The following is a 103,088-nucleotide window of genomic DNA, read 5'->3' as shown; positions in this document are numbered from 1 at the left end:
CGTTAATTTCGCTTTTCTTGCAAAACCTGCTTTTTAGCCAGCAAACGCGGGATCCGCCGCGTTACGGGAGGTATACGCAGCACCAGAAGCGCAGCACCCATAAAGGCATAGATCGCCCACTCCTCGAGATCAGCACGCACGATCCACAGCATATGCAGCAAACCCAGACCCAGAATCACGTACACCAACCGATGCAACTTCTTCCAGCGCGAGCCCAAACGACGTTGACTGTAGCGATTGGACGTCACCGCCAACACCAACAGACCAAGGAAACCCAACGCCCCCACTATTATGTAGGGCCGCTTACGTAACTCGACCGCCAACTGCGACCAATCGAACCCCAGGATAAACGCCATATAGCTGCACAGGTGCAAAACAACATAGGCAAAACACCAAAGCCCCAATTGCCGGCGTACAGCAATCCACCCCGCCCAGCCGGTGAGCTTCTGCAAAGGCGTCATGCTCAAGGTGATCAGCAGCAGCACCAATGTTCCGAGCCCCAACCGATCCACCAACACCTTGCCAGGATCAGGTCCAAGCGAATCCTCGAGAGCCTGATACAACCACAGCATCGGCCAGATAGCCGCCGCAATGAAAACGCCTATACGCCAGAACGGAAATCGCATTAGTAGTTCTTCCGCAGATCGAGCCCTGTATATAAAGAAGCGACTTCATCCGAGTAGCCGTTGAACATCTGCGTATCGCGTACATTCGGTTTGAACAGACTGTTCGGCAGACGTCGCTCCCGTGCCTGCGTCCAGCGCGGGTGATCAACTGTCGGGTTCACGTTCGCGTAAAAACCGTATTCATCTGCCGCAATGCTTTGCCAAGTGGTTTTCGGCTGCTCGCTGACCAGACTGATACGCACGATGGATTTGACACTCTTGAAGCCATATTTCCACGGCACCACCAAACGCAGTGGCGCGCCATTCTGATTCGGCAACTCTCGGCCATACATACCCACCGCCAGAATCGCCAAAGGATTCATCGCCTCGTCCAGTCGCAAGCCTTCTACATAAGGCCAATCGATCAAGGCGAACCCAGACCGCTGACCTGGCATGCTCTTGGGATCCTGCAAGGTTTCAAAGCGAATGTACTTGGCTTTGGACGTTGGCTCGACCTGCTTGAGCAGCGCCGAGATCGGAAAGCCAATCCACGGAATAACCATCGACCACGCCTCGACACAGCGCAGGCGATAGATTCGTTCTTCAAGTTGATAGGGCTTCATGAAGTCTTCCAGCGCATATCGCCCCGGCTTACCCACCTCCCCGTCTATCACCACACTCCACGGTTCGGTTTTCAGCGAGCCAGCATTCGCCGCCGGATCACCCTTGTCGGTTCCGAACTCATAGAAGTTGTTGTAGTGGGTGGCGTCTTTATAAGGTGTGATTGCCTCATCCTTGACGTTGACTGCTCCCCATTTAGTAGAGGACAGCTTGTCGTTAAACCAGGCAGGTGCTTTACCGGATTCGACATCAGCATACCTGGGAGCATCCTCGGCATTGGCCCAACGTGGCAAGCTACTGACGGCGATACCGGCAGCAGTAGCCCCCAGCAATTGGCGGCGAGAGAGATAAATGGCTTCAGGCGTGACATCCGACTCGTGGCAATCGGACGCTTTGGGGACTTTGATCAACATGGCAACTCCGCAGCTTTGGAGGACTGATGCACCCATAGACTGCGGAGTATGCGGGAAATTACATCACTCGGCTTTTTTGTGCCGACGAAGATGCAACAGGTACTGCACAGGGCCGGAAGCCGCGTAAGCAAGGAACACCAGCAGCAGAATGCGCGGTGGATCGCTAAAGACCACGGCGAACACCAGCACCACAGCAAGGATCGCCACGAACGGCACGCGCCCCTTCAGGTCCAGCTCCTTAAAGCTGTTGTACTTGATGTTGCTGACCATCAGCATGCCGGCCGCCGCAACCATCAGTGCGACCAGGAACGACATCTTCGAACCCTGAATGCCGTAATCGCTGAACGCCCAGACAATCCCCGCGACCACACCGGCAGCCGCCGGACTGGCCAGACCGATGAAATAGCGTTTGTCCGCCGTACCCACCTGAGTATTGAAGCGCGCCAGACGCAACGCCGCGCCCGCTACATAGATGAAGGCGACCATCCAGCCAACCTTGCCCATGTCGCCCAACGCCCAACCGAACGCCAGCAGCGCCGGGGCAACACCGAACGCAACCATGTCCGACAGCGAGTCGTACTCGGCACCGAAGGCACTTTGCGTGTTGGTCATGCGCGCCACGCGACCGTCGAGGCCGTCGAGCACCATAGCGACGAAAATTGCGATCGCGGCGAACGCGAAATACTTGCTCGCATTGGCCGAGTCGCCGGCGCTTAGAGCAGCCTGGGCGCTCATCGAGTTGATGATGGAGTAAAACCCTGCGAACAGGTTCGCAGTGGTGAACAGATTCGGCAGCAGATAGATACCACGATGCCGGACTTTACGACCTTCTGCGTCGTGCCCTTCTTCGATGTGTTCATCGATGGGCAGCAGGCTTTCGGCGTCAGAAGCCTTGTTCGGCTCTTCGGGACGTTCGCTCATGGACATTACCTTGCAACGGTTTGGAGAAATTTCGACAGGTGCTTGAGGACGACAGTTCGGCCACAAACGCTGCAGCTTTATACCAGAACCACCGCCTCAAACGAAAAAACGCGGCCGAGGCCGCGTTTTTCGTACAAGGAACGACGACTTAGTTTTTGGCTTTGTCGACGATCTTGTTGGCACCGATCCACGGCATCATGGAGCGCAGCTGCTCGCCGATGACTTCGATACCGTGAGCGGCGTTGTTACGACGCTTGGCGGTCATCGAAGGGTAGCCGGTTGCGCCTTCGCTGATGAACATTTTGGCGTATTCGCCGTCCTGAATACGTTTCAGGGCGTTGCGCATGGCCTGACGGGACTCGGCGTTGATCACTTCCGGACCGGTCACGTACTCGCCGTACTCAGCGTTGTTGGAGATCGAGTAGTTCATGTTGGCGATACCGCCTTCGTACATGAGGTCAACGATCAGCTTCAGTTCGTGCAGACATTCGAAGTAGGCCATTTCCGGCGCGTAGCCAGCTTCAACCAGGGTTTCGAAACCGGCTTTTACCAGTTCAACGGTACCACCGCACAGAACGGCTTGCTCGCCGAACAGGTCGGTTTCGGTCTCGTCCTTGAAGGTGGTTTCGATGATGCCGGTACGACCGCCACCAACGCCAGCAGCGTAGGACAGTGCAACGTTTTTGGCGTTGCCCGAGGCATCCTGGTAGATCGCGATCAGGTCAGGAATACCGCCGCCTTTCACGAACTCGGAACGTACGGTGTGGCCCGGCGCTTTCGGCGCGATCATGATCACGTCGAGGTCGGCACGCGGAACAACCTGGTTGTAGTGAATCGCGAAGCCGTGGGAGAAGGCCAGGGTGGCGCCTTTCTTGATGTTCGGCTCGATTTCGTTCTTGTACAGGGAAGACTGGAACTCGTCCGGGGTCAGGATCATGACCAGGTCGGCAGCAGCAACAGCGGAAGCAACGTCGGTCACTTTCAGGCCGTGAGCTTCAGCTTTGGCAACGGTGGCCGAACCTTTACGCAGACCAACGGTAACGTCGACACCGGAGTCTTTCAGGTTGCACGCTTGGGCGTGGCCCTGGGAACCGTAACCGATGATGGCAACTTTCTTGCCCTGGATGATCGACAGGTCGCAGTCTTTATCGTAGAAAACTTTCATGAATTTCCCCTTTATATCCAGGCCGTTCAGGCCATTCGCTAATTTGGTTTAGATGCTGAGTACTTTGTCGCCGCGGGCAATGCCGGTCACGCCACTACGGACGGTTTCCAGAATCGATGCGGTGCCGATGGACTGAATGAAGCTGTCGAGCTTGTCGCTGGTACCGGTCAATTGAACGGTATACACGCTGGCACTGACATCGACGATCTGTCCACGGTAAATATCGGTGGTGCGTTTGATCTCGGCGCGCTGGGCGCCAGTGGCCTTGACCTTGACCAGCATCAGTTCGCGCTCGATGTGAGCGCTTTCCGACAGGTCCACCAGCTTGACCACTTCGATCAGCTTGTTCAGGTTTTTGGTGATCTGCTCGATGACTTCATCGTGGCCCACAGTGGTCAGCGTCAGACGCGACAGGGTCGGGTCTTCGGTCGGGGCCACGGTCAGGCTTTCGATGTTGTAGTTGCGCTGCGAGAACAGGCCGACTACGCGAGACAAAGCGCCGGGTTCGTTTTCCAGAAGCAAGGAAATAATGTGCCGCATGATTAAGTACGCTCCGTCTTGCTCAGCCACATATCGCGCATCGAGCCGTCTTTGATCTGCATCGGATAGACGTGCTCGCTGGTGTCGACCGAAATATCGATCACGACCAGGCGATCCTTCATGGCGAACGCTTCTGCCATCTTCGACTTCAAATCTTTCGATTCGGTGATGCGTACGCCAACGTGGCCGTAGGCTTCAGCCAGCTTGACGAAGTCAGGCAGCGATTCCATGTAGGAGTGCGAGTGGCGGCTGCCGTAGCTCATGTCCTGCCACTGACGAACCATCCCCAGAACACCGTTGTTGAGGATGACGATTTTCACTGGCAAGCCATACTGCAGGCAGGTCGACAGTTCCTGGATGTTCATCTGGATACTGCCTTCGCCGGTGACGCAGGCAACGTCGTCATCCGGGAAGCTCAACTTGATGCCCATGGCCGCCGGGAAACCAAAGCCCATGGTGCCCAGACCACCGGAGTTGATCCAGCGATTCGGCTTGTTGAACGTGTAGTACTGCGCAGCGAACATCTGGTGCTGACCCACGTCGGAAGTGATGAAGGCATCGCCTTTGGTCACTTCGCAGAGGGTTTCGATCACGGTCTGCGGCTTGATCAGGCTGCCGTCGCCCTTTTCATAAGGGAACAGGCCGCGATCACCGCGCCATTCATCCACCTGCTTCCACCAACTGGCCACAGACTCCTTGTTCGGGGTCTCGCCGATTTCCTTGAGAATCGCGACCATTTCGGTCAGGACACTCTCAACCGGACCAACAATTGGCACGTCGGCCTTGATGGTCTTGGAAATCGAAGCCGGGTCGATGTCGATGTGGATGATCTTGGCGTTCGGGCAGAACTTCGCCGCGCCGTTGATCACGCGATCGTCGAAACGCGCGCCGACCGCGAGGATCACGTCAGCATGGTGCATCGCCAGGTTGGCGGTGTAGCTGCCATGCATGCCGAGCATGCCGATGAACTGCCGGTCAGTACCCGGGAAACCACCCAGGCCCATCAACGTGTTGGTCACTGGCAGGTTGAGCATTTTCGCCAGTTCGGTCAGCGGTGCGGAACCGTTGCCGAGAATTACGCCGCCACCGGAGTACATGACCGGACGCTTGGCCGCCAGGAGCATTTCTGCTGCCTTGCGGATTTGCCCGGAGTGACCACGAACAGCCGGGCTGTAGGAACGCAGCTTGGCTTTCTTCGGGAAGATGTATTCGAACTTCTCGGCCGGGTTGGTCATGTCTTTCGGGATATCGACTACGACCGGGCCCGGACGACCGGATTGCGCGAGGTAGAAGGCCTTCTTCATGACTTCCGGGATTTCCGAAGCGTGCTTGATCATGAAGCTGTGCTTCACGATCGGCCGGGAGATACCGATCATGTCGGTTTCCTGGAACGCGTCGGTGCCGACCATGGTGCTTGGCACCTGACCGGAAATGATCACCATTGGAATCGAGTCCATATAGGCGGTCGCGATACCGGTAATGGCGTTTGTGGCGCCAGGACCGGACGTCACCAATACCACGCCGGCTTTACCGGTGGCACGGGCATAACCGTCAGCCATATGGGTTGCCGCTTGTTCGTGACGAACCAGGATGTGAGTCACTTCCGGTTCTTTGAACAGGGCATCGTAAACATGCAGGAGAGCACCACCCGGGTACCCGTAGATATATTTGACACCTTCGTCACGCAAAAAGCGGACGAGCATCTCACCGCCAGATAAAAGCTCCACGTTGTTCACCTCTAAAACGCCAGAATACCGTCCACAAAAAAGGGGCGGGTCTTAATAGGTTTACTTCTCGGCAGAGCATGAGCGACGGTGGTCGCCGACTACGTCAGCACTGACTGAGCAAGTATTGGGATCGTCCCAAGTGTTGCGGGCCTTTCCCACCCAGCGCGAGGTAACGCGTTGCGGGTGTAACAGGTCGGCGCGGGTGTGCGCCTCATGATCTACCGAGTGGGTCTGCTTCTGGCAGTCCCTCTACAGCGGACTTTGGATTCTTCTGTTTCGCCCTCTCCAAGTCAAGCCGTCTATGTGGTTAATTGTGGGTAAGCACATGAGAACGCAAGAAAAAACCCGAAAACCGCTACTCTGTTAGTGTCAATTGCGCAACTTTGCCAAGGAATCAGCATGCGAACGCTCCTCCTCACTCTGCTGATCGGCCTCAGCCCGTGGTGCATGGCCGCTCAAATCTATAAATGGGTCGATGCCCAGGGTGTCACGCACTTCGATGCGCAGCCGCCACCGGGCCAGCCGTCCACCACCCTGCAGACGCCCTCCTCGCCTCCGCCGAAACCGGCGGCAATGCCGGGCAGCGGCGTGCTGGGAGATCAGAAGGCTATCGATGACAAGGTCAAGAAACAGGTGGCTAACCAACAGGCACAGCTAAAACAGTTCTGCGAACAGGCTCGGACGAACCTTGCGCAATTGCAAAACAATCCGCGCTTGAGAGAAGAGGTGGAGGGACAGTTGCGCCGGCTGGATGATGCGCAGCGTCAGGAACGCATTGTCGAGGCTCAGAAACAGATAGCCGAGAATTGCCAATAGGCATCTGCAGGACTGTAGGAGCTGTCGAGTGAAACGAGGCTGCGATCTTTTGACTTTAAAGATCAATAGATCGCAGCCTTCGGCAGCTCCTACACAGAATCGGTATTAGCGCGAGGCAGTGATCAGCAGGTCAAACTCTTTGAGCAACACCTGAAGCTGACGATCCTTGCCCTGCACATTGCGCTGGGCGAAGACCATTTCAGCCATTTCCTGAATCCCCGAGGCATTCGGCAACGGCAGATCCTGTTCGAGGATGTATTTCATCTTCGGCAGGAAGATCCATTGCAGCCACTGCTCGAAATCCAGCGTATCGACCGAAAACGGCTCGACACTGCTCAACGCTTCAGCTGACGGCGCAACTTCGTCCCACCAACCCTGCGTGCGCAGTTCACGCTCGATCAGTAGCAACTGATCGGCGATTTTCGGGAAACGTGCATCCATCACAGCGAAACCCTGGCCTTCTGACGGGCCTGAGCGGCACCGGCGGAATCGCCTTGTTTCTCGCGGGACTGAGCGATGATTTCCCACAGGTTGGCTTGCAGGTCCGGACGACCGTTGGCCATGGTCAGCGCACGCCGGGCAAACTGCTCGGCTTGCGGCGCATCACCTTGGGCCATGCGAACCTGCGCCAGACGATAAAGCACTTGCGGTTCACGCGGAGCGACACGCTGGGCACGCTCCAGGCTCGACGAGGCACCGTTGAGGTCACCGCCGGCCTGTTGCTGTTGCGCGGTGGTCAGCAAAGCGAGTACCGGCCCGTCAAGTTGCTCATCGGCCGACAAGCCGCCACCACTGCTGGCAGAAGGAATCCCGCTTGGCGTCGATGGCATGCTGTAGCTGCCGGAATTGATCGGCGCGGACTCAGCCGGCGAAGGGTTGTACGGACCCGACGTGATACCGCCGGATGCCGCGCCAGGCACGATTGGCGAAGCGCTGATCGGTGTCGACACCGCAGCGCCGCCACCCGGCACCATCACCACCACACCAGTATCACCTTGCGGAATCGCCTGAGTCTGGCCCTGTGCTGGACGCTTGACCGTCGTTTGACGGAAACCGCCATTGGCCGAAATGCGCTCGCTGTTGGACACCGCAGTACCGGAATCAACCACCGGAATCGAACCACGCTGTACGGTAGAGCAGCCGCTGAGCAAAGCCACGGCGGTCACCGCTGGAATCAACCACTTGTTCACTTGAAACCCTCTTTGCTTAATTCATCCAGCCCTTGACCCAATCCATCACCGACTCGCCGGAAGCAGGCGTTTCGCTTGCACAGGCGGCGCCGGGTGGCGGTTCGCTGCCGCGAATATACGGCATCTGCACCGCCCCTGGGCAGTTGGCATCGGAGCCCTGCCCGGTACGCGAATCGACCCACGCCTGCACGACGTTGTCCGGCTGCGGCATGTCCAGCGGCAGCGGATCGGCCTTGCGCATGAAACTGGTCCAGACCTGCAGCGCACCGGTCGCCCCGGTAAACGGTGTCTTGCCGTTATCGTCGCGACCCAGCCAGACCACCGCCAGCAGATCCTGACTGAAACCGGCGAACCAGCTGTCACGGGAATCGTTACTGGTACCGGTCTTGCCGGCCAGCGTCAGAGTCTTGGGCAGCACGTTATAAACCGAGCTGCCGGTACCTTCACGCATCACGCGTTGCATGGCGTTCTGGATCAGATAAATGGAGGCAGGGTCGAAACGCTGCTCGATCTGGAACGGATAACGTTTGAGCGGCTCGCCCTCGGCGGTCAGCACGCTGCGAATCCCGCGCATTGGCGTGTTGAAACCACCGTTGGCCAGCGTCTGGTACATGGTCGCGACTTCGATCGGGGTCATGCCGCCAGCACCGAGCAACATCGACGGGAACGCCGGAAACTCACGCGTCACTCCCAGACGACCGAGTGTTTTCAACACATTCGGCACACCGACTTCCAGGCCCAGACGCGAGGTCGACAAGTTGTAGGAATGCGCCAGCCCCTGATAGAGGAACACCGTGCCGTGGGAGCGGCGGTCATAGTTCTGCGGTTTCCACACCTGACCGTTCGCGCCTTTGACCGACAACGGATCATCAGACAGCCAACTGGTCAGTGTGTACTGGCTCGGTTTTTCCAGCGCAGTCAGATAAACCGCAGGCTTGATCAACGAGCCGATCGGTCGCACGGCATCCAGTGCGCGGTTGAAACCGGCATAACTGGCCTGACGACTGCCGATCATTGCCTGGACCTCGCCGGTTTCCGGATTGGTCACGACCATCGCCGCTTCGACATCGTCGGAGCCCTTGCGCCCGGACAGACGTTTAAAGGTGTCGTTGACCGAGGCCTCGGCTTTCATCTGCAGGATCGGGTCGAAGCTGGTGAAGATGCGCAGACCTTCTTCGGTCAAGTCTTCGTCGCGATAGTCTTCACGCAACTGACGTTTGACCAGATCGATAAAGCCCGGGAACGAGCTGTCGGCGAGCTTGCCGCGAGTAGTCACGCCCAGCGGCATGTTCTTCGCTGCGGCCACTTGCTCGGCAGTCGCCACGCCTTGTTGCTCAAGCACATCGAGCACCAGGTTACGACGCTCCAGCGCACGTTCGGGATTACGACGCGGGTTGTAGTAGGAAGGCCCTTTGACCATGCCGACCAGCAACGCCACCTGATGCAGTTTCAGTTCGGACAATGGTTGACCGAAGAAGAACTGGCTGGCCAGACCGAAACCGTGCACCGCACGCTGACCATCCTGCCCGACGAAGACTTCATTGAGATAGGCCTCAAGGATTTCCTTTTTGTCGTAATGCAGTTCCAGCAGCATCGCCATCATCGCTTCGGTGAGCTTGCGGGTCAGGCTGCGTTCATTGGTCAGGTAGAAGTTTTTCACCAACTGCTGGGTCAGCGTACTGCCGCCCTGCGTCATCTTGCCACCAGAGGTGTTGACCCAGACAGCACGGGCAATCGACTTCGGCGACACACCCCAGTGGCTATAGAAGTCGCGATCTTCTACAGCGACCAGGGTTTCGAGCAGATATGGCGGCACCTGATCGAGTTTGATCAGGATGCGGTCTTCGAGGTTTTTCGGATAAATGCCGCCGATCATCAGCGGTTCAAGACGCACCACGGACAATTTCGAACCGTTGGTCGCCGACAGTTCAGCCACATAGTCGCCGGAGAAGCGCACGCGCACCGGCTGCGGTTTTTCCAGGCCTTCATAGAACTGGAAGCCACGGGTATTCAGATCGACCGTATTGCCGCTGACGGCTGCGGCACCGGGGCCGTTACTCACGGCTTCGCGACGATAGCCGAGGGCATCGAGTTCGGTAAGGAAATCGTCCTTGCTGAGCTTTTGTCCGACGAACAGCTCGAGCGGGCGCGCATAGACCTTGGCCGGGATGGTCCAGCGCTTGCCGGAGAACTTCTCCTGCACCACCGCATCGAGGTATACGGCGAAGCCGGCCAGCACGACAAGGCCGACCAGACTGAGTTTAATGGCCCAGCTCAACCACGGGCTAAGGCCCTTGGAGGGTGGTTTTTTCTTGGTACGGGGGGATCGAGTTCGAGTCATGGCGGCGGATTATACGCACTTTATTCATACTCAACAGGAGCGCTCCGAGGTTTGCGTCAGGCTGGCGAGCGGCCATAATGGCGACCTCGAATTTCCCCCAGTCTCTGAAGGATCGCCCGTGAGCCAGTCACTGATCGCTGCCCTGCAAAACCCGGCCCTCTACCCGCACCCTGTCGAAGGGTTTCAGGTCATCGAAACGCATATCTCGTGGGTGATCCTCACCGGTCCGTTCGCTTATAAAGTGAAGAAGCCGGTCAATTTCGGCTTCCTCGACTTCACCGGCCTCGAGTCGCGCGCACATTTCTGCGCCGAAGAACTACGCCTGAACCAGCGTCTGACTGATGATTTGTATCTGGAAGTGTTGCCGGTGACTGGCAGCGTCGAAGCTCCGCAACTGGGCGGCGACGGCCCGGCGATCGAATATGTGCTGAAAATGCGCCAGTTCCCGCAGAGCGGTTTGCTCAGCACCCTGCAAGCCAACGGCGAGCTGACCACACAGCACATCGACGAGATGGCCGAGCAGATTGCTCGCTTCCACCTCACTGCGCCGAAAGTCCCGGCCGAACACGACGCCGGCACCCCGGACAGCGTGATGGCGCCAGTCTCGCAAAACTTCGAGCAGATCCTGCCGTTCCTCAGCGACAAAAACGATCTGCTGCAACTCGACGCGCTGAAAGCCTGGGCCGAGAGCAGCTTCGAGCGTCTCAAGCCACTGTTTGCCCAGCGCAAGGCCGACGGTTTCACCCGCGAGTGCCATGGCGATATCCATCTGGGCAATGCCACGGTCATCGACGGCAAAGTGGTGATCTTCGACTGCATCGAGTTCAACGAACCGTTCCGCTTCACTGACGTCTGGGCCGACACCGGTTTCCTCGCGATGGACCTGGAAGACCGTGGCCTGAAATCCCTGGCCCGCCGTTTCATCAGCCAGTACCTGGAGCTGACCGGCGACTATCAAGGCCTGGAAGTGCTGAACTTCTATAAAGCCTACCGCGCTCTGGTGCGCGCCAAGGTTGCGCTGTTCAGCATGCCGGCAGACGCGACTCCGGTGCAGCGCGCCACCACCCTGCGCCAGTACCGCAACTACGCCAACCTGGCGGAAAGCTACAGCACCATTCCTTCGCGCTTCATGGCAATCACCCACGGCGTTTCCGCTGTCGGCAAAAGCCACGTGGCCATGCGTCTGGTCGAAGCGCTGGGCGCGATTCGCCTGCGCTCCGATGTTGAACGCAAGCGTCTGTTCGGTGAGCAAACTGTTGCCAATGATGTGCAGGCCGGTATCTACAGTGCCGACGCCAGCACCGCGACCTACGCGCGTCTGCATGAAATCGCTGAAGTGATTCTGCACGCTGGTTTCCCGGTGGTGATCGATGCCACTTACCTCAAGCGTGAGCAGCGCGACAACGCGGCGAAGATCGCCGAGGCCACCGGTACGCCATTCCTGATCCTCGACTGCAACGCGCCGCAAGCAGTGATCGAGAGCTGGCTGGCGATTCGTCAGGCGGACAAACAGGATCCGTCCGACGCCACACTGGCCGTGATCGAAGCGCAGCAGGCCAACCGCGAAGCGCTGACACCGGAAGAAATCCTGCGCAGCAAACGCGTGCAGACCAATGAATCCGGAACTCTGGACACCGTGGTTGCGCAGATCCGTCAGCGCCTGCCAGGCCTGTAAGAAACTATTTCGGCCGTGAAGCCCTCGCTTGCTTCACGGCCGTCAAATAGTGGCACTATACTGGCGTCATAAAACCAACGGTGATATGACATGAGCCAGCCGAAACTTCTCGACACCCCGCTATATGCCTTGCTGCACAAAGACGACATCACGGGTTTCAACAAAGAGCGTCCACAGGATGGCCCGATCGATATGGTCGGTGGCGATTTCCGTGGCCTCGATCTGCGTGAACTGAATGCCGATGGCGTGGATTTCCGCGACGCTTACTTCCGATCCGCCGATCTTCGCGGTATCGATTTCCGCAACGCCTCGCTTGAAGGTGCAAGCCTGGCGCACGCACAGATTTCCGGGGCGTACTTCCCGCCGGAGTTGAGCGCTGACGAGATTCTGATGTCGATGAATTTCGGGACGCGTTTGCGTTATCGCACCCGCTGATCGCCTCATCGCTCCCTGACACAACGCCTTCCCTGTAGGAGTGAGCCTGCTCGCGATAGCGATTTAAAATTCAACACATGTGTGCCTGCCAGTCCGCTATCGCGAGCAGGCTCACTCCTACATTGATTTGTGTTCCCCCCTCCTCATCTGCGTTCGCAGGCCGTTCAAGCGCCCTTTCTTAGAAGCATTTGCGTCGAATCCGACCAAACAACCACGCTTTTCCTACTGATGGCTACACTCCTGAGAAGCTCGCCCACGCACCATTCGGCCGTCGCAAGGAGGCTTGATGAATGATGAACTGCAACACCTGAAGAATCTTGGCAAGACGTCGGCGCAATGGCTGCATGCCGTGGGCATCCACAGCGCCTCGGACTTGCGTCGCCTGGGCGCGGTGGACGCCTACCGGGCCGTGCGTACCCGTGGGTTTCGCGCATCGAAGGTGTTGTTATATGCGATCGAGGGCGCGTTGATGGATGTGCATTGGAACGACATCCCCGCCGAACGCAAGGACGCCCTGAACAAGCAGCTTGAAGCCATTTCATCGCGTCACAAGAACTGAACGGGCATAGACCGTCATGTATTTACTGGGGGAACAATCGGCTTGGGCCGATGCCTTGATCAACCGCTTGCAGAGCTTGCCCGCGCTGTGGCTGCGCGATTTGATGCCTTGCGGGTCGACGCTGGAACTGCAGGCGTCGGATGATTTACTGGCGCAGTTACCCGCCGATCAGTTATTCCTGCTCAATGAAGGGGTGATCAACGGCTGTATCGGGTCGCGTCCACTGTTTTATTGGCAGGAGGGTGATTTGATCGGCCTTCAGCAGGGTGAGGACTGGGCTGATTGCCGTTTGTGCAGTGACGGGGCATTGCGTTTGACGCCCTATCGGCGCCGTGAGGTTCTTCAGCATTTGTATGGCGATGCTCGTCGGGCAGACCAGTTCTTGGATTATCTGCTGGGACAAATGGCAATCCTCGCCCATGCCGTCGCGGAATTGAAACCGCGCGATTTTCGCAGTACCAATGGCTTCAAACGGGTTGAGGCCGGTGAAATCCTGATCAACCAGGGTGACGCCGCCGACCACGTGTTCGTGATTATCGATGGGCATGCCGAAGCGTTTGTAGACGGGCAGAAAGTCGGAGACGTGCCCAAGGACGAGATTTTCGGTGCCATGGCCGTGTTCACTGGCGAACCACGCAATGCCACGGTCGTTGCCCGAGAGCCAAGCACCGTAATGCTGATTCCCGGCGATCAATTCTTGAGCATGACCCGCACCAATCCGAAGATCGCCCACAGCCTGATCGAGAGCATGGCGCGGCGGATCGGTCAGCTGAACAAGCAAGTCACCCAATTTTGCGTAACCAAGAGCTGACGCCACGTCCTTTGTTTCCGGGCCATTACGGCCATTTCCAAGACTAAATCAAAGAAATGAGAAAACAGTTGTTGACGCGCTAATGAGAATCGCTATGATTATCACAACTGGTCGCGAGATCAGTCGATATTCTGAAAAGCCCTTGGTTCGGACTCTCAGATTATCTCCTCATCAGGCTAATCACGGTTATTTGACCCGGTTTTTACCGGGTCTTTTTTTGCCTGGGGAAAAGTCATTTGCCGAACTGTTTGCGCATCTGCTCGCAGTAGTCCTGCTTGGGCGTGGCGGGCGTGTACCAAACGTAATCGGCCATCGTTGCGGTCACTTCGGCGCCCTGCTCTGCCAGCATCAGCACTGTCGGAGTCTCTGTGGCGCCCAAATCCACAACATGCAGCGGCACGCCAACATCCTTGCGCGCATGCCACGCACCGGCCAGCAAGATTGAAGGTGCGGGAGCCGCCAACAGACGCTCAGCCATACGCCGATCACGTTGTTGCTGAACGGCCAGCATCGCGGGCATCTGTGATTCAGGCAGCAAGCCACAGTGGGAATCGCTGATCTGCTCCAGCAATACAGTTTTCACCGACTCAACATTGCTGCGCTGCCCCTTCAACACTGGTGCGTTGCGATAGACGGTGCGGATTTCGGCGCTATTCAGATTTGCCGCCAGCAGTGGATACGGCTGAGTGAGGGCGAAGCGTACAATCGGCCCGTAGAGGTTCCAGTCCCAGCCGTCCTGCCAGGCTAATACACCAGGCAGGTCAGCGGGCGGCGTTATCGACTGATGCACTTGATCAACGCGAGACTGCTGATCCGGCGTAAGCATTTCCAGCAACAGGCTACCTTGCGACCGCTGCTCACCGAGCGAGCGCAATACCCACAACTGCACGGCGTGATGATCGGCATTGTCATGCTGCTCGCCAATAATCAATTGCTCGGGCTCAGCAAGTCGCGTCAGCAACTGCTGCGCCGTCAGCTCCTGCCCGCTACGCAGATCGCGAATCTCGCCATTGACTGGCGGCGGCGCAACAACATGCTGACACCCCACAAGCAACACCACCGCCAACAGCCACAAGCCACGCATGTAATCACCTCAATGATCCTGTCAGCGGGCGATGATCAGCGGATGCCCACGCTCCGGGTGCAGCTGCACCAACACTTCGAGACCGAATACGGCTTGGAGCGTGTCCGGTCGCAAAACCTGCTGCGGTGTATCCAGCGCCACCGGGCGACCGCCTTCAAGCAGCAGGATGCGATCACAATAACGCGCCGCCAGATTCAGATCATGCAGGATCACCAACACCGCCGCGCCACGATCGGCAAACTCACGCACCGCCTGCAGCGTAGTGTGCTGATGAAGCGGATCAAGCATCGATGTCGGCTCATCCAACAGCAGCGTCTGCCCGGCCTGCCCCGGCCAGAGCTGCGCCAACACCCGCGCCAGATGCACACGCTGACGCTCGCCACCGGACAGCGCCAGATAACTGCGACCGCTCAAGTGCCCGGCATCCGCCGCCGCCAAAGCCGCCGCGATGATTTCGTCATCGCGCAACCGACCGCTTTGCCAAGGCAAACGGCCCATGCCCACCACTTCTTCGACGCGGAAAGCAAAATCCAGGGTCGACACTTGGGGCAACACCGCCAATCGTTGCGCACGCTGCGGGCCAGTCCAGTGACTCAACGCCTGCCCGTCGAGCGAAACCCCGCCCGCGCTCGCCGCCAGCTCACCGCACAAGGCGCCGAGCAAGGTACTTTTACCGGCACCGTTCGGCCCGAGCACACCGAGTACTTCACCGGGTTCGAGTTGCAGCGTGACATCGCTGAGCACTACCTTGCGCCCACGCTGGATGTGCAAATTTTGCGCACGCAACATCAGGCACGCCCTCGCAGCAGCAGATAAAGGAAGAACGGCGCACCGATAAACGCGGTGACGATGCCGATCGGCAACTCCGCCGGCGCCAGCGCCAGCCGCGCGACCAGATCAGCCAACAGCAACAGGCTCGCCCCCGCCAGCACCGAGGCCGGCAGCAATACTTTGTGATCTGGCCCCGCCAGCAAACGCACCAGATGCGGCACCACCAGCCCGACAAAACCGATCATCCCGGCGGCCGCGACTGCCGCGCCAACCCCCAGCGCCGTGCAAAACACCAGTTCACGCTTGAGCCGCTCGACATCAATGCCCAAATGCCCAGCCTCGGATTCTCCAAGCAGCAAGGCATTCAGCGCTTTCGCCCGACGCGGTAACCACAGCGCGACACCGGCGCTGATGATCAGCAATGGCCAGAGCCGCGCGTAACTGGCGCCATTGAGGCTGCCAAGGTTCCAGAACGTTAGCGTGCGCAAAGTCGCGTCATCCGCCAGGTATGTGAACAGCCCGACCGCGGAGCTGGCCAGCGCGGTCAGGGCAATGCCCGCCAGCAACATCGTCGCCACATTAGTCTGGCCATTACGGCGACCGAGTCGATAAACCAGCGCCGTCACTCCAAGCCCACCGAGAAACGCGCAGACCGACAACAGATACGGTCCAAACCACTCCGGCAGACCGCCAAAAAACGAACCGCCGACAATCGCGATCGCTGCGCCCAATGCCGCGCCGCTGGAAACACCGACCAATCCCGGATCCGCCAGCGGATTGCGAAACAAGCCTTGCATCGCCACGCCGGACAACGCCAAGACACCACCGACCGCCAGCCCGAGCAGAGTTCGCGGCAGACGAATCTGCCCGAGGATCAGTTCAGCCTGCTCCAGTCCATCCGGTGCCAACGGCACGCCGAGCATGCGCAACGCTGCGCGCAACGTATCGAACAGCGGCAGAGTCACCGGCCCCAACGCCAACGACAGCCAGATCGCCAGCAAACACAGGAGCGTCAGGCCAATGAACAAGTCACGGGGTTTTACCAGTGTGGTCATTGGCCGCTCTTGGCCGGGTAGAAACCGTCAGTCAGGCTTTTCAGCGCCGCTGGCAAACGCGGCCCGAGCCCACCGACCAGCAGGGTCGGATCCAGCTCCAGCACACGCCCGGCCTTGGCGGCGCGGCTTGAATTGAGAATCGGGTTTTCCTTAAACAACGCCGCTTTCGCCGCCTCACCGGTCAATGCACGGTCGGCGAACACCAGCACTTCAGTATCGAGGCCGGCGAGGGATTCCACGGAAAACGGCTTGTAACCCGTGTGCGTCGCCAGGTTATGTCCGCCCGCCTGTTGCAGCAGCCAGTCGGCCGCGGTGTCCTTGCCCGCAATCAATGGCTTGCCACCGGCATGTCCAAGCAACAGCAGCACACCAGGCGCTTTTTGTTTGGTCTGCACTTCGGTAACCCGAGCCTTCTGCGCATCGAGTTGCTGTTGATAACTTTCCAGCAGTTGCGCGGCCGGAGCCTGAGCGCCGAGCAATTGGCCCAAATGAGTAACGTTTTTCTCCAGCGTCGGCAGATCCGGTTGAGCCGAGAACAACACCACCTGAACCTTGGCCGCTTTGACTTGTGACAGAACCGGCGGCGGCCCCATTTCTTCAGTGCCGATGAGAATGTCCGGACGCAGACTGAGAATGCCCTCTGCCGAAAGACTGCGCTGATAACCAATGCTCGGCAGCAACTTCAACGACTCTGGATGTTGACTGGTGGTATCCACGCCAACCAGTTTCGACTCACCGCCCAAGGCACTGATCCACTCCGACAGCGCACCGCCAGCGCTGACCCAACGTTGCGGCAAATCAGCCGCTGCAGCCTGGTGGCTGACCAAAAGTCCGACACACAGCACGGCAACGCGAGTACTCAGGCGCATACACAGCTTCCTTGAATAAGGTTTTTCCCGGGCATCAGGATGGCAGGCCAAGTATCCTCGACATCTGCCAGACGCCTGCGGGTGAAGGCCGCCATTTGATAATTGTTTGCATTTAAACGTCAAGCTCGGACATATCCAGACACGAGCCGACACTAGAGGATAGCCATGAAGTTTCTCTGCGCAGGCGCCGATCTGGCCGAAGCGAAAAGCCGTGGTTTCGAGATCGACGGCAACAAGCTGTTAGCCGTGCGCCGTAGCGGCCAGGCCTATATCTACCTCAATCGCTGCCCACATCGGGGCGTCGGACTTGAATGGCAGCCCGACCAGTTTCTCGATCCGAGCAACAGCCTGATCCAGTGCGCCACCCACGGCGCACTGTTTCTGATCGAGGACGGTGAATGCGTCGCCGGGCCTTGCGCTGGGCAATCACTCACCGCCATTCCTTGCCGGGAAGATGAGCAAGGGCTGTGGATTGATGTTTAACCTTTAAGGAGCACGTCGAGACGCCGGTCGATGACCATCTCTTCATGGTTCAGCCGCACGCCGTACGCCAGCACTTCAACACCACAGGCGACAGCTTCAAGAAGCGCATCGGCGTAGGCCGAATCGATTTCCTTCGCCGGCCGCACCGCTTCAATCCCGGTCAGATTGACGCAATACAACTGCACCGCGCGAATGCCGTCCCGCGCCAGATGCGCCAATTCACGCAAATGCTTGGCGCCACGCTGGGTCACCGCATCGGGAAACGCCGCCACAGCTGTACCATCGAAACCCAGGGTGACGCTTTTCACCTCTACATAGGCCGGGCCGCTGGGGTATTCGAGGCGGAAGTCGATACGGCTCTTTTCCTGCCCGTAGGCAACTTCACGTTTCAATGCGGTAAAGCTGCTCAACTCGGTGATAACCCCAGCCTGCAACGCTTCTTCAACCAGACCGTTAGCCCGTGCGGTATTCACGCAAAACAAGCGGCCTTGCGGGGTTTCGCCAATTTCCCAGGTACCCGGCAATTTGCGTTTCGGATCGTTGGAGCGACTGAACCAGACCTGCCCGCCTTCAACTTGGCAATTGAGCATCGAACCCGTGTTCGGACAATGAATGGTCAGCAACTCGCCGCTAGCGGTTTCGATATCGGCGAGAAAACGCTTGTAACGACGGATCAGGCGCGCCTCTTCCAGAGGAGGATAAAAGCGCATCAGCCTTGCCAGCTCTTCAAGCCACGCGCGATTCGCTCCACCGCCTCTTGTAAGCGAGGGAGGTTTTGCGTGTAGGCAAAACGCACATGATGACTGGCCTGATAACGGCCGAAATCCAGACCCGGGGTGAACGCCACATGCTCGGTTTCGAGGAAATGTCGGCAGAACGCGAAGGCATCGCCGCCGAACTGGCTGATATCGGCGTACAAGTAGAACGCGCCTTCAGGCTCCACCGCGATATTGAAACCCAACTCGCGAAAGGCGGGTAGCAGGAAGTCGCGACGGCGACCGAATTCGGCCCGGCGCTCTTCCAGAATGGCGATCGTTTCCGGTTCAAAACAGGCCAGCGCCGCGTACTGCGCCATGCTCGGCGCGCTGATGTAGAGGTTCTGCGCCAGTTTTTCCAAGTCGCTGACGGCCGCATCCGGCGCCACCAGCCAGCCAAGTCGCCAGCCGGTCATACCGAAGTATTTGGAGAAACTGTTCAACACAAACGCGCTGTCATCAACTTCCAGAACGCTGGCGGCATCGGTGCCGTACGTCAGACCGTGATAGATCTCATCCACCACCAAATGCCCGTGCCTGGCCTTGATGGCTGTGGATAAGCCGGCCAGTTCATCGCGGGTCAGAATGGTGCCGGTCGGGTTGGCCGGCGATGCGACCAGTGCGCCGACGCTGTCGTGATCCCAATGACGCTCGACCAGATCCGGGGTCAGTTGATAGCGCACGTCCGGGCCAACAGGCACCAACTGCGCCGCGCCTTCGACCAAACGCAGAAAGTGCCGGTTGCACGGGTAGCCCGGATCCGCCAGCAACCAGTGTTTACCCGGGTCGACCAGCAACGCACTGGCCAGCAACAGCGCACCGGAGCCACCCGGGGTGATCAGAATCCGTCGCGGATCGATGTTCAGGCCATAGCGCGATTGGTAAAACCCGGCAATCGCCTCGCGTAACTCGGGAATGCCGCGCGCTGCGGTGTAACGAGTCTTGCCCGCCGTCAGCGCTGCCTGGCCGGCACGAATGATCGGCTCGGCAGTGGTGAAGTCCGGCTCGCCGATCTCCAGATGGATCACGTCGTGGCCTTCAGCCTGCAATTCATTGGCCCGCGCCAGCAGCGCCATCACATGGAACGGTTCGATCGCACGACTGCGCGCACTGTAGGGCTGAGCCATTGGCTTTCCTTCGACGGGAAAAAAGAGACGATTCTACCCGTCTGCCGGAACGAGCGAGAACCCGCAGCGGTCACAGCCTCAAGAACGCTGGACTGTAACGATATGAGCGTACGCTCCAGGATTGACTAAAATCAGTGATTGAACAGGTCTTCAACACCACCAGACACGGCTTGCCAAACATTTGCAAGCGCCACCCGCCGGGGCCTCGACATCCGGGAGTAGCGCAGGCTGAATTGATCTGGTAAGTTCGCCCGCTTGCAGCCGCAGGGCCGGCAGGTGTCGGTGATGGAGCAATCCTGCGCAATGGATTACAAGAGTAGAGGCGGTCCATTTCATGCCCACCCAAGCAAAGCAACAGCAGAATCAGACGATCAGCGGTTTCGAACCTTATGTTCCGGCGAAAGGTGAGGAGTACATGGGCGCCCCAATGCGCGCGCACTTCACCAAGGTCCTGAACAAGTGGAAACAGGAGTTGATGCAGGAAGTCGACCGCACCGTTGACCACATGAAGGATGAAGCGGCCAATTTCCCGGACCCGGCCGACCGTGCCAGCCAGGAAGAAGAATTCGCCCTCGAGCTGCGCGCCCGCGACCGCGAACGCAAGCTGATCAAGAAAATCGACAAGACACTGCAATTGATCGAAGACGAAGAGTACGGTTGGTGTGATTCGTGCGGCGTCGAGATCGGTGTAAAACGCCTCGAAGCACGCCCTACAGCCGACATGTGCGTCGACTGCAAGACACTGGCGGAAATCAAGGAAAAGCAGGTCGGCAAGTAATCTCGACCTGAATAAAAAACGGAGCGTGCGAACGCTCCGTTTTTGTTTCTGCCTTTTGCCTTTTGCCTTTTGCCTTTTGTAGGAGTGAGCCTGCTCGCGATAGCGGTGGGTCGGTCAATATCGGTGTTGAATGTCACACCGCTATCGCGAGCAGGCTCACTCCTACAGGTTGACCTGCGTATAGCCTGAAAAGTAGTTTCGTCTTCATGACTGCCAAAACATCGCCCGCCTACATCGGCCGCTTCGCCCCAACCCCCAGTGGCCACTTGCATTTCGGCTCTCTGGTTGCCGCCCTCGCCTCTTACCTCGACGCCCGCTCGGTCGGCGGTCGCTGGCTGGTGCGCATGGAAGATCTCGATCCGCCCCGCGAAGAACCCGGCGCGCAAGCCGCGATCCTCAAGGCGCTGGAGAGCTACGGCTTCGAATGGGATGGCGACATGGTGCGCCAGAGCGATCGACATGACGCCTACGCCGACGTTCTCAACAGCCTTTTCAATCATGGCCTGGCCTACGCCTGTACTTGCTCGCGCAAACAACTGGAGCCGTATAACGGGATTTATCCCGGCCTGTGCCGCAATGCCGGTCATGACCAGCAAGATGCGGCGATCCGCCTGCGCGTGCCGGAGCTGGAATACCACTTCATCGACCGCGTACAGGGCGAATACCGCCAGCATCTGGGCCGCGACGTCGGTGATTTCGTGATCCGCCGCCGCGATGGCCTCTATGCCTATCAATTGGCCGTGGTCCTCGACGATGCCTGGCAAGGCATCACCGACATCGTCCGCGGTGCCGATCTGCTCGACTCGACCCCGCGCCAACTCTATCTGCAAGAACTGCTCGGCCTGCGTCAACCACGCTACCTGCACCTGCCGCTGATCATCCAGCCGGACGGCAACAAGCTCGGCAAGTCCTACCGCTCGCCGCCGCTGCAAGCCGATCAAGCCACGCCATTGCTGTTGCGAGCCCTGCGCGCACTGGGACAAAACCCCGGCGCCGAACTGACTCACGCCACGCCGCAAGAGTTGCTGGCGTGGGGCCGCGCGCACTGGGATGCGACAAAGATCCCGCGCACACTGACCCTGCCCGAAGCGCAACTGCTATGACGGTACTTGCAGTCGCGCGCCCATCCGTTACCATCGCCGCACGTTTTCGGGCACGCGCATAAAAAAGAGAGGCCGGGATGTACATCTATCGCTTGGTCCTGCTTTTAGTCGTGGGGATCTACCTGTTTTCCCCCGCCATCATGGATTGGTGGATCGACGCTACGGGCGCCTGGTATCGCCCCTATCTGCTCTGGCTGATCCTGATTGTCGTAACCTTCATCCTGCAGAGCCAAAAAGATGCCGATGAGCTTTAGCCTGACCCAGATGATCCTGGTCAGCGCCGCGTACCTGGCGGTGCTGTTCGGCGTTGCCTGGATCAGCGAACGGGGCATGATCCCGCGCGCGATCATTCGCCACCCGCTGACCTACACGTTGTCACTGGGGGTTTACGCCAGTGCGTGGGCGTTCTACGGCACGGTGGGACTTGCCTACCAGTACGGTTACGGTTTTCTTTCCAGTTACCTTGGCGTGTCCGGCGCGTTTCTGCTGGCGCCGGTGTTGCTTTATCCGATCCTTAAAATCACCCGCACCTATCAGCTGTCGTCGCTGGCGGATCTGTTTGCCTTCCGCTTTCGCAGCACCTGGGCAGGCGCGCTGACCACGATTTTCATGCTGATCGGTGTGCTGCCGTTGCTGGCGCTGCAGATTCAAGCGGTGGCCGACTCCATCGGCATCCTCACCGGCGAGCCCATTCAGAGCCGCGTGGCGTTGGCGTTCTGTGCGCTGATCATCCTGTTTACGATTTTCTTCGGCTCCCGGCATATCGCCACTCGCGAGAAGCACGAAGGGCTGGTGTTCGCGATTGCCTTTGAATCGGTGATCAAACTGATCGCTCTCGGCGGCGTCGGCCTGTATGCGCTGTACGGCGTGTTCGACGGCCCGCAGCAACTTGAGCTGTGGCTGCTGCAGAACCAGACCGCCCTCGCCGCCTTGCACACGCCGTTGCAGGAAGGCCCGTGGCGTACGCTGTTGCTGGTGTTCTTCGCCTCGGCGATCGTGATGCCGCACATGTATCACATGACGTTTACCGAAAACCTCAACCCGCGCTCACTGGTCAGTGCGAGCTGGGGTTTGCCGCTGTTCCTGTTGTTGATGAGCCTGGCGGTGCCGCTGATCCTTTGGGCTGGCCTCAAACTCGGCGCGACGACCAATCCGGAATATTTCACCCTCGGCATCGGCATTGCCGCCAACAGCAAACCGCTGGCGTTGCTCGCCTATGTCGGCGGTCTGTCGGCAGCGAGCGGATTGATCATTGTGACCACGCTTGCGCTGTCGGGCATGGCACTGAACCACTTGGTGTTACCGCTCTATCAGCCGCCGGCTGAAGGCAATATCTACCGTTGGCTGAAGTGGACGCGCCGCGCGCTGATCGTCGCGATCATCATGGCCGGTTTCGGTTTCTACCTGATGCTCGGCGCCGAGCAGGATCTGGCCAACCTCGGCATTGTCGCGTTTGTTGCGACCCTGCAATTCCTCCCCGGTGTGTTGTCCGTGCTCTATTGGCCGACGGCCAACCGTCGCGGCTTTATCGCCGGTCTGCTGGCGGGGATTCTGGTCTGGGTGGTGACCATGCTGTTGCCGCTGGTCGGTAATCTGCAGGGCTTCTACATTCCGCTGCTGAACATGATCTACGTGCTCGACGACACCAGTTGGCACATGGCGGCCATTGCTTCGCTCGCTGCCAACGTGTTGATGTTCACCCTGATCTCGCTGTTCACCAACGCAAGCCCCGAAGAAGCCAGCGCTGCCGAAGCCTGCGCCGTGGATAACGTTCGTCGCCCGCAGCGGCGTGAACTGCACGCGGCCTCGCCACAGGAGTTCGCCACACAACTGGCGAAACCGTTGGGTGCCAAGGCTGCGCAGAAAGAAGTCGAGCAAGCGCTGCGTGATCTTTATCTGCCATTCGACGAACGCCGTCCTTACGCCTTACGCCGTTTACGCGACCGCATCGAAGCCAACCTCTCCGGCCTGATGGGCCCGAGCGTGGCCCAGGACATGGTTGAAACCTTCCTGCCGTACAAGGCCGGCGGCGAAAACTATGTCACTGAAGACATCCACTTCATTGAAAGCCGCCTCGAGGATTACCACTCACGCCTCACAGGTCTGGCCGCCGAACTCGATGCCCTGCGTCGTTACCACCGTCAGACCTTGCAGGAACTGCCGATGGGCGTCTGCTCGCTGGCCAAGGATCAAGAGATCCTGATGTGGAACAAGGCCATGGAAGAACTCACCGGGATTGCCGCGCAACGCGTGGTTGGTTCGCGTTTGAGCACCATTGGCGAGCCGTGGAAAGGCCTGCTGCAAGGCTTCATCGATCTGCCGGACGAGCATTTGCACAAACAGCACCTGGCCCTCGACGGCCAGACTCGTTGGCTGAATCTGCACAAAGCGGCCATCGATGAACCGCTGGCACCGGGCAACAGTGGTCTGGTGTTACTGGTCGAAGATCTGACCGAAACGCAGATGCTCGAAGACAAACTGGTGCACTCCGAGCGCCTGGCCAGCATTGGTCGCCTTGCGGCCGGTGTAGCCCACGAAATCGGCAACCCGATCACCGGCATCGCCTGTCTGGCGCAAAACCTGCGCGAAGAACGTGAAGACGACGGCGAACTGACGGAAATCAGCGGACAGATTCTCGAACAGACCAAACGCGTGTCACGCATCGTCCAGTCGCTGATGAGCTTTGCCCACGCCGGCAGTCATCAGCACAGTGACGAGCCCGTTTGTCTGGCCGAAGTCGCCCAGGATGCGATTGGCCTGCTGGCGTTGAACCGACGCAATTTCGAAGTGCAGTTCTACAACCTGTGCGATCCCGACCACTGGGTCGAAGGCGACCCACAGCGGCTCGCTCAGGTGCTGATCAATCTGCTCTCCAACGCCCGCGACGCCTCGCCGCCGCACAGTGCGGTACGGGTCAAGAGCGAAGCCGGCGAACACACGGTCGATCTGATCGTCGAAGACGAAGGCAGCGGTATTCCGAAGAACATCATGGATAGATTGTTCGAACCCTTCTTCACCACCAAGGATCCTGGCGAAGGCACCGGTCTGGGCCTTGCACTGGTCTATTCCATCGTTGAAGAGCATTATGGACAAATCACCATCGACAGCCCGGCTGATGTACAAAGCCAACGCGGCACCCGTATCCGGGTGACCTTACCGCGTCATGTCGAAGCGACGTCCGCTGTGAACTGAGACCGTCGAGAGTATCGAATCAATGCCGCACATTTTGATCGTCGAAGACGAAACAATTATCCGCTCCGCCTTGCGCCGCCTGCTGGAACGCAACCAGTATCAGGTCAGCGAAGCCGGTTCAGTGCAGGAAGCACAAGAACGCTTCACCATTCCTACGTTCGATCTGATCGTCAGTGATCTGCGTTTGCCGGGCGCGCCGGGTACCGAGCTGATCAAGCTCGGCCAGGGCACACCGGTGCTGATCATGACCAGTTACGCCAGCCTGCGCTCGGCGGTCGACTCGATGAAAATGGGCGCGGTGGACTACATCGCCAAGCCTTTTGACCACGATGAAATGCTTCAGGCTGTCGCGCGGATCCTGCGTGATCGCCAGTCGGCACCGGCTGCCGGCGAAGCGGTTGCCAGCAAACCGGCCAATGGCAGCGGCAAATCTGCCGTCGACAACAGCAACGGCGAGATCGGCATCATTGGTTCGTGCCCGCCGATGCAGGATCTGTACAGCAAGATCCGCAAAGTCGCGCCAACTGATTCCAATGTGTTGATTCAGGGTGAGTCCGGCACCGGTAAAGAACTGGTGGCCCGCGCCCTGCACAATCTGTCGAAACGCGCCAAGGCGCCGATGATTTCGGTGAACTGCGCGGCCATTCCGGAAAGCCTGATCGAGTCCGAACTGTTCGGCCACGAAAAAGGCGCGTTCACTGGCGCCAGCGCCGGGCGTGCCGGTCTGGTTGAAGCGGCGGACGGCGGCACCTTGTTCCTCGACGAAATCGGTGAGCTGCCACTTGAGGCGCAAGCCCGCCTGCTGCGTGTGTTGCAGGAAGGCGAAATTCGCCGTGTTGGTTCGGTGCAGTCGCAGAAGGTCGATGTACGCCTGATCGCGGCCACTCACCGGGATCTGAAGAGCCTGGCGAAAATCGGCCAGTTCCGTGAAGACCTTTATTACCGTCTGCACGTGATCGCGCTGAAACTGCCTGCGCTGCGCGAGCGCGGTGCCGACGTCAACGAAATCGCCACGGCATTCCTCGCTCGCCAGAGCGCACGCATCAACCGTACCGACCTTAAATTTGCCGCGGATGCCGAACAGGCGATCCGGCATTATTCCTGGCCGGGTAACGTGCGTGAGCTGGAGAACGCGGTCGAGCGCGCGGTGATTCTGAGCGAAAGCCCGGAAATCTCCGCCGATCTGCTGGGCATCGACATCGAGCTGAGCGATCTGGAGGACGACGAGTTCATCGGTCTGCCACCGCAAACGGGCGGTAACGCCAGCAACAGCAGCCATGAGCCGACCGAAGACTTGTCACTGGAAGACTACTTCCAGCACTTCGTCCTTGAACATCAGGACCACATGACTGAAACCGAACTGGCGCGCAAACTGGGCGTCAGCCGCAAATGCCTATGGGAACGCCGTCAGCGTCTGGGCATCCCACGGCGCAAGACCGGGGTCGCCAGCGAGAGCTGAACGTTACCTGTCGAGTGTGCGGGTAACGCTTGAAGCGGTGAAAAAACTGTTACCTCAGTCCTTTCACGTAACAGAAGCCGGGGTTATCGGTAACGATACCCCGGCTTTTTTTCGCCCCAACAAAACGGTTATATCGACCTAACCCCTTGTTTTATTGGGTATCGCAAAAGTTGGCACGGCACCTGCTACATGTTCAGTACAAGAACAATAACAAGCAATGCACAAGACAATAAAAATAAGACGAATCGACTCACGCACAATAAAAACAAGACGGCGAGAGGCGCAGCTAACTGATTCTTTTGGAGAGGCGTTGTATTTGGGGCTTGCCCCACGACCAGGCCGAGAACAACAAAAACTGTCCTAAGACAGAGCCTGTACTGGTTGGATCGAGAGATCACTGCAATTCAGCGACCAAAGCAATCCGTTTGCTCTTGGCTCCCGATTGGGAGGGTCACGAAGGAAACACTTCGTGGCGAGGGCACTCAACAAAAACAAGAAGCCCGAATCAATAATAAAAAGAGCACGCAACTACTTCTTGGGGAGCTTCGGCTCCCCTTGTAGTTTCTCCCTTCTGTAAAAAACTCCCTGTTTTGCCCCGCTTCACCCTTGCAGCTTGCGGCTTACAGCTCAAATCTGCGGTGTCCTACACCATCCCCCGACTAAATGCTAGAATCTGCGCCCATCATGCGGTCATTCTTTGGTATGGCCGAACATTCCTTCAAACAGTGCATCCCATGCTGAAGAAGTTGTTCCAGTCATTCCGAACTCCCGTGCGTCGTACGCAACACATCCGCAGCACCCCTGAGGTGCTCAACAGCGGTCAACATTCGCTGCAGAAAACGCAGTTCAGCCGCTATGCGGTGAATATCGTCGAACGCCTGCAAGGTGCCGGTTACCAGGCTTATCTGGTCGGCGGTTGCGTGCGTGACATGCTGCTGGGCATCACGCCCAAGGATTTCGACGTCGCCACCAGCGCCACGCCCGAGCAAGTCCGCGCCGAATTCCGCAATGCGCGGATTATCGGTCGCCGCTTTAAACTCGTGCACATCCATTTCGGTCGCGAAATCATCGAAGTCGCGACCTTCCGCGCCAATCACCCGGTCAACGATGACGACGAAGACAGCAACCAGTCTTCGCGTAACGAGAGCGGGCGGATTCTGCGCGACAACGTTTACGGCACCCTGGAAGAAGACGCGCAACGCCGCGACTTCACCATCAACGCCCTGTATTACGATCCGGTCAGCGAGCGCATCCTCGATTATGCCAATGGCGTACACGACATCCGCAATCACCTGATCCGTCTGATCGGCGATCCGAAGCAGCGCTATCAGGAAGACCCGGTGCGCATGCTGCGGGCCGTGCGTTTTGCCGCCAAGCTCAACTTCGGTATCGAGAAGCACACCGTGCAGCCGATTCGTGAACTGGCGCCGATGCTGCGCGAGATCCCTTCGGCGCGTCTGTTCGAAGAAGTGCTCAAACTGTTCCTCTCGGGGCACGGCGCGATCACTTTCGAAATGCTGGTCGACCTGCAACTGTTCGCCCCGCTGTTCCCGGCCAGTGCCGATGCGCTGGAACACAACCCGGAATACACCCACACGCTGATCAGCGAAGCGCTGACCAACACCGACCTGCGCATCAAGCAGAACAAACCGGTGACCCCGGCGTTCCTGTTTGCCGCGCTGCTGTGGCCTGCCCTGCCGGCTCGCGTGTTGCGCCTGCAAGAACGTGGCATGCCACCAATCCCTGCAATGCAGGAAGGCGCCCACGAGCTGATCGCCGAACAGTGCCAGCGCATCGCGATTCCGAAACGTTTCACCATGCCGATCCGCGAGATCTGGGACATGCAGGAACGTCTGCCACGCCGCAGCGGCAAACGCGCCGACCTGTTGCTGGACAACCCGCGTTTCCGCGCCGGTTACGACTTCCTGCTGCTGCGTGAAAGCGCTGGCGAGGAAACGGATGGTCTGGGCGAATGGTGGACGGACTATCAGGATGCCAACGACAGTGAACGTCGCGACATGATCCGCGACCTCAGCGGCAAGGGCGATGACGCCAGTGGCGCGCCGCGCAAACGTCGTCGCAGCAGCGGCTCCAAGCGCAAACGCACCAGCGCCCCGAGCGCTACAGGCGAATAAAGGCGAATAAAGGCATGGAACGCATCTACATCGGCATGGGCAGCAACCTCGCAGACCCCGCCGAACAATTGCGCAGCGCCGTTGAGGCGCTGGGGCAATTGCCGCAGACCGAATGGGTTGGCGTTTCCGCCTTCTACCAAAGCGATTCCCTGTTGCCTGGCCAACCACGCTACACCAACGCGGTGGCCGCGCTCGACAGCGCGCTCGCCCCGCTGGAATTGCTTGATGCGTTGCAGGCGATCGAAAACAATCAGGGCCGCGAACGCCTTGAGCGCTGGGGCCCACGTACGCTGGATCTGGATATTCTGCTGTTCGGTGATCGACTGATCGACGAACCGCGCCTGAAAGTCCCGCATTACCAGATTCAGGAACGCGCCTTCGTGCTTTACCCGCTCGCCGAACTGGCCCCGCAGGATCTGCGTCTTGCCGACGGCCGCAGCCTGCCCGATCTGCTGGCAGCCTGCCCGTTCGTCGGTCTGGAACGCCTTCCCCACGCCTGACACAAATCCCTTGTAGGAGCTGCGGAACGCTGCGATCTTTTGATCTTCAAAACCAAGATCAGAAGATCGCAGCGTTCCGCAGCTCCTACAGGAATAGCTTTCCATATCCAGATTTATTGTCGGACAAAAACCCCGCGCATCAGCCCCGCGGCGCCGCTGAATCGCATCAGTAACGCCGGTAACACTCCCCTCGTAACAATGCGGTAACACACGCAATTGACTTCCTGTTGGCTCATCACGACTATAGGCGTCCCGCTGCCGCCAACCCGGCACATACGGGCGCAATCCAGGCCTTATAAGCACGACAAAAGAGCGTGCGCCTGAGTAGATGAAGAATCACGCGCGTTACTCGCAGTAGTTTCCAGAGCGCCTGAACGAGGATTTTTTACATGCCAGCCATCACCCTGACCACGCTCCAGAGCCTCAAGCAGAAAGGTGAAAAGATCACCATGCTGACCTGCTATGACGCGACCTTCGCCCACGCCTGCAACGAGGCCGGTGTCGAAGTGCTGCTGGTGGGCGACTCCCTCGGCATGGTCCTGCAAGGTCACGACAGCACTTTGCCGGTGACCACCGCAGAAATGGCCTATCACACCGCTTGCGTCAAACGTGGCAACACCGATGCCCTGATCCTCGCGGACTTGCCGTTCATGGCCAACGCCACCCTCGAACAAACCATGAGCAACAGCGCGATGCTGATGCAGGCCGGCGCGCACATGATCAAAGTCGAAGGTCAGCTGTGGCTGGCCGAGTCGATTCGTCTGCTCGCCGAGCGCGGCGTACCGGTTTGCGCGCACATGGGCCTGACCCCGCAAGCGGTGAACATTCTCGGTGGCTATAAAGTGCAGGGACGTAACGAGAACCAGGCGCGGCAGATGCGTGCTGATGCGATCTCGCTGGAACAGGCCGGCGCGGCCATGCTGCTGCTGGAATGTGTGCCGAGCGAGCTGGCCGCCGAAATCAGTCAGGCTGTGAAGATCCCGGTCATCGGCATCGGTGCCGGTAACGCCACCGACGGTCAGGTTCTGGTACTGCACGACATGCTCGGCCTGTCGATCACTGGCCGCGTGCCGAAATTCGTCAAGAACTTCATGCACGGTCAGGACAGCATCCAGTCCGCGCTGAAGGCTTACGTCAGCGAAGTCAAAGCCACCACGTTCCCCGGCATCGAACACGGATTCTCTGCATGAACACCGTTAAAACCGTACGCGAACTGCGCGCCGCCGTAGCCCGCGCCCGCAGCGAAGGCAAGCGCATCGGCTTCGTGCCGACCATGGGCAACCTGCACAGCGGCCACGTTGCACTGATCACCAAAGCCACCCAACGTGTGGACTTCGTGGTCGCGAGCATTTTCGTCAACCCGCTGCAGTTCGGCGCTGGCGAAGACCTCGATAAATACCCGCGCACGTTGGCGGCGGATCAGGAGAAGCTGCTCGAAGCCGGTTGCTCCCTGCTGTTCGCGCCGACTGTCGAAGAAATGTACCCCGACGGCATGGCCGGACAGACGCGCGTCAGCGTGCCGCAATTGTCCGAAGGGCTCTGCGGTGCCAGCCGTCCGGGGCACTTCGAAGGCGTGGCGACTGTGGTCAGCAAGCTGTTCAACATGGTCCAGCCGGATCTGGCGATTTTCGGCCAGAAGGATTATCAGCAATTGGCGGTGATCCGTGCCTTGGTGCATGACCTGAACATGCCGGTGCAGATCATTGGCGAGCCGACCGTACGTGCAGCCGATGGCCTGGCGCTGTCGTCGCGCAATGGTTTCCTCAGCGAAGAACAACGCGCGGTGGCTCCGGTGGTCTATCGCAGCCTCAGCAATATTGCCGAGTCGATCAAGCAAGGTGAACGGGACTTCCCGGCGCTGATCGGTGGCCAGTTGCAACAGCTGGAAGCGGCAGGCCTGCGTCCGGATTACCTGGAAATCCGCCATGCGCTGACCTTACGCCCGGCGACGGCTGAAGACCGTGATCTGGTGATCCTGGTGGCCGCGTTCCTCGGCACCACACGGTTGATCGACAACCTGCACCTGAACCTCGATACGCCCGCTTAAAAACACCGCAATACCCCCTGTAGGAGTGAGCCTGCTCGCGATAGCGGTGTGTCAGTCAGCATTAGCGTTGAATGACACACCGCTATCGCGAGCAGGCTCACTCCTACAGTGTTTTTCGGTGCTCTTGAAATTGCATTTCAAGCCTTATTGCCGCCCTCAAAGCCTTCGGGCACACTGCCCGCCGTTTGATTCCAACCCGGGAAAACCCTCATGCACGCGATCATGCTCAAGGCCAAACTGCACCGCGCCGAAGTCACTCATGCGGTGCTCGATTACGAAGGTTCGTGCGCCATTGATGGCGAGTGGCTGGACTTGTCCGGTATTCGCGAATACGAGCAGATCCAGATTTATAACGTCGACAACGGCGAGCGTTTCACCACCTACGCGATTCGTGGTGAAGAAGGCTCGCGGATGATCTCCGTCAACGGCGCCGCTGCGCACAAGGCCAAGGTCGGCGACCGCGTAATCATTTGTGCCTACGCCCATTACAGCGAAGCCGATCTGGTCAATTTCAAGCCGCGCATGCTTTACATGGCGCCGGGCAATGAACTGAGCCACACCAGCAACGCCATCCCGGTTCAGCTCGCCTGATCCCGATTTCGCCCCGCCCCCTCCGTTTGTCGGCCAGTTCCCGGTCTCGATGTTAAAAAAGTACAGGGATCTGGTCAGACAAAGTCAAGACAGAACGCAGCGCGAGGTTTACTGTATTCGCCCTGTGTCCGGAAATCGTGTCGACACAGTTGATCCCATGCCCAAACATGGCGTGCCGGGTCTGTTCAGTGTTCAAAAGGCCGTTCAAGTAAAAAGGAAAACCGCAGCGATGGCGTATTACCTCACTCCTCAAGACGTTACCGCTCTGCCCGCCTGGCAAGCGTTGAAAGATCACCGCCAAGCCATGCAGGATTTCAGCATGCGCGAAGCCTTCAACGCCGATCCGCAGCGCTTCAACCAGTTCACCCTCAGCAGCTGCGGACTGTTTCTCGATTATTCGAAGAATTTGATCAACGCCCAGACCCGCAATCTGCTGGTCGGTCTGGCCAATGAAGTCGATCTCAAAGGCGCCATCAAAGCGCTGTTTGAAGGCGAAATCGTCAACACTTCCGAAGGCCGCCCGGCGCTGCACACCGCCTTGCGTCGCCCGGTGGGCGACAAGCTGTCGGTCAATGGCGTCAACGTGATGCCGGAAGTCCACAAGGTTTTGAACCAGATTACCGATCTGGTTGGCCGCATACACGATGGCCTGTGGCGTGGTTACACCGAGAAGCCGATCACCGACGTGGTGAACATCGGCATCGGTGGCTCGTTCCTCGGCCCTGAGCTGGTCTCCGAAGCGCTGCTGTCGTACGCACAGAAAGGCGTGCGTTGCCACTATCTGGCGAACATCGACGGTAGTGAGTTCCACGAACTGACGCAGAAACTGCGCGCCGAGACCACGCTGTTCATCGTTTCGTCGAAGTCGTTCAACACCCTCGAAACCCTGAAGAACGCTCAAGCTGCACGCGCCTGGTACCTGGCGCAGGGCGGTTCGGAAGCCGAGCTGTATCGTCACTTCATCGCTGTATCGAGCAACAACGCAGCGGCCGTGGCGTTCGGTATTCGCGAAGAAAACATCTTCCCGATGTGGGACTGGGTCGGCGGTCGTTATTCGCTGTGGTCGGCCATCGGTTTGCCGATTGCTCTGGCCATCGGCATGTCCAACTTCAAGGAATTGCTGTCCGGGGCTTACACCATGGACCAGCATTTCCAGACCGCGCCGTTCGAACAGAACATGCCGGTGCTACTGGCGCTGCTCGGCGTGTGGTACGGCAACTTCTGGGGCGCGCAAAGCCACGCGATCCTGCCGTACGACCACTACCTGCGCAACATCACCAAGCACTTGCAACAGCTGGACATGGAATCCAACGGCAAGAGCGTGCGTCAGGACGGCACGCCGGTGTCGACCGATACCGGTCCGGTGATCTGGGGCGGCGTCGGCTGCAACGGTCAGCACGCTTACCACCAGTTGCTGCATCAAGGTTCGCAGTTGATCCCGGCCGATTTCATCGTGCCGATCGTCAGCTTCAACCCGGTTTCCGACCACCATCAGTGGCTGTACGCCAACTGCCTGTCGCAGAGCCAGGCACTGATGCTCGGCAAAACCCTGCCGGAAGCCGAGCAAGAGTTGCGCGACAAAGGCATGAGCGAAGAAGAAGTACACAAACTCGCGCCGCACAAGGTGATCCCGGGCAACCGTCCGAGCAACACCATCGTGGTTGAACGCATCAGTCCACGTCGTCTCGGCGCACTGGTGGCGATGTATGAGCACAAAGTGTTCGTACAAAGCGTGGTCTGGGGCATCAACGCCTTCGACCAGTGGGGCGTGGAATTGGGCAAGGAACTGGGCAAAGGCGTTTACAACCGCTTGGTCGGCAGCGATGAAACCACTGCCGATGACCCTTCTACCCAGGGCCTGATCAACTACTTCCGCGGTCGTCACCGCGGGTGATGTAAATGGGTTGCCCACAATTCCAGTGGGCAACCCATCTTCAATGTGGGAGCGAGCCTGCTCGCGAATGCAGTGTGTCATTCAGCCTCTTTGTTGACTGACTCACCGCATTCGCGAGCAGGCTCGCTCCCACAGTTGTTTTGCGCATGACTTGAACCTCTGCATCGCTCGGCGCATCTTTATTCCTGTCGCTCCACAAGAATAAGGAACCGTCATGTTCGATATCAGCACGTTCCCCAAAGCCGATGCCGTCCGCCGGGCTGCGCAATTGAGTCAGGAAGACTATCGGCGCCTGTACCGCGAATCCATTGAACACCCCAGCACCTTCTGGGCCGAACAGGCCACGCAGTTCCTCGACTGGAGCACACCGTGGCAGACCGTTCAGCGCTACGACCTGAAAACCGGTGAAGCCGCCTGGTTTGCCGGGGGCAAACTGAACGTCAGCTACAACTGCATCGACCGCCACTTGGAAAAGCGCGGCGAACAGACCGCACTGCTCTGGGAAGGCGACGATCCGGCCGAATCGGCACAAATCACTTACAAAAAACTCCATCACCATGTCTGCCGCTTGGCCAACGTGCTGAAAAGCCGTGGCGTGAACAAAGGCGACCGGGTGTGCATCTACATGCCGATGATCCCCGAAGCTGCCTACGCTATGCTTGCCTGTGCACGAATCGGCGCGGTCCATTCGGTGGTGTTTGGCGGCTTCTCTCCTGATTCCCTGCGTGACCGTATTCTCGATGCCGATTGCCGCACAGTGATCACCGCCGACGAAGGTGTACGCGGCGGCAAGTTCGTGCCGCTCAAGCAGAACGTCGACAAAGCCCTGCAGAGTTGCCCGGACGTCAGCACCGTCGTGGTGGTAGAGCGCACCCAAGGCAACGTCGACTGGGTCGAAGGCCGCGACCTCTGGTATCACCAGGCTGTACGCGATGTCAGCGACGATTGCCCAGCGGAACCAATGGACGCCGAAGATCCGCTGTTCATCCTCTACACCTCGGGCAGCACCGGTAAACCCAAAGGCGTACTGCACACCACCGGCGGCTATTTGCTGCAAGCGGCGATGACTTTCAAATATGTGCTCGATTACCGCGACGGCGAGGTGTTCTGGTGCACCGCCGATGTTGGTTGGGTCACCGGCCACAGCTACATCGTCTACGGCCCGCTGGCCAACGGCGCGACCACGCTGATGTTCGAAGGCGTGCCGAGCTACCCGAACAGCTCACGATTCTGGCAGGTCATCGATAAACACCAGGTCAACATTTTCTACACCGCACCCACTGCGCTGCGCGCGTTGATGCGTGAAGGTGCCGAACCGTTGAAGGAAACGTCGCGGCAGAGCCTCAGATTACTCGGCAGCGTCGGTGAGCCAATTAACCCGGAAGCGTGGGAGTGGTATTTCAACGTGGTCGGCGAACAGCGCTGCCCTATCGTCGACACTTGGTGGCAGACCGAGACCGGCGGCATCATGCTCAGCCCGCTGGTCAGCGCCCAGCGGATCAAACCGGGCTGCGCCACGCAGCCGATGTTCGGCGTACAACCGGTACTGCTCGATGAACACGGAAAGGAAATCAAAGGCGCCGGCAGCGGCGTGCTGGCGATCAAATCCAGTTGGCCGGCGCAGATCCGCAGCGTCTACGGCGACCCGCAACGCATGGTCGACACCTATTTCAAACCCTACCCCGGCTACTACTTCACCGGCGACGGCGCGCGCCGCGATGAGGATGGCGATTACTGGATCACCGGGCGCATCGACGACGTGATCAACGTCTCCGGCCACCGCATCGGCACCGCCGAAGTCGAAAGCGCGCTGGTGCTGCACGACAGCATCGCCGAAGCCGCCGTGGTCGGTTACCCCCACGACGTCAAAGGTCAGGGCATCTACGCCTTCGTCACACCCATGAACGGCACCGAACCGAATGACGAGTTGAAAAAAGAATTGCTCGCCCACGTCAGCAAGGAAATCGGCAGCTTCGCCAAACCAGACCTGATCCAGTGGGCGCCGGCCTTGCCGAAAACCCGTTCAGGCAAGATCATGCGGCGCATTCTGCGCAAGATCGCCTGCAACGAACTCGACAGCCTCGGCGACACCTCGACCCTGGCTGATCCTAGTGTGGTGCAAGGCCTGATCGACAAGCGCCTCAATCAGTAACACCCCGGGCGCGGTCAAACGGCCGCGCCCGCCCTTTCGCACTGAGTGGTCATGGAATTCATCCGCAGTCGTATTGAAAACCAACTCATGAGCCTGACCGGGCTGTCCCTCGGCCAACTCGATCTGGAAAACCCCAAGGGCGATCCCGGCCTGTTCGGCCCCGACTCGGTCAGTTGGCAAGTGCACGGCGATTTCAGCAGCATGTTGATCGGCGGGATCAGCGCGTTGTTGCTGCAAGCCCTGCATCCACTGGCACTGGCCGGGGTTTGGGATCATTCGAATTTTCGCCAGGACATGCTCGGGCGCTTGCGGCGTACCAGCCAGTTTGTTTCCGGCACCACGTTTGGCTCGCGCCGCGATGCAGATTGGTTGATCGAGAAGGTACGCACCATTCACCTGCAAGTCGTCGGCACCGCGCCGGATGGCCGGCCTTATGCGGCCAGCGATGCGGATTTGCTGACGTGGGTGCACGTGGCTGAAGTCAGTAACTTTCTGGCGGCGCATTTGCGTTATCGCAATCCGCAGTTGTCGGGGGCGGATCAGGATCGTTATTACGCGGAAATCGCCGTGATTGCCGAACGCCTCGGTGCGCGGGATGTGCCGAAATCGCGGCAAGCCGTAGCCGATTATCTGCAACGCATGCGCCCGCAGTTGCTGTGCGATGAGCGCAGCCGTGAGGTTTTGCGCTTGTTGCTCGACGCACCGGCGCCGAGTGTTCTGGCGCGACCGTTTGGCGATCTGATGATGAAGGCCGGTATCGATCTGTTGCCGGATTGGGCCAGCGATATGCTTGATGTGCGACAGAGTTCGCTGCAGCGCCAGTTGATTCGCGCCAGTGTCAAACGCAGCGCACCGATGCTGCGCTGGGCGATGCGCAATGGTTCGGTGCAACGCGCCAAACGCCGGATGGGGCTGAGCTGACGCTCAGAGCCGCAAGCCGCAAGCTGCAAGCTGCAAGATTTAAGCTTGGGGATTGAAGCTTGGAGCTTGCCGCTCAGTAACTGCTAAACTCCCGCGCCCCCATTCTCTCCAGCAAGGCGCCCGCATGTCTTCCTTGAATCAGGCGCTGCGCGCCGCCCTCGATCAACGCCAGGATCTGCTGGCCGAGTTGCACCGCCAGGGCACCGATTGCTATCGGCTGTTCCACGGCAGCCAGGAAGGCGCCGGCGGTCTGACTATCGACCGCTATGGCCCGCAACTGCTGGTGCAAAGCTTCCACCAGACGCTCGAGCGCGATGACCTGCTGCAATTGCACGCGATGGTTAATCAGAGCCTGGGGCTGGAAACGTTGCTGGTCTACAACGACCGCTCCCGTGGCAATTCGCGCATTGATCGTGAAGACAGCGTCTACAAAGCCGAAGACGCCGCGCTGGCCGATCTGGTCGGTCACGAATGGGGTCTGAACTACCGGGTGCGCGGTCGCCATGCCGGACAAGACCCGCTGCTGTTCCTCGACCTGCGCAACACGCGCGGCTGGGTCAAGGATCACGCCAAAGGCAAATCCGTGCTCAACCTGTTCGCCTACACCTGCGGCGTCGGCCTCAGTGCGGCCGCCGGTGGCGCGCGTGAAGTGTGCAACCTGGATTTCGCCGAAGGCAATCTGGCGGTCGGTCGCGAAAACGGTCTGCTCAACCCGCAGTTGCCCGAGATGGAGTTCATCCAGTCGGACTACTTCCCGGCCATTCGCCAACTCGCCGGCCTGCCGATCAGCCAGCGTCGCGGGCAGAAACTGCCGAGCTACCAACGCCTCGATCAGCGCCAATACGACCTGGTCCTGCTCGACCCGCCCGCGTGGGCCAAGAGCGCATTCGGCACTGTCGATTTACTGCGCGACTACCAGAGCCTGCTCAAACCGGCCCTGCTGACCACCGCCGACAACGGCGTGCTGATCTGCTGCAACAACCTGGCGAAAGTCAGCATGGACGACTGGCGCGAGCAGGTGCTGCGCTGCGCCGAGAAGGCTGGGCGACCGGTACGTGAGTGGAGCGTGATGACACCGGGCGCCGACTTCCCGTCCATGGACCAGCAACCGCCGCTGAAAACCCTGATCCTGCAGCTCTGATCCGACCGCGCGGCTGACAACTGTCCAATGAGGGAGCGAGCCTGCTCGCGAACGCGGAGCATCAGCCAACTAATAGAGCGACTGGTATGACGCCTTCGCGAGCAGGCTCGCTCCCACATGGAAAGCGTTCCGACAGAAGAATCTGAACAATCCTGCTCCATGCGAGGTACTTCGGAACCAGAATCGCGTGCCATACTCCAAGGCACTCCGATTCAGACAGATGAAGCCGCACATGCCCAAAGGATTGATTCGCGCGATTGGCGCCCTGTTGACTGCTCTGGCCCTCTACAGCCTGCTGGGGTTTCTGATTTTGCCAGGCATCGCCCTGCGTGTGGCCAATCAACAACTGGCCAATTACGCCACGGTGCCTGCGCATATCCAGCGTGTCGAACTCAACCCGTTCAGCCTTGAAGTCACCCTGTGGGGGCTGGTCATTGGCGAGCCGGGCAAGGAACAGATCGGTTTCGATCGCCTGTACGCCGACCTGCAAATCGACAGCCTGTGGACCAAAGCCCTGCATCTGGCGAACATCGAGCTGGACAAGCCGAAGAGCGAAATCCTGTTCGCCAAAGACGGCAAGCTCAACCTGCTGGGCCTGTTCAATGTGCCGGCCAGTGAGCCAACACCAGCCGACCCCAACGCCAAACCGTTCCCGCTGCGCATCGACAACATCAAACTGGCTGGCGGCGTCGTGCACTTTGAAGACGTGCGCCCGAGCGAACCCATCGAGTTTCTCTACGATGACCTCAGCTTCGAACTGAAAAACCTCAGCACCCTCCCCGAAGACAGCGCCGACATGACCCTGGTCGCCATCGGCCCCGCTGGCGGCCGGATCGACTGGAGTGGCAATTTCAGCCTGATCCCGTTCACCTCCGAAGGCACCCTGAAAGTCACCGACGGCAAGATGAAAGCCTTCTGGCCCTACGTGCGTGATTCAGTGCCCTTGGTGCTTGAAGACGGTGTGATCAGTCTCAGCAGCGAATACAAACTCAATCTGTCGAAAGAAACCGAACTGCAGTTGAACAACGTGGCGGTGAGCATCGCGCCGTTTGCCATCAAAGCCCCGGACGGACGGCCACTGGCGAAACTCGAACGCCTCGACGTCAGCGAAACCTCGGTGGATCTGGCCAAGCAACAAGTCGTGGTCGGCAAGATCCGCAGCAACAAACTGGAAACCTGGGCAGCCCTTGAAGCCGACGGACAACTGGACTGGCAGAAACTGTTCGCCAGCCAACCGTCGAAACCCGCCGCCAAAGCCGCCGCAGAACCGGCAGACACGCCGGCCGCTGCCGACTCGCCAAAAGCTGAACCCACTGCGCCGAGCAAGCCTTGGCAGGTGCTGCTCAAAGACGTGCAATTGCGTAACTACACCGTGCATCTGGCCGACCGTTCGGCAACACCTGCGGTGGCACTGGATATCACCCCGCTGAACGTCGACCTGCAAGACTTCGACAGCCTCAACGGTTCGCCCTTCCAGCTCAAGCTCGATAGCGGCGTGGGCAAGCAAGGCAAGATCACGGCCGACGGCACCGTCAATCTCGCCCCGGTCAACGCCCAGCTCAATGTGAAAACCCAGGACATCGACCTGCGCGTCGCACAGTCCTACATCAACCCGTTCATTCGCCTGGAACTGCGCAGCGGCATGCTCGGCAGTGATCTGAAGGTCAATCTGAAAAGCACCGAACCGCTGGCGCTCAGCGTCACCGGACGGGCGCAGATCGATCAACTGCACACCCTCGACACTCTGAAAACCCGCGACTTCCTCAAGTGGCAGCAGGTGGTCGTCGAAGGCCTGAATTATCAACACGGCGACAGCCTGTCGATCGACAAGGTCAACCTGTTCCAGCCTTATGTGCGGTTCATGATCAACGATGATCGCACCACCAACATTGACGATCTGCTGATTCCGCAGCCCGCCGACAGCGGCACCAAAACCACAGCGGCGAAACCGGCCAGCAACGAAAAACCGCTGGGCATTCACATTGGCGGCATCGCCATCAACGACGGCTCGGCCAACTTCGCCGACTTCAGCCTGACGCCGAACTTCGCCACCGCCGTGCAGCAGCTCAACGGCCAGATCGGCACCATCGACAGCCGTCAGGCGAAACCGGCCAGCGTCGACATCAAAGGCAAGGTCGACCGCTATGCACCGGTGACCATCAAGGGCGCGGTGAATCCGTTCGACCCGATGGCCAGCCTCGACATCGCTACCAGTTTCAAACGCGTCGAGCTGACCACGTTGACGCCCTACTCCGGCAAATTCGCCGGGTACCGCATCCGCAAAGGCCGGCTCAACCTCGACCTGCATTACCTGATCACCAAGGGCCAGCTCAAAGCCGAAAACAAAGTGGTGGTCGAGCAATTGCAGCTCGGCGAAAAAGTCGACAGCCCGGATGCCGTGAGCCTGCCGCTGAAATTGGCGATTGCCTTGCTCAAGGATGTCGACGGCAAGATCTCCATCGAATTGCCGGTGACCGGCGACTTGAACAACCCGCAGTTCAGCGTGATGCCGATTGTCTGGCAGACCCTGCGCAACCTGATCGTCAAAGCCGCCGCCGCGCCATTCAAGATGATTGGCGGCCTGATCAGTGGTGGCAGTTCGCAAGACCTTGGCACCGTGTCGTTTGCTCCGGGTTCCAGCGAGTTGAGCAAGGATGCCGAAGCGGCGCTGATCAAACTGTCTCAGGCGCTGAAGGAGCGTCCGGCACTGCGTCTGGAGATCGAAGGCACGGCCGCCAAAAGCAGTGACGGCCCGTTGCTCGCCGAGCAGCGTCTGGAACGTGAATACCAGTACAACTACTACAAGATGCTCCAGCGTCGTGGCGATAAAGTCCCGGCTCAGGCGTCGCTGCTGCAAGTGCCCGACAGCGAGAAAGGTCCACTGCTCGAGGGCATTTACCGCACCCGCCTGAAAACCCAGCCGCCGGCCGAATGGAAGGATCTGGGCAAGGAAGAACGCACGGCGAAGATGCGCGAAGGGGTGATCCAGTTCTGGAGTGGCAGCGATGTGTTGCTGCGCCAATTGGGTCAGGACCGTGCCAGCAGCATCAAGGATTATCTGGTTGATAAAGGCCAACTGGCAGACGACCGCGTGTACTTCATCGACGCCAATCTGGGTGAAGCCGAGAGCGATGGCCGCGTAGTAACGCAAATGCATCTGGATGCCGAGTGATGAAACCGCAGTGGCTGGCCTTGATCGCAATGACGTTCGCGGCCAGTCACGCCTCGGCGTCCGATACCCTGCGCTGCGGCAGTCAGTTGATCAGCCTTGGCGACCGCTCAAGCGAAGTCCTGCAAAAGTGCGGTGAGCCGGTCAGTCGCGATTTGCTCGGCTACAAGCGCAGCGCCAATCGCCGCGAGGAGTTTCAGGTCGAGGAATGGACCTACGGCCCAAGTAACGGCATGTATCAATTCCTGCGCTTCGAAGGCAATCGCCTGCGCCAGATCAACAGCAAACGCGGTAACTGACCCGACACCGATTCCCCCTGTAGGAGTGAGCCTGCTCGCGATAGCGGTCTGTCAGCTAATCAAATTGCGGACTGACACACCGCTATCGCGAGCAGGCTCACTCCTACATTTGTTTTGTGTTGTCTCTGAAATAGAACAGGCCCCGACACAAGTGGCGGGGCCTGTAATGGTCACATCCGTGTGACCGTTCGCATGAACTCTAAAGTTGCGGCAGACGTATTGCTCGGCCCGTCTGTCGCGCCTTCTCCCGGTCCAGGCGAGAAGTCATGCCTTACTCGGCTTTCAGGCCGTCAGCGGAGACCGCTTGAACGCCTTTGATTTTCTTGGCGATGGCTACAGCGGTAGCTTTTTGCGCATCGGTTACTGCAGTAGTCGACGACAGCGATACTACGCCTTTGTTGGTTTCTACTTTGATGTCAGTGCCTGGAATGCCTTTTTCGGTGACCAGGTCAGCTTTGACTTTGGTAGTGATCCAGGTATCGGAAGTAGCTTCTTTAGCCTGGGTGACTTCACCGGCAGCCAGAGTCATTGGAGCCTGGGTAGCCTGAGTGGATTGTGCGAATGCACCGGAAGCCATGGTCAGGGTCAGCGCGGTAGCAGCAGCGGCAGTGATAGCGAACTTCTTCATACGAGTAACTCCTGTTTTTCTGGAAAGTCTGCTGGTTGTCTTGTCAGCAGGGTTACCAAGGTAGTTGCGAACGCTGTGCCAACTTTTGCAGCTATATAATTTCTTTATAAATCAACAAGTTATACTTATCACGAATTTTCGAAATCATGCAATTTGCATGAGCCGGACAATATTCGCATGCAACTTGCGGTTTTTTGGAAAGTTCCTAAGACGCTGAAATTATTGAAGCTTTTGTGAACGGCTGCGCAATGAAAAATGCCCCGCATTGCGGGGCATTCTGGTCAGCACACAACCCAGTTATGTACCACTGGCGGTGCAGCCTTTAGGCGAGTAATCCGGCGACACGTTTGTAGTACACGCCCACCCAGTGGTGGCGGTACGTGTCAGAGTGATTGTTTTACCCAGCACAGGAGCTGGCGCGTTGGCGATCGTACAAACGATTGTTCCCGCACCATCGGCGGCAGTACCGGAGGCCGTCAGCGCGCAATTGGATGTCGAGGTCGCCGCATCGCCCTTCACGATGGCCAGTGTCGGATTGGTTCCTTGATTGATGGTGTCTTCAAACGGCACCTTCAGCGCACTGATCTCCGCCAGCCCCGCCGTTACCTTCGACCGCGCCTGATACTTGGAATACTGCGGCAAGGCGATGGTCGCCAGAATCCCGATGATCGCCACCACGATCAGCAGTTCGATCAGAGTAAAACCTTGTTGTTTTTTCATAGACACGCTCCATGCATGAGTCGAAATCTCATGATCTGCAAGGGACGCAGCATAGGCCATGCCAACGCCTCCAAGCCCAGCCCGTTGGGCGCGAACCCCCTACAACGCCTTTTCCTACAACCCGCAACCGCACTATCTGACAATTTTTGTCACCTGCACCGGGCGTGTTTGGCGCTGTCACTTGACTAGGCTATAAGTCATGAACTGCAAGCGTGCGGGATCCCCATGAATGACATCGCTCTGAGCGGTCTGACCAAACAATTGGTGCAGGCCGAACTGCTCACGGAAAAAGGCGCCCAGCAAGCCTGGCAACAGGCCCAGCGCAATCGCCTGTCGCTGGTCAGCTATCTGGTGCAGAACAAACTGGTGAAAAGCTCACAGGTCGCCGAGATCGCTTCCGAGCACTTCGGCATGGCGTTCCTCGATCTCAACTGTCTGGACAAGGAAACCCAGCCCAAAGGCCTGGTCAGCGAAAAACTCGTACGCCAGCATCACGCCCTGCCTTTGTGGCGACGCGGCAACAAGCTGTTCGTGGGGATTTCCGACCCGAGCAATCATCAAGCGATCAACGACATTCAGTTCAGTACCGGGCTGAGCACCGAAGCCATTCTGGTCGAGGACGACAAGCTCACCGATGCCATCGAGAAGTTCTTCGACACCCACACCAGTGGCCTGGAAGACATGGCCGATGTCGATCTCGATGGCCTCGATGTCGAATCAATCGACGACAGCAAACAGGAGGCCATCGGTGGCCTCGATGCCGACGATGCGCCGGTGGTGCGTTTCGTTCACAAGATGCTGCTAGACGCGATCAAGAGCGGCTCATCCGACTTGCACTTCGAACCTTACGAGAAGAACTACCGGGTGCGGGTGCGCACCGACGGCATCCTGCGCGAGGTGGCCAAGCCACCGGTTCAACTGGCCGGGCGCATCGCCGCACGCCTGAAAGTCATGGCCAGCCTCGATATCTCGGAACGGCGCAAACCGCAGGACGGGCGGATCAAGATGCGTCTGTCGAAGAGCAAGTCGATCGATTTCCGCGTCAACACCTTGCCGACCCTGTGGGGCGAGAAAGTGGTGATCCGGATCCTCGACCCGTCCAGTGCGCAGATCGGCATCGACGCCCTTGGCTATGAACCAGAGCAGAAAGACCTGTACATGGCCGCGCTCAAGCAGCCACAGGGCATGATTCTGGTCACCGGGCCCACCGGATCGGGTAAAACCGTGTCGCTGTACACCGGCCTGAATATCCTCAACACCGTCGACATCAACATCTCCACCGCTGAAGACCCGGTGGAAATCAACATGGAAGGCATCAACCAGGTCAACGTCAATCCCAAACAAGGACTCGACTTTGCTCAGGCGCTGCGCTCGTTTCTGCGCCAGGACCCGGACGTGATCATGGTCGGCGAGATCCGCGATCTGGAAACCGCCGAGATCGCGATCAAGGCTGCGCAGACCGGTCACCTGGTGCTCTCGACCCTGCATACCAACAGCGCCGCGGAAACTCTGACGCGCCTGCATAACATGGGCATTCCCGGTTTCAACATCGCCACGTCGGTCAGTCTGATCATCGCCCAGCGCCTGGCGCGCAAACTGTGCAGCCACTGCAAGAAGCCCATCGAGATCCCACGCGAAACTTTGATCAAGGAAGGCTTCCCCGAGGAACGCATCGGTCATTTCACGATCTACGAGCCGGTCGGTTGCGATCACTGCAACGGCGGTTACAAGGGACGCGTGGGGATTTATGAAGTGGTGAAAAACACACCGGAGCTGCAACGCTTGATCATGGCCGAAGGCAACTCGCTGGAAATCGACATTCAAATGCGCCGCGACGGCTTCGACGACCTGCGCACCTCCGGGCTGCACAAGGCCATGCAAGGCATCACCAGCCTTGAAGAAATCAACCGGGTCACCAAGGACTGAACATGGCGGTCAAGGCAGCGAAAATCAGCATTTATGCCTGGGAAGGCACGGACAGGAAAGGCAGCAAAGTCACTGGCGAATTAAGTGGACAGAACCCTGCACTGATCAAGGCACAACTGCGTAAACAGGGGATCAATCCCGGCAAAGTACGCAAGAAGACCGCGTCGTTGTTGAGCTTTGGCAAACGCATCAAAGCCCAGGACATTGCTCTGTTCACCCGGCAGATGGCGACCATGATGAAGGCTGGTGTGCCGCTGCTGCAGTCGTTCGACATCATTGGCGAAGGCTTTGAAAACCCGGCCATGCGCAAACTGGTGGACGAGGTGAAGCAGGAGGTCGCGGCCGGTAACAGCTTCGCCACAGCCCTGCGCAAGAAGCCGCAGTATTTCGACGAGTTGTATTGCAATCTGGTCGACGCCGGCGAGCAGTCCGGCGCACTCGACACGTTGCTGGAACGGGTCGCGACCTATAAGGAAAAAAGCGAACGGCTCAAGGCCAAGATCAAAAAAGCCATGACCTACCCCACCGCCGTGGTGCTGGTGGCAGCAGTCGTGACCGGAATACTGCTGGTTAAAGTGGTGCCGCAGTTTCAGTCGGTGTTTTCCGGTTTCGGCGCAGAGCTGCCGGCCTTCACGCTGATGGTGATCAGTCTGTCGGAATTCATGCAGCAATGGTGGTGGGCGATTCTCGGCGCGCTGGTCGTGACGATCTTTGGTACTCGCCATGCACTGAAAACATCTCAGGCATTACGCGATCGCAAAGACACCTGGCTATTGAAACTGCCCTTGGTGGGCACGCTGATGTACAAATCCGCCGTGGCGCGATTCGCTCGAACCCTGTCGACCACATTCGCTGCCGGTGTGCCGCTGGTGGAAGCGCTCGACTCGGTGGCCGGCGCCACCGGCAACGTGGTGTTCAAGCGTGCTGTGCTGCGGATTCGTCAGGACGTCTCGACCGGCATGCAGCTGAATTTTTCGATGCGCAGCACCGGGGTCTTTCCCAACATGGCCGTGCAAATGACCGCGATCGGCGAAGAGTCCGGCGCGCTGGATGAGATGCTCGACAAGGTCGCGGGGTTTTACGAAGAGGAAGTGGATAACATGGTCGACAACCTCACCAGCCTTATGGAGCCATTTATCATGGTGGTGCTGGGGGTAATCGTCGGTGGGCTGGTGGTGGCCATGTATTTGCCGATCTTCCAACTTGGCTCAGCGATCTGACATGCCTATCGAAGAACTGTTCGCCCTGTATCCGCTGGCCTTTGTCTTCACCGCCCTGCTGCTGGGTCTGGTGGTCGGCAGCTTCCTCAACGTGCTGATCTGGCGTCTGCCGAAAATGCTCGAGCGCGACTGGCGCCAGCAGGCCCACGATGTGCTCGGTTTGCCTGGTGAAACGCCGCTGCCCACTTACAACCTGATGCTGCCGCACTCCGAATGTCCGCATTGCGCCCACCGGATTCGCCCGTGGGAAAACATTCCCCTGTTGAGTTACCTGTGGCTGCGCGGGCGCTGCTCTGCGTGTACCGCACCGATCAGCAAACGTTATCCACTAACCGAACTGGCCTGTGGGTTGCTCTCGGCCTTCATCGCCTGGCACTTCGGTTTCGGTTGGCCGGCGTGCCTGTTGATCGTCCTCACCTGGGGTTTGCTGGCGATGAGTCTGATCGACACCGAGCATCAACTGTTGCCCGATGTGCTGGTACTGCCGTTGCTGTGGCTAGGGCTGATCGTCAACAGCTTCGGCTTGTTCGTGCCGTTGCACGATGCACTGTGGGGCGCGGTGGCCGGTTACCTGGCGCTGTGGTCAGTATTCTGGCTGTTCAAACTGCTGACCGGCAAGGACGGCATCGGCCACGGTGATTTCAAGCTGCTGGCGTTGCTTGGAGCGTGGGGCGGCTGGCAGATTTTGCCGCTGACGATCCTGTTGTCATCGCTGGTCGGCGCCATTATCGGGGTGATTTTGCTGCGCTTGCGTAATGAGAAAACCTCGACCCCCATCCCCTTCGGCCCCTATCTGGCAATTGCCGGCTGGATTGCCTTGCTCTGGGGTGGTCAAATAACCGACTTCTATTGGCAGTTTGTCGGTTTGAAATGAATACCCCTGTGGAAAAATCCTGGATTCTCGGCCTCACCGGCGGCATCGGCAGCGGCAAAAGCGCGGCGGCCCAGCACTTCATTGATCTGGGTATCCACGTGGTGGATGCCGATCATGCGGCGCGCTGGGTGGTAGAGCCGGGGCGTCCGGCGCTGGCAAAGATTGCCGAACACTTCGGCCCCGGCGTGCTGCTGGCCGATGGCACGCTGGATCGCGCCGCCCTGCGCAAACTGATCTTTGAAGTGCCGGAAGAACGCCGCTGGCTCGAAGCCCTGCTGCATCCGTTGATCGCCGAGGAAATCGCCCATCACCTGGCGCTGGCAAAATCGCCTTACGCGATTCTGGTTTCGCCGTTGTTGATCGAATCCGGGCAATACGCGATGACTCAGCGCATTCTGGTGATCGACGCCCCGCAACAACTGCAGATCGAACGCACCTTGCAGCGTGACCAGACCAGCGAAGAGCAGGTTCAGGCGATCCTCAAGGCCCAGTCGAGCCGCGAAGATCGCGTGAATCGTGCCGACGACGTGGTGGTCAACGACCGCGACCTCGCCTGGCTGCACAGCGAGGTCGAGCGTCTGCATCACTTATACCTGACATTATCCGGAGGCCATGCATGAGCCAGACCCCAACCGTTGAATGCCCAACCTGCGGCGCCCCCGTGGAATTCACTGCCGAAAACAAGTTTCGGCCGTTCTGCTCCGATCGCTGCAAACTGATCGACCTCGGCGCCTGGGCGTCGGAAGAACACAAGATTCCGGTCGCACCGGACGCCGAAGATGAACTGTTTTCCGGCGATTTCGATCCGCGCCACTGATCCGATCAGGGCCGCATAAAGCCGTAGTCCTGATTGTCGTCGAGGTTTTCCGCGAGAAAACGCAACTCGTCGGCCAGGTCTTCGGCGTTGCGCACGGCCTTGCTCTGCTGCACCACCGCACTGAGCAAGGCGCGCAAACTCAACCCCGGGTCAAAGCCCACCTCCTGCGCCATGTCCAGACTCTGCCGGGTTTCCTGCCTTGCCCACTCGTAAACGCTCATGCCGCTGCTCCTGAAGGGATTTGTGCGAGCATGAAATTTCCCGCGCGCAGCGGGTTTGATGTGGATCAAGACTTCGGATCGTCGTCCTTCCACGGCGCCGAAAGGTAGCGTGTGCGGTTGAAGGTCTCCAGCCATTCCGGGCTGAATACCACCAGGGCACTGACGATCATGCCGTTGATGAACGCCTCGGGAAACAGCAGCAGCCACAGATAACCGATGAAATCTTCCAGCCACTCCGGCATGGCAAAGAGACCGTCGTACCACAGCAGCGTCAGGCTGAGGATCAGGCACAACAGGGCTGACAGCGCGGCGGCAAAGAAGCCGGAACAGAAGATGTACACGAACGGATTGCGTGGCTGTGCGCGCTCGACGACGATCGCCACGCATTCGGTAACCAGCACCGGCAGCAAAATGAACAAAGTGCCATTGCCCCCGACGGCCAGTAGATCCTGACGCCCGAGCAGCACCAGACCCATTTGCGCGACCAGCCCGCCGACAATCGCCAGCGGCCAGTCCAGCAGCAACGTTACCGCCGTCATGCCGATGAAATGATAAGACACGCCCGTGTCGAAATCCCTGCGCACCAGCCACAACAGGAACAACGCGAACACCGTCCCGAACAGCAGATGCTGACGGCGGCTGTCACTGAACAACTCGACCCACGGCGCACGCACAATCGCCCAGAGCAGCACCGGCACATAAATCAGCCAGCCGAGCGTCAGGCTCGCCGTCGAAAGCAGTTCAGCTCCAATCATTCCCTCACCCTCCATCGACATTCAGCTGTAGGAGCTGCCGAAGGCTGCGATCTTTTGATTTAACAGCAAGATCAAAAGATCGCAGCCTTCGGCAGCTCCTACAAGGGCAAGGTGAACGGGCGGTTCAAGCAAAGCTTTCTGCTTGTCGCATTTGAACGCTAAGCTTGGGCTTATGGATGACTCAGATTATTTACGCCTGCTGACCATCGCGGCCGAGCAGGCCAACGCCTTTCTGTCCAATGCCCGCAAATGGGAGCGTGAGCGTTGGGTCTGCCAGCGCCTGCTGCAAGGCCTGAACATTCCCTACCGCGCCGATGAATTCGCGCCGGCCGGCGAGCCGCCGGACGTGCTGTTTCGCGATGCCAATTTCGAGGTGTTCTTCGTGCTCGACGAGGGGCGCCGGCTCAACGATGAATGGCGCGATGAATTACAGCGACGACGCAGCGCCTTTTCTCTCAGCCAACTTGTGCGCCGTGAGGCCAAGCCCAAGCGCATTCCGGCCAATGAATTCCTGCTGCGACTGGCACCGACCTTGCGCAAGAAGGCGCACAACTACAAGGAACGTGGCATGGATCTGGGCGAACTGGATATCATCGCCTTCGCCAGCCTCAAACGTGAAGTACTGGACTTGAACAGCCATTTTCCACCGCCTACCGAATATCTGCGTCAGGGTTGGCGCTCGCTTTCCCTGGTTGGCCCGACCTTCGCCCGTGTGCTGTTCGCCCATCCGGACGCACCGGACTTTCTGCGTAGCAACCTCGGTCGCAGCATTGTTTTTGATGTGGGAATCAGCCTGTGACACCACTTCAGCAATTGATCGCCGATGTGCCGCAGACTGGGCGTGTGCGCTGGATCGGCGTGCGCCCCGAGTCGCGCGGGCCGATGATTGAACTTGATGCGGTGGAAGCGCGGCTGGAAGCAGGACTGACCGGCGATCACGCCCGCCCCGGTGTGCGTAACGCGCGGCAGGTGACGCTGATCCAGTGGGAACATCTGCCGGTGATCAGCGCATTGATGGGGCGCCCCGATGATCAACCTGTCAGGCCTGAAGATCTGCGCCGTAATCTCGTTATCAGCGGTATCAATTTGTTTAGCCTCAAGGGTCGGCGCTTTCGTATCGGTCAGGCAATATTCGAAACCACGGGCTGGTGTCAGCCCTGCGCACGGCTGCAGAACAACCTTGGCCCGGGCACCTTTCAAGCGGTGCGCGGCCATGGCGGAATTACCGCGCGGGTGTTACAAAGCGGGATCATTCGCCTCGAAGACCGGGTCAGCGTCGAACCGGTTCCGGACAGCGGCTATGCTGCGTTCAACCCCGGATAGAAACCGCTGTAGCTTCTGCCCATTCAGCAACGTCTACCTGACGAGGCAAATATGACCAGCCGCCTGAACCCCGAAGACCAGAAACATGTCGAAGAGTACCTGCAACTGTCCCAACACCGAGTCGAGCGCCGGCCTTTCCGGCCGTGGATGCTCCTGGTGCTGGTGCTGGCAGTGACCATTGGTCTGGGCCTGTTGAGCCGATTTATCAGTTACCTGACGCTATGAGCTGCCTCGCGCTCGCTTGGGTAACGACACCGATTTCCTTTAAAAACCTTGCGAGTTATTCCTATGTCCCATCGTATTGTTATTGTCGGCGGCGGCGCCGGCGGTCTGGAGTTGGCTACCCGTCTGGGTAAGACTCTGGGCAAGCGCGGCACGGCCAGTGTGATGCTGGTCGACGCCAATCTGACGCACATCTGGAAGCCGCTGTTGCACGAAGTGGCCGCCGGATCGCTGAACTCTTCCGAAGACGAACTCAACTATGTTGCCCAGGCAAAATGGAACCACTTCGAGTTCCAGCTGGGGCGCATGAGCGGGCTCGATCGCGCGCAGAAGAAAATCCAGTTGGCCGCCACCTACGATGAAAACGGCGTAGAACTGGTGCCGGCGAGGGAAGTGCAGTACGACTCGCTGGTGATCAGCGTCGGCAGCACCACCAATGATTTCGGCACGCAGGGCGCGGCGCAGCACTGCCTGTTCCTCGACACCCGCAAACAGGCCGAGCGCTTCCATCAGCAACTGCTCAATCACTATCTGCGTGCACACGCCGGGCAAACCGATGTGGTCGAGCAAATCAGTGTGGCCATCGTCGGCGCTGGCGCCACGGGTGTTGAACTGGCGGCAGAACTGCACAACGCCGCCCACGAACTGGCGGCTTATGGTCTGGACCGGATCAAACCGGAAAACATGCACATCACCCTGATCGAAGCCGGCCCACGGGTGTTGCCTGCCCTGCCGGAACGCATCAGCGGGCCGGTACACAAGACCCTGGAAAAACTCGGGGTCAATGTGATGACCAACGCTTCGGTCAGCGAAGTGACCGCCGACAGCCTGATCACTGCCGATGGCAATGAGATCAAGGCCAGCCTGAAAGTCTGGGCTGCCGGTATTCGCGCACCGGGTTTCCTCAACCACATCGATGGCCTGGAAACCAACCGCATCAATCAGCTGCAAGTGTTGCCGACCCTGCAAACCACGCGCGATGAAAACATCTTCGCCTTCGGCGATTGCGCCGCGTGCCCGCAACCGGGCACTGATCGCAACGTGCCACCACGGGCGCAAGCCGCACACCAACAGGCATCGCTGCTGGCCAAATCGCTGAAACTGCGCATCGAAGGCAAGACTCTGCCGGAATACAAGTACACCGACTACGGCTCGCTGATCTCGCTGTCGCGTTTTTCCGCTGTGGGTAACTTGATGGGCAACCTGACCGGCAGCGTGATGCTCGAAGGCTGGCTGGCGCGGATGTTTTACGTGTCGCTGTATCGCATGCACCAGATGGCATTGTACGGGCCGTTCCGCACGGCGATGTTGATGCTGGGCAGCAAGATTGGTCGAGGCACCGAGCCGCGTTTGAAACTGCATTGATGTAAAAACCTGTAGGAGTGAGCCTGCTCGCGATAGCGGTGCGTCAGTCGACATCATTGTTGAATGACACACCGCTATCGCGAGCAGGCTCACTCCTACATTTGATTTGTGATTCTGTCTCGTAATGTATCTGCGTCCGTAATATCTAACCTTCGCTTACAAACTCCCCGCCTGGCGACACAGTCGCGATACACCGCCACCGCTTAATGGCCACACCCGAGCAGCACCTGCTCAGGCAATCGTCCTTAACATGTGGTTGCACAGCGCAGCCCAGGAGAATGTAAATGTCCGGTACTTCGACCCTCGGTAAAAAATCCATTGGCCTGATCGGCGCCGCGCTGGCGGGCGGCTTGATGTTGTCCGGTTCGGTGTTTGCCGCTCAACCACTGACGCAGGGCTACATGGTCGCTTCGGCAGAAACTTCGGTGAAAGCGCCGGAGGGCAAATGCGGTGAAGGCAAATGTGGTGATGCTTCGATGGCCAAGACGGACAGCGACGGTGACGGCAAGGTCTCGCGCGCCGAATTCCTGAAAGTCGCGCCGAAGTCCGACTTCGACAAGATCGACACCAACCATGACGGTTTCATCGACGAGCAAGAGGCCTACAACAACGTGAAGGCCAACTTTGAAGCCAATGGCAAGAAGATGCCAAAAGGCCTGTTCGAGCACCTGAAAGATCAAGACGGCGCCTGATCAGCAGAAAAAACCAAGCCGCGCTTCTCTTGGCAGAAACGCGGCTTTTTCACGTCTGCCGTTTATAACTGGAAACGCCGGACCATGCCCTGCAAGGCGTTGGCCAGTTGCGACAACTCGTGGCTGGAGGCACTGGTCTGATCGGCACCGGCGGCCGAACGTACCGACAGATCACGAATGTTCACCAGGTTGCGATCCACTTCCCGCGCGACTTGCGCTTGTTCTTCCGCAGCACTGGCAATGACCAGATTACGCTCATGGATCTCATGCACCGAGGCGGTAATGGTTTGCAGCGCCTCACCAGCGCGCTCAGCCAACGCCAGCGTGGTCGTCGCCCGTGCGGTACTGGCCTGCATCGAATCCAGCGCCAGGCTCGAACCGCTGCGCATGCCCTGGACCATCTGCTCGATCTCCTGCGTCGACTGCTGCGTGCGATAAGCCAGCGCCCGCACTTCATCAGCCACTACGGCAAAGCCTCGTCCGCTCTCGCCGGCGCGCGCCGCTTCAATCGCTGCGTTGAGCGCCAGCAGATTGGTCTGCTCGGCAATCGCCCGAATCACGTCCAGCACTTTGCCGATGTCCTGCGACTGGTTGGCCAGTGATTGCACCAACTCGCCGGTTTGCTGCACATCGTTGGCCAGTGCGTTGATGGCGGTGGCGGTCTCACTGACGCGCACTTGGCCCAGATGCGCCGACTCGCTGGACTGGCGAGTCGCGTCAGATGTCGACACCGCATTGCGTGCGACCTCTTCCACCGCGGCGGTCATCTGGTTGACGGCAGTCGCGGCCTGTTCGATTTCGTTGTTCTGTTGTTGCAGCCCCTGTGTGCTGTCGAGCGTCACCGCATTGAGTTCATCGGCAGCCGTCGCCAGTTGCGTCGCCGAACCGCTGATGCCTTGCAGCGTCTCACGCAGGTTCTGTTGCATGGTTGCCAAGGCTTTGAGCAAGCGACTGACTTCATCGTTGCCATGGGTTTCGATCGGTCGGGTCAGATCACCCTGCGCGACACTTTCTGCTGCACTCACTGCACTGCTCAGCGGACGAACGATACTGCGCGTGAGCATCATCGCTAGTGCCACGGTGGCCAGCGCGGCCAAGGCAATGAACAAGCTGACAATCGTGCGCGAGTTTTCGTAGTGCGCAGCGGACTTCTGGCTTTCGGCGGCGACCTGTTTGGCGAACAGGTCTGCCAGATCGTTGAGTTGCTTGCCGGAGCCATCGACCACTGTCTTCATGTCGACCAGCAACAATTTGGTCAGCTCATCACGCTTGCCTTGCTCAGCAAGGGCGAAGGATTGAGCGATGCCACTGCGATAGGCAGCGAAGGTTTTCTTGAACTGGTCGTATAGCTGCTGGCCTTCCGGGGTGTTGACCAGTTTGTCGTAAGCGGCGATTTTCTCGCTCAGCTCCTTGTCGCGGGTGTCCATCTGGCTGCGGTAGGTGGCGATATTGTTGGTGTCCTGATCCAGCGCCATGCGCAGCGAGATGGTGCGGATACGCAGCATGATCTCGCGAATCTCGTCGCCGCCACGAATACTTGGCAGCCACTGGTTTTCCACCGCGACTTCACTGTCGCGAATACTCGACATCTGCCCGAGGGCAAAAACGCCGAGCAAGGCCACCAACACCGCGATCAGGGCGAACCCCAGGGCCGCCCGGGGAGCAATATTCAACTGACGAAGCAACATGACGAACGCCCTTATTCTTGTATTGGCCAGATTCAAGGGGCGAAGCCATGGCAGTCCCCTCGTGTTAGCGGGCTATCGGCAGGTTGTATGATGACTTGAAGGGGAAATGCGTTTTTGTCGGACAAAAAAAATCCCCGTATCTTTCGATACGAGGATTTTTAATATGGTCGGGGTAAGGGGATTCGAACTCCTGACATCCTGCTCCCAAAGCAGGCGCGCTACCGGACTGCGCTATACCCCGGTAAAAAAAAGGCGACCTTTCAAAGATCGCCTTCTTCGATCAGCGCTTTTGGCCTCTGATCTTAAGATTCGATCCCAGCGTTAACTGGTTTCAAAAATGGTGGGTCGTGTGGGATTCGAACCTACGACCAATTGGTTAAAAGCCAACTGCTCTACCAACTGAGCTAACGACCCAAAAATGGTCGGGGTAAGGGGATTCGAACTCCTGACATCCTGCTCCCAAAGCAGGCGCGCTACCGGACTGCGCTATACCCCGGCTTGAAATTGGCTCCGTGACCAGGACTCGAACCTGGGACCCAATGATTAACAGTCATTTGCTCTACCGACTGAGCTATCACGGAACTACATATTTCAATTTACAACGGTGAAACTTGTTGCATCTAGTCACTCGTTCGCATCGCTGCGTTCGTGTGTCTGAGGCGCGCTATTCTACAACCTAGAACACCTCTGTCAACCCCCTAAATTGCTTTCAAGTTAATGATTTGCAACTTATTTCAGATTTCAACTCAGTGAGCTGAGACCGTCTTGGCGACTGACTGCGGGGCGCACTTTACAAGCCTTTTCCTTTGAGTTCAACAGCCTAACGAAAAAAAAGGCCCTACGATGTAGGGCCTGCCAATTTTCATTGGCGCTTGGACTCAATTGAAAACGATTTCGTCGTTCTCGACAGCCCCGCTCGCCGTGTCGCCTGGCATGAAGTGACCCGAAAGAATCAACTGCGCCAGCGGGTTTTCGATCCAGCGCTGAATCGCCCGCTTCAAAGGACGAGCGCCATACACCGGGTCGTAACCGACAGCAATCAACTTGTCCATCGCCTCCGGGCTGAGTTCCAGCTTCAGCTCACGCTCGGCCAGGCGAGTGCGCAGACGGCCCAACTGGATCTCGGTAATGCCCGCGATCTGATCCCGCGCCAAAGGCTCGAAGATCACCACTTCGTCGACCCGGTTGATGAACTCCGGACGGAAGTGCGACGTCAGCGCATCCATCACCGCTGCGCGCTGCGCCTCACGATCACCGACCAGTTCCTGGATCTGTACCGACCCCAGGTTCGAAGTCATGACGATCACAGTATTGCGGAAGTCCACCGTGCGGCCATGACTGTCGGTCAAGCGGCCATCCTCAAGCACTTGCAGCAAGATGTTGAACACATCCGGGTGTGCCTTCTCGACTTCGTCCAGCAGGATCACCGAGTACGGCTTGCGACGCACAGCCTCGGTCAGGTAACCGCCTTCTTCGTAACCGACGTATCCCGGTGGCGCACCGATCAGACGCGCCACGGAATGTTTCTCCATGAACTCGGACATGTCGATCCGTACCATCGCCTCTTCAGTATCAAAGAGGAATTCGGCCAGTGCCTTGCACAGCTCGGTTTTACCAACACCGGTCGGGCCGAGGAACATGAACGAGCCGCTTGGACGATTCGGGTCGGACAACCCGGCACGCGAACGCCGTACCGCGTTGGCCACAGCGACCACGGCTTCCTCCTGACCAATCACCCGTTTGTGCAACAGGCTTTCCATCTTCATCAGTTTGTCGCGCTCGCCTTCGAGCATTTTCGACACGGGAATGCCGGTCCACTTCGATACGACTTCGGCGATCTCTTCTTCAGTCACCTTGCTACGCAGCAGCTGGTTTTCGCTCTTGCCGTGCTGATCGACCATTTGCAGGCTGCGCTCCAGATCCGGGATCACCCCGTACTGCAACTCGGCCATGCGGTTAAGGTCGCCTTTACGGCGTGCGGCCTCCAGTTCCTGACGCGACTGTTCGATCTTCTGCTGAATCTGTGCAGAACCCTGCACCTCGGCTTTTTCCGAGTTCCAGATTTCTTCCAGATCCGAATACTCGCGCTCGTGACGGACGATTTCTTCCTGAAGTTTCTCCAGACGTTTCATCGCCGCTTCGTCGCTTTCTTTCTTCAGCGCCTGGGATTCCACCTTCAACTGAATCAGGCGACGCTCCAGACGATCGAGCACTTCCGGCTTGGAATCGATTTCCATACGGATGCGGCTGGCGGCCTCGTCGATCAGGTCGATGGCCTTGTCCGGCAACTGCCGGTCAGTGATGTAGCGATGGCTGAGCTTGGCCGCGGCGATGATCGCGCCGTCGGTGATTGCCACCTTGTGGTGAACCTCGTAACGCTCTTTAAGGCCACGCAGGATGGCGATGGTGTCTTCTTCACTCGGCTCATCCACCAATACTTTCTGGAAGCGTCGTTCGAGCGCCGCGTCCTTCTCTATATATTGGCGGTACTCGTTGAGCGTGGTCGCGCCGACGCAGTGCAACTCGCCGCGAGCCAGTGCAGGCTTGAGCATGTTGCCGGCATCCATCGAGCCTTCGCCTTTACCGGCGCCGACCATGGTGTGCAGTTCGTCGATGAACAGAATGATCTGCCCTTCCTGTTTCGACAGCTCGTTGAGCAGCGATTTCAGGCGCTCTTCGAACTCACCGCGATACTTGGCACCGGCAATCAGCGCGCCCATATCGAGCGAGAGCAGACGCTTGCCTTTGAGGCCATCCGGCACTTCGCCGTTGATGATGCGCTGGGCCAGACCTTCGGCGATCGCAGTTTTACCCACACCAGGTTCGCCGATCAGCACCGGGTTGTTCTTGGTGCGGCGTTGCAGAACCTGAATGGTGCGACGGATTTCGTCGTCACGGCCGATCACCGGATCGAGCTTGCCGTCTTCGGCGCGCTTGGTCAGGTCAACGGTGTATTTATCCAGCGCCTGCCGCGACTCCTCGTGGTTGGCGTCGTTTACCGCTTCGCCGCCACGCAGGTTGTTGATCGCGTTTTCCAGGGCTTTCTTGCTCACGCCCTGGCCGAGCAGCAACTTGCCGAGCTTGCTGTTTTCGTCCATCGCGGCGAGCAACACCAGTTCGCTGGAGATGAACTGGTCGCCCTTCTGCTGGGCCAGACGGTCAGCCTGATTGAGCAGGCGCGCCAGATCCTGCGACATGTTGACGTCGCCGGTCGGGTTCTGGATTTTCGGTAATTGGTCGAGCTCTTTGGTCAGCTCTTTGCGCAAGCTGTTGACGTCGAAGCCCACCTGCATCAGCAGAGGTTTGATCGAACCACCCTGCTGTTCAAGCATGGCTTGCATCAAGTGCGCCGGCTCGATGGCCGGATGATCGTGGCCGACTGCCAACGACTGGGCGTCGGACAAGGCCAACTGTAATTTGCTGGTTAAACGGTCTATTCGCATAAGTCACCTTCCTTTTGAGCAGGCCGGACCTAAAAACCATCCTGAATAAAGAAACCTGCCAGATACCGCTATAGATGCGGTCGATTCTGCAAGATTCAAGCGTCAGAGGGTTGATGCAGATCAGAGAGTTTAGCGGGTGAGCCAGATAAGGGAGGCGAAGCGACCGGTGCGCGAAGCACGGCGATAAGAGAAGAAGCGTGAATCGGTCACGGTGCAGAAACCGCCACCATAAACAGCGGTGACACCACGTTCAGCCAGACGCAGGCGCGCCAGCAAATAGATGTCAGCCATGAACTTGCCGGCATTGTCGCTCGGCACGAAGGCTTCTGCCGCCGCGGGCAATTGATTGATGAAGACTTCCCGCACTTCCGGGCCGACTTCAAAGGCTTTCGGGCCAATCGCCGGACCCAGCCAGACCAAAACGTCTCCAGCCGGAACATCGAGGCTGTCGAGAGTTGCCTCAAGCACGCCCGCCGCCAGACCACGCCAACCGGCATGAGCCGCCGCTACACGGGTGCCGGCACGATCGCAGAACAATGCAGGCAGGCAGTCCGCCGTCATCGCCGCGCAGGCAATGCCTGGCGTTGCCGTCCAGCTGGCATCGGCGGTCGCGACAATGCCCGGATCAGCATGCGCCACGGCAATCCCGTGCACTTGCTGCAACCAGGCAGGCTGTATAGAGAAGTGATCGGTGAGGCGCCGACGGTTCTCGGCCACAGCCTCAGGACGATCATCGACATGATCGCCCAGATTGAGGCTGTCGAACGGCGCCTCGCTGACGCCACCCTCGCGGGTGGTAACGCAGGCTTTGACGCTGGCCGGCGCAGGCCAGTCCGGCGTCAGCCAGTTCATCCGATGAACGCCTCGCGATCCTGCTTGAGCAGGGTCAACAGCCAGACGAAATCTTCTGGCAGCGGCGATTCCCAGCTCATGCGCACACCGGTCGTCGGATGATCCAGCTCAAGGAAACGCGCGTGCAGGGCCTGACGCGGGAAATGCTTGAGCGATTCAACCATCGTCGGGTTCGCGGCTGGCGGAATGCGGAAACGGCCGCCATACGCCGGGTCGCCGACCAACGGGAAGTTGATGTGCGACATGTGTACGCGGATCTGGTGAGTACGACCGGTTTCCAGCTTCACCCGTACGTGGGTGTGCGAACGGAAACGCTCCAGCACGCGGTAGTGGCTGACGGCAGGCTTGCCGCCTTCCATCACCGCCATGCGCTGACGCTGCTGGCCGTGGCGACCGATCGGGGCGTTGATCTTGCCCCCGGCGGTGACCACACCGATCACGATGCACTCATAGATGCGGCTGACGCTGCGACTCTGCAGTTGCGTAACCAGCTTGGTCTGCGCCTGAATGGTCTTGGCCACCACCATCAGACCGGTGGTGTCCTTGTCCAGACGATGCACGATGCCGGCGCGTGGGACATTGATGATGTCCGGCACGTGGTGCAGCAAGGCGTTGAGCAAAGTGCCATCGGCGTGACCGGCAGCCGGGTGCACCACCAGGCCCGCAGGCTTGTTGATCACCAGAATGTCGTCGTCTTCATAGACGATGTCGAGCTCGATGTCCTGGGCGATCCACTCGCCTTGGGCTTCCTGCTCGGCAGTCAGCTCAAGGATGGCACCGCCGTGCACGATGTCGCGCGGGCGGATGACCGCCCCGTCCACAGTCAGGCGACCTTCTTTGATCCAGGCGGAAAGGCGCGAGCGAGAGTGCTCAGCGAAGAGTTGGGCAGCGACTTGATCGAGGCGTTGGCCGCCCAATTCGGACGGCACCTCTGCGCGAAGTTCAATTTTATCGGACATGCTCTGACTGTGCGTCGGCACAGCTTTTGGTTTCGGCTGCGCGCTTGTGGTTAAATACGGCGTCTTTTGCCCCGAGGCTTTTCAACGGGGCGCTCATCATAACAGGACGGCCCCGCCCAAGACAGCGGCCGTCATAGGGACGCAAGCCGCCATGCAAGTGAAACACCTGCTGCTGATCGCCATCCTCGCATTGACCGCTGCTTGCTCATCGAAGGAAGTCGTAGACGAAAACCTCAGCGAAGCCGAGCTGTATCAGCAGGCTCAGACTGACCTGGACAACAATAGCTACACCAGCGCCACAGCCAAGCTGAAGGCTCTGGAGTCGCGTTATCCGTTCGGTCGCTACGCCGATCAGGCACAGCTGGAGCTGATCTACGCCAACTATAAAAACGCCGAGCCGGAAGCTGCAAAGTCCGCTGCCGAGCGTTTCATTCGTTTGCATCCGCAGCACCCGAACGTGGATTACGCGTATTACCTCAAAGGTCTGACGTCTTTCGACCAGGACGTCGGCCTGCTGGCGCGCTTCCTGCCGCTGGACATGACCAAGCGTGACCCGGGCGCCGCGCGCGACTCGTACAACGAGTTCGCCCAACTGACCAGCCGCTACCCGAACAGCCGCTACGCGCCGGACGCCAAGCAGCGCATGATCTACCTGCGCAACCTGCTGGCGGCCTACGAAATTCACGTGGCCGACTACTACCTGACCCGTCAGGCTTATGTAGCCGCAGCCAACCGTGGTCGTTACGTCGTAGAAAACTTCCAGGAAACCCCATCGGTCGCCGATGGCCTGGCGGTAATGACTGAAGCCTATCAGCGTCTGCACCTGGACGAACTGGCGGCCACCAGCCTCGAAACCCTGAAGCTCAACTACCCGAACCACCCAAGCCTGCAGGACGGTCAGTTCGTGCCACGGGTTGCCGAAGCCGACAACCGCTCGTTCCTGAGCAAGGCGACTCTGGGTCTGATCGAATCGCGTCCACCGCTGCCGCCGGGCGAAACCCGCGCCAACCAGGACGTGCAGAAGCAGTTCCAGGACGCGAAAGACGCGATCCCGAACGAACTCAAGCCTAAAGACGAGAACGGCGACGTGATCGAAGAGCCGGAGCCTGAGTCGAGCAACACCGACCGCTCGTGGTTCAGCTACATGACTTTCGGCGTGTTCGACTGATCACACCGGCAGTACAGAAAAGGGAGATCTGCGGATCTCCCTTTTTTATAGCCGCGCATTAATAGGCTGTGCGCTTGTCGGGTCCTTGGCTAAACTGCCGGATCATCAGTCGAAAAGCCGCTCATCATGCTTCGTTTATTGTTCTGGATCGTCGTGATTTTCGCCGCCATCTGGCTGTGGCGTAAATTCAAGGCCCCTGCCGCGTCCTCTCAATCCAATCGCCCACCACGCGAGCAGGACGCCGCGCCGATGGTGCGTTGTGCCCATTGCGGCGTGCATCTGCCGCGCGACCGCGCGCTGAGCGTGCAACAACAGTGGTATTGCAGCCAGGCTCACCTCGAGCAAGGCCCGGGTGCCAGTGATCGCTGAGGCCACCCACGCCGACAGCAAACAGGCGCAGCGCCTGCTGCGCCTTTATCATCTCTACCGTTTAAGCGTCGGCATCACTCTGGTGCTGCTGATCTCCAGCAACATGGACAACCGCCTGCTGACGTCGGCCAACGACGAATTGCTGCGCGGCGGCAGTTGGCTGTACCTGATTCTCAACATTCTGTTGGTGGTATTCCTCGAGAACACGCGACGGCCGGCGCAACTGTTCAGCCTGGCCCTCGTCGATGTCCTGCTTTTATGCGCTTTGTTCTTTGCTGCCGGTGGCGTTGGCAGTGCGCTGGGCAATCTGCTGATCGTCTCGGTGGCGATCAGCAACACCTTGCTACGCCGGCGCATCGGCCTGTTGATCGCCGCCATCAGCGCGCTGGGCATCATCGGTTCGAGTGTCCTGCTGAGCTTCGATCATCCCCTGAGCGCCAATGAATACCTGCAAGCCGGCACGCTCGGCGCCCTGTGCTTTGCCGCATCATTACTGGTGCAGGGTCTGATCCGGCGCCTGGAGGTCAGTGAAACACTGGCCGAACAACGCGCCAGCGAAGTCGTCGGCCTCGAAGCATTGAACGCATTGATCTTGCAACGCATGCGTACCGGAATTCTGGTGCTCGATGAAGAACGTCGAGTGCAATTGGCCAACCACAGCGCCCAGACCTTACTCGCGCAAACACATTTGCTGGGCCATCTGATCGACGATTACTCGCCGGCTATGGTCGACCGCCTGCAACTGTGGATGAACAATCCGACCCTGCGCCCACAAAGCCTGAAAATTCCCGGCAATGGTCTGGAGTTGCAACCGAGCTTCATCGCGCTGGAACAAAGCCCCAACCAGCAAACCCTGGTATTTCTCGAAGACCTCGCGCAAATCGCCCAGCAGGCTCAGCAACTGAAGCTCGCCGCACTCGGGCGCCTGACCGCCGGCATCTCCCATGAAATCCGCAATCCACTTGGTGCCATCAGTCATGCCGCGCAGCTATTGGCTGAGTCCGAGGAACTCGACAGCGCCGATCGGCGTCTGACGCAGATTATTCAAGATCACTCCCAGCGCATGAACCGAGTCATCGAAAACGTCCTGCAACTGTCCCGCCGCCAGCAGAGCGCGCCACAACGGCTGGATCTCAAGCCGTGGCTGGAAAATTTCGTCGCCGAAAGCCGCGAACAGGCCAGCGAGCGCCAGCAGATTCATCTGCGGATCAACTCAGGGGACTTCACCACGCTGATGGACCCCAATCAGCTCACGCAGATTCTCGACAATCTGTTACGCAATGGCTGGCGCCACAGCGCCCTGCTGCATGATCAAGCCGAAGTCTGGCTGGCCCTGTTCACCGATCCCGACAGCCAGTTGGCGGTCCTCGAAGTGCAGGACAACGGCCCCGGCGTGCCGGCTGATGAGCAGACGCATCTGTTCGAACCGTTCTTCACCACCAGCAGCCAGGGCACCGGCCTTGGGCTTTATCTGTCCCGTGAGCTGTGCGAAAGCAACCAAGCGCGCCTAGACTTTCAATCACGCCAAGGCGGCGGCTGCTTTCGCATCACCTTTGCTCACGGACGGAAACAAAGTTGAATACGAGCCCACGGCAAAAAATCCTCATCGTCGACGACGAACCAGACATCCGCGAACTCCTGGAAATCACCCTGGGACGGATGAAACTCGACACCTGCTGCGCACGCAATCTGGCTGAAGCCCAAGCGCTGCTCAACCGCGAGAGCTTCGATCTGTGCCTGACCGACATGCGCCTGCCCGACGGTACCGGGCTGGAGCTGGTGCAGCATATTCAGCAACGTTATCCACAACTGCCCGTAGCGATGATCACCGCCTATGGCAGCCTGGAAACGGCCATCAACGCCTTGAAAGCCGGGGCTTTCGACTTCCTGACCAAACCGGTCGACCTCACCCGCTTGCGAGAACTGGTCGGCGCCGCCCTGCGCATGCCGGCGGCAGGAGGCAGCTTTACAGCGATTGATCGACGCTTGCTGGGCGACTCGCCACCGATGCGCAGTCTGCGCAAGCAAATCGACAAACTCGCCCGCAGTCAGGCGCCGGTGTATATCAGTGGCGAGTCAGGCAGTGGCAAGGAACTGGTCGCTCGCCTGATCCATGAGCAAGGGCCGCGCGCCAACCAGCCGTTCGTGCCGGTCAACTGCGGAGCAATCCCTTCGGAGCTGATGGAAAGCGAATTTTTCGGTCACCGCAAAGGCAGTTTCACTGGCGCGGTCGAAGACAAGCCGGGGTTGTTCCAGGCGGCCCACGGCGGCACGTTGTTTCTCGATGAAGTGGCGGACTTGCCGTTGTCGATGCAAGTCAAACTGCTGCGGGCGATTCAGGAGAAAGCCGTGCGCAGTGTTGGCGGCCAGCAGGAAAGCGTGGTCGATGTGCGGATTCTCTGCGCCACGCACAAGGATCTCGATGCCGAGGTCGCCGCCGAACGCTTTCGTCAGGACCTTTATTACCGCTTGAACGTGATTGAACTGCGCGTGCCGTCCCTGCGCGAGCGGCGTGATGACATTGAAGTGCTGGCGGCCAATATGCTCAAGCGCTTGGCCAAGGACACCGGCCAACCGCCAGCACGACTGCATCCGCAGGCGCTGGAAGCATTGAAGAACTACCGGTTTCCGGGAAATGTTCGGGAGTTGGAGAACGTTCTCGAACGGGCGCACACCTTGTGCGAAAACCGCACGATCGAAGCTGAAGATTTACGTCTGAGCGAAGGCAACTGCGCGGCAGATGGCGGCATTGCCGATCTGACCCAGATCGACAATCTTGAGGATTATCTGGAGAACGTCGAGAGGAAGCTGATCTTGCAGGCGCTGGAGGAAACGCGCTGGAATCGCACGGCGGCGGCGCAGCGGTTGAGTCTATCGTTCAGGTCGATGCGCTACAGGCTGAAAAAATTAGGCCTGGATTGAGGACCCCTTCGCGAGCAGGCTCGCTCCCACACTGGATTTTTTGAACGACCAAAATCAACTGTGGAAGCGAGCCTGCTCGCGAAAGCGATTTGCCAGGCTCCAGAGATATACCTGACTAAATCCGGCCCTCGGGCGCATACGGCGCCGGATCAATAATCGGCGCCCTTCCCAGCATCACATCGGCAAACAACTGGCACGACGCCGGCGCCAGCACCAGCCCATTGCGGTAATGCCCGCAGTTCAGCCACAACCCGTCAAACCCCGGCACCCGGCCAATATACGGAATGCCCTCCGGCGACCCCGGACGCAACCCCGCCCAGTGCCCGACCACTTCGGCATCGGCCAACGCTGGCAATAACTCCACTGCCGAAGCCTTGAGACTTTCCAGCGCCACATCGGTCGGCGTCTTGTCGTAACCTTCGTGCTCCAGCGTGCTGCCGATCAGGATATGCCCGTCACGACGTGGAATCGCATAACGACCCTTGGCCAAGACCATGCTCGGCAAAAAGTCCGCTGCGCACTTGTAGAGAATCATCTGGCCTTTGACTGGTTCGACCGGCAGCGTCAGATCCAGCGTCTTGAGTAGATCGCCGCTCCACGCACCGGCCGTCAGCACGACCTGATCACCTTTGATCACGCCGTTGGAGGTTTCGACACCGACGACCTGCGCGCCCTCACGGACGAACCCGCTGACCTCGCACTGTTCGTGAATCGTCACGTTCGGCAGTGCCTGCAACGCCGCTTTCAGCGACTTCACCAGGCGCGGATTGCGCACGTTGGCGACATCCGCCATGTAGATCGCCCGCGCGAACCCGCCACCGAGCACCGGCACCGCATCATGCGCCGCCGAGATATCCACAGCCCGCAACGGGCGATTTTCCCGATCGGCCCACGCCAGTGCCTCGGCTTCATCGTCCAGATCGAGCCAGTACAGGCCGGTAGTGTGTACTTCAGGATCAACGCCAGTGTCGACAAACAAACGCTCGCCGAGCTGTGGATAAAAATCCTGCGACCAGTGCGCCAGCGCCGTGACTGCCGGACTATAGCGCCACGGATACAACGGCGAAACGATACCGCCGCCCGCCCAGGACGATTCCTGGCCGAGGTTCGAGCGATCGAGCAGCACCACGCTGCGTACTTCGGAGGCGAGGTTGTAGGCGGTCAGCAGGCCAATCACCCCGCCACCGACAATCACCACTTGCTGTTGCCTGGTCATGTTTGTTCCAACCGTAAAAAAGACAGTAGGCGCAAAAGGCACCCGAAAGAAAGCGCCTCAGCGGCCCCAGCAATCCTTGGTGGTCAGCCCGGTGGTCGCGTTGTTCATACTGCGGACACCGGTGTTGGTCAGGGTGAAATCCCCGCACTTGTCGGTGGCCATGGAGGTACCCGCTTTACGGGTAGCGGTCAGCAGGAAAGTCTGGTCAGCGACGGTCGGGGTAAGGGTGTAGAAATCATTACCCGTGCTCAGACCGGTGATGCCGGTGTAGACATTGTTCTTGGTGTAGAAACGTTCGAGGCTCTGCGCCTGCTCCGAGAGCAGCGATACCACTTCGGCGCGGCGGCCCTTTTTCAGGTACTCGGTATAGCTCGGTGCGGCGATGGTGATGACGATCCCGATGATCGCAATCACGATCATGATTTCGATCAGGGTGAAGCCTCGGTTGAATCTGCGCATGCCTCAAACTCTCACTTACTGTATTTGTCGCCACATGATACGACGGCTGCCACCGCCGCCCTTTTCATTGATTATCGTGAGTTTTCCACTGGTGTCATTCACTCCCTTTTTCGTAGCATTCGGGTTTATAAACGCCACGTTCGGAATGCCGTCAGCGAAACTCACGCCGCTGGAGATTGAGTCATTGCTGTCGACCAAACTATCGCCACCGGTATCAATCACCGCATAGTTGAGCATCTTACCGCTGAACGCCTCGAGTTCGACCAACTTGCCCGTACCAAAACTCGCACAAGGATCGGTGGTATCGACAATGGCCGTGGTGAAGACGATACGGCCAAGCACGATATTCGCTTGATTGATCACCCGTTCGCCGGTCAACACGTTGTTGTAGACCAATGGCAGGTACCAGCCCTTCTCCCCAGGATATGTCGTGTCATTTTGCGTCGTGGTCAGAAACTGCCCGGAGCTGCCAGAAAATGATCCGGTAATCGCCTGCGCCTGCAAACTGCTGACGGTGATGTTCCCTGAACCGCCATCGGCATCCCATACCGAATAGAACGCCTGCAAATCCTTGTTGGTCTTGTCGGCCGTTTCATTGAATTTGCCGGTGCCGACAAAGATCTGTTTGCCGCCCAATGCGTTATCCGCCAGCAGCGGCTGCGCGGTAATCGGCTGTGTCGCCCCGCCCGCCGTGGTGAACAGCGGTTTACCGGAAAACGCCACGCCCCAGCTGTCCGTCGATGTCGCGCTCAGATCGAATTTCCACAACCGCCCTTTCAAGTCGCCGCCGTAAGCGGCCTGCACGACATTCTGCGAGTTGACCTTGAGTTTTACCGAAGACAAACCGTTGGTGGTTTCGGTGCTGTCGATAACGACTTTCTTGATCAACGAACCGTCAAGCGCGTCCAGCACGTAAAGGGCCGCTACGCCTGAATTGCTGCCGTAGCCATTGGCAATGAAGGTAGCCCAACGCCCATTGGCCAAGCGTGCCACTTCCGGGCGGGCGTAGGCGTAACCCAGATCATTGAATACGTTTGCAGTACTGGCGGTGGCCGGCGCGCTGACCTCCCACAAAGCCTTGATCACGTTGCCCGCAGAGGCATCAAACAGTTGCAGCCCATAAAAGGTTTTACCACCGGCACCGGTGCCGCCAATGGCGAGAGTTTTCCAGGCCGTGCCGGATTGCGCGTCGAACACCCCAACTTGACCGTCCACCAAAAACTTGTGGCTGACACCGTTGATGTACAAGGGATCGGCAATCAACCGCAAAGACGGCAATACGCTGGAGGGCATATAGGCGTAGCGGCGTGTGCCGTTGGACGAATTGATAACGCTGACGAATCCGTCGTTGGCATTCACCACCAGACTGGGGTTCATGTTCGCCGCTTTAGTGGTCAGGTAAGAGGTGTAAGTGCTATCGCCGGACAAATCGGAAGCGGTTTTATCTGAAGGCGACGCCAACACCAGTGGAGAGTTGATGATATCGCCGAGCAAAACATTGCGTACCTTAAGCCCGGTTTTGTTGGTGCCTTTGCTCCACTCCACCAGGTCATTGCCGGTAATACCCGTGGGCAGACTCTGGCTGATTGTCGTCTGCTGCGCAGGGGAAAAGTTACCGTAAGTCAGCGTCACGGCGGCGCTGCTCGTGGTGTTCCATGATTGGTACGTCGGCGCAGTCGCCCCCGGCACTATGGTTGTGTCAGTCGTCCAGAGTGCGGTCGAAGTATTCACAACCCCGGCCGACGTAAAACCGAAAGACTTGATGGTGCCTCGCCAATCCTTGGGATCATAAGTGGTTTGGTAAAAACTGCTGCCACTGGTGAGTGTGCCAACGCTGGCAACAGCTGCGCCGCCGGAGCCAGCCTTGGAGGTGATGTCACTCAACGCCGACGACAAGACTGCGTTAAGACCCGTGCTGTCGGTCGCCTGGTAATACTTGCCCTGCCCATAACTGGCGGCGTCAGACAACATGTCGTTATCCGCAGCGAACCCTACTGTGTAGGTGTTCATGTTCTGCTTGGGAAAATCCACCGCGTTCCAGCTCTTGCCCGCCGCGTCCGTACCGGTCGAACGCATGTCGATGTCAAAGGCAAACTTGGCGATGTCATCCAGATACAGCGTATCCCCTTCGTTGTCGCCATTGAGGTTGTTGCCGTCATTGTTGACGCCATCCCAGTTCGGCAAACGGCTGCCGCCCAACGGGTCGTTAGTCGGGAAGGTTCGGTCTAAAGTCGGCAAGCCATCGGTTATCACCACACCATAGTTCTTCTGACAGCGGTACTGAATCGGGCTGGTATAGGTGCTCGGCGTGCTGTTGTAGTACGGCGCCATGCCGCGCATGTAGCGAGTGATCTCGTAATAGGTTTCTGCCAACGGTGTGTTGGCCACGGCGCTCAAGCCGTTGATCGAGGAGGTCAGCGCGTTGTAGTTGGCGTCAGCCTGGGCCTGAGTCACGCTGCCGGACACCGGTGACAGATCGCTGATCGCACGGGCAATGAAACCACCATTCCCCGAGTTGTTGCTGGTGGCCGGATTGAACGTCGACAGGCCGATACGCAACGTTCGGTTACTGCTTACCAGCGCAGTGGAGACATTGCGTGCGACGTTGATGCGATAGTCGTTGGGAATCACCCCGGTGGTGAAATCGCGCGTGCCGTTGTTGATGGCCAGGCCGACCACATAGGAAATGTAATCCCCGGAATAACGCGTGTTGCCGCTGCCCACCGGATCGGGCAGCTTCAGACACAACGGCGCAAGACTGTTGTTGTAGAACGCATAGGCGCCGCCGGAACAGCCTGATGTCGGCAGGCTCGACAGAAAGATCGTGTCGCCCGTGATCGTCGTCGAACTCAGGCACAAGCCCAGCAAGGCGTTGCATTGCCGAGCCGGCGTGCGATCAGCCGTCGGATCGAATCCGGCCGCATAAATAATGCTGTTCATACTCCCCGAATCGTCGATCAGCAGCATGACGTTGGGTGGCACCGCCGCCGCACTCAACAGCGGTGAATCGGAGGGCGTGAACGCATACGCCGGTGCCGCCAGATAAAAGCTCAGCAGCACGCCGATCAGCAGAGACATGCAGCGCTCAATACTTCGCATAAACACTCTCCACCACGCTACGCGAAGTGCCGGCGATGCCGACCGCTGTAATCCGATACAACGTCGCCGAGGTATTGCTCGGCACATTCACCGCCGTCAACGTGGTGCCGATATTCTGCACACCATAGAAACCATTGCCGGCGGCGATCCACGTCACCCCGGAGGTCGAATTGAGCCCCGCAGCGCTGACCACCGAGGACTCCGCTGGCGGCGCGCATTGCGTGATACCGCTGCACACAGCCAACGAATAACTGTCCAGTTGCACCGCACTTTCGCCAATGCGCAACGCCGCTTCAGCAGTCTGGAACGATTGATTGCGCAGGCTCACGCTGCCGGCCATTTTTTCCTGCAGGTTGGCGCTCTGCATCGACGACAGACCAATCAGGGTCAGCAACAACAGGAATACCAGACTGACCAGCAAGACCATGCCGTGCTGCGCCTGACGGGTGTGGAGAGTCATCCTCATCGCCGCGCCCCTCACTGCAAGCGGTTGCGCAAAGCGGCAACCACGTTGAAGGTTTGATTGCGCACCCGGTTGTTCGGGTCGGTGAGGGTCAGGCTCAGGCGCACACTGCGGATGCGCGCCGGATCACTGGGGTTGGCGCTGTAAGTCGAAGCGGCCACATCCGTTGCCGAACTGGCCAGACCGAACATCACGGTGAACGCACTGACGTTGTTCACCAGCACCTGCTGCGCAGGATTGCCGCTGCCGGTGCCCATGAGAATCTGATTGTTGCTGAAGCTGTAGATCAGACGCCGGATCGGGAACGCGATCTGCCCGCTCGCCGGAGAACGCAAGCCGGTATAGGCCGTCGCATTGTTGCGGCAATCGGAAATCACCGTCCAGGTCGGGGTGCCCCCGCCGCTGCCGATATCGGCGGTGACCAACGTCAGCTTCAGGTTGGCATTGTCCCAACTGATCGGCATGACCTGCGCAGCGTTGAAGTCGCCCGCGGAGCTCGAATCGAGGATAGTGCCCAGACAGCCGAACATCCCGACCATGCGAATTTCCTGAATCATTTTGCTCAACACGAACCGCGCATCTTCCTGCATCGCGGCGGCACTGTTCTGGCTGACATAGGTATTTTTCGCCGCGATGAAAATCTGCACCACGCCCAGCACCACGATCAGCCCCAATGCCAAAGCGATAAGTAATTCGATCAGACCGAATCCACGCTGATGGCGCTTCATGGTGTGGCCACCGGGTCGACTGCGGCGCGACTGCTCAGGACGAAACTGCGTTGAGCGCTGGCGGTGTTGGCTGCCCGTGCATCGCTCCAGGTGATCGTTATGGTGTAGACCCGCTGATTGAGGGTGATGCTGCCGGTCGCCGTCGGCCCGCCGAAATTGATGATATTGGTCGAAAAATCGTAGAGATCCTGATCCCGCGCAACGCTGAGATTGCCCGAGGCCGGAGGTGTGACGGTGTAGTCGGCGCCAGAGTTGGCGCGGATGCGGTCCATCATGTCGTAGGCGATGAAACTGGCCTGACTGGTCATCCGTGAACTGTCGGTGTACTTCAGCGCATTCAGTTGTACGGCCGCCGCCCCCAGCAGCCCGACCGTCAGAATCAGCAACGCGACCAGCACTTCGATCAGCGTCATACCCTGCTGTGCGTGTTGACTCCCTGCCCTCATCCGCAAGTTCCACCCAATTGAATTCGTCCGTTCAAACACACGTTCAGCGTCCTGCTTTGCGTTCCCAACGTGTAACTGATGACCACCGCCGTCGACGGTGCTGCCAGACCGCCGAGGTTGTTGAAATCCAGTGCGGTCACTCCTGAGGTTAGCGTCAGAGTTGCGCCGCTGCTCATTGCGGGAACAACCCGCAACACATTGGCCGGAGTGCCAGTACTGTCATAGACCGCCAGTTCACCGTTCCAGACGCTGCCGCCAGCGGTCGGGCGCAGGCGCAGGGTGGTGCCACGGTTGATGGCTTCGAGCCTGGCGAAATTGATTGCCCGTTGCAGGTCGCCCATTTCGGTATCGGCCTTGCTGCCCTGTACCGAACGGGTGAACGCCGGCACCGCCAGAGTGATCAGGATCACGAAGATCGCGACCGCAACCAACAACTCGATCAGCGTGAAACCTTTTGTACGAAGATCCATCGATGCCCTCCGTTGCCGTCGGCTATACCTGCTTCTACACGCTAGAACATTCAACCGACCCGCGTCGGTTGATTGGCCCTGCCCGGCACCCCGAGCGCGCCGTTCATCACACTCCACGGAGGGAGTTTTCATGCCGCAACAGGGTTTCAGCCTGATCGAACTGCTTATGGGACTGGCGATTGGCGTAATTGTTCTGCTGCTGGTCAGTCCGGCGTTTGCCACATTCAGAGAATCGAACCATCGGGACCAGGCTGCGCAATCCTTGCTCGACGGCCTGCGTAACGCTCGCACCCTGGCCATCACGCGCAATCAGAGCGTGGTGATTCATGGCATCAACGGCGAATGGAGTCAGGGCTGGCGGATCATTCTGGATATCAGCGGCAAAGGGCCGAAGGACAGCAGCAATCCGCTGCTGCAAGAGCGTGCAAGTGACACGCAGGTGCCGATTGTCGGCAATTGGTCGGTGAGTCGTTACGTACGCTTCAGCAGTCTGGGACAACCGCTGATGCCCGGGCGGGCGTTTCAGGCAGGGACATTACACGTCTGTTCGGCTCGCGAGCCGGTCAGTCAGCGCCAGATTGTGCTGGCGGCGACCGGTCGCGTGCGCCTGAACAGCCAAGAGACTGAGCAGGCGCTGTGTCAAAAAACCGAAAACGTCAGATCGAACGTACGCGCAGCTCTTTAGGCATCGAGAACGTGATGTTCTCTTCGCGACCGGCCAGCTCATCGGCACCAGTGGCACCCCAGGCCTGCAATTGCTGAATCACGCCGCGCACCAGCACTTCCGGCGCGGAGGCACCGGCGGTGATGCCGATACGCTCAACGCCATCGAACCAGCTCTTTTGCAGATCTTCGGCACCGTCGATCAGGTAGGCCGGTGTGGCCATGCGCTCGGCGAGTTCACGCAGACGATTGGAGTTGGAGCTGTTCGGGCTGCCCACCACCAGCACCACGTCGCACTCGTCAGCCAGTTGCTTGACCGCGTCCTGACGGTTTTGCGTGGCGTAGCAAATGTCGTCCTTGCGCGGACCGCCGATGGCCGGGAAGCGCGTGCGCAAGGCATCGATGACACGACTGGTATCGTCCATCGACAGCGTCGTCTGAGTCACGAAAGCCAGTTTTTCCGGGTTGTGCACCTGCAACTCGGCCACGTCTTTCTCGTCTTCGACGAGGTAAATCGCGCCGCCATTGCTGCCGTCGTACTGGCCCATGGTGCCTTCGACTTCCGGGTGACCGGCGTGGCCGATCAGAATGCACTCACGACCGTCGCGGCTGTATTTAGCCACCTCAATGTGCACCTTGGTCACCAGCGGGCAAGTGGCGTCGAATACTTTCAGGCCACGGCCGGCGGCTTCGGTACGCACGGCTTGAGAGACGCCGTGGGCGCTGAAGATCACGATGACGTCGTCCGGCACCTGATCCAGCTCTTCGACGAAGATCGCCCCGCGGCTGCGCAGGTCTTCAACGACGAACTTGTTGTGCACCACTTCATGGCGCACATAGATCGGTGGCCCGAAGACTTCCAGGGCGCGGTTGACGATTTCGATCGCCCGGTCCACGCCGGCGCAGAAGCCACGGGGGTTGGCGAGTTTGATTTGCATGCTGTGCCTCGTGTCTTGCGCGCAAGAAATAGCGAAAACGGTGGAAAACATTGTGGGAGCGAGCCTGCTCGCGAAGGCAGTGTGTCAGACAACAGCTATGTTGAATGTCAGTCAGCATTCGCGAGCAGGCTCGCTCCCACATTTTGACCCGTGTGCGGTCAGTTACAGCGCTTTGACGGAAATGATTTCCACGTCAAAGGTCAGCGTCTTGCCCGACAGCGGGTGATTGAAGTCGATGGTCACTTGCGTGTCGTCGAACTCTTTCACCACACCCGGCAGCTCAGTATTGGCCGCATCATTGAAGATCACCAGCAAACCCGGTGACAACTCCATATCGACGAACTGCGAACGCGGGATGATCTGCACGTTCTGCGGGTTTGGCTGACCGAAAGCGTTTTCCGGCTCGACGGTCAGCGTGCGCTTGTCGCCGGCCTTGAAGCCGAACAGCGCCGCTTCAAAACCCGGCAGCAGGTTGCCGTCGCCGACCTTGAAGGTCGCCGGGGCTTTGTCGAACGTACTATCGACGGTGTCGCCGTTCTCCAGGCGCAATGCAAAGTGCAAGGTGACTTCCGTGTTCTGGCCGATGCGTTGCTCAGCCAATACCTGTTCAGTCATGAACGGCTTCTCCGGTCTTTTTACTTTTGAACATATCCAGTGCCAGCATCACCGCACCAACAGTGATGGCGCTGTCAGCGAAGTTGAACGCCGGGAAGTACCAGCGGTTCTGCCAGTGCACCAGAATGAAATCGATCACATGGCCCAAGGCAATGCGGTCATACAGATTGCCTAGCGCACCACCCAGCACCAGCGCCAAAGCGACGGCCAGCCAGGTTTCGTTGCGGCCCAGGCGCTTGAGCCAGACCACCAGCACCGCACTGACCACAATCGCGATCAGGGCGAACAACCAGCGCTGCCAGCCGGAACTGTCAGCCAGGAAGCTGAACGCCGCACCGGTGTTGTAAGCCAGGGTCCAGCTGAAGTAATCAGGAATGATCACGATCTGCTGGAACATTTCGAGCTTGCCTTCGAAGTAGAACTTGCTGGCCTGGTCGATGACCAGAACCAGCAAACTCAACCACAGCCAGCTCAACCGTCCAAAACGGCCAACGGCATTAGGCATAGTGACGAACCTCGCCAGCGCCGCTGATGTTGTCGACGCAACGACCGCAGATTTCCGGATGCTCCGGGTTCACACCGACGTCTTCGCGGCAGTGCCAGCAACGGGCGCACTTCGGGAAGGCCGATTTGACGATCTTCAGCTTCAGGCCGCTGACTTCAGTCACTACCGCATCGGCCGGAGCCTGAACGAACGGCGCAACGCTGGCAGTCGAAGTGATCAGAACAAAGCGCAGTTCGTTGCTCAGTTTGGCCAGGTCGGCGCTCAGGGCGTCTTCGGCGTACAGGGTCACTTCGGCTTGCAGGTTGCCACCGACCGCTTTCGCTGCGCGCTGGATTTCCATTTCTTTGTTGACCGCTACCTTGACCGCCATGACGCGTTCCCAGTAGTCGCGGCCAAGTTCAACGTCAGCCGGCAGTTCGGTCAGGCCTTCGTACCAGGTGTTGAGCATCACCGACTCGTTACGCTCGCCCGGCAGGTATTCCCACAGTTCGTCGGCGGTGAAAGCGAGGATCGGCGCGATCCAGCGCACCAGCGCTTCGGAGATGTGGAACAGCGCGGTTTGCGCCGAACGGCGGGCCTTGCTGTTGGCGCCAGTGGTGTACTGACGGTCCTTGATGATGTCGAGGTAGAAACCACCCAGCTCCTGCACGCAGAAGTTGTGGATCTTCGAGTAGACGTTCCAGAAACGGTATTCGCCGTAGTGCTCTTGCAGCTCGCGTTGCAGCAGCAAGGTGCGGTCGACCGCCCAACGATCCAGCGCGAGCATTTCTTCAGCCGGCAGGATGTCGGTGGCCGGGTTGAAACCGCTCAGGTTCGAAAGCAGGAAGCGCGCGGTGTTACGGATACGACGATAGGCGTCCGCACTGCGTTGCAGAATCTGGTCGGAAACCGCCATCTCGCCGGAGTAGTCGGTCGATGCAACCCACAGACGCATGATGTCGGCGCCGAGGGTGTCGTTGACTTTCTGCGGCGCGATCACGTTGCCCAGTGACTTGGACATCTTGCGACCGGCCTCGTCGACGGTGAAACCGTGGGTCAGCAGTTCGCGGTATGGCGCGTGGTTGTCGATAGCGCAACCGGTCAGCAGCGACGAGTGGAACCAGCCACGGTGCTGGTCGGAACCTTCCAGGTAGAGATCGGCACGCGGGCCGCTCTCGTGGCCCATCGGGTGCGAACCGCGCAGGACGTGCCAGTGCGTGGTCCCCGAATCGAACCAGACGTCGAGGGTGTCGCTGATCTTGTCGTACAGCGGCGCTTCGTCACCGAGCAGCTCGGCAGCGTCCATCTTGAACCAGGCTTCGATGCCTTCGACTTCAACGCGCTTGGCGACTTCTTCCATCAGCTCGACGGTACGTGGGTGCAGTTCGCCGCTTTCCTTGTTGAGGAAGAACGGGATCGGCACGCCCCAGTTGCGTTGACGCGAGATGCACCAGTCCGGGCGGTTGGCAATCATCGAGTGCAGACGCGCCTGGCCCCAGGCCGGGACGAACTTGGTATCTTCGATGGCTTTGAGCGAGCGCACACGCAGGGTGTCGCCGCTGGTTGGCTCTTTGTCCATACCAATGAACCACTGCGCGGTGGCGCGGTAGATCAGCGGAGTCTTGTGGCGCCAGCAGTGCATGTAGCTGTGTTCGATGACGGTGGTGTGCATCAACGCACCGACTTCGGTCAGCTTGTCGACGATGGCCGGGTTGGCCTTCCAGATAAACTGGCCGCCGAAGAACTCCAGCGACGGCACATAAACGCCGTTGCTTTGTACTGGATTGAGGATGTCGTCGTTGACCATGCCGTACTTTTTGCAGGTCACGAAGTCGTCCACGCCGTAGGCCGGAGCGGAGTGAACCACGCCGGTACCAGCGCCCAGTTCGACGTAGTCAGCCAGGTACACAGGCGACAGACGATCATAGAACGGGTGACGGAAGTTGATCAGTTCCAGCTCTTTGCCGGTGGTAGTGGCGATGACCGAACCTTCCAGGCTGTAACGAGCAAGGCAAGCTTCAACCAGCTCTTCAGCCAGCACCAGTAGCTTGTCGCCGACATCAACCAGCGCGTAGTTGAATTCCGGGTGCACGTTCAGCGCCTGGTTGGCCGGGATGGTCCACGGGGTGGTGGTCCAGATCACGATCGACGCAGGCTTGCCCAGCGACGGCAGACCGAACGCGGCAGCCAGTTTGGCTTCGTCAGCGATCGGGAAGGCGACGTCGATGGTCGAGGATTTCTTGTTCTCGTACTCGACTTCCGCTTCAGCCAGGGCCGAACCGCAGTCGAAGCACCAGTTCACAGGCTTGAGGCCCTTGAACACGAAACCGCCCTTGACGATTTCAGCCAAAGCGCGGATTTCACCGGCCTCGTTCTTGAAGTCCATGGTCTTGTACGGGTTGGCCCAGTCGCCCAGCACGCCGAGACGGATGAATTCGGACTTCTGCCCTTCGATCTGCTCGGTGGCGTAGGCACGGCACAGCTCGCGGGTCTTGTCCGCGCCCAGGTTCTTGCCGTGGGTCACTTCAACCTTGTGCTCGATCGGCAGGCCGTGGCAGTCCCAACCCGGAACGTACGGCGCGTCGAAGCCCGAGAGGGTTTTCGAGCGGATGATCATGTCCTTGAGAATCTTGTTCAGTGCGTGACCGATGTGGATCGTGCCGTTGGCATACGGAGGACCGTCGTGCAGAACGAACTTCGGACGATCCTTGCCAATCTCGCGCAACTTTCCGTACAGGCCAATACTGTCCCAGCGCTGCAGGATCTGCGGTTCGCGCTGTGGCAGGCCGGCCTTCATTGGGAAGGCGGTGTCCGGAAGGTTAAGCGTGGCTTTATAGTCGGTCATTTAAGGCTCTTCATTAGCGATGGGCGCTAGGTGCGGCTAGTGCACGGGCGGTGGCGACATCCGCATTGATCGCCGTTTTCAATGCCTCCAGGGAGGCGAAGCGCTGCTCTTCACGCAGCTTTTGGTGGAAAACCACCGTCAAACGCCGGTCATACAGATCGCCGGCAAAATCTAAAAGATGGACTTCAAGGTGGGCCTTGCCATCACCTTGCACTGTGGGCCGCACGCCGATATTGGCGACACCAGGCCAGGTCTTGCCGTCGATATCGACATTCACCAGATACACCCCGGTGAACGGCACGCGACGACGCTTGAGTTGAATGTTGGCAGTGGGCGTACCCAGTTGCCGGGCCAGTTTCTGGCCGTGCAGCACTCGACCGGCAATGCGGTACGGGCGGCCGAGCAAACGTTCGGCCAAGGCAAAATCGGCGGCGGCCAGCGCGTTGCGCACTTGCGTGCTGCTGACGCGAATCCCGTCCAGCTCGACGGTTTGCGCGGCTTCGACGGTAAAACCGTGCATCTGCCCGGCCTGCAACAGGAAGTCAAAATCGCCGAGACGGTCGCAACCAAAACGGAAATCGTCACCGACTTCCAGATGCTGCACGCCGAGGCCATCAACGAGGATGGTGTCGACGAATTCACTGGCGCTGAGTTTGCTCAGACGCTGGTTGAAGGCCAGGCACAACACCCGGTCGACGCCTTCGGCGGCCAGCAGTTGCAGCTTGTCGCGCAACCGGGCCAGACGCGCCGGCGCGGTCTCGGGGGCAAAGAATTCCCGTGGCTGCGGCTCGAAAATCACCACGCAGCTGGGTACGCCCAACTCGAGCGCACGCTCACGCAGTCGGGCCAGGATAGCCTGGTGACCACGGTGAACACCGTCAAAGTTGCCAATAGTGGCGACGCAGCCCCGATGCTGGGGGCGCAAGTTGTGGAGGCCTCGAACCAGCTGCATAACGCGCTTCTTGCTCATAAAGTGGTCGATTATAACCACACCCGACGGCCGACGACAGGCAACACCGTAACGCAAAGTGAACGAGCCGACAAAACTGCCGGCCCGCGCCTGTTTATATAGGGTAAAACCTCAGCTCAAGGCCTTGCGATTGAAGTCACGCAAGCGGAAACCGAGCAGCAGCAACATACCGAAATAGGACACCACGCCCGCCGCGACCAATGCGCCCAGACGCAGGAAGCGCTCAAGCATGTGCCCTTGATCCCACGCTGGCATGAAATGCATGCCGAGCAGCAACACTGCCGACATCACCGCCACGGCGATAACCAGTTTGAATCCGAACCTGGCCCAGCCCGGCTGCGGCTGATACATCTGTTGTTTGCGCAGTTGATAGAACAACAACCCAGCGTTGAGACAGGCACCGGCACTGATCGCCAGGGCCAGACCGGCGTGAGCCAGAGGGCCAATCAGCACCAGGTTGAACAACTGGGTAACCACCAGCGTGAAGATTGCTATTTTCACCGGCGTACGGATGTTCTGTTGCGCATAAAAGCCCGGGGCGAGCACTTTGATCACGATTATCCCGAGTAAGCCAACAGAATAAGCAATCAGCGCACGCTGAGTCATTTCAGCGTCGAAACCACTGAACTGCCCGTACTGAAACAGCGAAACAGTCAGCGGCTCAGCGAGAATCCCCAGCGCCAGCGAGCATGGCAGCACCAATACAAAGCACAAACGCAGACCCCAATCGAGAATCCGCGAATACTCGTGGCGGTCCTTGCTTGCATAGGTTTTAGCCAATGTTGGCAGCAGAATCGTCCCTAATGCCACGCCGAGTACGCCGGAAGGCAACTCCATCAAGCGGTCGGCGTAATACATCCACGACACTGAGCCTGCGACCAGAAACGAGGCGAAGATGGTGTTGATGATCAGCGAGATCTGGCTGACCGACACGCCGAGAATCGCCGGCAGCATCTGTTTCATCACGCGCCAGACGCCGGTATCACGCAGATTGAGGCGCGGCAGCACCAGCATGCCGATCTTTTTCAGGTGCGGCAGTTGATAGAGCAACTGCGCCAGACCACCGACCAGCACCGCCCAGCCCAGCGCCATCACCGGCGGGTCAAAGTACGGCGTGAGAAACAGCGAAAACACGATCATGCTGACGTTCAGCAGAGTAGGCACGAAGGCCGGCACCGAGAAACGGTTCCAGGTATTGAGAATCGCGCCCGCCAACGAGGACAGGGAGATCAGCAATATATAGGGGAAGGTCACCCGCAGCAGATCGGAAGTGAGCTGGAATTTTTCCGGCGTATCGGTAAAACCCGGGGCCGTGGCCCAGATCACCCAGGGCGCGGCGATCATGCCCAACGCAGTGACTACCGCTAACACCAGCGTCAGCAAGCCCGAAACGTAAGCAATGAAAGTACGAGTCGCCTCTTCGCCCTGCTGGCTTTTGTATTCAGCAAGAATCGGTACAAAAGCCTGAGAGAAAGCGCCCTCGGCAAAAATCCTGCGCAGCAGATTGGGCAATTTGAAGGCAATAAAGAAGGCGTCCGTCGCCATCCCGGCGCCGAATGTACGAGCAATCAGCGTGTCACGGACAAACCCCAGAATCCGGGAAAGCATCGTGATAGAGCTGACGGCGGCCAACGATTTGAGCAGATTCATTGAGGGAATTTGTGCCTGTCGATAAACAGCAGGCGAACAAAGCGCCTACTTGTGCGATACTCCGCGCCGCAGCAGCACAGAGCCAAAGCTCGCGAGTTTACAGGTCAAGCGCCGGAAATAAATATCCCGCCTCTTTATACCTACCACTTAGCGGAACGTTTCAAGTGCCCTTGACAAGACTTCAACTCATCGGCATGATTCGCGGCCTATTTTGTTTGCTATTTCCTAAAAAGTCTTTCGAGGAGCTCGACGGTGGCCAACTCACCTTCCGCCAAAAAACGTGCAAAACAGGCTGAGAAGCGTCGCAGCCACAACGCCAGCCTGCGTTCCATGGTTCGCACCTACATCAAGAATGTAGTTAAAGCCATCGACGCAAAAGACGCTGAAAAAGCTCAAGCTGCATACGTTCTGGCTGTGCCAGTTATCGACCGTATGGCCGATAAAGGCATCATCCACAAGAACAAGGCTGCTCGTCATAAGAGCCGTCTGAATGGCCACGTCAAAGCGCTGAAAGAAGCCGCTTAATCGACGTAGTCATTAAAAAACCGACCTTAGGGTCGGTTTTTTATTGCCTGTGATTTAGTAAATCCAGCGCAAAAAAAAATATAGGAGTGAGCCTGCTCACCCCTACAGTTGGTTTTGCGGCGTTATTGCTGGACCGGCACCCATGGCAGGATCGGGATGGCGGTCACGGCATTCTGCGGACTGCCTTCGATCAAGCGGTCGCTGTAGACCAGGTACACCAGCGTGTTGCGTTTCTTGTCGAGGAATCGCACCACCTGCATGGTCTTGAATACCAACGAAGTGCGCTCCTTGAACACCTCATCGCCATCCTTCAGATCACCCTTGAACTTGATCGGGCCAACCTGGCGACAGGCGATCGAAGCTTCGGCGCGATCCTCAGCCAGACCGAGACCACCCTTCACACCGCCAGTCTTGGCGCGCGACAGGTAGCAGGTCACCCCTTCAACTTTCGGATCATCGAAAGCCTCGACCACAATGCGGTCGTTCGGGCCGACAAACTTGAACACCGTAGACACCTGACCGATTTCTTCGGCCGAGGCCAGCAATGGCATTGCCATCAGCAAGCCCAACAATCCTTTCGCTAAACGCATGGAGTTTTCCTTAAACCAGAATCAGGTTGTCACGGTGAACCAGTTCTGGCTCCGCCATGTAACCGAGCAAACCGACAATCGCATCCGACGACTGACCGATAATTTTTTGTGCTTCCAGCGCGCTGTAGTTAGCCAGGCCTCGGGCAATCTCACGACCATCAGGCGCCACACAGACCACCATTTCGCCGCGTCGGAAACTGCCCTGCACCAACTTCACTCCGACAGGCAGCAGGCTTTTGTTGCCCTTGGACAACGCCGACACCGCACCATCATCCAGCACCAACGTGCCGCGAGTCTGCAAATGCCCGGCCAGCCATTGCTTGCGCGCCGCGAGCATGCCGCGCTCGGGCGACAGCAGCGTGCCGATACGCTCCCCCGCCTTCAGGCGATCAAGCACTCGCTCAAGACGCCCACCGACAATAATGGTGTGCGCACCGGAACGCGCCGCCAGTCGCGCCGCGCGCAACTTGGTTTGCATGCCGCCACGCCCCAGCGCACCACCCGTGCCGCCCGCTACCGCATCGAGGCTCGGATCATCAGCGCGCGCCTCGTAAATCATCTGCGCATCAGGGTTATTACGCGGATCGGCGTCGAACATGCCGTCGCGATCAGTGAGGATCACCAGCAGATCCGCCTCGACCAGGTTCGCCACCAGCGCCGCCAGCGTATCGTTGTCGCCGAAACGGATTTCGTCGGTGACCACGGTGTCGTTTTCGTTGATCACCGGGATGACTTTCAGCTCGACCAATGCGCGCAAAGTGCTGCGGGCGTTGAGGTAGCGTTTGCGGTCGGACAAGTCGTCGTGAGTCAGGAGAATCTGCGCAGTGTGCCGGCCATGCTCGGCGAAGCTCGATTCCCACGCCTGCACCAAGCCCATCTGACCAATTGCCGCAGCCGCCTGGAGCTCATGCATCGCACTGGGTCGTGCGGTCCAGCCCAAACGACTCATGCCGGCCGCCACCGCCCCGGAGGACACCAACACCAACTCGACGCCAGCCTCATGCAAGGCCACCATTTGCTCGACCCAGACACTCATTGCCGCGCGATCCAGCCCTTTGCCATCCGCTGTCAGCAAAGCGCTGCCGATCTTCACGACCCAACGCTGCGCACCTGTCACCTTGCTCCGCATCATCTTCAACCTTAGCTTGAGGGCAGCGCGACCCAGCGCCACCCATGACGTTATTTGTGACTTGCGATTTCCAGATACTAAAACGCCGCTCGATTGAGCGGCGCCTTAGAAAAACGGCTTGCAGCGATGATAACACCGCCCTGAGATGAAGACTCAGCAGACACCAGCGATCTTCTGAAGGTCAAAAGATCGCAGCCTGCGGCAGCCCCTACCCAACGAATCAGTCACGCACGTAAATGATTTCCGGACCGTCTTCGTCATCCACATCTTCTTCATCCCAATCATCGTCGCCGATGTCATGGACCGACTTCACGCCGCTGCGACGCAGGGCACGCTTGTCATCCAGCGCCTGCAGTTGCGCGCGGGCTTCGTCTTCGATGCGCTGGTCGAGATCGGCCAGCTCTTCCTTGTATGCCGGGTCATTGGCCAGGCGATCGGCGCGATCTTCCATGTAACGCATGATGTCGTGGCACAGACGCTCGGTACCGATCTTGGCGATGGCCGAGATCACGTAAACCGGACCGGTCCATTCCAGGCGATCAACGATTTCCTTGACGCGCTCATCGTGCTCTTCTTCAAGGATCTGGTCGCACTTGTTCAGCACCAGCCAGCGATCACGCTCAGCCAGGGACGGACTGAACTTGATCAGCTCATTGACGATCACTTCAGCCGCATCCGGCGCACTACTGTCATCCAGCGGCGCCATGTCGACGAGGTGCAGCAACAGACGCGTACGCGCCAAGTGCTTAAGGAAGCGAATGCCCAGGCCAGCACCGTCGGAAGCGCCTTCGATCAGACCCGGAATGTCAGCAATGACGAAGCTCTTCCAGCGATCGACGCTGACCACACCGAGGTTCGGCACCAGCGTGGTGAACGGGTAATCGGCAACTTTCGGCTTGGCGGCCGATACCGAACGGATAAAGGTACTTTTACCGGCGTTCGGCAAGCCCAGCAGGCCGACGTCAGCCAGTACTTTCATTTCCAGTTTCAGGTCGCGCTGCTCACCCGGCTTGCCCGGCGTGGTCTGACGCGGCGCACGGTTGGTACTGGATTTGAAACGGGTGTTGCCCAGACCGTGCCAGCCGCCCTGCACTACCATCAGCTTCTGGCCAGCCTTGGTCAGGTCGCCGATAACTTCCTGGGTAGCGGAGTCGATCACCGTGGTGCCGACCGGCACGCGCAGAATCAGGTCTTCACCCTTTTTACCGGTGCAGTCGGTGCTGCCGCCGTTGGAGCCACGCTCGGCATCGAAGTGCCGGGTGTAACGGTAGTCGACCAGGGTGTTGAGGTTTTCATCGGCCATCATGTAGATGGAACCGCCGTCACCGCCATCACCACCGTTCGGGCCACCGTTTTCGATGAATTTTTCCCGACGGAAACTCATGGCGCCATTGCCGCCGTCACCAGCCTTTACGCGAATCGATACTTCATCAACAAACTTCATAACCAACGCCTCTCGCCATACGGACGAGCCGAAAAACAATCAAGACATAAGACTCTTGCAAAAATGAGCGCAGCGACCCCAAAACACGACCTGCATCGCACGCCGACAGCCCATACAAACAGTTTTGCAAGAGACTCACCCCACAAACGAAAAAGCCCCGTCGCGAGACAGGGCTTTTCCAGCGATCGCGCAATTAAGCTGCGACAACGCTCACGTAACGGCGGTTGAACGCGCCTTTTACTTCAAACTTGATCACGCCTTCGATTTTCGCGAAGAGGGTGTGATCCTTACCCATGCCAACGCCGTAGCCAGCGTGGAATTGGGTGCCGCGCTGACGCACGATGATGTTGCCCGGAATGATTTTCTGGCCGCCATACATCTTAACGCCAAGGCGTTTGGCTTCTGAGTCGCGACCGTTACGGGTACTACCACCAGCTTTTTTGTGTGCCATGAGTCAATTCTCCTAGTGAGGAATTAGGCTGAAATTAAGCCTGAATACCGGTGATTTTGATCTCGGTGTACCACTGGCGGTGGCCCATACGCTTCATGTGGTGCTTACGGCGACGGAACTTGATGATGCGGACTTTATCGTGACGACCTTGGGAGATCACTTCAGCCACAACGGTAGCGCCAGCAACAACTGGAGCGCCGATATTCACGTCGTCGCCATTGGCGACCAACAGAACGCGATCAAAGGTAACGGATTCGCCGGTAGCGATTTCCAGTTTTTCGATCTTCAGGTATTCACCCGGGGCGACTTTGTACTGCTTGCCGCCAGTAACGATTACTGCATAAGACATGGTATTTCTCCGATAATCCTGCTCACCCAGCTCTTTATAGGAAGAGGTATTGGCTGGCATGGCTGCATAAGGCTGGAAGGCCCGTTGCAATTGCGTAAGGCAGGTGCTGCCCAGGAAGTTCAGGGTGCGCGATTGTACGCAAGGCGCGGCAGGCTTGCAAGTAGCCGTCCATCGCGCCTTGACAGGTCCGGATGGGGGTCCTAGCATGCCGCGCAACCCTTCTGGAGCGACTCTCGCTGATGCAACCCCAAGCTTTCTACCGCGCGGTGGCGGACGATTTTAGCGCCGTCGACGGCATCATCAAGAAGCAGCTGACTTCCCGAGTACCGCTGGTATCGAAAATCGGCGATTACATCACCTCGGCCGGCGGCAAACGTCTGCGCCCTTTATTAGTGTTGCTGTGTGGCAAGGCCCTGGGTCGCGAAGGCGACGACATGCGTCTGCTGGCCGCCACCATCGAATTCCTGCACACCGCCACCCTGCTGCATGACGACGTGGTCGACATGTCCGGCATGCGCCGTGGCCGCTCGACCGCCAACGCCATGTGGGGCAACGCTCCGAGCGTGCTGGTCGGCGACTTCCTGTACTCGCGCTCGTTCGAAATGATGGTCGAACTGGGCTCGATGCCGGTGATGAAGATCCTGTCCCAGGCCACGCGCATCATCGCTGAAGGCGAAGTGCTGCAGCTGTCCAAAGTTCGCGATGCCAGCACCACCGAAGAAACCTACATGGAAGTCATCCGCGGCAAGACCGCGATGCTCTTCGAGGCTTCGACCCACAGTGCCGCCGCACTGGCCGGCGCTACCGCCGAACAGAGCGAAGCCCTGCGGACCTTTGGTGATCACCTGGGTGTGGCCTTCCAACTGGTCGACGATTTGCTCGACTACAAGGGCGACGCCGAGACCTTGGGCAAGAACGTCGGCGACGATCTGGCCGAAGGCAAGCCGACTCTGCCGCTGATCTACACCATGCGCGAAGGTACGGCTGAACAGGCTGCACTGGTGCGTCAGGCGATCCAGAAAGGCGGAATCGAAGACCTGGAAAGCATCCGCATTGCCGTGGAAGCTTCCGGTTCGCTGGAATACACCGCGCAACTGGCCCGTGATTACGTGGCCCGTGCGATCAAGTGCCTTGAGGCGCTGCCGGCAAGTGAATATCGGGATGCCCTGGTTGAACTGAGCGAGTTTGCGGTCGCCCGTACGCACTGATATCGCTGAAGCAAGATCAAAAGATCGCAGCCTTCGGCAGCTCCTACAGGGGTTGTCGACGCTGCGATCTTTTGCTTTTGACTGCCTGAAAAGCTAAAACCCTATACAATGTGCGACTTTTAGTGATCCACACCCCAAGGAGCCTTAGTGAGCACGTTGCCACCCTGCCCGAAATGCAATTCCGAATACACCTACGAAGACGGTACCCAACTGGTGTGCCCGGAGTGCGCCCACGAGTGGTCCGCCAGCGGCGAAGCCGAAGTGGCGTCCGATGATGCCGTGAAGAAAGATTCGGTCGGCAACGTCCTGCAGGACGGCGACACCATCACCGTGATCAAGGACCTCAAGGTCAAGGGCACTTCGCTGGTGGTCAAGGTCGGCACCAAGGTCAAGAACATCCGCCTGTGCGATGGCGACCACGACATCGACTGCAAGATCGACGGCATCGGCCCGATGAAACTCAAATCCGAGTTCGTCAGAAAAGTCTGATTCTGTTGTGATCCATCCCGCGCCAGCCGTGGGATGGAGCTTTGCCCTCCCCGCTCTACCCAGCAAAACCAAGCAATAGCCAAACGCCAGCCGTTTTGACCTTACGCAATCTTTATCCGGAATATTTCACAATCCGCCAATAGACGCTTGCTATTTGACGAATAAGAATTATTCTCATTGAAACCTTTCAAGGAGATGAGAACCATGACTTATTTGATCGACGCTTGGCTGGATCGCCCACACCCTTACCTCAGAATCCTGCATCGGGAAACCGGTGAAGTCTGTGCGGTGCTTGAAGAAGAAGCCTTGCATGAACTGCAGGATCAAGGGGATCTGGACGTCAGCAGTCTGAATTCCAGCGAGCCATTGGTGCTCAAGGAGCTGGTGCGCAATCTGTTTCTGTTCTGCTATGCCCGGGCGTTGCGCCCGACCAGTGAGCTGCATCACAAGATAGAACTATGAGCAGCAATACAAAACCTGTGGGAGCGAACTTGCTCGCGAAGGCTTCAACTCGAATCTCAAGTTAGATCCAGTCGCCTGCATTCGCGAGCAGGCTCGCTCCCACAAAGGTCTTACAGAACGTCCAGCAGCTCGACGTCGAATACCAGAACGCTGTGCGGCGGGATGCTGCCAACGCCTTGAGCGCCGTAAGCCAGTTCGCTCGGCACGTACAGGCGCCATTTGCTGCCGGCATTCATCAGTTGCAGAGCTTCGGTCCAGCCAGCGATTACGCCGCCAACCGGGAATTCAGCAGGCTGGCCACGCTCGTAGGAGCTGTCGAACACAGTGCCGTCGATCAGGGTGCCGTGGTAGTGAGTACGAACCTGGTCTTCACGGGTCGGCTTGGCGCCTTCGCCCTGAGTCAGCACTTCGAATTGCAGGCCGGAAGCCAGGGTGGTGATGCCGTCACGCTTGGCGTTTTCAGCCAGGAAGGCCAGGCCTTCACCGGCAGCGGCTTCAGCTTTGGCAGCCGCTTCGGCTTGCATGATCTCGCGGATCACCTTGAAACTGGCGGACATTTCTTCCTGGCCAACACGGCTTTCCTTACCGGCGAACGCGTCGGTCAGGCCAGCCAGGATCGCGTCCAGGCTAACGCCCGGTGGCGGGTTGTCGCGCAGCTGGTCACCCAACTGACGGCCGATACCGTAGCTGACGCGGGTTTCGTCGGTGGACAGATTTACTTCGGACATGACACTGCTCCGCTGTGCGGACGGCCACAAGACTTGCCGTGCGAGCACAGCGCGTCCCGGCGCGCCCGGAACCAAAAGGGCGAGCAGACTAGCACAGATGCTCCGGCGATGGGGCGGAGCGCCTACAGGGCTGAACGCCAGGCGAGCGGCACCTTCAGGCTTTCCTCGCCACTGGCGCCCAGACCACACATTTCATCGTGTACCGAGGTGTGTACGAGGTTGAATGGCAATTCTGGAAAGTTATGCAGCAAATCCCGAGCGTGTTCCACCGAGCGCAATGTCAGCATCCCACCCTTGAGATCACTCAACGGATACGCCGCGCCATGCATCCGTGCTTCGAGCAGGTAAATCCCCCCTTCCATGGAGATCAGGTTCAACTCATCAACCTTCCTGGCGATGGCAAACGCATTCAGCTCTTGCAGGTTCATGAACGCACCTCACACAGTAGCGAATCAGGACCTCTACAGGGATATGCCCGCGCGCACCAAAGCACAAGCCACAAACGACACCGCCCGTCTGTTTCGCAACAGACGGGCGGTGTTTTTGCAGCGATCAACGGTTGATCAGTGCTTGGTGACCTTGTCCAGGTAACCCATGGCGAACGCCGAAACGACGAAGGTCATGTGGATGATCACGTACCACATCAAGTGCTCGGGATCGACGTTCTTGGCGTCCATGAAGATGCGCAGCAAGTGGATCGAGGAGATCGCCACGATCGAAGCGGCGACTTTCATCTTCAGCGACGAAGAGTCCATGGTGCCGAGCCAGCTGAGTTTTTCCTTGCCTTCATCGATGTTCAGTTCAGAGACGAAGTTCTCGTAGCCGGAAATCATCACCATGACCAGCAGGCCGCCGACCAGCGCCATATCGATCAGCGACAGCAGCACCAGAATCAGTTCCGACTCGGCCATTGAGAAGACGTTGGGCAGGATGTGAAAAACTTCCTGGAAAAATTTCAGTGCCAGCGCCAGCAGCCCAAGGGACAGCCCGATATAGATCGGCGCCAGCAGCCAGCGCGAGGCGTACATTGCATTTTCGATAAAGCGTTCCATTGAATCTCACACATGGGGGGCTGGAAATGGCGGCGAGTATAACAGCCCGCTATGACAGCCAGAAACCGCCGAAAAATCCGCCACCTGCGTGTGTGGTTGATTTTTTTTCTGCTAGTGTCCAAACCATTGACAGCCCAGTGACTGTAGACAGGACGTGTGGAAATGGATGTGCGATTGCCGATAACGACCGCCGGAATATGCCTTGCTGTGTTGCTCAGCGGTTGCTCGCCCGGCGACGAGAAACACGCCGCCAGCCTTGAAGAAAAGACCGCAAAGTTCGAACAGTCACTGGACGCCATCACCGATCCAAAGCTCAAGGACGCCATCACCGAACTCGGTGGCTCACTGCTGCTGCTCGAACGGGCGCAGATCAAACTCAATGACAATCCACCGCGCACCGAATATGGCGAAGACGCTCTAGCCGTGCTCAAGCACTACCCTGCCCCGCAGACGCTGGTCGATACCTTCATCAATGGCCTGTTCGTGCTGCACAAGGACGCCAGCTCCGATTACCTCACCGATCTGCAACCGGTGTTCCCGTTCAACCTGAACATTCCCGGCGGCTTCCTGTTCCCCCATGGCGTGGAGTGGCAGTCGGTGACGTTGAGCAACAAGCGCGTGATCGCTTATCAGCCGGAATGGTCGGAAACCGATCCGGGCATTCAACTCAGCCCCTCCAGCTCCAACGTCACCAACCCCGATGACCTGACCGTAACCTACCCGTTCATTGACGGGCTGGACGTGGACAAGAAGACCCTGCCGCAACCGGTCAGCCTGCAAGGCCAGATCGAAGTCATCGCGCCGCGCCGCCTGTACAGCTTCGACCTGACGCAAAAGGACGTCGGCCAGACCCGCACCAACGACAACCTCAGCGTCAAACTGCTGAAGCTTGAAAAGAACTATGCCGAAGTCGAATTCAGCAACAACCTGCCACTGGCCGCGGAAGTCGTCGATGCCCAACTCAATCCGCTGATCGTCCAGGCCCGCGATAAAACCGGGCAGTATCTGGTGCGCGCCGGCTCGATCAACGAAAGTCCGGAGCAAGTGTCCTTCTACCAGAAACAACTGGCGTACCTGCAACAGCAGAAAGGCTGGAGCGATACGCTGGAAAAACAGCTCACCCAAGAACAGCAGGATTTCGAGCAAAAACACCCGCGTCGCTACAACAAGGTCTATTTCAATGGCCCGATCGAAACCCTGGAAGTCAGCGTGCTGGATTTTTCCTCGGCAACCGTGACCCGCAAACCGCTGGACCTGCCGATTCGCACGTTCAATCAGCACACCACGGAGAAAGCCATCCAGCCGCTGGATCCGTCGGTGACGGTTTACGACGATCTGGCGGTTAACTGGCTCAAGGGTGCGAGCCTCACCGAAGAACAGCTGAAGGCCGGCATTCGCATTCATCAATCCGTGGAAGAACCGAGCGCTGCCCGCATCGAGTTCTCCCATCGCCGCACGTTCAACGATGAACTGCTGGGCGATGACTTCAGTCCTGTGACGTTCTTCACCGAAAAGCGCAGTGGCAAGCTCGATGAGCCGATCGAACTGCCGCCCGAGGCGTATCAAGTCGATCCACTGCGCGCGACGATCACCTACGACTTGAATCTGTTCCCGGAAACCCCGGCGATTGCGGTCGGCTCGATGCCGTTGTTTCTCGCCGCGGTGACCAAACAGACCTACGACGCCAAGTCATTGCCCAAGGGGCTGGAGATCAAGAACAACCAACTGGTGGTGGATCTGAAACTGTTCCCGCCCAACGAGTGGCGTTTCTTCGTCAAAGACGACAGTGGCAACTACCTCAAGCAGATTCTCTCGGTCAGCCACGATGCAAGCGCAGAAGGCCCGGCGTTGTTTGGTGTGCATTACTTTTATGGCCGCCCCACACACGTGGAGACCTATCAGCGAACCGACCTCGCCACCGTGCAATACGGTTTTGAGGTCAAGCTCGACAAGGCGCCGATGCCTGAGACTGCGCCTTGAAGGGCAAGATCAAAAGATCTCAGCCTGCGGCAGCGCCTAAAGAGCGCGGCCGCGACCACCGTTGATCTGCCGCAATTGAGCTTGCAGGTGCAGGCTCCAGATCTGCGGATCATCGGCTAATTCGTAGCCATGCAGGGTCAGACTTTCGACGATGGTGTCGAGTATCGATTCGGCGGCGACCGGCCCATGAAACGGGCCCTGCGCTTTGATGGCGGAAGGTTGTTCACCGGCCATGCCGGCGGCGAAGAGTAGCGTCCACATGCCGTTATCGCCGGCCAACGGCTTGATGGCGCATTCGATACGGGTCACAAGACCCAGGCACTGACGGGTGAGGCAGAGGTTGCGCGACATGGCGGCGACCCTCGGTGAAGCCGGTATTCAGCCCCCACGGGAGGACTGGCTCGATCCAGTGATACTGTCGATATCCTTGAGCTGAGAATAGAAGAAAAGTCCGCTGCGCAAGCCGAATGAGACCAGAAGGCGCCGAATGGTCATTGTGTGAATATTGGCGTCAGAGTTGTGGCGAATTTTCGATGGATTCACACCAAACAAATGTGGGAGCGAGCCTGCTCGCGAATGCGGAGTGTCAGGCAACTTATTCGTCGTCTGATACACCGCTTTCGCGAGCAGGCTCGCTCCCACAGTTTTTATCGCATGAAGGCTCAGGCCGGTTTTGCTTCGGCTAATGCCTCTTGGGCCAACTCTTTCTCGGCTTCCTTGAGGTCTTCTTCGCTAATCATCTCGGCGATGTCGCGCAAGCGCTCGACCACCCGTGCATTGATGCTGCCTTCCGGGAATTCGCCATCGGCATTCGGTTCACCCGCCGGTTCGCCCACCAACAGACTCAACGCTTCATCCGCCTGACGCACCGCGTAAACGTGGAACTGCCCGGCGCGCACCGCCGCCAGCACTTTCTCATCGAGCATCAGCGTGGCGACGTTGGCCTGCGGAATGATTGCGCCCTGCTCGCCGGTCAGCCCGCGCGCCTCACAGAGACGGAAGAAGCCTTCGATTTTCTCGTTGACCCCGCCCACCGCTTGCACTTCACCGAACTGGTTGATCGAGCCGGTGATCGCAAAACACTGCTTGAGCGGGGTTTTCGACAGCGCCGAAATCAGCGTGCACGCCTCACCCAGGGACGCACTGTCGCCATCGACGTAACCGTACGACTGCTCCAGCGCGATGCTCGCGGAAATCGCCAGCGGGAATTCCTGCGCATAACGGCTGCCCAGATACCCGGTGAGGATCATCACGCCTTTGGAGTGGATCGGCTGACCGAGGTTGACCTCACGCTCGATGTCGACAATGCCGCTGCCGCCCGGATAGACCGTGGCGGAAATCCGCGCCGGCACACCAAACGCCGAGTCGCCGACTTCAAGCACGGTCAGACCATTGCACTTGCCGACTGCGGCGCCATCGGTGTCGATCAGGATGATCCCGGCGAGCATGTCGTCGAGAATCCGCGCCGACACACGTCCGGTGCGTGTAGCTTTGGCTTTCAACGCGCGTTCGATGTGCCCGGCGTCGGTCATTTCATCGCCGGCCAGGTGACGAATGAAATCCGCCTCGCTGACCAGTTGAAACAGGTCGCCAATGCGCGCCGACAAACGCCCCTGATGCTCGGCCAGACGTGCGCTGTAAGTCGCCAGACGCGCTACTGCGTCGGCGGTCAGCGGCGCCATGCCTTCTTCCGATGTGCGGGTTTTCAGCAGTTGGGCAAATTGCTCCAGGCTTTCGTCGACCATCGGGATGTCTTCATCGAAGTCGACCAGAACGCGGAACATCTCCTGGAAGTCCGGATCGAGGTCTTGCAACGTGTAATAAAGCGACCGCGCGCCGATGATGATGACTTTGACCTGCAACGGGATGTGCTGCGGATTAAGCGTCACGGTGGCGAAACGGCCCATCTCGCCCAGCGGCGATTCCATTTTCAGCTTGCGCGATTGCAGGGCGCGTTTCAGCGCATCCCACACGAACGGCTCACTGAGCATTTTTTCCGCTTCAAGGATCAGGAAACCACCGTTGGCGCGGTGCAAGGCACCGGGACGCAACTGGCGATAGGTAGTGTAAAGCGCACCCTGATCGGTGGTGTATTCGATACGGCCGAAGAGGTTTTCGTAAGTCGGGTGCGGTTCGAACACCACCGGCGCACCGCCACTCACCGGATGGCCGACCACCAGGCTTGGCGCGTATTGCTCTTCCAGCAGTTTGCGTGCGACGGCGTCAGTCTTGCTGTCGTCGACCAGTTGCTCGACCACGGTTTTCAGCAGATACACCTGCATCGCTTGCAGGTAGCCGCACACCGCAGCGTTCTCGGCATACTTCTCCGACAACGGCGACAGCAACGGCTGCAGCGCCAAGGTGATGGTTTCTTCGTTGAGCGAACGCAGCTGATTGTTCGACTCGCGTTTCCACTGCGGCAGGCTGGCGAGTTCTTCGTTCAGACGCTCTTCGAGACCGGAGATGTCATCGTGGAAACGCTCACGATCGGCTTCCGGCAACTGAGCGAATTCGGCTTCGTCCAGCGCCTTGCCATCGAGCATCGGCGTGAAGGCGATGTTGCTGCTGTCGCGGTACAGGGCGACGTCTTTTTCCAGGGCCAGACGCTCGATGATGTCGAGAGCCTTGTCGTAGCGCTGGTTGAAAGCGCGGTCGATGGCGCTTTTCTTCTGCTGGTAGGACGGGTGCTCGAACACTGCCGGAAACGTCGCCAGCAGGTTGTCGATCAAACCGTTGATGTCACCGATGAATGCACCGGCAGTGCCCGACGGCAATTCCAGTGCGCGCGGTTCGCGCGGCTCATCGAAGTTATTGACGTAGACCCAGTCCGCCGGGGTCTGCAGGCGTTTGCCTTCGGCCTTCAGGTAGCGTTTGACGAACGAGAAACGGCCGGTGCCGGGCTCGCCCATGACGAAAACGTTGTAACCGGGGCGTGGCATGGCCACACCGAACTGCAAGGCTTCGACCGCGCGTTCCTGGCCGAGCACACCGCGAAAGGGCTCCAGATCATTGGTGGTAGTGAAGCTGAACTGTTCAGCGGAAAACGGACGGGTCAGCGCTTCGGGCGCGAGACGCAAGCTGGCAGCAACAGGATCAGGCATCGGGCTTCCTTAACAATCAGGCGGGGCAGATAGCGGCATTCTGGCGCTGCCCGTGCCCCACTGGCAAGGCGCGCCACACTACAAAGCATAGACAACCGCCCGCCCCTGCCCCGGCACTCGTGAAATCGGGGTTATCGCCAAATCTTTTGTAAAAACTCACGGAACCCCAGGAACGTGCCTAAACTCCAAACTGCGCGGCTGGAACTAATACTGGCCCACTGGCACCGTCAGGTGTCAGAACCCTGTCCATTGGTATGCACACAAAGAGAAAAAAGCTATGAAACGGATTCTTCTCGGTACTCTCTTCACCGCTGTATCCATCAACGCAATGGCGCAAGCTCCAGGCGGCCCGGATTGCGGTTGGGGCAACATGCTGTTCGAAGGTCAGCGTGGCACCCCTGCTCACTTCCTCGCTTCCACCACCAACGGCACTTCCGGTAACGCCACCTTCGGGATGACGTCCGGCACCAACGGTTGCTCGACCAACGCATCGCTGACCTACGGCGGCAAATCCTGGTTTGCCATGAATGGCATGATGAACGAGCTGTCCGAAGACATGGCCAAAGGCAACGGCGAAGCGCTGACGACTTATGCCGTGGTACTGGGCGTGGCGCCGGAAGATCGCGCGCACTTCGCTGCTGTGACTCACGAGCACTTCCAGCAGATCTTCAGCAAGGCTGACGTGACCGCTGAAGACGTGCATACCAACACCCTGGCCGTACTGAAATCGGATCCTCGTCTGGCCAAGTACGCAACTCAGGCTTAAGCTCGACCCCACCCGCTTCCTTCGGGAAGCGGGTTTTGTTTTTTCGGCCCGCCCTCCTTGGGTCTTTATTTCTTTCCTGTTCAAGTTGCCGACTATGCTCAAACGCCTTGCCTGGCTGGCGCTCTGTGTCTGCGCCCCGCTGTCCGCCGCGCCAAACATCGACCCTCAACGTTTGCAGCAACTGGCCAACGACCGCTTCTGGATTTCCCTCGGTCACTACGAAACCGCCAAGCTTGGCGGCTGGCGCAGCTATGTCAGTGACAAGAAGTTCTTTCTCGCGCCCGATGGCAATGAACATCCCGATCATGAACTCGCCGCGACCGTGCAAGCGCTGTACGCCCCGGCCAGTCTCGGCGAGCAACATGCGCAATGCGTTTATCCGGCGCGCACGCGCTGGCTGAAAGCACAGCTCAACCTCAGCGATCTGCCGACACCTGCATGCGCCGAGTACAAGAAGTGGTTCAAGGATGTTTCGCCGCACAGCGCGGTGATGATCTTCCCGGCGGCTTATTTGAACAGTCCGTCATCGATGTTCGGCCACACCCTGCTGCGCATCGACCAGGCTGACGTGCAGGCCGACAAGACCTCGCTGCTGAGTTACGCGATCAACTTCGGCGCCTACATCGAAGGTTCGGACAACAGCATTCTGTACGCCTGGAAAGGTTTGATGGGCGGTTATCCGGGATTGTTCGCGCTGGTGCCGTATCAGGAAAAGCTCTCCGAGTACCGCAGCCTGGAAAACCGCGACCTGTGGGAATACCGACTGAATCTGACCCAAGAAGAAACCGCGCGCATGGTCGAGCATGTGTGGGAGTTGAAGCAGATTCAGTTCGACTATTTCTTCTTCGATGAAAACTGCTCGTATCGTCTGCTTGAGTTGCTGCAGGTGGCACGGCCGAGTCTGCGCCTGACCGAACAATTCCCGTTGACCGCGATTCCCACCGACACCGTCAAAGCGGTGAAAGAAGCCGGGCTGGTGGAAAGTATCGAATACCGCCCGTCCCGCGAGCGCGAATTGCTCAGCCGTGCCGAGCCTTTGAACAGTGACGAACAGCAATGGGTGCTGAACGTCAGCGCCGATCAACAGCAGTTGCAGGATCCGGCGTTCAAAGCCCTGCCCCGCGACCGTCAAGCGTTGATCATCGACGCGGCATATCGTCTGGAGCGCTACCGCGCCAACGGTCAGGAACGCGATCCACAACGGGCACAGCGCAGCTTTGAACTGCTGCGAGCGATCAACAAGAACCCGGCGCCGGAGTTGGACATTCCGCAGCCAGGCTTGCCGGAAGACGGCCACGAATCACGCACATGGCAGGCCGGCCTCGGTACCCGTGGTGATCGTGCATTCGGTGAGTACGGTTTGCGCATGGCCTATCACGACCTCAACGACAATGCCGAGAGCTTCCCGCTCGGCGCGCAGATTGAAATCCTGCAGATGAAATTGCGTCAGTACGAAGGCAATCACTGGCAGTTTCAGCAACTGGATCTGGCGACGATTCGTTCGCTGACGCCGCGCAATGAGTTGTTGCAGCCATTGTCGTGGCAAGTTACCGGTGGTCTCGAGCGTGTACCGGGCAAGCATGATGACGAAACGCTGGTCAGCCATGTGAATGGTGGTGGCGGCGGCACCTGGGCGCTTGGGGATGATGTACTGGGCTTTGCCCTCGGCACCGTGCGGGTTGAACACAACAACGATTTCGCCGAGTTCGTGTCCCCGGCCGGCGGTTTCAATACCGGCGTGTTGTGGAAAAATCCGCTGGGCAATCTCAGCCTGGAGGCCAAGGGGGACTACTTCTTCAACGGCGAAGTGCGCCGCAGTCTGAGTCTGAATCAGCAGTGGGAATTGTCGCGCAATCTGGGTTTGCGCCTGAGTGCGCAGCGTGAGTTCAGCCATCTCGCCACGCCTGAAACCGAAGTGATGCTCGAAGTGAAGTGGTATCACTATTGATCCTGAACACATCCCCCTTGTAGGAGTGAGCCTGCTCGCGATAGCAATTCATAAGTCACTGTTGCGGTGACTGATACACCGCTATCGCGAGCAGGCTCACTCCTACAGGGGATTTGTGGCGCTCAACGAATTACTCACACGCCTTTCACCAACGCCCGACGAATCCCCTTCTAGACTTTCCCCATAAGCCGGACAACCGGCGCGGGAGAGTGCGATGTGGCGGTGTGCGGGTTTGTTGGGTGTTGTGCTGTTGCTGGGCGGTTGCCAGACCACCCATGAAGATTTGATCGCCAAGGGTTATCCACCGGCCTTTGCCGACGGTTTTGATGATGGTTGTGTCAGCGGTCGCCAGGCGGCCGGTTCGATCAGCGGCGAGTTTCGCAAGAATGTGCCGCGCTATCTCAAGGACAAGCAATACGCCGAAGGCTGGACCGACGGCTTCCGTCAGTGTCAGGCCATGCTGGAAAACAAGGGCCGCGAAGAGTATCGCAACGAACACTGGGACGAACGCGAGCGCGCCTGGCAGCAGCAGAAGGATCAAGACGCCGGGCGGGCCTATCGCTCGCAATAGGTCGCTTACAGACATCCAGTGAAACCAATTGCCTGCGAACATGGCCCAAACCTCATACGAGGAGGACACCATGAGCCGCGCATTCGTCAACGAAGACAACGCCGCCGCGCAAGCCGATCAGCCGGTCGAGCGGCAGGTCAGCACGCAAACCAATTACGTCACGCCGCAAGGGCTGGCGCAGTTGCAGGCGAAGGTCGCCGAACTGCAAAGTCTGCATGCTGAACAAACAGCCAAAGGCGAGCAGGCCGACAAGCAGCGGCTTGCCGATCTGCAAAGGGATTTGCGCTATTTCAATCAGCGCCTGAGCAGCGCCCAAGTGGCAATCGCTGCAACTTCTAAAGACAAAGTGCAGATCGGCAGTTGGGTCACCTACGCCGACGAACACGACACCGAACGCCGGGTGCAACTGGTCGGCGAGGATCAGGCCGATGCCAGCAAGGGCCTGATCAATTGGGGTTCACCGCTGGGCCGGGCGCTGCTTGGCGCCCGACTCAACGACGAGGTGCTGTGGCAGCGCCCCGCCGGTGATCAAGTCATCGAAGTGATCCGCATCGAACCGGCTTAAACCACGCCTTGCGCCAACATCGCGTCGGCGACTTTGACGAAGCCGGCGATGTTCGCGCCTTTGACGTAGTTGATCCGCCCGTTCTCTTCGCCGTAATGCACGCAAGCGTGGTGGATCGACTGCATGATCGCGTGCAACTTGCTGTCGACCTCACCTGCCGTCCACAGCAGACGCATGGCGTTCTGCGACATCTCTAGACCGCTCACCGCCACGCCGCCGGCGTTGGACGCCTTGCCCGGGGCAAACAGAATCCCGGCCTCGATAAAGATATCCACAGCCTCGAGCGTGGTCGGCATGTTCGCACCTTCGGCCACGCACACGCAGCCATTGCGCAGCAGCGTGCGGGCAGATTCGGCATCGAGTTCGTTCTGCGTAGCGCACGGCAGCGCGATGTCGCACGGCAACGACCAAGGCAACTGAGCGGCGCGGAATTCCAGACCGAATGCCGCCGCCAATTCGCTGATACGTCCGCGTTCGACGTTTTTCAGTTCCAGCAGCGCCAGCCACTGCTCTTCGCTGAGCCCGGCTTCGCAATACAGCGTGCCTTCGGAGTCGGACAGGGAAATCACCTTGCCACCCAGATCCATGACTTTGCGCGCGGCGTATTGCGCCACGTTGCCGGAACCGGAGATTGCCACGCGTTTGCCTTCGACGGTCTGCTCTCGACGCTTGAGCATTTCTTCAGCGAAATACACGCAGCCGAAACCGGTGGCTTCCGGACGAATCAGGCTGCCGCCGTAGGTCATGCCTTTACCGGTCAGCACACTGGTGAACTGGTTGCTCAGGCGTTTGTACTGACCGAACAGGAAGCCGATCTCGCGCGCACCGACACCGATATCACCGGCCGGTACGTCAACGTCGGCGCCGATGTGGCGATACAACTCGCTCATGAACGCCTGGCAGAAACGCATGACTTCAGCGTCGCTCTTGCCCTTCGGATCGAAGTCCGCGCCGCCCTTGCCGCCGCCCATAGGCAGAGAAGTCAGGGAGTTCTTGAAGGTCTGCTCGAAGGCGAGGAATTTCAGCACCCCCATATTGACCGAAGGATGGAAGCGCAAGCCGCCCTTGTACGGGCCGATCGCGCTGTTCATCTGGATGCGGAAACCGCGATTGACCTGGACCTTGCCCTGATCGTCGACCCATGACACGCGGAACACCACGGCACGCTCCGGCTCGCAGATGCGCTCCAGAATCCCCGAGGTGAGGTAATGCGGATTGGCTTCTAGAAACGGCCACAGACTGCGCAGGACTTCTTCGACGGCCTGGTGGAATTCGGGTTGATCCGGGTCGCGTTTTTTCAAGCGGGCGAGGAAGGATTCGACGGATTCGATCATGGCAAAAGTCTCGGCAAATTTATTGTCGTTGGAGGAGATTGGGCCGGACTGTAACAAACGAATTGCGCACTGGAACAGAGCAAAATGTCGCAGTTATGAAATTAAATGGTGCACAGAATATAAATCAGGCGATTTTTTGAGCTTGTTTTGCACCTGAATGGGGAGTCTGGTTTCAAGAAATGCACCCCTAGTTATACAGCTATCGCGAGCAGGCTCACTCCTACAGGGGGGACGCATTTCAAATGTAGGAGTGAGCCTGCTCGCGATGGCCGCACCTCGGTTCCGCTGACAAAAACCAGACAAAAAAAACGGAGCCCGAAGGCTCCGCTCTTTTATGCAACCAACCCGAATCAGGCCAGTTTCTTGTGACGTACCCGGTGTGGCTGGGCAGCTGCTTCGCCGAGGCGTTTCTTGCGATCCGCTTCGTACTCGGTGTAGTTACCTTCGAAGAAGATCGCTTGCGAGTCGTCTTCGTACGCCAAGATGTGTGTCGCCACACGGTCAAGGAACCACCGATCGTGAGAGATCACAATGGCGGCGCCCGGGAAGTCCAGCAGGGCTTCTTCCAGGGAACGCAGGGTTTCAACGTCGAGGTCGTTGGACGGTTCGTCGAGCAGCAGGACGTTGCCGCCCTCCTTCAGGGTCAGCGCCAGGTGCAGACGACCGCGCTCACCACCGGACAGATCCTTGACGAACTTCTGCTGGTCGCCGCCCTTGAAGTTGAAGCGACCGACGTAGGTGCGCGACGGGATCTCGTAGTTGCCGATGCGGATCTGGTCGGAACCGTCGGAGATTTGCTGGAACACAGTCTTGCTGCCATCCAGGTCATCGCGGCTCTGATCGACGCACGCCAGTTGCACGGTTTCGCCGACTTCGATGCTGCCCGAATCCGGTGTTTCCTTGCCCATCAACATGCGGAACAGAGTCGACTTACCGGCACCGTTACCACCGATCACGCCGACGATGGCGCCTTTCGGCATCGCGAACGACAGGTTGTCGATCAACACGCGATCGCCGTAACCCTTGGTGACGTTCTTGAATTCGATGACCTTGTCGCCCAAGCGTGGACCAGCCGGGATGTAGATCTCGTTGGTTTCGCTGCGCTTCTGGAATTCCTGCGATTGCATTTCTTCGAAGCGTTGCAGACGAGCCTTGGATTTCGACTGGCGGGCTTTCGCGCCTTTGCGCACCCACTCCAGTTCTTCCTTCATGGCTTTTTCGTGGGCCGACTGCTGCTTGGATTCGGCGGCCAGACGATCGGACTTGGCTTCAAGCCAACCCGAGTAGTTGCCTTCGTACGGGATGCCCGCGCCGCGGTCGAGTTCGAGAATCCAGCCAGCGACGTTGTCGAGGAAGTAACGGTCGTGCGTGATCGCTACCACGGTGCCCGGGAAGTCGTGCAGGAAGTGCTCCAGCCACGCAACGGAATCGGCGTCCAAGTGGTTGGTTGGTTCGTCGAGCAGCAGCATGTCCGGCGCGGACAGCAGCAGGCGGCACAGGGCCACACGACGTTTTTCACCACCAGAGAGGAATTCGACCTTGGCGTCCCAGGCCGGCAGACGCAGTGCGTCGGCGGCGACTTCCAGTTGACGATCGAGGTTGTGACCGTCGCTGGCTTGCAGGATCGCTTCGAGCTTGGCTTGCTCGGCAGCCAGCTTGTCGAAGTCGGCGTCTTCTTCAGCGTAAGCCGCGTAGACCTCGTCCAGGCGAGCCTGGGCGTTCTTGATCACGCTGACCGCTTCCTCGACCACTTCACGCACGGTCTTGGTCGGATCAAGTTGCGGCTCTTGCGGCAGATAACCGATGTTCAGCTCCGGCATCGGACGGGCTTCGCCCTCGAACTCGGTGTCGACGCCCGCCATGATTTTCAGCAGCGTGGACTTACCCGAACCGTTGAGGCCGAGTACGCCGATCTTGGCGCCGGGGAAGAACGACAGCGAAATGTTTTTGAGAATTTCCCGCTTCGGCGGAACAACTTTGCCCAGCCGATGCATGGTGAAGACGTATTGAGCCATGGAGAACCTTGGGTCAGTGACAGATGAATGATTGCAGCGCAGGCGAAGCCCGGCCAGACCATGCGCGTCGTTCACTTGATGGTTATCAATGCGTGCGCGCTGAAAAAGTCTGAGTCTAGGAGCTGGAACGCTCCCGCGTAACCGGCAAAGCTACCTGAATGACGGAAGGCAGTCCAGCCGAGCGGGGCTGGCACTTCGCCACGACTCAAGGCATGCTAGCCGCCCTTTGGGCGTCCGGCTTATAGTGCACGTCGCGCCAGTCCAGCCAAACCGCAGGATCACAGCTTGTCCAATGTCACTCCGCCAGCCTCTGTGAGCAGCACCCCACCGGCGCCCGGCTCGTCCCTGCGCGGTACATTAAAGGGGGCGCTGGCGACGCTCGTGCTTTTGTTGCTCGCCTTGCTGTTCTGGCAACTGCTCGATCAACTGCGCGAAACCCAGAAAAACCAGCGTCAGTACACCATCGACTACACTGCCGACCTCGCCTCGCAGGTCAGCCTGAACATGGCGCTGAACGCGCAAATCGCTCTCAATCTGCTACCGATCGTCGAACAACCGCAATCAGCCGACGAACAGCAGGCGCTGCTGCGCAAGCTCCAGCAATCCTTGCCTGACCTGCGCAGCCTGGCCCTGCTCACCCCTTCCGGCAAGATCATCAGCGACAGTGCCGACAACAGCCACGACGCCGATTACCTGAGTGAACTGGTGCGCCGCAGCCGTGCACAGGCGCATTACTTCAGCAACGCCGATGACGGTTCTGTGGTGCATCTGTTATTGCATCAGGCCAGCGGCAGCACGCGCGGTTATTGGGCATTGCGCCTGACCCCGACGTTCTTCGACTCGCTGACCAAACAGGGCGAAACCGGCATCCGCCCGTTGTGGCTGGTGGAAAACCGCGTCAACCATCAGATCATCAGCCGCGACGAAGCGCAGCCTTCGGCCAGGCCCGGCGTCTTGAGTCCGGACGACATGGCCAACACCGTACTGACCGTGCCGCTGAGCAGCAGCGACTGGCAGTTGCGTGGCCTGTTCGACCGTCAACGCGTGCTCGAAGAATTGCTCCCGGCGTTTATCGGCAAATGCCTGTTGGGCCTGGCGTTCTCGCTGCTGCCGGTGATTGCGCTGTTGAACATGCGCCGCCGCCAGCGCCAGTTGCACGAAGGTCGTCGACGCTATCAGGACATTTTCGAAGGCACCGGCGTGGCCCTCTGTGTGCTCGATCTGTCGGGTCTGAAACAAGTCTTCGACAAGGCGCAGATCCAGACCAGCGACCAGCTCAAGGCATGGCTCGACCAACCGCAGCAACGCCAGCAACTGCTGCAGGAACTGCGCGTCACCGAGGTCAACCAGGTCGCGTTGCAATTGCTCAACGTCAATTCCTGCGAGCACGCCTGGCAACTGTTGATCGACGGCCATCCGCACCGCCAGTGCGCCATCGGCAATCAAGTGCTCGACGCCGTCCTGCAGCAACAAAAGCAGCTGGAACTGGAAATCAAACTGCCGGACATCAATGGCCGCGACCAGCACCTGTGGATGGTGTTGCGCCTGCCGACCGAGCAGCACGACTACAAAGCGGTGATTCTCAGCATCAACGACATCACCAGCCGCAAGCTGATCGAACTGTCGCTGCTCGAACGCGAGGGATTCTGGTCGGATGTGGTGCGCACCGTGCCGGATCATCTGTATGTGCAGGACGTAATCAGCCAGCGGATGATTTTCAGCAACCACCACCTCGGCCAGACCCTCGGCTACAACCGCACCGAATTGCACCAGATGGGCGAGTACTTCTGGGAGATCCTGCTACACCCGGAAGATGCCGATTACTACCATCGCTCGCGCCAGTTGCAGCGCCACGCCGGTTACAGTCAGTTGCTGCAATGCCAGTTGCGTTTTCGTCATCGCGACGGCAAGTGGCGGCGTTTCGATATTCGCGAACAGGCGCTGGCGCGCGACAAACACGACCAGGTCACGCGCATTATCGGCGTGGCCAAGGACATCACCGAACAGATCGAAGCCAGCGAATCGCTGCGTGACAGCGAGCAGCGCTACCGCATGCTCGCCGAAAGCATCAGCGACGTGATTTTCTCCACCGACAGCAAGCTCTCGCTGAACTACGTCAGCCCGTCGGTACAGGCTGTGCTGGGTTATGACGCCGAGTGGATTTTCCAGAACGGCTGGCAATCGACCATCGCCAACCCGCAGCAACTGAGCGGCATCTACACGCTGATGGATCGGGTCAGCAAGGCGCTGGACAAACCCGAGCAACTGGCGGTGTTGCGCAATCAGGTGCAGACGCAAATGTTCCTGTTCGACTGCCTGCGCGCCGATGGCCGCAAGATCCCGATCGAGCTGCGTCTGGTGCTGGTGTGGGACGAACATGGTGCGTTCGAAGGCGTGCTCGGTGTCGGTCGCGACATCAGCCAGCAGCGCCGCGCCGAGAAAGACCTGCGCATGGCCGCCACGGTGTTCGAGCACTCGACCTCGGCGATCCTGATCACCGACCCGGCCGGCTACATCGTGCAAGCCAACGAAGCCTTCAGCCGCGTCAGCGGTTACGCCGTGAGCGAAGTGCTCGACCAGTTGCCGAACATGCTTACCGTCGATGAGCAACAGGACGCGCACCTGCGGTATGTGCTCAAGCAATTGCACCAGCACAACACCTGGGAAGGTGAAGTCTGGATGAAGCGGCGTAATGGCGAGCACTACCCGGCGTGGGTCGGCATCACCGCGGTGCTCGACGACGAGGGTGATCTGGCCAGTTACGTGTGCTTCTTCAGCGACATCAGCGAGCGCAAGGCCAGCGAACAGCGGATTCACCGCCTCGCCTACTACGACGCCCTGACGCATTTGCCGAACCGCACGCTGTTCCAGGATCGCCTGCACACTGCGCTGCAATCGGCCGAGCGGCAGAAGTCGTGGGTGGTGCTGATGTTCCTCGACCTCGACCGCTTCAAACCGATCAACGACTCCCTCGGCCACGCCGCCGGCGACCGCATGTTGAAAGACATGGCCACGCGCCTGCTGGCCTGCGTCGATGATGACGACACCGTGGCGCGCATGGGCGGCGATGAATTCACCTTGCTGCTGCAGCATCGCTCCAGCCGCGAACTGGCGCTGAACCGGGCGATTCATGTCGCCGAGCAGATCCTTGGCAGCCTGGTGCGACCGTTCGTGCTGGAAGGCCGCGAGTTCTTCGTCACCGCCAGTATCGGCATCGCCCTGAGTCCGCAGGACGGCAACGAACTCAGCCAGTTGATGAAGAACGCCGACACGGCGATGTACCACGCCAAGGAGCGCGGCAAGAACAATTTCCAGTTCTATCAGGCCGACATGAACGCCAGTGCGCTGGAGCGTCTGGAACTGGAAAGCGACTTGCGCCACGCCCTGGAGCAGAACGAATTCGTCCTGTATTACCAACCGCAGTTCAGCGGCGATGGCAAACGCCTGACCGGCGCCGAAGCGCTGTTGCGCTGGCGTCATCCGCGTCGCGGACTGGTGCCGCCGGGGGATTTCATTCCGGTGCTGGAAGAACTCGGTCTGGTGGTGGACGTTGGCGACTGGGTAATTAGCGAGGCTTGCCGCCAACTGAAGACCTGGCACCAGAACCGCGTGCGTGTACCGAAGGTCTCGGTGAACATTTCCGCGCGGCAGTTCTCCGATGGCCAGCTCGGCACGCGGATCGCCACGATCCTGCGCGAAACCGGCCTGCCGCCGGCGTGCCTGGAACTGGAACTGACCGAAAGTATCCTGATGCGCGAAGTCAGCGAAGCGATGCAGATTCTCGCCGGTCTGAAAAACCTTGGCCTGAGCATCGCGGTCGACGACTT

General features: G+C 58.9%; 95 protein-coding genes and 4 tRNA genes (1 of these 99 only partly in view). 47 read left to right on the top strand and 52 right to left on the bottom strand.

The window, feature by feature from the left end:
- Positions 1-2: 2 nt before the first annotated feature.
- The 6 genes from msrQ to ACI514_RS30070 all read right to left on the bottom strand — a co-directional run bounded on the left by msrQ (position 3) and on the right by ACI514_RS30070 (position 5,992).
- A complete protein-coding gene (msrQ, locus tag ACI514_RS30095) occupies positions 3-626 on the bottom strand; it encodes a protein-methionine-sulfoxide reductase heme-binding subunit MsrQ (protein WP_160059434.1) in 624 nt (207 codons plus the stop codon).
- Entirely contained in the window at positions 626-1,639 is a 1,014-nt protein-coding gene (gene msrP / locus ACI514_RS30090) for a protein-methionine-sulfoxide reductase catalytic subunit MsrP (RefSeq protein ID WP_160059435.1), read from the bottom strand. The genes msrQ and msrP overlap by 1 nt, the downstream gene beginning before the upstream one ends.
- Before the next feature lie 63 nt (positions 1,640-1,702).
- Positions 1,703-2,560: a CDP-diacylglycerol--serine O-phosphatidyltransferase gene (pssA, locus tag ACI514_RS30085; RefSeq protein ID WP_016983477.1), complete on the bottom strand. Its 858-nt coding sequence runs from the start codon at positions 2,558-2,560 to the stop codon at positions 1,703-1,705.
- Positions 2,561-2,708: 148 nt separating this feature from the next.
- Positions 2,709-3,725, bottom strand: coding sequence for a ketol-acid reductoisomerase (ilvC, locus tag ACI514_RS30080; RefSeq protein ID WP_007909969.1), 1,017 nt, complete (start codon positions 3,723-3,725; stop codon positions 2,709-2,711).
- Between the two features lie 48 nt (positions 3,726-3,773).
- The gene (ilvN, locus tag ACI514_RS30075) at positions 3,774-4,265 is read right to left on the bottom strand and encodes an acetolactate synthase small subunit (RefSeq protein WP_003176102.1); all 492 of its coding nucleotides are present in this window, start codon (positions 4,263-4,265) and stop codon (positions 3,774-3,776) included.
- A 2-nt stretch (positions 4,266-4,267) separates the two neighbouring features.
- Positions 4,268-5,992, bottom strand: a complete 1,725-nt coding sequence (locus tag ACI514_RS30070) for an acetolactate synthase 3 large subunit (protein WP_093434972.1) — start codon at positions 5,990-5,992, stop codon at positions 4,268-4,270.
- A gap of 399 nt (positions 5,993-6,391) precedes the next feature.
- Here ACI514_RS30070 and ACI514_RS30065 point away from each other — a divergent pair, with 399 nt between their 5' ends.
- The gene (locus ACI514_RS30065; RefSeq protein WP_405122867.1) at positions 6,392-6,808 is read left to right on the top strand and encodes a DUF4124 domain-containing protein; all 417 of its coding nucleotides are present in this window, start codon (positions 6,392-6,394) and stop codon (positions 6,806-6,808) included.
- 105 nt (positions 6,809-6,913) lie between these two features.
- Here the strand turns inward: ACI514_RS30065 and ACI514_RS30060 are convergent, their stop codons facing one another.
- Genes ACI514_RS30060 through mrcB form a run of 3 tightly spaced genes read right to left on the bottom strand, consistent with a single transcriptional unit; the run spans position 6,914 to position 10,339 of the window.
- Complete coding sequence (locus tag ACI514_RS30060; protein WP_160059437.1) at positions 6,914-7,249, bottom strand: YqcC family protein; 336 nt, start codon at positions 7,247-7,249, stop codon at positions 6,914-6,916.
- The gene (locus ACI514_RS30055; RefSeq protein ID WP_405122866.1) at positions 7,249-7,998 is read right to left on the bottom strand and encodes a hypothetical protein; all 750 of its coding nucleotides are present in this window, start codon (positions 7,996-7,998) and stop codon (positions 7,249-7,251) included. The genes ACI514_RS30060 and ACI514_RS30055 overlap by 1 nt, the downstream gene beginning before the upstream one ends.
- Positions 7,999-8,014: 16 nt before the next feature.
- A complete protein-coding gene (mrcB, locus tag ACI514_RS30050) occupies positions 8,015-10,339 on the bottom strand; it encodes a penicillin-binding protein 1B (protein ID WP_160059438.1) in 2,325 nt (774 codons plus the stop codon).
- Positions 10,340-10,457: 118 nt separating this feature from the next.
- Between mrcB and ACI514_RS30045 the strand changes: the two genes are divergently transcribed.
- The 4 genes from ACI514_RS30045 (at position 10,458) to ACI514_RS30030 (ending at position 13,819) form a co-directional block, all read left to right on the top strand.
- Entirely contained in the window at positions 10,458-12,014 is a 1,557-nt protein-coding gene (locus tag ACI514_RS30045; RefSeq protein WP_160059439.1) for a bifunctional aminoglycoside phosphotransferase/ATP-binding protein, read from the top strand.
- 90 nt (positions 12,015-12,104) lie between these two features.
- The gene (locus ACI514_RS30040) at positions 12,105-12,449 is read left to right on the top strand and encodes a pentapeptide repeat-containing protein (RefSeq protein WP_007909940.1); all 345 of its coding nucleotides are present in this window, start codon (positions 12,105-12,107) and stop codon (positions 12,447-12,449) included.
- A gap of 286 nt (positions 12,450-12,735) precedes the next feature.
- On the top strand, positions 12,736-13,008 hold the full coding sequence (locus tag ACI514_RS30035; RefSeq protein WP_003228231.1) for a TfoX/Sxy family protein: 273 nt from the start codon (positions 12,736-12,738) through the stop codon (positions 13,006-13,008).
- Positions 13,009-13,024: 16 nt separating this feature from the next.
- Entirely contained in the window at positions 13,025-13,819 is a 795-nt protein-coding gene (locus tag ACI514_RS30030) for a Crp/Fnr family transcriptional regulator (protein WP_160059440.1), read from the top strand.
- 232 nt (positions 13,820-14,051) lie between these two features.
- On the opposite strand, the gene ACI514_RS30025 is transcribed toward ACI514_RS30030, so the two are convergent.
- From ACI514_RS30025 to ACI514_RS30010, 4 genes are read right to left on the bottom strand one after another with little or no spacing between them, the layout of a single operon-like run.
- Positions 14,052-14,903 (bottom strand): ChaN family lipoprotein, encoded by an 852-nt coding sequence (locus ACI514_RS30025; protein WP_160059441.1) that lies wholly within the window; start codon positions 14,901-14,903, stop codon positions 14,052-14,054.
- Between the two features lie 21 nt (positions 14,904-14,924).
- Positions 14,925-15,692: a heme ABC transporter ATP-binding protein gene (locus ACI514_RS30020; protein ID WP_405122865.1), complete on the bottom strand. Its 768-nt coding sequence runs from the start codon at positions 15,690-15,692 to the stop codon at positions 14,925-14,927.
- On the bottom strand, positions 15,692-16,675 hold the full coding sequence (locus ACI514_RS30015; RefSeq protein WP_405124252.1) for a FecCD family ABC transporter permease: 984 nt from the start codon (positions 16,673-16,675) through the stop codon (positions 15,692-15,694). The genes ACI514_RS30020 and ACI514_RS30015 overlap by 1 nt, the downstream gene beginning before the upstream one ends.
- 50 nt (positions 16,676-16,725) lie before the next feature.
- Entirely contained in the window at positions 16,726-17,598 is an 873-nt protein-coding gene (locus ACI514_RS30010) for a hemin ABC transporter substrate-binding protein (protein ID WP_160059444.1), read from the bottom strand.
- A 165-nt stretch (positions 17,599-17,763) separates the two neighbouring features.
- Here ACI514_RS30010 and ACI514_RS30005 point away from each other — a divergent pair, with 165 nt between their 5' ends.
- Positions 17,764-18,081, top strand: coding sequence for a Rieske (2Fe-2S) protein (locus ACI514_RS30005; RefSeq protein WP_405122864.1), 318 nt, complete (start codon positions 17,764-17,766; stop codon positions 18,079-18,081).
- Here the strand turns inward: ACI514_RS30005 and sfsA are convergent.
- Both sfsA and ACI514_RS29995 read right to left on the bottom strand, forming a co-directional pair.
- Entirely contained in the window at positions 18,078-18,791 is a 714-nt protein-coding gene (gene sfsA, locus ACI514_RS30000) for a DNA/RNA nuclease SfsA (RefSeq protein WP_405122863.1), read from the bottom strand. The two genes, ACI514_RS30005 and sfsA, sit on opposite strands and share 4 nt — an antisense overlap.
- Positions 18,791-19,963, bottom strand: coding sequence for a pyridoxal phosphate-dependent aminotransferase (locus ACI514_RS29995; protein WP_405122862.1), 1,173 nt, complete (start codon positions 19,961-19,963; stop codon positions 18,791-18,793). Before ACI514_RS29995 ends, sfsA begins: the two co-directional genes overlap by 1 nt.
- A 334-nt stretch (positions 19,964-20,297) precedes the next feature.
- On the opposite strand from ACI514_RS29995, the gene dksA reads away from it, so the two are divergent.
- The 16 genes from dksA (at position 20,298) to ACI514_RS29915 (ending at position 41,344) form a co-directional block, all read left to right on the top strand.
- On the top strand, positions 20,298-20,741 hold the full coding sequence (gene dksA, locus ACI514_RS29990) for an RNA polymerase-binding protein DksA (protein WP_008080850.1): 444 nt from the start codon (positions 20,298-20,300) through the stop codon (positions 20,739-20,741).
- 206 nt (positions 20,742-20,947) lie between these two features.
- Complete coding sequence (gene gluQRS, locus ACI514_RS29985; RefSeq protein WP_160059448.1) at positions 20,948-21,844, top strand: tRNA glutamyl-Q(34) synthetase GluQRS; 897 nt, start codon at positions 20,948-20,950, stop codon at positions 21,842-21,844.
- Between the two features lie 77 nt (positions 21,845-21,921).
- Positions 21,922-22,098, top strand: coding sequence for a hypothetical protein (locus ACI514_RS29980; protein WP_003176118.1), 177 nt, complete (start codon positions 21,922-21,924; stop codon positions 22,096-22,098).
- The gene (locus ACI514_RS29975) at positions 22,082-25,036 is read left to right on the top strand and encodes a sensor histidine kinase (RefSeq protein WP_174244481.1); all 2,955 of its coding nucleotides are present in this window, start codon (positions 22,082-22,084) and stop codon (positions 25,034-25,036) included. Before ACI514_RS29980 ends, ACI514_RS29975 begins: the two co-directional genes overlap by 17 nt.
- A 22-nt stretch (positions 25,037-25,058) precedes the next feature.
- Positions 25,059-26,495 (top strand): sigma-54 dependent transcriptional regulator, encoded by a 1,437-nt coding sequence (locus tag ACI514_RS29970; RefSeq protein WP_007909919.1) that lies wholly within the window; start codon positions 25,059-25,061, stop codon positions 26,493-26,495.
- Between the two features lie 734 nt (positions 26,496-27,229).
- Positions 27,230-28,630 carry a polynucleotide adenylyltransferase PcnB gene (locus tag ACI514_RS29965; RefSeq protein WP_160059449.1) on the top strand — a complete coding sequence of 467 codons (1,401 nt, stop codon included), beginning with the start codon at positions 27,230-27,232 and terminating at the stop codon, positions 28,628-28,630.
- Positions 28,631-28,644: 14 nt separating this feature from the next.
- Positions 28,645-29,130, top strand: a complete 486-nt coding sequence (gene folK, locus ACI514_RS29960; protein WP_405122861.1) for a 2-amino-4-hydroxy-6-hydroxymethyldihydropteridine diphosphokinase — start codon at positions 28,645-28,647, stop codon at positions 29,128-29,130.
- Between the two features lie 389 nt (positions 29,131-29,519).
- Entirely contained in the window at positions 29,520-30,320 is an 801-nt protein-coding gene (gene panB / locus ACI514_RS29955; protein ID WP_160059451.1) for a 3-methyl-2-oxobutanoate hydroxymethyltransferase, read from the top strand.
- Positions 30,317-31,177 (top strand): pantoate--beta-alanine ligase, encoded by an 861-nt coding sequence (panC, locus tag ACI514_RS29950; protein ID WP_405122860.1) that lies wholly within the window; start codon positions 30,317-30,319, stop codon positions 31,175-31,177. The genes panB and panC overlap by 4 nt, the downstream gene beginning before the upstream one ends.
- 210 nt (positions 31,178-31,387) lie before the next feature.
- Entirely contained in the window at positions 31,388-31,768 is a 381-nt protein-coding gene (gene panD / locus ACI514_RS29945; protein WP_095048673.1) for an aspartate 1-decarboxylase, read from the top strand.
- Between the two features lie 229 nt (positions 31,769-31,997).
- On the top strand, positions 31,998-33,662 hold the full coding sequence (pgi, locus tag ACI514_RS29940) for a glucose-6-phosphate isomerase (RefSeq protein WP_102900508.1): 1,665 nt from the start codon (positions 31,998-32,000) through the stop codon (positions 33,660-33,662).
- Positions 33,663-33,876: 214 nt separating this feature from the next.
- On the top strand, positions 33,877-35,814 hold the full coding sequence (acs, locus tag ACI514_RS29935; RefSeq protein WP_405122859.1) for an acetate--CoA ligase: 1,938 nt from the start codon (positions 33,877-33,879) through the stop codon (positions 35,812-35,814).
- A gap of 51 nt (positions 35,815-35,865) precedes the next feature.
- Complete coding sequence (locus ACI514_RS29930) at positions 35,866-36,735, top strand: oxygenase MpaB family protein (RefSeq protein ID WP_405122858.1); 870 nt, start codon at positions 35,866-35,868, stop codon at positions 36,733-36,735.
- Positions 36,736-36,859: 124 nt separating this feature from the next.
- A complete protein-coding gene (locus tag ACI514_RS29925; RefSeq protein ID WP_123593227.1) occupies positions 36,860-37,876 on the top strand; it encodes a class I SAM-dependent rRNA methyltransferase in 1,017 nt (338 codons plus the stop codon).
- Positions 37,877-38,096: 220 nt separating this feature from the next.
- Positions 38,097-41,048: a DUF748 domain-containing protein gene (locus tag ACI514_RS29920; RefSeq protein WP_405122857.1), complete on the top strand. Its 2,952-nt coding sequence runs from the start codon at positions 38,097-38,099 to the stop codon at positions 41,046-41,048.
- Complete coding sequence (locus ACI514_RS29915) at positions 41,048-41,344, top strand: DUF2845 domain-containing protein (protein ID WP_405122856.1); 297 nt, start codon at positions 41,048-41,050, stop codon at positions 41,342-41,344. The genes ACI514_RS29920 and ACI514_RS29915 overlap by 1 nt, the downstream gene beginning before the upstream one ends.
- Before the next feature lie 271 nt (positions 41,345-41,615).
- Here the strand turns inward: ACI514_RS29915 and ACI514_RS29910 are convergent, their stop codons facing one another.
- Together ACI514_RS29910 and ACI514_RS29905 are read right to left on the bottom strand one after the other, a co-directional pair.
- Entirely contained in the window at positions 41,616-41,972 is a 357-nt protein-coding gene (locus ACI514_RS29910; protein WP_405122855.1) for a BON domain-containing protein, read from the bottom strand.
- A gap of 297 nt (positions 41,973-42,269) precedes the next feature.
- Positions 42,270-42,692: a pilin gene (locus ACI514_RS29905; protein WP_160059457.1), complete on the bottom strand. Its 423-nt coding sequence runs from the start codon at positions 42,690-42,692 to the stop codon at positions 42,270-42,272.
- 225 nt (positions 42,693-42,917) lie between these two features.
- On the opposite strand from ACI514_RS29905, the gene pilB reads away from it, so the two are divergent.
- Genes pilB through yacG form a run of 5 tightly spaced genes read left to right on the top strand, consistent with a single transcriptional unit; the run spans position 42,918 to position 47,529 of the window.
- Positions 42,918-44,618, top strand: coding sequence for a type IV-A pilus assembly ATPase PilB (pilB, locus tag ACI514_RS29900; protein ID WP_405122854.1), 1,701 nt, complete (start codon positions 42,918-42,920; stop codon positions 44,616-44,618).
- Between the two features lie 2 nt (positions 44,619-44,620).
- On the top strand, positions 44,621-45,838 hold the full coding sequence (locus ACI514_RS29895; RefSeq protein WP_160059459.1) for a type II secretion system F family protein: 1,218 nt from the start codon (positions 44,621-44,623) through the stop codon (positions 45,836-45,838).
- A gap of 1 nt (position 45,839) precedes the next feature.
- Complete coding sequence (locus tag ACI514_RS29890) at positions 45,840-46,712, top strand: A24 family peptidase (RefSeq protein ID WP_160059460.1); 873 nt, start codon at positions 45,840-45,842, stop codon at positions 46,710-46,712.
- Entirely contained in the window at positions 46,709-47,332 is a 624-nt protein-coding gene (gene coaE / locus ACI514_RS29885) for a dephospho-CoA kinase (protein ID WP_160059461.1), read from the top strand. The genes ACI514_RS29890 and coaE overlap by 4 nt, the downstream gene beginning before the upstream one ends.
- The gene (yacG, locus tag ACI514_RS29880) at positions 47,329-47,529 is read left to right on the top strand and encodes a DNA gyrase inhibitor YacG (RefSeq protein ID WP_160059462.1); all 201 of its coding nucleotides are present in this window, start codon (positions 47,329-47,331) and stop codon (positions 47,527-47,529) included. Before coaE ends, yacG begins: the two co-directional genes overlap by 4 nt.
- A 5-nt stretch (positions 47,530-47,534) precedes the next feature.
- Here the strand turns inward: yacG and ACI514_RS29875 are convergent, their stop codons facing one another.
- Complete coding sequence (locus tag ACI514_RS29875) at positions 47,535-47,750, bottom strand: hypothetical protein (protein WP_038369048.1); 216 nt, start codon at positions 47,748-47,750, stop codon at positions 47,535-47,537.
- 65 nt (positions 47,751-47,815) lie between these two features.
- The gene (locus ACI514_RS29870) at positions 47,816-48,505 is read right to left on the bottom strand and encodes an energy-coupling factor ABC transporter permease (protein WP_405122853.1); all 690 of its coding nucleotides are present in this window, start codon (positions 48,503-48,505) and stop codon (positions 47,816-47,818) included.
- Between the two features lie 172 nt (positions 48,506-48,677).
- Here ACI514_RS29870 and ACI514_RS29865 point away from each other — a divergent pair, with 172 nt between their 5' ends.
- The 5 genes from ACI514_RS29865 to ACI514_RS29845 all read left to right on the top strand — a co-directional run bounded on the left by ACI514_RS29865 (position 48,678) and on the right by ACI514_RS29845 (position 52,107).
- The gene (locus ACI514_RS29865) at positions 48,678-49,304 is read left to right on the top strand and encodes a DUF1780 domain-containing protein (protein ID WP_007909887.1); all 627 of its coding nucleotides are present in this window, start codon (positions 48,678-48,680) and stop codon (positions 49,302-49,304) included.
- On the top strand, positions 49,301-49,828 hold the full coding sequence (locus ACI514_RS29860; RefSeq protein WP_160059464.1) for an MOSC domain-containing protein: 528 nt from the start codon (positions 49,301-49,303) through the stop codon (positions 49,826-49,828). Before ACI514_RS29865 ends, ACI514_RS29860 begins: the two co-directional genes overlap by 4 nt.
- Positions 49,829-49,879: 51 nt before the next feature.
- Complete coding sequence (locus tag ACI514_RS29855) at positions 49,880-50,053, top strand: DUF3094 domain-containing protein (protein ID WP_007909875.1); 174 nt, start codon at positions 49,880-49,882, stop codon at positions 50,051-50,053.
- 63 nt (positions 50,054-50,116) lie between these two features.
- Entirely contained in the window at positions 50,117-51,415 is a 1,299-nt protein-coding gene (locus ACI514_RS29850) for an NAD(P)/FAD-dependent oxidoreductase (RefSeq protein WP_405122852.1), read from the top strand.
- 284 nt (positions 51,416-51,699) lie between these two features.
- Complete coding sequence (locus ACI514_RS29845) at positions 51,700-52,107, top strand: EF-hand domain-containing protein (RefSeq protein ID WP_405122851.1); 408 nt, start codon at positions 51,700-51,702, stop codon at positions 52,105-52,107.
- Between the two features lie 62 nt (positions 52,108-52,169).
- On the opposite strand, the gene ACI514_RS29840 is transcribed toward ACI514_RS29845, so the two are convergent.
- The 8 genes from ACI514_RS29840 to rluD form a co-directional block, all read right to left on the bottom strand.
- The gene (locus ACI514_RS29840) at positions 52,170-53,795 is read right to left on the bottom strand and encodes a methyl-accepting chemotaxis protein (RefSeq protein WP_405122850.1); all 1,626 of its coding nucleotides are present in this window, start codon (positions 53,793-53,795) and stop codon (positions 52,170-52,172) included.
- 164 nt (positions 53,796-53,959) lie between these two features.
- Positions 53,960-54,036, bottom strand: a tRNA-Pro gene (locus tag ACI514_RS29835).
- Positions 54,037-54,133: 97 nt separating this feature from the next.
- Positions 54,134-54,209, bottom strand: a tRNA-Lys gene (locus ACI514_RS29830).
- Positions 54,210-54,214: 5 nt separating this feature from the next.
- A tRNA-Pro gene (locus ACI514_RS29825) sits at positions 54,215-54,291 on the bottom strand.
- A gap of 9 nt (positions 54,292-54,300) precedes the next feature.
- Positions 54,301-54,376: transfer RNA gene (locus tag ACI514_RS29820), tRNA-Asn, on the bottom strand.
- Positions 54,377-54,673: 297 nt separating this feature from the next.
- Positions 54,674-57,238 (bottom strand): ATP-dependent chaperone ClpB, encoded by a 2,565-nt coding sequence (gene clpB, locus ACI514_RS29815; RefSeq protein ID WP_160059467.1) that lies wholly within the window; start codon positions 57,236-57,238, stop codon positions 54,674-54,676.
- 129 nt (positions 57,239-57,367) lie between these two features.
- Complete coding sequence (gene pgeF, locus ACI514_RS29810; protein ID WP_160059468.1) at positions 57,368-58,090, bottom strand: peptidoglycan editing factor PgeF; 723 nt, start codon at positions 58,088-58,090, stop codon at positions 57,368-57,370.
- Entirely contained in the window at positions 58,087-59,049 is a 963-nt protein-coding gene (rluD, locus tag ACI514_RS29805) for a 23S rRNA pseudouridine(1911/1915/1917) synthase RluD (protein ID WP_122592797.1), read from the bottom strand. The genes pgeF and rluD overlap by 4 nt, the downstream gene beginning before the upstream one ends.
- Before the next feature lie 151 nt (positions 59,050-59,200).
- Here rluD and ACI514_RS29800 point away from each other — a divergent pair, with 151 nt between their 5' ends.
- The 4 genes from ACI514_RS29800 to ACI514_RS29785 all read left to right on the top strand — a co-directional run bounded on the left by ACI514_RS29800 (position 59,201) and on the right by ACI514_RS29785 (position 63,508).
- Positions 59,201-60,217: an outer membrane protein assembly factor BamD gene (locus ACI514_RS29800; RefSeq protein WP_160059469.1), complete on the top strand. Its 1,017-nt coding sequence runs from the start codon at positions 59,201-59,203 to the stop codon at positions 60,215-60,217.
- A 126-nt stretch (positions 60,218-60,343) separates the two neighbouring features.
- Positions 60,344-60,586, top strand: coding sequence for a PP0621 family protein (locus tag ACI514_RS29795; protein ID WP_405122849.1), 243 nt, complete (start codon positions 60,344-60,346; stop codon positions 60,584-60,586).
- Entirely contained in the window at positions 60,576-62,165 is a 1,590-nt protein-coding gene (locus ACI514_RS29790; RefSeq protein WP_405124251.1) for an ATP-binding protein, read from the top strand. Before ACI514_RS29795 ends, ACI514_RS29790 begins: the two co-directional genes overlap by 11 nt.
- Entirely contained in the window at positions 62,162-63,508 is a 1,347-nt protein-coding gene (locus tag ACI514_RS29785; protein WP_160059471.1) for a sigma-54 dependent transcriptional regulator, read from the top strand. Before ACI514_RS29790 ends, ACI514_RS29785 begins: the two co-directional genes overlap by 4 nt.
- Positions 63,509-63,623: 115 nt before the next feature.
- Here ACI514_RS29785 and thiO read toward each other — a convergent pair whose 3' ends face one another.
- Genes thiO through ACI514_RS29750 form a run of 7 tightly spaced genes read right to left on the bottom strand, consistent with a single transcriptional unit; the run spans position 63,624 to position 70,389 of the window.
- Positions 63,624-64,724: a glycine oxidase ThiO gene (thiO, locus tag ACI514_RS29780; RefSeq protein ID WP_405122848.1), complete on the bottom strand. Its 1,101-nt coding sequence runs from the start codon at positions 64,722-64,724 to the stop codon at positions 63,624-63,626.
- A gap of 57 nt (positions 64,725-64,781) precedes the next feature.
- Positions 64,782-65,183 carry a type IV pilin protein gene (locus tag ACI514_RS29775; protein WP_405122847.1) on the bottom strand — a complete coding sequence of 134 codons (402 nt, stop codon included), beginning with the start codon at positions 65,181-65,183 and terminating at the stop codon, positions 64,782-64,784.
- A gap of 15 nt (positions 65,184-65,198) precedes the next feature.
- Positions 65,199-68,282 carry a pilus assembly protein gene (locus ACI514_RS29770; protein ID WP_405122846.1) on the bottom strand — a complete coding sequence of 1,028 codons (3,084 nt, stop codon included), beginning with the start codon at positions 68,280-68,282 and terminating at the stop codon, positions 65,199-65,201.
- A complete protein-coding gene (locus tag ACI514_RS29765; RefSeq protein WP_160059475.1) occupies positions 68,269-68,748 on the bottom strand; it encodes a PilX N-terminal domain-containing pilus assembly protein in 480 nt (159 codons plus the stop codon). The genes ACI514_RS29770 and ACI514_RS29765 overlap by 14 nt, the downstream gene beginning before the upstream one ends.
- 11 nt (positions 68,749-68,759) lie before the next feature.
- Entirely contained in the window at positions 68,760-69,473 is a 714-nt protein-coding gene (locus ACI514_RS29760) for a PilW family protein (RefSeq protein WP_405122845.1), read from the bottom strand.
- Positions 69,470-69,919, bottom strand: coding sequence for a type IV pilus modification protein PilV (gene pilV, locus ACI514_RS29755; protein WP_160059477.1), 450 nt, complete (start codon positions 69,917-69,919; stop codon positions 69,470-69,472). The genes ACI514_RS29760 and pilV overlap by 4 nt, the downstream gene beginning before the upstream one ends.
- On the bottom strand, positions 69,916-70,389 hold the full coding sequence (locus tag ACI514_RS29750; protein ID WP_160059478.1) for a GspH/FimT family pseudopilin: 474 nt from the start codon (positions 70,387-70,389) through the stop codon (positions 69,916-69,918). Before ACI514_RS29750 ends, pilV begins: the two co-directional genes overlap by 4 nt.
- Before the next feature lie 130 nt (positions 70,390-70,519).
- On the opposite strand from ACI514_RS29750, the gene ACI514_RS29745 reads away from it, so the two are divergent.
- Positions 70,520-71,074, top strand: coding sequence for a GspH/FimT family pseudopilin (locus ACI514_RS29745; RefSeq protein ID WP_160059479.1), 555 nt, complete (start codon positions 70,520-70,522; stop codon positions 71,072-71,074).
- Here ACI514_RS29745 and ispH read toward each other — a convergent pair.
- The 6 genes from ispH to murJ form a co-directional block, all read right to left on the bottom strand.
- Entirely contained in the window at positions 71,046-71,990 is a 945-nt protein-coding gene (gene ispH, locus ACI514_RS29740) for a 4-hydroxy-3-methylbut-2-enyl diphosphate reductase (protein ID WP_034153853.1), read from the bottom strand. The genes ACI514_RS29745 and ispH overlap by 29 nt on opposite strands.
- A 162-nt stretch (positions 71,991-72,152) precedes the next feature.
- Complete coding sequence (fkpB, locus tag ACI514_RS29735; RefSeq protein WP_174244532.1) at positions 72,153-72,590, bottom strand: FKBP-type peptidyl-prolyl cis-trans isomerase; 438 nt, start codon at positions 72,588-72,590, stop codon at positions 72,153-72,155.
- Between the two features lie 7 nt (positions 72,591-72,597).
- Positions 72,598-73,110 (bottom strand): signal peptidase II, encoded by a 513-nt coding sequence (gene lspA / locus ACI514_RS29730; RefSeq protein ID WP_007909836.1) that lies wholly within the window; start codon positions 73,108-73,110, stop codon positions 72,598-72,600.
- A complete protein-coding gene (gene ileS, locus ACI514_RS29725) occupies positions 73,103-75,934 on the bottom strand; it encodes an isoleucine--tRNA ligase (protein ID WP_160059480.1) in 2,832 nt (943 codons plus the stop codon). Before ileS ends, lspA begins: the two co-directional genes overlap by 8 nt.
- A 13-nt stretch (positions 75,935-75,947) precedes the next feature.
- A complete protein-coding gene (gene ribF, locus ACI514_RS29720; RefSeq protein WP_174244482.1) occupies positions 75,948-76,886 on the bottom strand; it encodes a bifunctional riboflavin kinase/FAD synthetase in 939 nt (312 codons plus the stop codon).
- A 129-nt stretch (positions 76,887-77,015) separates the two neighbouring features.
- Positions 77,016-78,554 carry a murein biosynthesis integral membrane protein MurJ gene (gene murJ / locus ACI514_RS29715; protein WP_077574602.1) on the bottom strand — a complete coding sequence of 513 codons (1,539 nt, stop codon included), beginning with the start codon at positions 78,552-78,554 and terminating at the stop codon, positions 77,016-77,018.
- A gap of 252 nt (positions 78,555-78,806) precedes the next feature.
- On the opposite strand from murJ, the gene rpsT reads away from it, so the two are divergent.
- Positions 78,807-79,079: a 30S ribosomal protein S20 gene (gene rpsT, locus ACI514_RS29710; RefSeq protein ID WP_003228351.1), complete on the top strand. Its 273-nt coding sequence runs from the start codon at positions 78,807-78,809 to the stop codon at positions 79,077-79,079.
- 122 nt (positions 79,080-79,201) lie between these two features.
- On the opposite strand, the gene ACI514_RS29705 is transcribed toward rpsT, so the two are convergent.
- The 5 genes from ACI514_RS29705 to rplU all read right to left on the bottom strand — a co-directional run bounded on the left by ACI514_RS29705 (position 79,202) and on the right by rplU (position 83,042).
- On the bottom strand, positions 79,202-79,669 hold the full coding sequence (locus tag ACI514_RS29705) for a CreA family protein (RefSeq protein ID WP_007909822.1): 468 nt from the start codon (positions 79,667-79,669) through the stop codon (positions 79,202-79,204).
- Positions 79,670-79,679: 10 nt separating this feature from the next.
- Complete coding sequence (gene proB / locus ACI514_RS29700; RefSeq protein WP_160060141.1) at positions 79,680-80,798, bottom strand: glutamate 5-kinase; 1,119 nt, start codon at positions 80,796-80,798, stop codon at positions 79,680-79,682.
- A 220-nt stretch (positions 80,799-81,018) separates the two neighbouring features.
- Positions 81,019-82,242 carry an Obg family GTPase CgtA gene (cgtA, locus tag ACI514_RS29695; RefSeq protein ID WP_016986202.1) on the bottom strand — a complete coding sequence of 408 codons (1,224 nt, stop codon included), beginning with the start codon at positions 82,240-82,242 and terminating at the stop codon, positions 81,019-81,021.
- 193 nt (positions 82,243-82,435) lie between these two features.
- Positions 82,436-82,693: a 50S ribosomal protein L27 gene (rpmA, locus tag ACI514_RS29690; RefSeq protein WP_003176049.1), complete on the bottom strand. Its 258-nt coding sequence runs from the start codon at positions 82,691-82,693 to the stop codon at positions 82,436-82,438.
- 34 nt (positions 82,694-82,727) lie between these two features.
- Complete coding sequence (gene rplU, locus ACI514_RS29685; RefSeq protein WP_003176051.1) at positions 82,728-83,042, bottom strand: 50S ribosomal protein L21; 315 nt, start codon at positions 83,040-83,042, stop codon at positions 82,728-82,730.
- Between the two features lie 239 nt (positions 83,043-83,281).
- On the opposite strand from rplU, the gene ACI514_RS29680 reads away from it, so the two are divergent.
- From ACI514_RS29680 to ACI514_RS29670, 3 genes are all read left to right on the top strand, one after another.
- On the top strand, positions 83,282-84,250 hold the full coding sequence (locus ACI514_RS29680) for a polyprenyl synthetase family protein (protein WP_034153846.1): 969 nt from the start codon (positions 83,282-83,284) through the stop codon (positions 84,248-84,250).
- A gap of 147 nt (positions 84,251-84,397) precedes the next feature.
- Complete coding sequence (locus ACI514_RS29675) at positions 84,398-84,739, top strand: zinc ribbon domain-containing protein YjdM (RefSeq protein ID WP_016986200.1); 342 nt, start codon at positions 84,398-84,400, stop codon at positions 84,737-84,739.
- 204 nt (positions 84,740-84,943) lie between these two features.
- Complete coding sequence (locus tag ACI514_RS29670; protein WP_034153845.1) at positions 84,944-85,201, top strand: hypothetical protein; 258 nt, start codon at positions 84,944-84,946, stop codon at positions 85,199-85,201.
- A 110-nt stretch (positions 85,202-85,311) separates the two neighbouring features.
- Here the strand turns inward: ACI514_RS29670 and ACI514_RS29665 are convergent, their stop codons facing one another.
- The 3 genes from ACI514_RS29665 to ACI514_RS29655 all read right to left on the bottom strand — a co-directional run bounded on the left by ACI514_RS29665 (position 85,312) and on the right by ACI514_RS29655 (position 86,981).
- Complete coding sequence (locus tag ACI514_RS29665) at positions 85,312-85,929, bottom strand: FKBP-type peptidyl-prolyl cis-trans isomerase (RefSeq protein WP_008078561.1); 618 nt, start codon at positions 85,927-85,929, stop codon at positions 85,312-85,314.
- A gap of 122 nt (positions 85,930-86,051) precedes the next feature.
- The gene (locus ACI514_RS29660; protein WP_160059482.1) at positions 86,052-86,357 is read right to left on the bottom strand and encodes a DUF6482 family protein; all 306 of its coding nucleotides are present in this window, start codon (positions 86,355-86,357) and stop codon (positions 86,052-86,054) included.
- 135 nt (positions 86,358-86,492) lie between these two features.
- Complete coding sequence (locus ACI514_RS29655) at positions 86,493-86,981, bottom strand: TIGR00645 family protein (RefSeq protein WP_007909801.1); 489 nt, start codon at positions 86,979-86,981, stop codon at positions 86,493-86,495.
- Between the two features lie 162 nt (positions 86,982-87,143).
- On the opposite strand from ACI514_RS29655, the gene ACI514_RS29650 reads away from it, so the two are divergent.
- Positions 87,144-88,961, top strand: a complete 1,818-nt coding sequence (locus tag ACI514_RS29650) for a hypothetical protein (RefSeq protein ID WP_405122844.1) — start codon at positions 87,144-87,146, stop codon at positions 88,959-88,961.
- Positions 88,962-88,997: 36 nt separating this feature from the next.
- Here the strand turns inward: ACI514_RS29650 and ACI514_RS29645 are convergent, their stop codons facing one another.
- Complete coding sequence (locus ACI514_RS29645) at positions 88,998-89,312, bottom strand: hypothetical protein (RefSeq protein ID WP_007909799.1); 315 nt, start codon at positions 89,310-89,312, stop codon at positions 88,998-89,000.
- Between the two features lie 311 nt (positions 89,313-89,623).
- The gene (locus ACI514_RS29640) at positions 89,624-92,062 is read right to left on the bottom strand and encodes a Lon protease family protein (protein ID WP_095125459.1); all 2,439 of its coding nucleotides are present in this window, start codon (positions 92,060-92,062) and stop codon (positions 89,624-89,626) included.
- Between the two features lie 277 nt (positions 92,063-92,339).
- On the opposite strand from ACI514_RS29640, the gene ACI514_RS29635 reads away from it, so the two are divergent.
- From ACI514_RS29635 to ACI514_RS29620, 4 genes are all read left to right on the top strand, one after another.
- Positions 92,340-92,828: a DUF3015 domain-containing protein gene (locus tag ACI514_RS29635; RefSeq protein WP_007909797.1), complete on the top strand. Its 489-nt coding sequence runs from the start codon at positions 92,340-92,342 to the stop codon at positions 92,826-92,828.
- Between the two features lie 94 nt (positions 92,829-92,922).
- Positions 92,923-94,776 carry a DUF4105 domain-containing protein gene (locus ACI514_RS29630; protein WP_150694648.1) on the top strand — a complete coding sequence of 618 codons (1,854 nt, stop codon included), beginning with the start codon at positions 92,923-92,925 and terminating at the stop codon, positions 94,774-94,776.
- Between the two features lie 214 nt (positions 94,777-94,990).
- Entirely contained in the window at positions 94,991-95,347 is a 357-nt protein-coding gene (locus tag ACI514_RS29625) for a hypothetical protein (protein WP_095121717.1), read from the top strand.
- A gap of 70 nt (positions 95,348-95,417) precedes the next feature.
- Positions 95,418-95,912 (top strand): GreA/GreB family elongation factor, encoded by a 495-nt coding sequence (locus tag ACI514_RS29620; protein ID WP_405122843.1) that lies wholly within the window; start codon positions 95,418-95,420, stop codon positions 95,910-95,912.
- Here the strand turns inward: ACI514_RS29620 and gdhA are convergent.
- Together gdhA and ettA are read right to left on the bottom strand one after the other, a co-directional pair.
- A complete protein-coding gene (gene gdhA, locus ACI514_RS29615; RefSeq protein WP_405122842.1) occupies positions 95,909-97,246 on the bottom strand; it encodes an NADP-specific glutamate dehydrogenase in 1,338 nt (445 codons plus the stop codon). The two genes, ACI514_RS29620 and gdhA, sit on opposite strands and share 4 nt — an antisense overlap.
- A 350-nt stretch (positions 97,247-97,596) precedes the next feature.
- A complete protein-coding gene (gene ettA, locus ACI514_RS29610) occupies positions 97,597-99,261 on the bottom strand; it encodes an energy-dependent translational throttle protein EttA (protein ID WP_077574610.1) in 1,665 nt (554 codons plus the stop codon).
- 285 nt (positions 99,262-99,546) lie between these two features.
- On the opposite strand from ettA, the gene morA reads away from it, so the two are divergent.
- Positions 99,547-103,088 carry the 5' portion of a cyclic di-GMP receptor MorA gene (morA, locus tag ACI514_RS29605; RefSeq protein ID WP_160059487.1) on the top strand. 307 nt of this gene lie beyond the right edge of the window, so the window shows 3,542 of its 3,849 coding nt (coding positions 1-3,542); its start codon is at positions 99,547-99,549; its stop codon lies beyond the right edge, outside the window.

The organism is Pseudomonas sp. M20 (genome assembly GCF_045037865.1).
Taxonomy (GTDB): domain Bacteria; phylum Pseudomonadota; class Gammaproteobacteria; order Pseudomonadales; family Pseudomonadaceae; genus Aquipseudomonas.
This window is presented reverse-complemented; position numbering and strand designations above follow the sequence as displayed.

Excerpts from the sequence above, each read along its gene's own strand:
- ACI514_RS30065 (WP_405122867.1), top strand. The coding sequence starts at position 6,392 with ATGCGAACGCTCCTCCTCACTCTGCTGATCGGCCTCAGCCCGTGGTGC.
- ilvN (WP_003176102.1), bottom strand. The coding sequence starts at position 4,265 with ATGCGGCACATTATTTCCTTGCTTCTGGAAAACGAACCCGGCGCTTTG.
- ACI514_RS29650 (WP_405122844.1), top strand. The coding sequence starts at position 87,144 with ATGGATGTGCGATTGCCGATAACGACCGCCGGAATATGCCTTGCTGTG.
- ACI514_RS29865 (WP_007909887.1), top strand. The coding sequence starts at position 48,678 with ATGGATGACTCAGATTATTTACGCCTGCTGACCATCGCGGCCGAGCAG.
- ACI514_RS29630 (WP_150694648.1), top strand. The coding sequence starts at position 92,923 with ATGCTCAAACGCCTTGCCTGGCTGGCGCTCTGTGTCTGCGCCCCGCTG.
- ACI514_RS29645 (WP_007909799.1), bottom strand. The coding sequence starts at position 89,312 with ATGTCGCGCAACCTCTGCCTCACCCGTCAGTGCCTGGGTCTTGTGACC.
- ACI514_RS29905 (WP_160059457.1), bottom strand. The coding sequence starts at position 42,692 with ATGAAAAAACAACAAGGTTTTACTCTGATCGAACTGCTGATCGTGGTG.
- ACI514_RS29895 (WP_160059459.1), top strand. The coding sequence starts at position 44,621 with ATGGCGGTCAAGGCAGCGAAAATCAGCATTTATGCCTGGGAAGGCACG.
- ACI514_RS29965 (WP_160059449.1), top strand. The coding sequence starts at position 27,230 with ATGCTGAAGAAGTTGTTCCAGTCATTCCGAACTCCCGTGCGTCGTACG.
- cgtA (WP_016986202.1), bottom strand. The coding sequence starts at position 82,242 with ATGAAGTTTGTTGATGAAGTATCGATTCGCGTAAAGGCTGGTGACGGC.
- ACI514_RS29655 (WP_007909801.1), bottom strand. The coding sequence starts at position 86,981 with ATGGAACGCTTTATCGAAAATGCAATGTACGCCTCGCGCTGGCTGCTG.
- ACI514_RS29620 (WP_405122843.1), top strand. The coding sequence starts at position 95,418 with ATGAGCCGCGCATTCGTCAACGAAGACAACGCCGCCGCGCAAGCCGAT.
- ACI514_RS29635 (WP_007909797.1), top strand. The coding sequence starts at position 92,340 with ATGAAACGGATTCTTCTCGGTACTCTCTTCACCGCTGTATCCATCAAC.
- ACI514_RS29670 (WP_034153845.1), top strand. The coding sequence starts at position 84,944 with ATGACTTATTTGATCGACGCTTGGCTGGATCGCCCACACCCTTACCTC.
- ACI514_RS29855 (WP_007909875.1), top strand. The coding sequence starts at position 49,880 with ATGACCAGCCGCCTGAACCCCGAAGACCAGAAACATGTCGAAGAGTAC.
- ACI514_RS29705 (WP_007909822.1), bottom strand. The coding sequence starts at position 79,669 with ATGCGTTTAGCGAAAGGATTGTTGGGCTTGCTGATGGCAATGCCATTG.
- ACI514_RS29775 (WP_405122847.1), bottom strand. The coding sequence starts at position 65,183 with ATGCGCAGATTCAACCGAGGCTTCACCCTGATCGAAATCATGATCGTG.
- ACI514_RS29840 (WP_405122850.1), bottom strand. The coding sequence starts at position 53,795 with ATGTTGCTTCGTCAGTTGAATATTGCTCCCCGGGCGGCCCTGGGGTTC.
- ACI514_RS29795 (WP_405122849.1), top strand. The coding sequence starts at position 60,344 with ATGCTTCGTTTATTGTTCTGGATCGTCGTGATTTTCGCCGCCATCTGG.
- ACI514_RS29850 (WP_405122852.1), top strand. The coding sequence starts at position 50,117 with ATGTCCCATCGTATTGTTATTGTCGGCGGCGGCGCCGGCGGTCTGGAG.
- panB (WP_160059451.1), top strand. The coding sequence starts at position 29,520 with ATGCCAGCCATCACCCTGACCACGCTCCAGAGCCTCAAGCAGAAAGGT.
- pssA (WP_016983477.1), bottom strand. The coding sequence starts at position 2,560 with ATGAGCGAACGTCCCGAAGAGCCGAACAAGGCTTCTGACGCCGAAAGC.
- ACI514_RS29680 (WP_034153846.1), top strand. The coding sequence starts at position 83,282 with ATGCAACCCCAAGCTTTCTACCGCGCGGTGGCGGACGATTTTAGCGCC.
- ACI514_RS30010 (WP_160059444.1), bottom strand. The coding sequence starts at position 17,598 with ATGCGCCTGAGTACTCGCGTTGCCGTGCTGTGTGTCGGACTTTTGGTC.
- ACI514_RS29915 (WP_405122856.1), top strand. The coding sequence starts at position 41,048 with ATGAAACCGCAGTGGCTGGCCTTGATCGCAATGACGTTCGCGGCCAGT.
- ACI514_RS29625 (WP_095121717.1), top strand. The coding sequence starts at position 94,991 with ATGTGGCGGTGTGCGGGTTTGTTGGGTGTTGTGCTGTTGCTGGGCGGT.
- clpB (WP_160059467.1), bottom strand. The coding sequence starts at position 57,238 with ATGCGAATAGACCGTTTAACCAGCAAATTACAGTTGGCCTTGTCCGAC.
- ACI514_RS29980 (WP_003176118.1), top strand. The coding sequence starts at position 21,922 with ATGTACATCTATCGCTTGGTCCTGCTTTTAGTCGTGGGGATCTACCTG.
- ACI514_RS30020 (WP_405122865.1), bottom strand. The coding sequence starts at position 15,692 with ATGTTGCGTGCGCAAAATTTGCACATCCAGCGTGGGCGCAAGGTAGTG.
- ileS (WP_160059480.1), bottom strand. The coding sequence starts at position 75,934 with ATGACCGACTATAAAGCCACGCTTAACCTTCCGGACACCGCCTTCCCA.
- ACI514_RS30025 (WP_160059441.1), bottom strand. The coding sequence starts at position 14,903 with ATGCGTGGCTTGTGGCTGTTGGCGGTGGTGTTGCTTGTGGGGTGTCAG.
- ACI514_RS29760 (WP_405122845.1), bottom strand. The coding sequence starts at position 69,473 with ATGAAGCGCCATCAGCGTGGATTCGGTCTGATCGAATTACTTATCGCT.
- ribF (WP_174244482.1), bottom strand. The coding sequence starts at position 76,886 with ATGCAGCTGGTTCGAGGCCTCCACAACTTGCGCCCCCAGCATCGGGGC.
- murJ (WP_077574602.1), bottom strand. The coding sequence starts at position 78,554 with ATGAATCTGCTCAAATCGTTGGCCGCCGTCAGCTCTATCACGATGCTT.
- pilV (WP_160059477.1), bottom strand. The coding sequence starts at position 69,919 with ATGAGGGCAGGGAGTCAACACGCACAGCAGGGTATGACGCTGATCGAA.
- ACI514_RS29930 (WP_405122858.1), top strand. The coding sequence starts at position 35,866 with ATGGAATTCATCCGCAGTCGTATTGAAAACCAACTCATGAGCCTGACC.
- proB (WP_160060141.1), bottom strand. The coding sequence starts at position 80,798 with ATGCGGAGCAAGGTGACAGGTGCGCAGCGTTGGGTCGTGAAGATCGGC.
- lspA (WP_007909836.1), bottom strand. The coding sequence starts at position 73,110 with ATGCCTAATGCCGTTGGCCGTTTTGGACGGTTGAGCTGGCTGTGGTTG.
- dksA (WP_008080850.1), top strand. The coding sequence starts at position 20,298 with ATGCCCACCCAAGCAAAGCAACAGCAGAATCAGACGATCAGCGGTTTC.
- ilvC (WP_007909969.1), bottom strand. The coding sequence starts at position 3,725 with ATGAAAGTTTTCTACGATAAAGACTGCGACCTGTCGATCATCCAGGGC.
- ACI514_RS29745 (WP_160059479.1), top strand. The coding sequence starts at position 70,520 with ATGCCGCAACAGGGTTTCAGCCTGATCGAACTGCTTATGGGACTGGCG.
- ACI514_RS29765 (WP_160059475.1), bottom strand. The coding sequence starts at position 68,748 with ATGAGGATGACTCTCCACACCCGTCAGGCGCAGCACGGCATGGTCTTG.
- ACI514_RS29920 (WP_405122857.1), top strand. The coding sequence starts at position 38,097 with ATGAAGCCGCACATGCCCAAAGGATTGATTCGCGCGATTGGCGCCCTG.
- ACI514_RS29925 (WP_123593227.1), top strand. The coding sequence starts at position 36,860 with ATGTCTTCCTTGAATCAGGCGCTGCGCGCCGCCCTCGATCAACGCCAG.
- ACI514_RS29845 (WP_405122851.1), top strand. The coding sequence starts at position 51,700 with ATGTCCGGTACTTCGACCCTCGGTAAAAAATCCATTGGCCTGATCGGC.
- ACI514_RS30035 (WP_003228231.1), top strand. The coding sequence starts at position 12,736 with ATGAATGATGAACTGCAACACCTGAAGAATCTTGGCAAGACGTCGGCG.
- ACI514_RS29660 (WP_160059482.1), bottom strand. The coding sequence starts at position 86,357 with ATGAACCTGCAAGAGCTGAATGCGTTTGCCATCGCCAGGAAGGTTGAT.
- ACI514_RS29890 (WP_160059460.1), top strand. The coding sequence starts at position 45,840 with ATGCCTATCGAAGAACTGTTCGCCCTGTATCCGCTGGCCTTTGTCTTC.
- ACI514_RS29910 (WP_405122855.1), bottom strand. The coding sequence starts at position 41,972 with ATGAAGAAGTTCGCTATCACTGCCGCTGCTGCTACCGCGCTGACCCTG.
- ACI514_RS30030 (WP_160059440.1), top strand. The coding sequence starts at position 13,025 with ATGTATTTACTGGGGGAACAATCGGCTTGGGCCGATGCCTTGATCAAC.
- gdhA (WP_405122842.1), bottom strand. The coding sequence starts at position 97,246 with ATGATCGAATCCGTCGAATCCTTCCTCGCCCGCTTGAAAAAACGCGAC.
- ACI514_RS30060 (WP_160059437.1), bottom strand. The coding sequence starts at position 7,249 with ATGGATGCACGTTTCCCGAAAATCGCCGATCAGTTGCTACTGATCGAG.
- rluD (WP_122592797.1), bottom strand. The coding sequence starts at position 59,049 with ATGTCCGATAAAATTGAACTTCGCGCAGAGGTGCCGTCCGAATTGGGC.
- pgi (WP_102900508.1), top strand. The coding sequence starts at position 31,998 with ATGGCGTATTACCTCACTCCTCAAGACGTTACCGCTCTGCCCGCCTGG.
- msrP (WP_160059435.1), bottom strand. The coding sequence starts at position 1,639 with ATGTTGATCAAAGTCCCCAAAGCGTCCGATTGCCACGAGTCGGATGTC.
- pgeF (WP_160059468.1), bottom strand. The coding sequence starts at position 58,090 with ATGAACTGGCTGACGCCGGACTGGCCTGCGCCGGCCAGCGTCAAAGCC.
- ACI514_RS29875 (WP_038369048.1), bottom strand. The coding sequence starts at position 47,750 with ATGAGCGTTTACGAGTGGGCAAGGCAGGAAACCCGGCAGAGTCTGGAC.
- rplU (WP_003176051.1), bottom strand. The coding sequence starts at position 83,042 with ATGTCTTATGCAGTAATCGTTACTGGCGGCAAGCAGTACAAAGTCGCC.
- pilB (WP_405122854.1), top strand. The coding sequence starts at position 42,918 with ATGAATGACATCGCTCTGAGCGGTCTGACCAAACAATTGGTGCAGGCC.
- ACI514_RS29800 (WP_160059469.1), top strand. The coding sequence starts at position 59,201 with ATGCAAGTGAAACACCTGCTGCTGATCGCCATCCTCGCATTGACCGCT.
- gluQRS (WP_160059448.1), top strand. The coding sequence starts at position 20,948 with ATGACTGCCAAAACATCGCCCGCCTACATCGGCCGCTTCGCCCCAACC.
- rpmA (WP_003176049.1), bottom strand. The coding sequence starts at position 82,693 with ATGGCACACAAAAAAGCTGGTGGTAGTACCCGTAACGGTCGCGACTCA.
- ACI514_RS29750 (WP_160059478.1), bottom strand. The coding sequence starts at position 70,389 with ATGGATCTTCGTACAAAAGGTTTCACGCTGATCGAGTTGTTGGTTGCG.
- mrcB (WP_160059438.1), bottom strand. The coding sequence starts at position 10,339 with ATGACTCGAACTCGATCCCCCCGTACCAAGAAAAAACCACCCTCCAAG.
- sfsA (WP_405122863.1), bottom strand. The coding sequence starts at position 18,791 with ATGCGCTTTTATCCTCCTCTGGAAGAGGCGCGCCTGATCCGTCGTTAC.
- coaE (WP_160059461.1), top strand. The coding sequence starts at position 46,709 with ATGAATACCCCTGTGGAAAAATCCTGGATTCTCGGCCTCACCGGCGGC.
- ACI514_RS29640 (WP_095125459.1), bottom strand. The coding sequence starts at position 92,062 with ATGCCTGATCCTGTTGCTGCCAGCTTGCGTCTCGCGCCCGAAGCGCTG.
- yacG (WP_160059462.1), top strand. The coding sequence starts at position 47,329 with ATGAGCCAGACCCCAACCGTTGAATGCCCAACCTGCGGCGCCCCCGTG.
- ACI514_RS29970 (WP_007909919.1), top strand. The coding sequence starts at position 25,059 with ATGCCGCACATTTTGATCGTCGAAGACGAAACAATTATCCGCTCCGCC.
- ACI514_RS30005 (WP_405122864.1), top strand. The coding sequence starts at position 17,764 with ATGAAGTTTCTCTGCGCAGGCGCCGATCTGGCCGAAGCGAAAAGCCGT.
- ettA (WP_077574610.1), bottom strand. The coding sequence starts at position 99,261 with ATGGCTCAATACGTCTTCACCATGCATCGGCTGGGCAAAGTTGTTCCG.
- acs (WP_405122859.1), top strand. The coding sequence starts at position 33,877 with ATGTTCGATATCAGCACGTTCCCCAAAGCCGATGCCGTCCGCCGGGCT.
- msrQ (WP_160059434.1), bottom strand. The coding sequence starts at position 626 with ATGCGATTTCCGTTCTGGCGTATAGGCGTTTTCATTGCGGCGGCTATC.
- ACI514_RS29870 (WP_405122853.1), bottom strand. The coding sequence starts at position 48,505 with ATGATTGGAGCTGAACTGCTTTCGACGGCGAGCCTGACGCTCGGCTGG.
- panC (WP_405122860.1), top strand. The coding sequence starts at position 30,317 with ATGAACACCGTTAAAACCGTACGCGAACTGCGCGCCGCCGTAGCCCGC.
- ACI514_RS29665 (WP_008078561.1), bottom strand. The coding sequence starts at position 85,929 with ATGTCCGAAGTAAATCTGTCCACCGACGAAACCCGCGTCAGCTACGGT.
- ACI514_RS29975 (WP_174244481.1), top strand. The coding sequence starts at position 22,082 with ATGCCGATGAGCTTTAGCCTGACCCAGATGATCCTGGTCAGCGCCGCG.
- thiO (WP_405122848.1), bottom strand. The coding sequence starts at position 64,724 with ATGACCAGGCAACAGCAAGTGGTGATTGTCGGTGGCGGGGTGATTGGC.
- ACI514_RS29770 (WP_405122846.1), bottom strand. The coding sequence starts at position 68,282 with ATGCGAAGTATTGAGCGCTGCATGTCTCTGCTGATCGGCGTGCTGCTG.
- ACI514_RS29995 (WP_405122862.1), bottom strand. The coding sequence starts at position 19,963 with ATGGCTCAGCCCTACAGTGCGCGCAGTCGTGCGATCGAACCGTTCCAT.
- folK (WP_405122861.1), top strand. The coding sequence starts at position 28,645 with ATGGAACGCATCTACATCGGCATGGGCAGCAACCTCGCAGACCCCGCC.
- ACI514_RS30040 (WP_007909940.1), top strand. The coding sequence starts at position 12,105 with ATGAGCCAGCCGAAACTTCTCGACACCCCGCTATATGCCTTGCTGCAC.
- panD (WP_095048673.1), top strand. The coding sequence starts at position 31,388 with ATGCACGCGATCATGCTCAAGGCCAAACTGCACCGCGCCGAAGTCACT.
- ispH (WP_034153853.1), bottom strand. The coding sequence starts at position 71,990 with ATGCAAATCAAACTCGCCAACCCCCGTGGCTTCTGCGCCGGCGTGGAC.